This is a genomic window from Pseudomonas sp. V98_8 (assembly GCF_029967975.1).
Classification (GTDB): Bacteria; Pseudomonadota; Gammaproteobacteria; order Pseudomonadales; family Pseudomonadaceae; genus Aquipseudomonas; species Aquipseudomonas umsongensis.
Window position 1 is genome coordinate 1 of the sequence record NZ_JASCAE010000004.1, and the last position, 115343, is coordinate 115343.

Here is a 115343-nt window from a genome sequence, read left to right on the forward strand (position 1 = left end):
CCTTGTCCCTCCTCCTCCCTTCAAGTCCTACCATACAAGCGAGCCTGCTCGCGAAGGGGCCCGCAAGAGCGCCTTAGATCCGGAAACTACCCACCAACTGCTTCAACCGCGCCGCCTGCTGTTCAAGGTCGGCACAGGCGCGCAAGGTCGACTGCAGGTTCTCCACGCCCTCCTGGTTCAGCGTGTTGATCTCGGTGATGTCGACGTTGATCGATTCCACCACGGCTGTCTGTTCTTCCGTTGCGGTCGCAACGGATTGATTCATTCCATCGATCTCGCCGATGCGCTGGGTCACGCTGCCCAGGCGCTCACCGGCCTGGTTGGCGATACCGACGCTGCTTTCGCTCTGACGCTGGCTGTCGGTCATGATGGTGACCGCCTCCCTGGCGCCGACTTGCAGTTCCTCGATCATCTTCTGCACTTGCTGCGCCGAGTCCTGGGTGCGGTGGGCGAGGTTGCGCACTTCGTCGGCAACCACGGCAAAACCACGTCCGGCCTCACCGGCGCGCGCGGCTTCGATTGCCGCGTTGAGCGCCAGCAGGTTGGTCTGCTGGGAGATGCTGGTGATCACCTCAAGAATCTGCCCGATGTTGACGGTGTTGCTGTTGAGCGTCTCGATGTTGCCGCACGAGTCACTGATCTTTGCCGAAAGCTGGTGCATCGCCGAGATGGTCTTATCCACCACCTGCTGGCCCTCTTCGGCCAGCGCGCGCGCATCGCTGGAGTGCTGTGAGGCGAGGGCGGCGTTCTGGGCGATTTCCTGGGCGGCGGCGCCGAGCTGATTGATCGCGGCGGCGACGCTGCTGGTGCGGGAGGCTTGCTGATCGGAGTTGAACATCGACGAATTGGACGCGGCGACAACACGCAGGGCCACTTCGTTGACTTGGCCCGTGGCCGAGGACACTTCGCTGATCGAGGTGTGGATGCGTTCAACGAAACGGTTGAATGACAGCCCCAGTGCACCGAATTCGTCATGGCCGTGGATGGTCAGGCGTTTGGTCAGGTCACCTTCGCCCTCGGCGATGTCGTGCATGGCACGGCCCATGGTCAGCAACGGCTGCATCAGGAAACTGATCAACATGCCCAGCAACGCGATGATGATCACCACTGCAATCACCATGGCGATGATCGCCGAGGTGCGGAATTGGCTCAGCATCGAGAACGCAGTGTCCTGGTCCAGCACCAGTGCCACGTACCAGTCTGCAGACGGCACCCCGTTGACATGGGTGAAGGCGATGAACTGGCTTTTGCCATCAATCTCGACTTCTTTCATGCCCGGGCTGACGGTCGGCGCACCGTTGGGGTAAGCGTCGGTGAGCTTTTTGAGCACCCATTTGCTGTCCGGGTGAATCAGGATCTTACCGTCGGCACCCACGATGAAGGCATGGCCGTGGCCGCCGAAGTTCAGCGAGTTGATGATCGCACTGACGCTGGACAGGTCGATGTCGGCGCCAGCAACGCCAATCATCTGGCCCTGGTGCTGAACCGGGGTTGCCACCGTGATCACCAGCTTGCCGGAAGAGGCGGCGATGTACGGTTCGGTGACGATGGTCTGTTGCGCGCTGTTCGCAGCCTTGTACCAGCCGCGGGTGCGCGGGTCGTAATCCGGCGCGCGATTGCCTGCCGGGACTGAGAACATCACGCCATCGGCGCCACCGAAGTAACTCAACTGAAAGTTGCCGGTGTAGGCGGGCAGGTCGATGATTCGTTTCAGGCTGACGGGGGCGTTACCGTCGGCGCTGACCTGCTGGGCCATCGATTGCAGCAATTGCATGCGGCTTTCCAGCCAGGTCTGGATATTGCTGGTGGTCAGGCTGCCAAGTTCCTGCATCGAGGCTTCGGTGCTGCTGCGCAAAGTCTGGCGCTGGCGATAGTCGTTGAACAGGATGAAACAAGCGAATGCGACGGCCACCACGAGGGCGGCAGCCAACAAGATCTTGTGGCTGAATTTCATGTTTCTGGTCATTGGATGAGCTACCGCAGGAGATCGGGTCTACAAAAGGGGGAGCAAATGCCACGGGCGTGGCTTAGCGTTGCTTGTATGTCGACAGAACGGCGCCAAAGATTAGGCGCTTTATGCAAAAACCGATGAAATACCCGGGCGACGGGACGAAGTTCCGGATTTTTGCGAAAAGATAGACGAGCGGCCTTACAAATAGGCCGTCGGACAGGGAACCAGATAGGGCTTTTCTCTTCTAAGGTTCAGCTTGGCAGTCATGCCAATCCCCTCGTCCGTGGAGTTTCACATGTCGCTGCGATCCATCGCCCTGCTGTCGTTTTGCGTGTTGTTGGCTGCGTGCAGCAAGGTCAATCAGGAAAACTACTCAAAGCTGTCGTCAGGAATGGCCAAGGCCGAGGTCGAGACCCTCTTGGGCAAACCTACCGATTGCTCAGGCGCGCTTGGTATGTCCAGTTGCACATGGGGCGACGAGAAGAGCTTTATCAGCGTGCAGTTCGCTGGTGACAAAGTGTTGATGTTTTCCGGCCAAGGCCTGAAGTAAACCGGGGCCACGTGCCCGCGGGAGAAAAACAATGAAGCGGTTATTGATCATGCTTTTTGCCGGCCTGGTGTTGGCCGGCTGTGCCAGTTCTGGCCAGGACCCGTTGGCGCCCAAAACCGCCAACAGTGTCAATCTCAAGCGCTATCAAGGTACCTGGTACGAGTTGGCGCGACTGCCGATGTACTTCCAGCGCGACTGTGCGCAGTCCGAAGCCCACTACACACTCAAGCCTGACGGTAACGTCGCGGTGTTGAATCGCTGCTTGACCCCGCAGTGGGAATGGGAAGAGGTCAGGGGCACGGCTTATCCACAGGTGCCAGGCAAGACCGACAAATTGTGGGTTGAATTCGATACCTGGTTTTCAAGGTTGATACCGGGTGTGGCGAAGGGTGAATACTGGGTGTTGTACGTCAGCGATGACTACAAGACTGCCATCGTTGGCGATCCTAGCCGCCGTTACCTGTGGTTGTTAGCGCGCACCCCGACCGTCAACGGTGTGGTGCGTGAAGAGTTGCTGAGCAAGGCGCGTCAGCAGGGTTACGACACCACGCGGCTGATCTGGCGAGCGTCGGATACGCAGATGGCCAAGACCTCCAACTGACGGTTAGCGCATAACAATGTGGGAGCGGGCTTGCTCGCGAAAGCGGTCTGTCAGTCAACATCTCTGTTGAGTGTGATGACCCCTTCGCGAGCAAGCCCGCTCCCACAGTTGTATTCGTCAGCCTAAAAGTTCGCGCAGGACTTGAGTGAAGGCGCGATTGCTTTCCTCTTCCCCGGCATGCCGCCCGTCACGCACGACCCACTGGCCATTGACCAGTACATCACGCACCTGACGATCTCCACCGGCAAACAACCAGCGATTCAGGATGCCATCGCCGCTCGCAGTGGCCAGGTAAGGATCACTGCCGTCCAGTACCAGCCAGTCCGCACGCTTGCCAACCTCCAATGCACCTATCGGTTGCCCCAACGCCTGCGCACCGCCGTCCAGTGCAGCATCAAACAGCGTGCGGCCGACCATCGGCTGATCCGCGCCATACAAGCGATTGCGCCGTTGATCACGCAGGCGTTGCCCGTATTCCAGCCACCGCAGTTCTTCCACAACGCTCAACGACACATGGCTATCGGAACCAATGCCCATGCGCCCGCCCTGGGCAAGAAAATCCACCGCCGGGAATATCCCGTCGCCCAAGTTGGCTTCGGTGGTCAGGCACAAGCCGGCAATGGCCCGGCTCTTGGCCATCAGCGTGACTTCTTCCGGGTTGGCGTGGGTGGCGTGGACCAGGCACCAGCGTTGATCGACTTCGGTATTTTCATACAGCCATTGCAGCGGGCGACGACCGCTCCAGCTCAAGCAGTCGTCCACTTCTTTTTGCTGTTCGGCGATGTGAATGTGCACCGGGCATTGCTTGTCGCTGGCCGCCAGCACTTCGCTGATCTGTTGCGGTGTGACCGCACGCAATGAGTGGAAACACAAACCCAGGGACTGAGCGGGTTGTTGCGCCAGTATCGGCTGCAGTCGCGATTGCAGCTTGAGGTAGTTCTCGGTGCTGTTGATGAAGCGACGCTGACCGTCGTTTGGCGTCTGGCCACCGAAACCTGAGTGGCTGTAGAGCACTGGCAGCAAGGTCAGGCCGATACCGGCAGCGCTGGCGGCCTGGCTGATGCGCAGCGCCAGTTCGGCGGGATCCGCGTAAGGCTGGCCGTGGGTGTCGTGGTGCACGTAATGAAATTCGGCCACCGAGGTGTAGCCTGCCTTGAGCATTTCGATGTACAGCTGGCGGGCAATGACGCCGAGTTGTTCCGGGCTGATTTTTCCGACGAGGCGATACATCAGGTCGCGCCAGGTCCAGAAACTGTCATTCGGGTTGCCTGCCACTTCCGCCAGCCCGGCCATGGCCCGCTGGAAGGCGTGGGAGTGCAGGTTCGGCATGCCTGGCAGCAGCGGACCGCTTAACCGTTCGGCGTCATCTGCATGGGAATCGGCCTGGATATGGGTCAGGACGCCATCGGCGCTGACCTCAAGACGTACATTGTTGGCCCATCCGTTAGGCAGCAGCGCGCGTTCGGCAAAGAAGGCGGACATGGTTCAGCACCCCATCGTGTGTTATTTGTATATACATATACAGACGTTTGCCTGCCCGGTAAACTCCGGCAAGCTAGCGATATCAATCAAACGACCAAGGATTAACCGTGCCGACTCCGCCTCCAGTCTCTCCGTTGGCCGCGAACATGGGCGACAGTCCGGCGCCCTTGTACGCCCGCGTCAAACAGATGATCACCCAGCAAATCGACAGCGGTAACTGGCCGCCGCACTACCGCGTTCCGTCGGAAAGCGAGCTGGTCAGCCAGCTGGGTTTCAGCCGTATGACCATCAACCGCGCCTTGCGCGAAATGACCGCCGACGGTCTGTTGGTGCGCATGCAAGGCGTCGGCACCTTCGTCGCCGAGCCAAAAAGCCAGTCCGCGCTGTTTGAAGTGCACAACATTGCCGACGAAATCGCCTCCCGTGGCCATCGCCACACCTGCAAGGTGATCACTCTTGAAGAAGAGGCAGCAGGCTCCGAACGCGCCCTGGCGCTGGACATGCGTGAAGGCCAGAAAGTGTTCCACTCGTTGATCGTGCATTTCGAAAACGATATTCCGGTGCAAATCGAAGACCGTTTCGTCAATGCACTGGTGGCGCCTGACTACCTCAAGCAGGACTTCACCTTGCAAACCCCGTACGCCTATCTGAACCAGGTCGCGCCGCTGACCGAAGGCGAGCACGTGGTCGAGGCGATTCTGGCCGAGCCGTCCGAATGCAAGTTGCTGCAGATTGAAAAAGGCGAGCCGTGCCTGCTGATCCGTCGCCGCACCTGGTCCGGCCGTCAACCGGTGACCGCCGCCCGCCTGATCCACCCCGGTTCCCGTCATCGTCTGGAAGGACGCTTTCATAAATGAGCAGTTTGAAAGTTTTACGCGCCAAAGATTACCCGCGCATGCCGTGGAAAAACGGCGGCGGCAGCACCGAAGAGATCACTCGTGACGCCGGAACTGGGCTGGACGGTTTCGGCTGGCGCCTGTCGATTGCCGACATTGGCGAGTCGGGCGGGTTTTCCACCTTCGCCGGCTATGAGCGAATCATCACCGTGTTGCAGGGCGATGGCATGACCTTGTCGGTCGACGGTCAGGTCACGCGACCGTTGTTACCGATCGATCCATTTGCCTTCAGTGGCGAGAGCCAGGTGTCGTGCACCTTGCTGGGTGGGCCGATCCGCGATTTCAACCTGATATACGCGCCGCAGCGATACAGCGCACGGCTGCAATGGCTGAGCGGTGAGCAGCGGTTTTTCAGTGAGGCGGGGGTTGTGCTGGTGTTCAGCGTCAGCGATGCGCTTGAGGTGAAGGCCGGTAACGCTGCTTCGCAACTCGGTCGTCATGATTGCCTGCAACTCATCGGTAACACCGGCCTGCTGGAAGTCTCCAGCAATGGTGCCTGCTGCGTGATTGAGCTGTCTGTGCGTTGATTAACTGCTAAACATATCTCATGTGGCGAGGGGATAAATCCCCTCGCCACAAAAGCAATCACCTTTCCTGTTTCCCATCGCGCACCACTTTGTTACCGAACGCCCCAGCGTGGCGCAAAACCACGCTCAAGTAACAACGCCACCCCTCTTCAAAAAATCCCCTCGAAAATTTTCATCTACGCCGCAACCCTTGATCCAGGCGCTCTCCAGCCATTTCTGAATTTTTCTTGAATGCTCATCCAACAAGTTGGCCGCTTGATTGCATATGCTTGTATGTACAAGTAAAGACGTATGCGTATGAGTCGATCGAGACTCCCCGCAACGTCCACTGATTCGCTTGTGGCGCGTTGACGCGCACAGGCTGGCTTACCCACCGCCAGGGTTGGTTTGGATTGATCGCTGAGGAGTCTTTTTCGTGACTGACAATAAAACTACCAAGTTTCGTGACGTTGAAATCCGCGCTGCCCGCGGTAACAAGCTGACCGCCAAGAGCTGGCTGACCGAAGCGCCGCTGCGCATGCTGATGAACAACCTCGACCCGGAAGTCGCCGAGAACCCCAAGGAACTGGTGGTGTACGGTGGTATTGGTCGTGCGGCGCGTAACTGGGAGTGCTACGACAAGATCGTCGAGAGCCTGACCCACCTGAACGACGACGAGACCCTGCTGGTGCAATCCGGCAAGCCGGTCGGCGTGTTCAAGACCCACGCCAACGCCCCGCGCGTCCTGATCGCCAACTCCAACCTGGTACCGCACTGGGCGAGCTGGGAGCACTTCAACGAGCTCGACGCCAAAGGCCTGGCCATGTACGGCCAGATGACCGCCGGCAGCTGGATCTACATCGGCAGCCAGGGCATCGTCCAGGGCACCTACGAAACCTTCGTCGAAGCCGGTCGCCAGCACTACAACGATGACCTCAAAGGCAAGTGGGTACTGACCGCCGGCCTGGGCGGCATGGGTGGTGCGCAGCCTCTGGCGGCCACCTTGGCTGGTGCATGCTCGCTGAACATCGAATGCCAGCAGGTCAGCATCGATTTTCGCCTGAAAAGCCGTTACGTCGATGAACAGGCCAAAGACCTCGACGACGCTCTGGCGCGCATCGCCAAATACACCAAGGAAGGCAAGGCGATCTCCATCGCCCTGCTGGGTAACGCGGCTGAAATCCTCCCGGAACTGGTCCGTCGCGGCGTGCGCCCGGACATGGTCACCGACCAGACCAGCGCCCACGACCCGCTCAACGGTTACCTGCCAGCTGGCTGGACCTGGGACGAATATCGCGCTCGCGCCAAGACCGAACCGGCTGCGGTGATCAAGGCCGCCAAGCAATCGATGGCCGTGCACGTCAAGGCGATGCTCACCTTCCAAAAACAAGGCATCCCGACCTTCGACTACGGCAACAACATCCGCCAGATGGCCCAGGAAGAAGGCGTGGAAAACGCATTCGACTTCCCGGGTTTCGTACCGGCCTACATCCGTCCACTGTTCTGCCGTGGCATCGGCCCGTTCCGTTGGGCGGCGCTGTCGGGCAACGCTGAAGACATCTACAAGACCGACGCCAAGGTAAAAGAGCTGATCCCGGACGACGCCCACCTGCACAACTGGCTGGACATGGCGCGCGAGCGCATCAGCTTCCAGGGCCTGCCGGCACGTATCTGCTGGGTTGGCCTGGGCTTGCGCGCCAAGCTGGGCCTGGCGTTCAACGAAATGGTGCGCAGCGGTGAGCTGTCGGCGCCCATCGTGATCGGTCGCGATCACCTGGATTCCGGTTCCGTTGCCAGCCCGAACCGCGAAACCGAATCGATGCAGGACGGCTCCGACGCCGTGTCCGACTGGCCACTGCTCAACGCCCTGCTCAACACCGCGAGCGGCGCGACCTGGGTGTCCCTGCACCACGGCGGCGGCGTCGGCATGGGCTTCTCCCAGCACTCGGGCATGGTGATTGTCTGCGACGGTACTGACGAAGCGGCCGAGCGTATCGCGCGCGTTCTGCACAACGACCCGGCGACCGGCGTCATGCGTCACGCCGATGCCGGTTATCAGATCGCGATCGACTGCGCGAAGGAACAAGGGCTGAACCTGCCGATGATTACCGGTAAATAAAAATGCGGGCCGCCTGTAATGGGTGGCCCGACGCATAACCTGTAGGAGCTGCCGCAGGCTGCGATCTTTTGGCGTCATCAGTGACGCCGAAGATCAAAAGATCGCAGCCTGCGGCAGCTCCTACATAGAACAAAAACGACATCGACAAACAATCCACAGAGGTTGAACCATGGCTGTCAGCAGCGAGCGTGCAGGCAACAAACCGTTGATCGAGAAACGTTCGATCGACTACATCCCGGAAGCGGAAAGACACGGTCGTCTGTTTAGCCAGTTCACCCTGTGGATGGGTGCCAACCTGCAAATCACCGCGATTGTTACCGGAGCCTTGGCCGTGGTGCTCGGCGGTGATGTGTTCTGGTCGTTGATCGGTTTGCTGATCGGACAAGTGCTCGGCGGCGGCGTAATGGCGTTGCATGCCGCGCAAGGTCCCAAGCTTGGCCTGCCGCAGATGATCTCCAGCCGTGTGCAATTCGGAGTTTATGGCGCGGCCATCCCGATCGTGCTGGTCTGCCTTATGTACCTGGGCTTCACCGCCACGGGCACCGTGCTTTCCGGCCAGGCGCTGGGGCAGTTGTTTGGCGTCAGCGACAGCGTCGGGATCCTCATCTTCGCCAGTGTCATCGTGCTGGTCACTGTGCTCGGTTATCGGGTGATCCATTGGATCGGCCGTGTTGCCAGTGTCATTGGTGTGATTGCCTTTGTTTACCTGTTCAGCCGTCTGATGAGTCAGGTTGACGTTGGCGCACTGCTGGAAATTCGCCATTTCAGCTGGAGCAGCTTTCTGCTGGCCGTGTCGCTTGCGGCGTCCTGGCAAATCGCTTTCGGCCCCTACGTGGCTGACTATTCACGCTACTTGCCGAGCCAGACTTCCTCGGTGAAAACCTTTTTCGCCGCAGGCGCAGGTTCGGTGATTGGCGCACAAGTGGCGATGATTCTCGGTGTGTTTGCTGCTGCTTCGGCCAATGGACAATTCGCTGGCCACGAAGTCGCCTACATCGTTGGTTTGGGCGGTACCGGCGCCACCGCTGCGTTGCTGTATTTCAGCATTGCGTTTGGCAAGGTCACCATTTCCACGCTGAACTCCTACGGCAGCTTCATGTGCATCGCGACCATCATCAGCGGTTTCCGTGGTGACTTGAAGGTAACGCGCTTGCAGCGTCTAGCCTTCGTGCTGGTCATCGTCGGGGCTGCGACCTTGATGGCTTTGCTCGGCCAGCACTCGTTCCTCGGCGCGTTCAAGTCCTTCATCCTGTTCCTGCTGGCGTTCTTTACGCCATGGAGCGCGATCAACCTGGTGGACTACTACTGCATCACCCGCGAGCGCTATGACGTGCCGGCGCTGTCCGATCCGAATGGCCGCTACGGTCGTTGGAACACCCTTGGTATCAGCGTCTATGTTTTCGGTGTGCTGGTGCAGCTGCCGTTCATCGCCACCAAGTTCTATACCGGTCCGCTGGTGGATGCCCTTGGAGGGGTGGATATCTCCTGGATCATCGGTCTGGTGATCCCTGCAGCCCTGTACTACGTGTGTGCGAAAAAATGGCACGGCTCAGTGCCCGATCACCTGATTCTGCCGGTCGAGCAGGACAGCGTTGTAGAACCTATAACAAGCGGGGCCGGTCGTGCTGCGGCGCAGGCCTGATTGGACGTGGACAGGGCTGGATGCCTCTTGACTGCCGTAAGCCAATTCATGATTAGGAGCGTCATTACAATGAAATCGAACAAGACCCTGCTGACCACATTGCTTTCCATGGGCCTGCTGGCCAGTGCCGGCGCCACTCAGGCGGCGGGTTGGTGCGAGTCGGGCAAACCGGTGAAATTCGCCGGCCTGAACTGGGAAAGCGCCATGTTGCTGACCGACGTGATGCAAGTCGTGTTGGAAAAAGGCTACGACTGCAAGACCGACAGCCTGCCGGGCAACTCCATCACCATGGAAAACGCCCTGAGCAGCAACGATATCCAGGTGTTCGCCGAAGAGTGGGTCGGCCGCAGCGAGGTCTGGAACAAGGCCGAGAAGGCCGGCAAGGTCGTCGGGGTCGGCGCTCCGGTCGTCGGCGCGATCGAAGGCTGGTACGTGCCGCGCTACGTAATCGAAGGCGATGCCAAGCGCAAGCTGGAAGCCAAGGCTCCGGACCTGAAAAACATCGCTGACCTGGGCAAATACTCCGCCGTGTTCAAGGACGCTGAAGAGCCATCCAAAGGGCGTTTCTACAACTGCCCGGCCGGCTGGACCTGTGAGCTGGACAACAGCGAAATGCTCAAGAGCTACGGCCTGGAAAGCACCTACACCAACTTCCGCCCAGGCACCGGCCCGGCGCTGGATGCCGCCGTACTGTCGAGCTACAAGCGCGGCGAGCCGATCCTGTTCTACTACTGGTCGCCGACGCCATTGATGGGCCAGGTCGACGTAGTGAAGCTCGAAGAGAAACCCGGTGTGAACAAGACCGTGACCATCAAGGTCGGCTTGTCCAAGACTTTCCACGACGAAGCGCCGGAACTGGTGGCCGTGCTGGACAAGGTCAACATTCCGATCGACCTGCTGAACCAGAACCTGGGCCGCATGACCAAAGAGCGGATCGAGTCGCCAAAACTGGCCAAGATCTTCTTGAAGGAACATCCTGAAGTCTGGCACGCCTGGGTAAGTGAAGACGCAGCCAAGAAAATCGACGCGGCCTTGTAGGTTGGGCTTCTCCGGCAGTCGGTAACGGCTGTCGGATGCTTGATCGCAACCCCTTGATTGAGAGTCTCTTATGTTTCCCGAAAGCTTTACCTTTTCCATCGCCGACTGGGTCAACGGTTGGGTCGATTCGCTGGTCACCAACTACGGCGATGTGTTCCGCAGCATCTCCGACACCCTGTTGTGGGCCATCGTCAATCTTGAAGGGCTGCTGCGTGCGGCGCCCTGGTGGCTGATGCTGGCAATCGTGGCGGGCGTTGCCTGGCATGCCACTCGCAAAGTCGTGACCACCGGCGTGATCGTCGGCTTGCTGTTCCTGGTGGGCGCGGTTGGCCTCTGGGACAAGCTGATGCAGACCCTGGCACTGATGATGGTGGCCACGGTTATTTCAGTGCTGATCGGCATCCCGTTGGGCATCCTCTCGGCGCGCAGCAATCGCCTGCGTTCGGTGCTGATGCCGTTGCTGGACATCATGCAGACCATGCCGAGCTTCGTGTACCTGATCCCGGTGCTGATGCTGTTCGGCCTGGGCAAGGTTCCGGCGATTTTCGCGACCGTGATCTACGCCGCGCCACCGCTGATCCGTTTGACCGACCTGGGCATTCGCCAGGTTGACGGCGAGGTGATGGAAGCCATCAACGCCTTCGGTGCCAACCGTTGGCAGCAACTGTTCGGCGTGCAACTGCCGCTGGCCCTGCCGAGCATCATGGCCGGGATCAACCAGACCACCATGATGGCCCTGTCGATGGTGGTGATCGCCTCGATGATCGGTGCCCGTGGCTTGGGCGAAGACGTGTTGGTGGGGATTCAGACCCTCAACGTCGGACGCGGCCTGGAAGCCGGTCTGGCGATCGTGATTCTGGCAGTGGTGATCGACCGCATTACACAAGCGTACGGTCGCGCACGGCATGAGGTGAGCAAATGAACAACGCAACCGTGAGCAAGATTGAAGTCAAGAATGTCTTCAAGATTTTCGGCAACCGTGCCAAGGATGCCTTGGCGATGGTTGGCCAGGGTAAGACCAAGGATCAGGTGCTGGCCGAAACCGGCTGCGTGGTCGGGGTAAACGATTTGTCCCTGAGCATCGGCAGCGGCGAGATTTTCGTGATCATGGGCCTGTCCGGTTCCGGCAAATCCACCTTGGTGCGCCACTTCAATCGCCTGATCGACCCGACCAGCGGCGCAATCCTGGTGGATGGTGTGGACATCCTGCAATACGACATGGAAGCCCTGCGCGAATTTCGCCGGCGCAAGATCAGCATGGTGTTCCAGAGTTTCGGCCTGCTGCCGCACAAGACCGTACTGGACAACGTCGCCTATGGCTTGAAGATCCGTGGCGAGAGCAAGCAGATGTGCGCCGAGCGCGCGCTGCACTGGATCAACACCGTGGGCCTCAAGGGCTACGAAAACAAATACCCGCACCAGCTCTCTGGCGGCATGCGTCAACGTGTGGGTTTGGCCCGTGCTTTGGCGGCGGACACCGATATCATCCTGATGGACGAAGCCTTCAGTGCCCTCGACCCGCTGATCCGCGCCGAGATGCAGGACCAGTTGCTGGAACTGCAAAAGACCCTGCACAAGACCATCGTCTTCATCACCCACGACCTCGATGAAGCCGTGCGCATCGGCAACCGCATCGCGATCCTCAAGGACGGCCGCCTGATCCAGGTCGGCACGCCGCGAGAGATCCTGCATTCGCCAGCGGATGAGTATGTCGACCGGTTCGTGCAGCGACGGGCGGCGGTGGTGTAAACAGCACCGCTTTTGTGGCGAGGGGATTTATCCCCGTTCGGCTGCGTAGCAGTCGTAAAGCCATTAGACGCGGTATGCCTGAGAAACTCTGGTGGCATGTTTTGGGGCCGCTTCGCTGCCCAACGGGGATAAATCCCCTCGCCACAGAGTTTCATTAGTCAAAAGAGTTTGTATGAGGTTAATGATGTCCCAGGCTGAAAAAATCGTTATCGCCGATGCCCCGTTGCGTTGGCAGGATGTGGTTGCCGTAGCCCGCCATGGCGCACAGCTTGAGCTGTCGGAGCAGGCCTGGGCTCGCATCGAAAATGCCCAGGCGATCGTCCAGCGCATCGTCTCCAGCGGCGAACGCGCCTATGGCGTGAATACCGGGCTGGGCGCTTTGTGCAACGTTTCGCTCAAAGACGAACAACTCAGCCAACTGTCGCGCAATACCTTGCTCAGTCACGCCTGTGGCGTGGGTGCTCCACTGGCCGACGAACAGACTCGCGCGATCATGTGCGCGGCGATCCGTAACTATTCCCACGGCAAATCCGGCATTCATCGCCGAGTGGTCGAAGCCTTGCTGGCGTTGCTCAATCGCGGCATCACTCCGCAAGTGCCGTCTCAGGGTTCGGTCGGCTACCTGACCCACATGGCCCACATCAGCATCGCCCTGCTGGGTGTCGGCAACGTCAGCTATCGCGGGCAAGTCGTGTCGGCGCAACAAGCGTTGGCCGAAGAGGGCTTGCAACCGGTTCAACTCGGCGCCAAGGACGGGCTGTGCCTGGTCAACGGTACGCCGTGCATGAGCGGCCTCAGTTGCCTGGCCATTGCCGACGCCACGCGACTGCTGCAATGGGCCGATGTGATCAGCGCCATGAGCTTCGAGGCCCAGCGTGGCCAGATTGCAGCGTTCGATGCCGAGATCATCGCCCTCAAGCCGCATCCGGGCATGCAACAGGTCGGGATCAATTTGCGGGCGCTGCTCGATGGCAGTGAAGTGATTGCCCAAAGCAAAGGCATTCGTACGCAGGATGCATTGAGTATCCGCTCGATTCCGCAAGTGCACGGCGCCGCTCGCGATCAGCTTGAGCACGCGATCAAGCAAATCGAAACCGAACTCAACGGCTGCACGGATAACCCGTTGTTGCTGGGTACACCGGACAACTTCCGCGTCATGTCCCAGGCCAATCCCCACGGCCAGTCCGTGGCAATGGCGGCGGACCTGCTGGCGATTGCCATGGCCGAAATCGGCTCCATCGCCGAGCGGCGCCTGGACCGTTTGATCAACCCGCACGTCAGCGGCTTGCCGGCGTTCCTGGTGGCCAACCCGGGGGTGAACTCCGGGATGATGATCGTGCAGTACGTCGCCGCGTCGCTGTGTGCGGAAAATCGCCAACTGGCGCAACCGGCGGTGCTCGACAACTACGTCACCTCGGGCTTGCAGGAAGACCACCTGAGCATGGGCACCAACGCCGCATTGAAGCTGCACCGCGCGTTGGAAAACTGCACGCAGATTCTCGCCATCGAGTACTTGCTGGCGGCCCAGGCTTTCGAGTTCCTGAAAGAACAGCGTTTTGGTGCTGGCACCGATGCCGCGTGGCGCCTGCTGCGCGAACGCGTGCCGGCCTACGATCAGGACCGCTGGCTGGCGCCGGACATCGCCGCCGCTGCCGGCGTTTTGAAAGACCCGGCTTTGTTGCAAAAGGCTTTACCGAATCTGAACTGATTTCCATACCCAACCAGCGTGCCAAGGCGCCAGCCCTTTCAAAAAGAGGGAAGCGACGGACAACGGATCAATCCGGAGCGTCTGGTAGTTAATAACAAACTCTCAAAAGGAGCATGAAATGACTGCGCTTAACTTGATTCCTGGCCAACTGAGCCTTGCCCAATTGCGTGATGTTTATCAGCAACCGGTCAAAATCACCCTCGACCATAGCGCCGCGGCCCAGATCGAAGCCAGCGTCGCCTGCGTGGAGCAGATCCTCGCCGAAAACCGCACCGCTTACGGTATCAACACCGGTTTCGGCCTGCTGGCCTCGACCCGCATTGCCAGCGAAGACCTGGAAAACCTGCAGCGCTCGCTGGTGCTGTCCCACGCGGCTGGTGTTGGCGAGCCGATTAGCGACGCGCTGGTGCGTCTGGTCATGGTGCTCAAGGTCAACAGCCTGAGCCGTGGTTTCTCCGGCATTCGTCGTGTAGTGATCGACGCATTGATCGCCTTGATCAACGCTGAGGTCTACCCGCACATTCCGCTGAAAGGTTCGGTCGGTGCGTCCGGCGACCTGGCCCCGTTGGCGCACATGTCGCTGGTACTGCTGGGCGAAGGCAAGGCACGCTACAAAGGCGAGTGGATGGAAGCGAGGGAAGCGCTGAAAGTCGCTGGCCTGACTCCGCTGACCCTGGCTGCGAAAGAAGGCCTGGCGTTGCTCAATGGCACGCAAGTATCCACGGCATTCGCCTTACGCGGTCTGTTTGAGGGTGAGGACTTGTTCGCCGGAGCCCTGGCTCTGGGCGGCCTGACCGTTGAAGCGGTCCTGGGTTCGCGCTCGCCATTCGACGCACGCATTCACGCCGCCCGTGGTCAGAAAGGCCAGATCGATGCCGCTGCCGCCTACCGCGACCTGCTGGGCGAGCGCAGTGAAGTCTCTGATTCTCACCAGAACTGCGAAAAGGTCCAGGACCCGTACTCCCTGCGCTGCCAGCCGCAAGTCATGGGCGCCTGCCTGACCCAGTTCCGCCAGGCTGCCGAAGTGCTGGCGATCGAAGCCAACGCCGTATCCGACAACCCGCTGGTATTTGCCGCAGAAGGTGACGTGATCTCCGGCGGCAACTTCCACGCAGAACCGGTGGCCATGGCCGCTGACAACATGGCCTTGGCCATCGCTGAAATCGGCTCCCTGAGCGAGCGGCGCATTTCGTTGATGATGGACAAGCACATGTCGCAACTGCCGCCGTTCCTGGTGGCCAATGGCGGCGTCAATTCCGGCTTCATGATCGCCCAGGTGACCGCAGCGGCGCTGGCCAGCGAGAACAAGGCGCTGTCCCATCCGCACTCGGTGGACAGCCTGCCGACTTCCGCCAACCAGGAGGACCACGTGTCCATGGCTCCGGCCGCAGGCAAGCGTTTGTGGGAAATGGCCGAGAACACCCGTGGCATTCTGGCTGTGGAATGGCTGGCCGCCGCTCAGGGCCTGGACCTGCGCAATGGCCTGAAGACGTCGCCGAAGCTGGAAAAGGCTCGGGCCATCCTGCGTAAGGAAGTGCCGTTCTATGAGAAGGACCGCTTCTTTGCACCGGACATCAATGCGGCGACTGAGTTATTGGCTTCGCGTTGCTTGAATGAATTGGTCGCGGCGAAGTTGCTGCCTAGCCTCTAACCCGCCCCCAACCGATCGTTCCCACGCTCCGCGTGGAATGCAGCCCGGGACGCTCCGCGTCCCAAGAGCGTCCATTGAGGCATTCCCACGCAGAGCGTGGAGCGATCAACCATCGGAGGAACCGAATGAAAACCCTCTGGCAACACTGCCACGTCGCAACCATGGCCCAGGGCGTGTACTCGATCATCGAGGATGCGGCCATCGTGACGTCCGGTGCACTCATCGAATGGGTCGGCCCGCGCAGCGAACTGCCGTCCGGCGAGTACCCGGTGGTCAATGATTTGAATGGGGCCTGGGTCACGCCGGGCCTGATCGACTGCCACACCCACACGGTGTTCGGCGGCAACCGCAGCGGTGAATTCGAGCAGCGTCTGCAAGGCGTCAGCTACGCGCAAATCGCCGCCAGCGGCGGGGGTATCGCCAGCACCGTGCGTGCCACTCGCGCAGCCAGTGAAGATGAACTGTTCGCCAGCGCCGCCAAGCGCCTGAAAAGCCTGATGCGCGACGGTGTCACCAGCATCGAAATCAAATCCGGGTACGGCCTGGACCTGGCCAACGAACGCAAGATGCTGCGGGTCGCCCGTCGCCTCGGTGCCGAACTGCCGGTCAGCGTACGCAGCACCTGCCTGGCGGCTCACGCCTTGCCGCCGGAGTACACCGATCGCGCCGACGACTACATCGATCACATCTGCAGCGAAATGCTCCCGGCCCTGGCCGCCGAAGGGCTGGTGGACGCGGTGGACGCCTTTTGCGAATACCTGGCGTTTTCCCCTGCCCAGGTTGAGCGCGTATTCGTCACTGCCCGGGAACTGGGCTTGCCGGTGAAGCTGCACGCCGAGCAGCTCTCGTCCCTGCATGGATCGAGCCTCGCGGCGCGTTACCACGCACTGTCGGCCGACCACCTGGAATTCATGACAGAAGACGACGCCATCGCCATGGCCAAGTCCGGCACAGTGGCCGTGTTACTGCCCGGCGCTTTCTATTTCCTGCGCGAGACCCAATTGCCACCGATGGAGGCCTTGCGCAAACACGGGGTGAAAATCGCCATCGCCAGTGATCTCAATCCCGGCACCTCGCCGGCGCTGTCGTTGCGCCTGATGTTGAACATGGCCTGCACCTGTTTCCGCATGACCCCGGAAGAGGCCCTGGCGGGCGCGACGATTCATGCCGCGACGGCATTGGGCATGGCCGCTACCCACGGTTCGCTGGAGGCGGGCAAGGTAGCCGATTTTGTTGCCTGGCAAATCGATCGTCCGGCCGACCTGTGCTACTGGCTGGGCGGCGACCTGGAAAAACGCGTCGTGCGTCACGGCGTAGAAACAAGTCTGTAGGAGAGCAGTTGTGGATAAGGTTCTGAACTTCAAACAAGGCCGCGTGCCGCTGCTGATCAGCATGCCCCACGCCGGTGTGCGCCTGACCCCCGCGGTCGAAGCCGGGTTGATCCCCGCCGCGAAAAGCCTGCCGGATACCGATTGGCACATCCCGCAGCTGTACGATTTCGCCGCCGAACTGGGTGCCAGTACCCTGGCCGCCGAATACTCGCGGTTTGTCATCGACCTGAACCGGCCATCCGACGACAAGCCTTTGTATGTCGGCGCCACCACCGGTCTGTACCCGGCGACACTGTTCGACGGTATTGCGTTGTTCCATGAGGGAATGGAGCCTTCGAAAGAAGAGCGCGCGACCTATCTGGAGCAGATCTGGACGCCATACCACAGCACCTTGCACAACGAGCTGGCGCGATTGAAAGCCGAGTTCGGCTACGCGCTGTTGTTCGATGCCCACTCGATCCGCTCGATCATCCCGCACCTGTTCGACGGCAAACTGCCGGATTTCAACCTCGGCACCTTTAACGGCGCCAGTTGCGATCCACAGCTTGCAACTCAACTGGAAGCGATCTGCGCGGGGCATCCGGACTACAGCCATGTGCTGAATGGGCGCTTCAAGGGCGGACACATCACCCGTCACTACGGCAATCCGGCGCAAAACATTCATGCCGTGCAACTGGAGCTGGGCCAGTGCACCTATATGGAAGAGTTCGAGCCGTTCCGTTATCGGCCAGACCTGGCAGAGCCGACGCAGGTGGTGTTGAAAGAGTTGCTGCAAGGCTTGCTTGCCTGGGGGAAGCAACGCTATTCGTTCTGAGTTGGCGATATCGGAGAGCCATTGGTCAGAACTGTCATTTATGACAGGTGTGTTTTAGCTCTGATCAAGCTAAAAACTTCTACGCTGGCCACCTGGCGAGGCTCAAGGAGAGCGAAAGGATATGTTGGACAAATCTCGTGAACCCGATGTTGCGATCTCATTACTGGCTGACGATTCAATGGCTGATCATGGAATGGTCCTGAGTGAGGTGCCGCGAATGCCGCAGCCGCCCACCATCACTTCCCCCTCTGAAGGCAGCCAGCATGCTGCCTTTTTTGATGTTCTGATAGAGGGGACCTGTGATGAGAATGCGACCAGTGTCGAGTTGCTGACCCCGAACAATACAAAATGGGCTGATGCAGCAATAGTGGGCTCTCGATGGTTTGCTTATCGAATATGGGGGGCATTTCAAGGAGATCTATCTACAGGTCTGTGGCTTGGTTGGTTGGGAGGTGGGGCTGGCACGGTGTCGGTCAAGGCCAGGCAGACTGTCGATGGGGTGCGTTCACAAGCAGGCAATCAAATCTCATTTGAAGTGGGCTATCAAATCGAGTCGCCCATCCCGACAATGACGCTTCCGGTTGCAGGCAGTGAGTATGTAATCGGAAGCGGCAATGGCCCCATTCTGCTCGGGGGGTGCGGGTCAGCCGTGAATGAACGGGAACCGCAGGTGGATGTGTTTATCAGTACCGAGGGAGGGTGGATGCCAGGGCACGCAGCGGTATTCAATGGCACATGGTTCTCCTCTTATTGGCACAGCTACCCCATCACTTCGACCTTCAGAGTAAGGCAAACAGTTAACGGTTTTATGCCGTCACAGGGTAGCGCCCCGATTGCGGTCAAATTCATTGCATCAGACGAGCGTTCTGATGACAGCCCAGCGACCGGGCTAACCGCTATTAAACCGTCCCCGCCGTCAATCACGACCCCTCTCGATGAGGCAACGTACTTTCTGGGAGAGCGGGTATTGGTGATGGGTACTTGTGAGGACGGGGCAACCATGGAGGTTGAATTTGACGGTAACCCAGTGGGCTGCAAATCATACGGGACGAACTGGTATACGTCTGTGAAAGCTGGTTTTCTGTCTTTTGGCTTATCCAGGCAAGTCAGGGCGAGACAACAAGTGCGAGGATCGGAGTTTTCCGATTGGAGTGATCCGGTCGCGATAAAATTCATAGTGGCTTCGCCCAAACTCATCTTCCCGACTGCTGAAAGCATTCATGAGGAAGGTGAAATGATGTTGTCCGGTCTTTGCGACAAGGGCGCCACAGTGGAAATAATCAACCCAGTCGACGGGAGACCACTGGGAAGGGTATCGGTGGCGGGCACTACTTGGGTGTGCATCGTCAAATGGGACAAGGGCCAAAAACACGTGGCTGCAAGGCAAATTTACCATGGGCATGAATCAGCCGTCAGTCAGCCTGTAACGTTCACGATACAGTAGTCCATTGAGGGTCGCGGGCATGGCTTCGTGTCAGACGCCACCGCGCCGAACAGGGTCGCCACAGTTCGGATTTGCAGCTTGATGCCGAGCGACCGATCGCTGATGGCCTCACCATGATGCTGTACACACAGAGGGGGTGGCACAAGGCTGTCTACGGGGGTGGGGGGCAGTTTGACGAGGTTGGTGCGCTCTATCAGACACTGATCAGCCCTATAGCGGAAAAAACGGGTAGTAAAACTCTGACTCTGTAAGTGCATGCTCATTGACGTAAATCGGGTTTATGATGCCCAACGGCAGAATAATAGAAGTCCCCCCAGGGATGACCTCGACCCCTTACGGAGTGCGCAATGCAGACTTTGTACCCGCAGATCAAACCCCACGCCCGGCACGATCTGGCCGTCGACGAGACCCACACGCTGTATGTCGACGAAAGCGGTTCACCGCAAGGTTTGCCAGTGGTGTTCATTCACGGCGGCCCCGGCGCCGGGTGTGACGCGGCGAGCCGATGCTACTTCGATCCAAACCTGTACCGCATCGTCACCTTCGACCAACGCGGTTGCGGTCGCTCCACCCCCCATGCCAGCCTCGAAAACAACACCACCTGGGACTTGGTCGCCGACCTTGAGCGAATCCGCGAGCACTTGGGCATCGACAAGTGGGTGCTGTTCGGTGGCTCCTGGGGTTCGACTTTGGCGCTGGCCTACGCGCAAACCCATCCGGAACGTGTGCACGGGCTGATCCTGCGTGGGATTTTTCTCTGCCGCCCGCAGGAAATCGAATGGTTTTATCAGGCGGGTGCCAGCCGTCTGTTTCCCGATTACTGGCAGGACTACGTTGCGCCGATCCCGATGGACGAGCGCGGCGATTTGCTCAACGCCTTCCATAAACGACTCACCGGCAACGATCAGATCGCCCAGATGCACGCCGCCAAAGCCTGGTCCACGTGGGAAGGCCGGACCGCGACGCTGCGTCCGAACCCGCTGGTGGTCGATCGTTTCTCCGAGCCGCAGCGTGCATTGTCCATCGCCCGTATCGAATGCCACTACTTCACCAATAACGCCTTCCTTGAACCGAATCAGCTGATTCGTGACATGGGCAAGATTGCCCACTTGCCTGGCGTGATTGTCCATGGACGCTATGACGTCATCTGTCCATTGGATAACGCGTGGGAACTGCACCAGGCCTGGCCCAATAGCGAATTGCAAATAATCCGGGACGCGGGCCATGCCGCCGCTGAGCCGGGGATTACCGATGCATTGGTACGCGCTGCCGACCGAATGGCCCGGCGCTTGCTAGACCTGTCGCCTGAAGAAGCATGAAGGGCTTGCTGCAACGCGTGCGCGGCGCGCGGGTGGAGGTAGCGGGGCAGGTGGTCGGCGCAATCGACCAGGGTTTGCTGGTGCTGGTAGCCGTCGAGCCGGACGACACGCGGGCCAGCGCCGACAAACTTCTCAATAAGCTGCTTAACTATCGTGTGTTCAGCGACGCTGAGGGCAAGATGAACCTGTCCCTGGCGGATGTGGGTGGCGGGTTGTTGCTGGTCTCGCAGTTCACCCTGGCCGCCGACACCAAGAGCGGGCTGCGACCGAGCTTCTCGACCGCGGCCCCCCCGGCCTTGGGCGAGGAGCTTTTCGGCTATCTATTAAGCAAAGCGAAACAGGTGCATGGCACTGTGGCATCAGGTAGATTCGGCGCGGATATGCAGGTGCACCTGGTCAATGATGGCCCGGTTACCTTCCTGTTACAGACCTGAAAGCGCTTGAAACATCTTTTTAAGCGCTTTTCGGTCGAAAACAGGCGTTTATCCCAATAAATACTTTGTTACCCCTGATGCGTTGTAACGCGGCCTACTAGATAATCGCGCGCTACGGGGATCAGCGTTCGTTGGTCCATTTTGACTTAGGTAGAGACTTGTCCGGATCCGATTGGGGAATCATTTTGCCCCAGCGGAGTCGGAACAATGCTCGCCAACTTGGCAAGAGTGGTCTGCAGAGTCGGCTTTTTCGTGCCGGATACCTGCTGGCCCTTTAACTGGCCGTTGGTTTTTTGATCTGTTTTCGGCGAGGGTTGCTCGTGATTGTTAGTCCCTGTAACGCACCAAAATTGACTGCCAAACGGTTTCGTAGCGCATTGGTAGCGGGCTCGGCACTGCTGTGCCTGCTCAGCGCCGGCCAGCTTTGGGCATTCAGTCTGGATGATGTATCGGTCAAGGCAAAAGAGCTGGCCGGGCAAAAGTACGAAGCTCCGCGCAGTAACCTGCCGAACGAATTTCGCGAGATGAAATTCGCCGATTATCAGAAAATTCGCTTCCTGACTGAAAAAGCCGAATGGGCCGATCAGAAGACACCGTTCAAGCTGTCGTTCTATCACCAGGGCATGCATTTCGATACGCCGGTGAAAATCAACGAAATCACGGCGAACACCGTCGAAGAGATCAAGTACGACCCGAGTCGTTTCGATTTCGGCGACGTCAAGTTCGATCCTAAGGCCACCGAGCAGCTGGGCTACGCCGGTTTCCGCGTCCTGTACCCGGTCAACAAGGCTGACAAGCAGGACGAAATCATGACCATGCTGGGCGCGAGCTACTTCCGCGTGGTCGGCAAGGGGCACGTCTACGGCTTGTCCGCTCGCGGCATGGCGATCGATACCGCACTGCCGTCCGGCGAAGAGTTCCCGCGTTTTCGCGAGTTCTGGATTCAACAGCCGAAACCGGGCGACAAGCACCTGGTGATCTTCGCCCTGCTGGATTCGCCACGGGCGACCGGCGCCTACCGCCTGACCCTGCGTCCGGGCAGCGACACCATTGTCGACGTCAAGGCGCAGATGTTCCTGCGCGACAAAGTCGGCAAACTGGGCATCGCGCCATTGACCAGCATGTTCCTGTTCGGCGCCAACCAGCCATCGAAAGTCCTCAACTACCGTCGTGAGCTGCACGATTCCAGCGGTCTGTCGATCCATGCCGGCAACGGTGAGTGGATCTGGCGTCCGCTGAACAACCCGAAACACCTGGCGGTGAGCAACTTCTCCGTCGAGAACCCGCGTGGTTTCGGCTTGCTGCAACGTGGTCGTGATTTCAGCCACTACGAAGACCTCGACGACCGCTACGACAAGCGCCCAAGCGCCTGGATCGAACCGAAGGGCGATTGGGGCAAGGGCACCGTCGATCTGGTCGAGATTCCGACCGCCGACGAAACCAACGACAATATCGTGGCGTTCTGGAGCCCGGAAAAGATGCCGGAGCCAGGCCAGCCGCTGGACTTCGCTTATCGCATGCACTGGACCATGGACGAAGCGGCGTTGCACGCACCGGACAGTGCCTGGGTCAGTCAGACCCTCAAATCCACCGGTGACGTCAAGCAGTCCAATCTGATTCGTCAGCCGGACGGCAGCGTTGCCTATCTGGTGGACTTCGAAGGTCCGTCCCTGGCGGCTTTGGCCCCGGATACGGATGTGCGCAGCCAGGTCAGCGTCGGCGAAAACGCCGAACTGGTCGAGAACAGCGTGCGCTACAACCCTGAAACCAAGGGCTGGCGCCTGACTCTTCGGATGAAGATCAAGGACCCGGGCAAGTCCACCGAGATGCGTGCTGCACTGGTGCAGAACATCGTGCCTGCCGATCTGGCCAAGACTTCGATTCCAGCATCCACTTCTTCCGTTGCCAAGGCCGACAAAGTTGCCGCCAAGCAAGCGGAGAAAGCAGACAAGGAAGCGAAGGCCGCCGAGGCCAAGCAGGCCGAAGCCAAGCCAGTCGCAGATGCCAAGGACAAGGCGAACAACAATGACGCCAAGCAGCCTGCTGCTGCCGACGCGGTCCCAGCCACACCGGAATCGGCATCGACTGAAGAAGTCCTGACCGAGACCTGGAGCTACCAGTTGCCTGCCGATGAGTAATTCTCAAGTACAGCCAGAGACTCTATCCGAGTATCTGGCACATCTGCCGATGACCGACCAGCAGCGCGCGGAACTCGCGGGCTGCAAGTCCTTCAGCGAATTGCACGAGCGTTTGTCGTCTTCGACATTTGATGCCCCGACCGAGGCCGCCCAGGCATCGGTTGGCAAGCGCCTGACCCTGAGCACCGCTGAAGAGTTGCAGGACGCTGAAATGCTGGCGCTCGACGCCAGCGGGCGCGTCTGCCTGAAGGCGACCCCGCCGATTCGTCGGACCAAGGTCGTGCCAGAGCCATGGCGTACCAATATCCTGGTGCGCGGCTGGCGACGTCTAACCGGTCGCACCAACCCGCCGAAACCGCCTAAAGACGAGAATGTGCTGCCGGCGGCGCGCTGGCGCACGGTCGGTTCGATCCGTCGCTACATTCTGTTGGTCCTGATGCTCGGACAAACCATCGTCGCCGGCTGGTACATGAAAGGCATCATGCCGTACCAGGGCTGGTCGTTCGTCGACCTTGATGAAGTCCTGCACCAACCGCTGTTGCAAACCGCCACGCAAGTGCTGCCGTATGCATTGCAGACCAGCATCCTGATCTTGTTCGGGATTTTGTTCTGCTGGGTCTCGGCCGGTTTCTGGACCGCGCTGATGGGCTTTCTCGAGCTGCTCACTGGTCACGATAAATACCGTATCTCCGGCAAAAGCGCTGGCAACGAGCCGATTCCGAAGGATGCGCGCACCGCACTGGTGATGCCGATCTGTAACGAAGACGTGCCTCGGGTATTCGCCGGCCTGCGTGCAACGTTCGAGTCGGTCGCCGCCACAGGTGACCTGGATCGCTTTGATTTCTTCGTGCTCAGTGACAGTAACGACGCCGATATATGCGTCGCCGAACAGCAAGCCTGGCTGGACGTCTGCCGCGAAGCCGGTGGCTTCGGCAAGATCTTCTATCGTCGCCGCCGTCGTCGTGTGAAACGTAAAAGCGGCAACCTCGATGACTTCTGCCGTCGCTGGGGGGGTGACTACAAGTACATGGTCGTGCTCGATGCTGACTCCGTGATGAGCGGCGAGTGCCTGACCAGTCTGGTACGCCTGATGGAAGCCACGCCGGACGCCGGGATCATCCAGACCGCGCCACGTGCGTCGGGCATGGACACCCTGTATGCGCGCATGCAGCAGTTCGCTACCCGTGTGTACGGTCCACTGTTCACCGCTGGCCTGCACTTCTGGCAGTTGGGCGAATCCCACTACTGGGGCCACAACGCGATCATCCGCATGAAGCCGTTCATCGAGCACTGCGCCCTGGCGCCGTTGCCGGGCAAAGGTGCATTTGCCGGTGCGATCCTGTCCCACGACTTCGTCGAAGCCGCGCTGATGCGCCGTGCGGGTTGGGGCGTGTGGATTGCCTATGACTTGCCGGGCAGCTATGAAGAATTGCCGCCGAACCTGCTGGACGAACTCAAGCGTGACCGTCGCTGGTGCCACGGTAACCTGATGAACTTCCGCCTGTTCCTGGTCAAGGGCATGCACCCGGTGCACCGCGCCGTGTTCCTGACCGGCGTGATGTCTTACTTGTCGGCGCCACTGTGGTTCTTCTTCCTGGTGTTGTCGACGGCGCTGCTGGCGGTCAATACGTTGATGGAGCCGCAATACTTCCTCGAACCGCGCCAGCTCTATCCGCTGTGGCCACAATGGCATCCGGACAAGGCGATTGCGCTATTCTCGACCACCATCGTGCTGCTGTTCCTGCCGAAGCTATTGAGCATCATCCTGATCTGGGCCAAGGGCGCGAAAGAGTTCGGTGGCAAGTTCAAGGTCACGCTGTCGATGCTGCTGGAGATGTTGTTCTCTATGCTGCTGGCGCCGGTGCGGATGATTTTCCACACCCGTTTCGTGCTCGCCGCATTCCTCGGCTGGGCCGCGACCTGGAATTCGCCGCAGCGTGACGACGACTCCACACCCTGGAGCGAAGCGGTCAAGCGCCACGGTCCGCAGACCTTGCTGGGTTTCTTCTGGGCACTGCTGGTGATCTGGCTGAACCCAAGCTTCCTGTGGTGGTTGGTGCCGATCGTCGGTTCGCTGATGTTGTCGATCCCGGTGTCGGTGATTTCAAGCCGCGTCGGCCTGGGTCTCAAGTCCCGTGACGAGAGCCTGTTCCTGATTCCGGAGGAATACAATCCACCGCAGGCGTTGCTGGCGACTGACCAGTACACTCATGAAAACCGTTATCACGCGCTCAAGGAAGGCTTCATCCGCGCGGTGGTCGATCCACAGCAGAACGCCCTGGCGTGTGCGCTGGCGACCTCGCGGCACCGTGAGGCCGAGCCGATCGAATGGCTGCGGGTCGAGCGGGTGCGGCACGCGATGAAAGTCGGGCCTGAAGGCCTGACCAACAATGAGCGGGTACAGCTGCTGAGCGACCCGGTGGCATTGGCTCGCTTGCATGAGCAGGTGTGGAGCGAAGGTCACCCCGGGTGGTTGGGTGCGTGGCGCAAGTCGGTCCAGGCCGACCCCCATGCACCGCTGTTGCCGCTCCAGCCGCTGAGCGCCCAGCCTCAGTTGGCGTAACAAAAAAAACCCGCGAAAGCGGGTTTTTTATTGATCGTTGGGACGCGGAGCGTCCCTGGCTGCGTTCCCACGCAGAGCGTGGGAACGATCAATTACCCAAAAAACTTGTGCAATTGGACAGGTGCGTTAGCATCCCTCCCCGAATTGGTGCGCCCGGACCGTTTTGTGTCCGTATCTATCGGTTTTCTCAGGAAAAACTGTCGATTTCGTGCCGCAAACGCAATGGTTTTGGGGACTTGAAGATGAAGAAGTATCTGTCGATGCTGCTGGTCAGCGTCATGGCATTGGTTGCAGTCAGCGCGGCGCAGGCCGGTGCCATTGATGACGCGGTCAAGCGCGGCACGTTGAAAGTCGGCATGGACCCGACTTACATGCCGTTCGAAATGACCAACAAGCGCGGCGAGATCATCGGTTTCGAAGTCGACATCCTCAAAGCCATGTCCAAGGCCATGGGCGTCAAGCTGGAGCTGGTGTCCACCGGCTACGACGGCATCATCCCGGCCCTGCTGACCGACAAGTTCGACATGATCGGCAGTGGCATGACCCTGACCCAGGAGCGCAACCTGCGCCTGAACTTCAGTGAACCGTTTATCGTGGTCGGCCAGACCCTGCTGATCCGCAAGGAGCTGGAAGGCACCATCAAGTCCTACAAAGACCTGAACACCGCCGACTACCGCATCACCTCCAAGCTCGGCACCACCGGCGAGATGGTCGCCAAAAAGCTGATTGCCAAAGCCAAGTACCACGGCTACGACAACGAACAGGAAGCTGTGCTCGACGTGGTCAATGGCAAGGCCGACGCCTTTATCTACGACGCCCCTTACAACGTTGTGGCGGTGAACAAGGTCGGCAACGGCAAGCTGGTGTTCCTCGACAAGCCGTTCACCTACGAGCCGCTGGCCTTCGGCCTGAAGAAGGGTGACTACGACAGCATCAACTTCATCAACAACTTCCTGCACCAGATCCACGAAGACGGCACCTACGATCGCATCCATGACAAGTGGTTCAAAGACACCGCTTGGCTCAAGGATATGGAGTAAGGCCTCAGACCGAGTCGCGTCAACGCCAGCAAGCCGGCTCCTACAGGATTGGCGCCGGACACACCTGTTGTGTTCACCCAAATCAACTGTAGGAGCCGGCTTGCCGGCGATGGCGGCCTCCCTGGCGACACAGAATCCGGAACCTGCATACCCAATGAAACAGAAAAAAGCCCAATGGCCCTGGCACGTCCTGACCGTGCTGGTGCTGATCGGCCTGGCTGGCGCGTTGTATTACGCCACCTCGCTGATGTCGTACGAATGGCGCTGGAACCGCGTACCGCAGTACTTTGCCTACCACGCCGAAGAATCCCAGCGCGCCGCCGACATCTCCACCGTCAGCGAGTTAGTGCGCAAGGGCGATAAAGCTGAGGTCACGCTGCGCAATGACGCAGGGGACGAACAACATCTGACCGTCGACGAAAACAGCCTGCAAGTCGCCCAAGGCGATGATGTGGCCGAAGGCGATGTGATTGGTGTAACCCGCCACTGGGCCGCCGGACCCCTGTTGTGGGGTCTCTGGACCACGCTTTGGCTGTCGGTGGTGTCCGGCGTGCTAGGCCTGTTGATCGGCCTGGCGACCGGCCTGTGCCGGCTGTCGAACAACCCGACCCTGCGCGACCTCTCGACCATCTACGTCGAACTGGTGCGCGGTACACCGCTGTTGGTGCAGATTTTCATTTTCTACTTCTTCATCGGTACCGTAATGAACCTGTCCCGGGAGTTCGCCGGGATCGCCGCGCTGTCGCTGTTCACCGGCGCCTACGTCGCAGAGATCATCCGCTCCGGCGTGCAGTCGATCGCCCGTGGCCAGAACGAAGCCGCGCGCTCGCTGGGCTTGAATGCTGGCCAGTCGATGCGTCATGTGGTGCTGCCGCAAGCGTTCAAGCGCGTACTGCCGCCGCTGGCCGGTCAGTTCATCAGTCTGGTGAAAGACACGTCGCTGGTGTCGGTGATCGCGATTACCGAACTGCTCAAAAGCGGTCGTGAAGTCATCACCACCTCGTTCTCGCCGTTCGAAATCCTGTTCTGCGTCGCCGGCCTGTACCTGTTGATCAACCTGCCGCTGTCGAAAATCGCCAGCAGGCTTGAGCGGAGGCTCGCGCAAAGTGATTGAAGTCCGCGATCTGGTAAAAGTCTACGACACCCGCGGCCAAGTGGTGCGCGCGGTGGACAACGTCAGCACGACCGTCGCCAAGGGTGAAGTACTGGTGGTCATCGGTCCGTCCGGTTCCGGCAAGTCGACCTTCTTGCGTTGCCTTAATGGCCTGGAAGAGTTCGATTCCGGTTCAGTGAGCATCGACGGCCTGCAACTGGCCGATCCGAAAACCGACGTGAACGCCTACCGCCGTGAAGTTGGCATGGTATTCCAGCATTTCAACCTGTTCCCGCACATGACCGTGCTGGAAAACCTGTGCCTGGCGCAGAAAGTCGTGCGCAAGCGCGGCAAGAAAGAGCGCGAGGCCAAGGCCATGGTGCTGCTCGAAAAGGTCGGTATTGCACAGAAAGCCAACGAATTTCCGTCGCGGCTGTCCGGCGGCCAGCAACAGCGGGTAGCGATTGCCCGGGCGCTGGCGATGGAACCGAAGGTGATGCTATTCGACGAGCCGACCTCGGCGCTCGATCCGGAAATGGTTGGCGAAGTGCTGGATGTGATGAAGACGCTGGCTGTGGAAGGCATGACCATGGTCTGCGTGACCCACGAGATGGGCTTTGCGCGGGAAGTGGCGGATCGGGTGTTGTTCTTCGATCATGGCAAGTTGTTGGAAGACGCCTCGCCAGCGGAGTTCTTCGATGCTCCGAAGGATCCACGGGCGCAGGCGTTTTTACGCCAGGTGTTGTGAGCCGGTTTGATCTAGCGTTGTACGTCACGCAGCAAAACGCTTGGGCGCCTCCTGCCCACAGAATCTAAAACTGGACGAAGACTCTGTGGGCGCAGGAGCTTGCTGTCGGTAATTCCAGATCAGCCACTAATCTGGACAGCATCCGAATACCTTCCATTGCGGTTCGCTCGCACCTCGAACAAGTGCGTTACACCGGGCGTCAAATCAAAGAACAGGTAGAGGGTCTCGGGAAAATCTCCAAGGATGTTTCGATCTTTTGAAACCTGATAACCGGTGACGCCGCTACTATCAACGGGAGGTTGCCATCTGAGAATTCCGAGAGTGTCGCCGGACCGCACGAATGTCAGATTGGTCGGGCCATTGCCCGCAAGCGTGGTGAGTGGTAGCGGATCGGAGTAGGTACCGTTTCCGGCGGCATCCATCGCGCGCACCTTGAATACATAGGGTGTATTTTTGCTCAAGCCGGTGACAACGATGCGGGTGCCGTTCGCAGTGTCGATCCTATTGTTGCCACGGAAGATCTCATAGCCGGTAACCCCGACGTTATCACTGGATGCATTCCACTCCAGAGTGGCAGAGGTGTCGGTGATAGTGGTGGCTCTCAAGTTAGTGGGTTTGGAGGGCGCTGTCGTGTCTGGTTTGGTGGTGGTGACTGGCAGCGGATCGGAGTCGGTACCGTTGCCGGCGGCATCCATCGCCCGCACCTTGAAAACATAGGGTGTACCTGGGCTCAAGCCGTTGACAACGAAGCGGGTGCCGTTCGCTGTGTCGATCCTATTGTTGCCACGGAAGATCTCATAGCCGGTAACCCCAACGTTATCACTGGATGCAGTCCACTCCAGGGTGGCGGAGTTATTGGTGATGCTGGTGGCTCGCAGATTGCCGGGTTTGCTGGGTGGCTGATCGTCTTTGGATACCAGCACGTCCGAGTAGGTACCGTTTCCGGCAGCATCCATTGCGCGCACCTGGAACCGATAGGGTTGGGTCACGTCGATAGGGAAAAGAAGCGTACCTTCGGTTATGTCGAGTAGATTTCCGTTTCGATAAACCTCATAGCCGATGACCTTGACGTTATCAGTTGACGGGCGCCAGAGGAGAGCGCTTTTGCCTGTATGAGTTATGATTTCGAGGTTGGTTGGCTTAGAAGGTGCGGTCTCGTCCGGTGTAGTGACCGGCAATGGATCGGAGTCGGCAATGTTTCCGCCAGCATCCAGCGCACGCACCTTGTAAATATAGTGGGTAGCTTCGGCAAGACCATGATCGGTGTAACGGGTGCCGGCAATAAGCGGGCTGATCGGTGTGCCGTTGCGGTAGATCCGATAGCCGATAACCGCGACATTATCACTGGATGGATACCACTCCAGGCTGACGGAGTTGACGGTGATTGTGGGAGCGCGAAGGTTGGTGGGTTTGCTGGGGGGATTCTGTCTGCTGTCACTGTCAGCGAGGCGGAATCGGCGAAGTTTCCGGCGGCATCCAGGGCTCGGACTTTATACGACTGGTTGGTGACAACCTCGATTAGGGTCGATGTTTGTTGGACTATTTGTCCGAACGGCAAGCCGTCGCGATAAACCTGATAGCCTATGACTGCCACGTTGTCAGTCGAAGCGGTCCATTGAAGGCGGGCAAGATTGACCTCGCTAAAAAAAACGAAGTAGAGATCGGTCGGTGGAGTGGGTTTTATGGTGTCTGGTATTCCTACGGTCCTGGCAGTGATTTCAGCTGCAGCACCGTGGCCGGAGTTGAAAACTGCGAGTACCTGGAGCCGGTAAGTTACCCCGTCTTTCAAACTTTTGAATGTATATTGCAGTGAGTTTTCCAAGCCAACCAGTTCATCATTAACGGAGAGTTCGTAATGCTTAATTGTTTCGTTGTCTAGAGGGCTGAACCACTTCAAATGAATTGAGTCGGTTGTTATATTGCTGGTTGTCAGACCTATGGGGCGGGATCGATTGGCCTGATTCGCTCTAGTTCGCGTGGCGTTGATGCATCGATCAACGACGCCTGTTCCAGCGAAGAAATCAACGTTGATCATGTTGCCTTTGCTGGGTTGCCGATAGCGGTCAGAACCCAATCTGTTAAAAAAACAATCCCAATGGATAGCGCTGGGCCCAAAGCGAATAGGTCCCAATAAATTGTAGCCCGCGGCGAATATCGACCATAGTTGATCTTTTGGCGGGTCGGCCATGATGTGAGTGATATGGTTATAAAGATCTCTCTCTCCATTAAGGTCTTCGCCGGTCCAGGTCTGATGAACGTTTGGCCAGCAATACCACTGTGAATGGTTCCAGGTGATAATGATGTTTCTGCCAGGGAATCGACTGCGGATTTGACCAATCGTCAGGTTCATTGCCGTTGGAGGAATGCAACGATTACCGAGTGCTATTTCTATAATACTGTCGACGTAAAATTCTCTACCGTCTATTACTGCTTCGTGGAAGTTTAATATTATGATTTCCCCGGGGTTTTGTTCTGCGAACTCTAAAACTCCATGAATACAGTGGTTCAAATTGCGATTGGCGTCATAGCCAGCGTGTTCAAATATGAATTCTTGATGGGTGCCCGTCGCATTGCTTCGGCGGTACAAGCGCAGGTCAAGAGCTCGAGCACCGTTACGCAGTTGATAGGTAAAAGAGTCATCCTGGCAGGCAGCCCACTGATCAGCCGGCCACCCAGCGCCAACTAGGTCGACGCCAGCATTATGGGCTTGGAGTAATATCAGGTCATGTATTTTCAAGTGTTCAAGGTTTGAGCCAATGTCTGTCATCCAACGACTGTAATTGGTCAGGATTATAGGGTGTTGAAACATTAGGCTGTAGCGAACGCTGTTGAGAGATTGTTTCTCCAGTGTGCCATCGCTACTCACCATCAGGATTATTGTAATGGTAGTGTTGTCGGCCAGCTTCGAGAGCTCGTCTAGTGGTAGTTCGCAGGAGAACGCCTGTGCGTCAGGCGAGGTGCTCACTGGTACAGCCTCTGCCAGCTCAATAATGCAAGGGCGTCCGTTGGCGTAGATGCATTCGCAATGCATCCATAGTTTTGATTGGCTATTAATTCCAACCCAGGGTGCAACGCTGACTATTGGGGGGTTTATCAAGCTATTGAAGTTCAAAGTTCCATCTACTGTGTCGGTCACAGTAGGTGGGAGCAAAAAAGAGCGAGATGTTTGAACTTCTAGAGTTTGCGCTGGGAGAGACATGATGGGTTCCTGTCGGGGGAGCAACAGGATTGATTAATGCACAGGTCAAACCCCATTGACCACTAGCAGAACTGTTAGGGGAATAGTACTTAAATAAAGATTAAACTGTACTGATTTTTCGATTGTAGGCAGAGCCTCGGTTTCAAATAAACCGAGGCATCCGTATCACCGTTTAAACTCTGAATCTGCCTACCAACATCTGCAGATGAGTCCCCAACCGCGCCAGCTCAACACTGGAGGCGGCGGTCTCTTCACTGGCAGCCGAGGTCTGTTCCGAAACATCGCGTACGTTCAGCACGCTACGGTTGATTTCTTCGGCCACGGCGCTTTGCTCTTCAGCGGCAGCGGCGATTTGTTGGTTCATTGCCTGAATGGCTGAGACGGTGCGGGTGATGTTGGCCAGCGAGCCGCCGGCGCGGCGAGTCAGCTCTACGCTGCTGTCGGTCAGGTTGCGGCTATTGTCCATGATGTTGGCGACTTGCTGAGTGCCGCTTTGCAGGCCAACGATCAGCTCTTCGATTTCCTCAGTGGACTTCTGGGTGCGCTGGGCGAGGCTGCGTACTTCATCGGCGACCACCGCAAAACCACGTCCGGCCTCACCGGCACGGGCGGCTTCAATAGCCGCGTTGAGCGCCAGCAGGTTGGTTTGCTGGGCGACGGACTTGATCACGTCGAGCACGCTGCCGATCTTGTCGCTTTCGCGCTTGAGCTCGCCCATGGCTTCGGTGGAATGACCCACTTGCGTGGCCAGGCGCTCGATCTGGGCGATGGCCTCACCGACTACCTTGTCACCTTCGCGGGCCTGTTGGTCGGCGGCTACGGCGGCCTCCGAGGCTTCCTCGGCGTTGCGTGCGACTTCCTGCACCGTTGCGGTCATCTCGTTCATGGCGGTCGCCACCTGATCGGTCTCGACCTTCTGGCTGTTGACCCCGGCGCTGGTCTGTTCGGTGACGGCCGACAGTTCCTCGGCGGCGCTGGCGATCTGCGTGACGCCGTCGCTGATGCCGCCGATCAATTCGCGCAGGCCTTGGGTCATGCTCTGAATGGCGCGCTGCAGTTGGCCCAGTTCATCTTGGCGACGGGACACCAGGTTGTGGGTCAGGTCACCGGCAGCGATGCGTTCGGCCGCCTTGAGGGTCTGGTTCAGCGGAATCACGATCTGCCGGGTGATGGCCCAGGCGGCAAACAGGCCAATGACCAGGGCCAGGAGGGTGGCCAGCAACAGCATGTTCTTGGCGTGCGCTACGTCGGTATCGCGCACCAGGGTTTGCGAGGCGGTGAGCTTCTTGCTGACGTCGAGCAGAATCTCGCCTTGGGCAGCCATATGTTTGAATGCATCGGCGCTGGCGGTCTGGGAATCGTGGTATTGGATGACCGCGGCGCGGTAGGCCCTGAGCGAGTCTGTTGCTTGCTGCAAGTTAGCGATGTGTTGTTCTGGCAGCTTCGACGGCAGGCTTTGCAGATGTTTCAGCGCGTTGTCGATGGCGTCCAGCGCTGGCTGTTCTGCCTCAGCCTTTCCGCTGTAGGTGTAACCACGCACCTGAAAGCGCGCTTGCTGGATCAATTTGCTCAAGTCGATCACGCTATTGAACTGCGCCACGCTGTCGCCTTGCAGTAGGGATTGTTCGACTTCGGCGACTTTGGCCACGGCAGTGTCGGCGGTGGCGCCCAATTTGCTGCGAGCATCTTCGCGACTGGCGCTGATCTGGGTCATGGATGCGAAGGCTTGCTTGTACAGGCTGACGGCGGCCAATTGCTGGTCGACCATGGCTACGTCGCCGGGTTGCTCGATCATCCGGCGAGCCGCTTGCAGGCTGGTGTCGAGCTTGCCCAGCAAATCATTGACGGCGCCGGGGCCTTGTTCGCCACGGCGCATTTCGTAATCCAGGCGGGCGATGCGCAGGTCTTTGGTCATCCCGTTGATATCGGAAATGAACCCCAGCGTATCACCGCGACGGGTGACGTCGCTCAGGCCGGTCCAGCCCGTGAAGGTGATCAGCATCGTCAGCAGCAGCACAAGACCGAAGCCGACGCCCAGCTTGCGGTTTACGCTTACGTTCCCCAGTTTATCGGCTAGCGATTGGTACATGCTGCAACTCTCCCGAAGCAAACATTGGTTTCATGGGAGGTATATCGGCAGGGGGAGGGAATCCTGTAGGAGCGAGCATGCTCGCGAAGGTCGTGAACGATGACGCTGGCTGCCTGATACCCTACGGCGCTCTGATGTCCATCGCGAGCATGCTCGCTCCTGCAGGGTGGCGGTGTTGGGTTAGAAGAGCCGGGCGAGCAGCGCGGTAACGGCAGTTTCCACGCGCAGGATGCGCTCGCCCAACTGCACCGGTTGCAGGCCGGACTTGCCCAGCAAGTCGATTTCGTAGGGAATCCAGCCACCTTCCGGGCCGATGGCCAGGGTCACGGGCTCGGTGAGGGCGCGGGGGCAGGGCGGGTATTGGCCTGGATGACCAACCAGGCCGAGAGTGCCCTCGGTAATGGCAGGCAGGCGATCTTCGACGAACGGCTTGAAGCGTTTCTCGATCACGACTTGCGGCAGCACGCTGTCCCTGGCCTGTTCGAGTCCCAGGATCAATTGCTCGCGAATGGCCTCGGGCTCCAGGAACGGTGTCTGCCAGAAACTCTTCTCGACGCGATAGCTGTTCACCAGCACGACCCGTGGCACTCCCATGGCCGCGACGGTCTGGAACACCCTGCGCAGCATCTTGGGCCGCGGTAGGGCCAGGACCAGGGTCAACGGCAGCTTGGCGGGTGGGGACTGGTCGAGGGTGACGCGCAGTTCCGCCTCGTTGGCGTCCAGGCGCAACACCTCGGCCGAGCCCATCAAGCCGCCGATGCGGCCGACCCGCATGCTGTCACCCACTTCACAGCGGTGGACTTCCTGCATGTGGGTCAACCGCCGATCACGCAGGACCACCCGGTCGGCCGCAATGAAGTCGGCCTCTTCAAGGAGCAACAGGTTCACGGTTGGGTCGCTGGCGGCTGGTCGTTGTTATCGTCGGCAGGCTGGTCGTCCGGATGCTCGCCACGCTTGCTGATCAGGCTGCCAAACAGGATGCCGATCTCGAACAGCAGCCACATCGGTACCGCCAGCAGGGTCTGCGAGAAAATGTCCGGCGGGGTAAGGATCATGCCGACCACGAAGCAGCCGATGATCACGTACGGGCGGATCTTCTTCAGGTACTTGACGTCGACCACGCCGATCCACACCAGCAGCACCACGGCCACCGGGATTTCGAACGCCACGCCGAAGGCGAAGAACAGCGTCATGACGAAATCGAGGTAGCTGGTGATGTCCGTCATCATTTCCACGCCGGCCGGGGTGGCGGCGGCGAAGAACTTGAAAATCAGCGGGAATACCAGGAAATAGGCGAACGCCATGCCGGCGTAGAACAGCACGATGCTCGAACACAGCAAGGGCACGGCGATGCGTTTCTCATGCTTGTACAGGCCCGGTGCGATGAAGCCCCAGATCTGGTGCAGGATCACCGGAATCGCCAGGAACAGCGAGACCATCATGGTCAGCTTCAGTGGCGTCAGGAACGGCGACGACACATCCGTGGCAATCATCGTCGCACCGGCTGGCAGGTAGGCCCGCAGCGGTGTCGAGACGAAGGTGTAGATTTGCTGGGTAAAGGCGAACAGCCCGGCAAAGATGATGAAGATCGCCGCTACGCAGCGTAGCAGGCGGGTACGCAACTCGGTGAGGTGCGAAACCAGCGGCATGTGCTGGTCGTTTTCAGGAAGATCGCTCATGGGGCTCGCGGCGGCAATGTTGGGTCTTGAGGGGCCGGCGCAACGGGCGCCGCCGCAGGTGCAACGGGTTCGACCGGCATTGTTGCGACAGGTACAGCTTCGACTGGCGCAGATTCAACGACAGGCGCATGGATCGTCGACGACGCTGCAGGCTCGACAGGTGTCGGTTGCTGCTGGGTCGGCGAGAAGATCTTGCGGGCCTCCTGCTCAAGCGACAGGATGTGCTCGTTGTGCAGTTGCCGACGAATCTCGTCGGCACCGATCTCACGTTCAACTTCCTGTTTGATTGCATTGAAGCTGCGCTTGAGGCGCCCGACCCACAGGCCGGCGGTACGCGCAGCGCCCGGCAGGCGCTCGGGGCCCAGCACCAGCAGGGCGACGAGGCCGACGAGCAGCAGTTCAGAGAAGCTGATACCAAACATTAGTCAGTGCTCACGAGTCTTTGCGGATCGGCTCTTCGACTTTCTGCGCCTGCACGTCGATGGTGTGCGGCTGGTTCACAGAGGCCTGTGGCTGGACCGGTGGCACCGGTTGAGCCGGAGTCGCTGTCGGATCGGCCGGCTTTTCGTCGTCGTTCATGGCCTTGCGAAAGCCCTTGATCGACTCGCCAACGTCGGTGCCGAGGTTTTTCAGTTTCTTGGTGCCGAATACCAGTACCACGACAACCAGGATGACGATCCAGTGTTTCCAGTCAAAAATGCCCATGCTGCTGCTCCTCTCTAATAGTTATTCAGGCGGACGGGCGCGAGGCTTTCTCGGCGTGTCCGGACAGACCGAAGCGACGGTCCAGTTCATCGAGTACAGCCTGGGGATGCTGCCCCAATTGGGCGAGCATGACCATGCTGTGGAACCATAAATCGGCGGTTTCGTAGATCACATCGCTGCAGTCGCCGCTGATGGCGGCGTCCTTGGCGGCAATGATGGTCTCGACTGACTCTTCGCCGACTTTTTCCAGAATCTTGTTCAAGCCCTTGTGGTACAGGCTGGCGACGTACGAGCTGTCGGCGGCGGCGCCTTTGCGCTCTTCCAGCACCTGGGCCAGACGGGTCAACGTGTCACTCATGTTTGTGTCCTGCGCAATAGATGGCGTGCGGATCTTTCAGGACCGGGTCGACAGTCGTCCAGTCACCGTTCTCGAAAACACGGTAGAAGCAGCTCTGGCGCCCGGTATGACAGGCAATGTCGCCAATCTGCTCGACCATCAGGATGATCACGTCGGCGTCGCAGTCCAGCCGCATCTCATGCAGGGTCTGCACATGACCGGACTCTTCGCCCTTGCGCCACAGCCTGCCGCGCGAGCGCGACCAGTAGATGGCGCGGTTCTCGGCAGCCGTCAGTTCCAGTGCTTCGCGGTTCATCCAGGCCATCATCAGGACGCGCCCGGTCTTGTGGTCCTGGGCAATCGCCGGCACCAGGCCGTCGGCGTCCCATTTGATCTCGTCCAGCCAGTTTTTCATCTTCGACTCCGACAGCAAGCCCGTCACATCATTAGTCGGGCTCAACGTTGAAACAGTGTGCCAGTGCGCAGCACAACTGGCTATCGGCGAACGACCAGATACAAGCCGACCGCCATCATGATGCCCGCTGGCCAATAGGCCAGATCGTTCAATGGCCCGCCTGCGGCGAGGATCGCGCCACCGGCCAGATGGGCCGTACCGAGCAGGCGCAGGAACCAGTCGTCGCGGCGTCGATGCCAGGGTGGCGGCGGATCGTTGGCATGGGGCTGGGACAGGCGTTCGAGCAGGTCACGGGTCATATTGGCCAGGTGCGGAATCTGTTCGATCTGGGATTGCACGTTGCCAAACAAGGCTTTGGGGCTGACGCGGTCACGCATCCAGCGCTCGAGGAAGGGTTGCGCGGTGTTCCACAGGTCGAGGTCCGGGTACAGCTGACGGCCCAATCCTTCGATGTTCAACAGGGTTTTTTGCAGCAGGACAAGTTGCGGCTGCACTTCCATATTGAAGCGACGAGCTGTCTGGAACAGGCGCATCAGCACTTGGCCGAAGGAAATATCTTTTAACGGTTTTTCGAAGATCGGTTCGCAGACCGTCCGGATCGCCGCTTCGAATTCGTTGAGTTTGGTTTCCGCCGGCACCCAGCCCGAATCGATGTGCAGCTGTGCCACTCGCCGGTAATCGCGCTTGAAGAACGCGAACAGGTTGCGCGCCAGGTAATCCTGGTCCTGGGGGGTAAGGCTGCCGACAATACCGCAGTCGATCGCGATGTATTGCGGGCTCCACGGCTGCACCGTGCTGACGAAGATGTTGCCGGGGTGCATGTCGGCATGGAAGAAACTGTCGCGAAACACTTGGGTGAAGAAGATCTCCACACCGCGTTCGGCGAGCATTTTCATGTCGGTGCGTTGGTCCGCCAGGGTCGCGAGGTCGGTCACCTGGATGCCGTAGATGCGCTCCATCACCAGCACTTTCGGCCGGCACCAGTCCCAATAGACTTGTGGTACGTACAGCAGCGGCGAACCCTCGAAGTTTCGCTTGAGCTGGCTGGCGTTGGCCGCTTCGCGCAGCAGGTCGAGCTCGTCGTAGATGGTTTTTTCGTAGTCCTGGACTACATCCACCGGGTGCAGCAGGCGCGCATCGGCCGAGAGTTTTTCGGCGGCGCGGGCGAGGATGAACAACCACGCCAGATCTTGCGCGATCACTGGTTTGAGGCCCGGCCGGATCACCTTGACCACGACTTCCTCGCCGGTTTTCAACTGCGCAGCGTGCACCTGGGCCACCGACGCCGAGGCCAGTGGTTCGACGTCGAAGCGGCTGAACACTTCGCTGATTTTCTTGCCCAGCTGCTCTTCGATCAGATTGACCGACACTTGCGAGTCGAACGGCGGCACGCGGTCCTGCAGCATCATCAGCTCATCGGCGATGTCTTCGGGCAGCAGGTCGCGGCGGGTGGACAGGATCTGCCCGAACTTGATGAAAATCGGTCCCAGGTCCTGCAACGCCAGGCGCAATCGTGCGCCACGACTCAAGTCCAGCGTCTTGCGCGGGAACCAGCGCCACGGCAAGGCGTAACGCAGCACCAGGAGAAACCAGGGCAGCGGGAGGGCGAACAGCAGGTCATCGAGGCGGTAGCGGATCACGACGCGCTGGATGCGCAACAAACGGCGGACGGCAAGCAGCTTCATGCGTTATCGCTTGGGTCGAGGGGTCGGGAAAGGCGCTCGAAACGCGCCTCGAGACGTTCCAGATCGAGTTTGATCTGGTCCAGTTCACTGAATCGGGCTTCGGCTTCGCGCTGCCCGACGAGGGTGCGTGATTCTTCGGCCAGGTATTCGCCCAGGTTCTGGCCGAGGCTGGCGAACCCTTGCTGGTACCAGCGGGCGCGGCTACGCAGGTGACCGCCGACCAGTTGCGTGGCGACCGGGCCGAGCCAGCGCGAGAGTTCGTACTCCCAATCCAGCTCGAGGTCCTGGAGGATCGCCGTCAGTTCCAGCAATACACCGCTGTCGCCGTCGAGCTCGACTTCGGGTGCATGCAGCACCGCCGTCTTGTCCTTGCTCATCGCCAGCTTTAGCAGGCTCGAGGCCGGTGCGCGCAAGGTGCAATCGGCACCGGTTTCCCAATGGGAGGCGAGCATCAGGCCCTCATCGCTGGGCAGGATGAACACTTGCAACGCCGGGCTGCGGCAGTCGACGGCAATCACTTTGCCGGCCAAATGTGCCAGCCGCGGCAGTGCCGTGCTGTCGAGGCGAAGCACCCGGTTCAGACCGAGCTCAACGCTGGCGAGCAGGCCGGCGAGCAGCATCAGGGCTTGATGCCACGGTGCAGGGCGACGATGCCTGCGGTCATGTTGTGATAGGTCACGCGGTCGAAGCCGGCCTCGACCATCATCGACTTCAGGGTTTCCTGGTTCGGGTGCATGCGGATCGATTCGGCCAGGTAGCGATAGCTTTCCGAGTCGTTGGTGATCAGCTTGCCCATCAGCGGCATGAAGGCGAACGAGTAGGCGTCGTAGGCCTTGGACATCAACGCGTTGGTCGGCTTGGAGAATTCCAGCACCAGCAGGCGACCGCCAGGCTTGAGCACGCGCAGCATCGAACGCAGTGCGTCTTCCTTGTGCGTGACGTTGCGCAGGCCGAAGGCGATGGTCACGCAGTCGAAGTGGTTGTCCGGGAACGGCAGTTTTTCCGCATCGGCCTGGACGAATTCGACGTTGCCGGCCACGCCCAGATCCAGCAGGCGGTCACGACCGACCTTGAGCATGGATTCGTTGATGTCGGCCAGCACCACCTGGCCAGTCGGGCCAACGAGGTGCGAGAACTTGCGGGTCAGGTCACCCGTGCCGCCGGCGATGTCCAGCACCCGGTTACCGGTGCGCACGCCCGACAACTCGATCGCGAAACGCTTCCACAGGCGGTGCATGCCGCCCGACAGGAGGTCGTTCATCAGGTCGTACTTGGCGGCTACGGAGTGGAAAACCTCAGCGACTTTTTCCGCTTTCTGGCTTTCCGGAACGTTTTTGAAGCCGAAGTGTGTGGTGGGTTCGGCATCGTTGCCTTTGCGCTGATCAGTCATATCGCTGTCACCAAAAGAGAATGCGCGACATTCTAATCCCCAAGGCATGCTTTGTCTTGGCAAGGCTGAAGGTAAGATGGGCAACCATCGGGACGTTTTGACGCAGCAGAGGTCAAGATGCCTCAGGAACGCATCCATAAAGCAGGAGTCATTTGATGGCCCATATCAGTGTTGAACGTGCCCATGGCCTGGGTAAGGAAGCGGCTCGCGAGAAGGCCGACAAGCTGGCGCAGAAACTCTCCGATCAGTATGGCCTGGAACCGCAGTGGTCTGGCGATACCTTGAACCTCAAGCGCTCCGGTGTGAAAGGCGCGGTGCACGTCAGTGACGACTCGATCAGGGTCGAAGTGGAGTTGGGCCTGATGATGTCGGCCATGAGCGGCATGATCAAAGCGGAAATCGAAAAGGCGCTGGATAAAGCGTTGGTCTGACCCGGTTCTTATTGTGAAATGCGGTCGGTGTGGGAGCGGGCTTGCTCGCGAATGCGTCGTGTCAGTCAATATCACAGTCAACTGAACGAACGCATTCGCGAGCAAGCCCGCTCCCACATTTGTTTGTGATGTGTTCAAAGGTTCATGTCAGTTGTTAGGGTGCCGTTTCTAATTTTTCTCCCTACTTTGTGCCGGAGCCCGACACTTATCCGGGCAGTTCCTCAAACCTTCTGCGCGTGAGGTGCACCATGGCCAAAGTTATTTTGAAGAAAAAAATCGACGCATCGACGACCGCTCTGCATGACGTCAAATCGTATGCCCGCAAGATCTGGCTGGCAGGCTTGGGTGCCTACACCAAGGTCGGCCAAGAGGGTAGCGAGTACTTTCAAGAGCTGATCAAGGCTGGGCAAGCAGTTGAAACCAAAGGCAAAAAAGCAGTTGCCCAGAAGCTTGAAGCTGCCAACGCCGAGATCGATGAAGCCAAGAGTGAAGTGAGTACTTTCAAAGGCAAGGTCGAAGTTCAGCTCGACAAAGTCGAGAGAGCGTTCGACACGCGTGTCGCAAGTACCTTGAATCGCATCGGCATTCCGTCTAAACATGACGTTGAGACACTCTCTGCCAAGCTCGATGAGCTGACGGCACTGCTCGAACGCGTCGCGCGTAAATCTTAAGGAGAACGGGATGGCTGGTAAAAAGAACACCGAAAAAGAAAGCAGCTCGTGGATCGGAAAAGTCGAAGACTACTCCCGCAAAATCTGGCTGGCTGGTTTAGGCGTGTACTCGAAGATCGACACTGACGGCAGCAAACTCTTCGACTCGCTGGTAAAGGACGGCGAGAAAGCCGAGAAGCTGACCAAGAGCGCTGTTGGCAAGACTGTCGACGCCGCCAAGGACTCCGCATCGTCGGCCAAGTCGCGCATCAGCGGCGTAAAAGATCGTGCACTGGGCAAGTGGGATGAGCTGGAAGGAGCTTTCGACAAGCGCCTGAACAGCGCCATTTCGCGCCTGGGCGTGCCGAGCCGCAATGAAGTCAAGGCACTGCACAGCAAGGTCGATACCCTGACCAAGCAAATCGAAAAACTGACCGGTGCCAAGGTTGCGCCTGTTGCGGCGAAAACCGCGGCAGCCAAACCAGCCGCCAAACCGGCTGCCAAAACCGCAGCCAAGCCATTGGCCAAAGCGGCGGCCAAACCCGCTGCAAAAACTGCTGCCGCCAAGCCAGCCGCCGCCAAGCCAGCTGCAAAATCAGCGGCCAAACCAGCCGCTAAACCGGCTGCCAAAACCGCAGCCAAGCCTGCAGCGAAAACCGCTGCCGCTAAACCGGCAGCCAAGCCAGCGGCAAAACCTGCTGCAGCGAAGAAACCAGCGGTGAAAAAACCGGCGGCTCCAAAAGCTGCCGCAGCCAAACCAGCAGAGGCTACCGCCAAGCCGGCAACCCCGGTGACTTCGGCAGCTGTGGCAAGCACTTCGAATTCCGCTGCCGCGCCGACCCCTGCTGTAACCCAGACTGCCGCGCCAGCTCCATCGACGCCAACCAGTCAGTCCTGATAGTTCAGGGCTCAAAAAAACGCCCGGCCTGCCAAGGTCGGGCGTTTTTGTTTGAAGGCTTGAAAAGATCGCAGCCTGCGGCAGCTCCTACAGTAAAACGCGATCCGGTGTAGGAGCTGCCGCAGGCTGCGATCTTTTGATCTTAGTGTTCCTCCAGATACTGCATCGCCATCTGCTCAGTCGCCGCCTTGATCGACGGCAACAGATGCGGCGCCACCAGCATCATGATCTGGTAGACCACCAATCGAACTTCGCCTTCACGGCCCAGAATCCGCTGATAGTCCAGTGAGAACAGCAGCGTCAGGGTGATCTGCTCCACCAGCTGCCCCAGCGCCTGGGTGTCGCTGACCAATTGCCCCAAGGCCTTCAATCGAGCCAGCAGCGACGCGAGCGTGCGCTTGAGCGCATTGAGCAGGTTGCGAATACCCTTGGCCAGTTTCGGCAGGCGCCCGGCCAGATTCGACAGGTCCTGAAACAGAAAGCGATAGTGTGACAAGCGTTCGACGATCAGGTGCAGGAACAGCCAGTAATCCTCAGGAGCCAGTTCGACGTCGGCCGGAGGATCGAGCAACGGGGACAACTCGGCCTGGAAACGTTCGAACAGGCCGAGAATCAGCGGCTCCTTGCCATGGAAGTGGTAATACAGATTGCCCGGGCTGATGCCCATTTCGTTGGCGACTTCCATGGTGGAAACATTCGGTTCGCCCTTCTCATTGAACAACTGCAGGGCACATTCGAGTATCCGTTCGCGGGTTTTCATCCAGTCTTCTTATGATCGGGTCATGCCTCGGCCGTTAAAGGCCGCGGTCGTTGAACATCAGCGCACGCGCACGTAAGTCCCGGGCGCCGCCTCCATCGGTGGATAATTCTGATTGCCGAGGGCCATGTGCGTTTCTTTTTTTGCGCCCGAGCGCTCCTGAATCCAGCCCAGCCATTGCGTCCACCAGCTACCGTCGACGGGCTTGGCGTCGTAGTACCAGGCCCTGGGGTCGCTGCTCAGTTTTGTGCCTTCGAGGTAGTTGGCTTTGGGATTGTTCGGCGGGTTGAGAATGCTCTGCACGTGACCGCTGTTGGCCAGGACAAAGCGGCGCTCGCCACCGAGCAACAGGGTTGAGCGATACACCGCGTCCCACGGCGTGATGTGGTCGTTGATGCCGGCCACGCTGAAGCTGTCGACGGTAACCTTCTGCAAGTCGATCGGTGTGCCGCACACTTCCAGGCCACCCGGGTGGCTCAGCGGGTTGTGCTTGAAGAAGTCCAGCAAGTCACCATGCAGGGCGGCCGGCAGGCGTGTGTTGTCATTGTTCCAGTAGAGAATGTCGAATGCCGGCGGCTCCTTGCCCATCAGGTAATTGTTGACGAAGTAGCTCCAGATCAAATCGTTGGGGCGCATCCAGGCGAAAACCTTGGCCATGTCGCGGCCGTCCAGTACACCTTTCTGGTAGGAGCGGCGCTTGGCGGCTTCCAGGGTCTGTTCGTCGGCGAAGAGGGTGGCCGGGCTGTCCAGTTGGCTGTCGAGCAGGCTCACCAGGTACGTCGCGCTGGAGACGCGGCGCAGCTGTCGCTTGGCTTGCAAGTGGCCCTGCAGGGCAGCAATGGTCAGCCCGCCAGCGCAGGCGCCCATCAGGTTGACCTCGCGCGCGCCGGTGATTGCCCGGCAGACATTCATGGCTTCTTCCACCGCTTCAACGTAGCTCGACAGGCCCCATTCGCGGTGACGTACATCCGGATTGCGCCAACTGATGACGAAGGTTTGCAGGCCGTTCTTGAGCGCGAACTGGACGAAGCTGTTATGGGGGCTGAGGTCAAAAATGTAGTACTTGTTGATCTGTGGCGGCACCACCAGCAGCGGTTTGGAATACTGCTTTTCGCTCATCGGCTTGTATTGGATCAGCTCCAGCAGCTCGTTGCGAAACACCACGGCGCCGGTGGTGGTGGCGACGGTCTTGCCAACCTCGAATGCATGCTTGGTAACTTGCCGGGGCAAGCCATCGTTGTGCAAGAGGTCATCGACCAGATGGCCGATCCCGCGCACCAGGCTGTTGCCGCCGGAGTTGAAGATTTCCTTGATCGCCAGTGGATTGAGCAGGCTGTTGGACGGCGACATTGCATCGTTGAGCAGGGCGAACGCGAAGTGCGCACGGGCGCGGTCATCCGGGCTCATGTTGCTTTCGTCGATCCAGCTCCTGACCTGCTTCTGCCAGCTCAGGTACGCCTGCAGGCTGCGACGATAAAAGGGATTGAGACTCCACGCCGGGTCGTCGAAGCGACGGTCTTGCGGGTTGGTGGGATGCAGAGTGTCACCCAGCAACACGCGACCCAGTTGGCTACCCAGTTTCAAGGCGTGTCGCGCGGTGTGCACGGGGTGGCGCAGGCCATGGGCGGCAACACTGCGCAAAGTCGAAACCAGATCCCGGCCACGCAGGCCGGTAATCGCACTTTGTGCGTTGATGAACTTGGCGGGAGTGGGTAGTGACTCCCTCGCAGGTTTATCGCGCATGACTCAACACTCCTTCGTCTTCAGGCCAAATACAAAACACCGAACCAGAACACCATAGACGCTGTAGCAGGTTGTTGCGCGGTGCGATGTCCTGCCACCTCCTCTTTGCCATACAAGAAATGAGCCGCTCAGCCACCCAGTGGCGCCGGATGCGGGTGCATCACCGCCCGCTGGCGCTCCTCTTCAAGGAACTTCATGATGATCGGTGCCACTGCTTCGGCCCGGGTGATCAAGAACAGATGGCCGTCATCGATGATGTGCAACTGGGCATTGGGAATCCGCCAGGCCAGCAAGCGCATGTTGACCAACGGGATCAAGGGATCGTCGTCGCCTGCCAGCACCAGGGTCGGCTGATTGATCTTGTGCAGCCAGTGGATGCTGGTCCAGCCCAAGCCGGCGAACAGTTGCCAGTAGTAACCGAGCTTGCCCGCCGAACGGACCTTTGCCGCATGGCTTGCAGCCAGCGTCGGGTCGCGACGGAACGCGCCGCCGTAGATCATCGGCGCAATGCGGATCACGTGGGATGGCTGGATGTACCGTCGTGGGCTGGCCATCATCCACAAGACTTTCGGCTTGCCCGGCACCATCACCGTACCCGCGGCTGTCGCTGCCAGGACCAGCTTCTTGCATCGCTCTGGATAGTCATAGGCGAACTGTTGCGCCAGGGCGCCACCCCAAGACACGCCGATCACATTGACTCGCCCATAATCGAGGTAGTCGAGCATGCGTGCCGTGAGCTTTGCCAGGCCTGGGAAGCGATATGGACGATTGGGCGTCGATGAACCGCCAACTCCGGGCACGTCGAAGGCGATGACTTCGAGGTCCGGGTCCAGCGCTGCGACGAACGGAAACACCAGCTCCAGGTTGGCGCCGATGCCGTTGAAAATCAGCAAGGGCGTCAAGTGAGGCTTGCCGGGGCGCACCGCCGTGCGGAGGGTCTGGCCATCCAGGTCGACGGTGCGGAATATGAACGGTTGCGGCATGCTTCTAGCCCTGTGGGTTAATTCATCCCTGAACCCTTGCAGGAGCGAGCTTTTGTGGTGAGGGAATTTATCCCCGTTGGGTGGCGCAGCCGCCCCAAAACCTGCAACTGCGGTGTATCAGTTACACCGAGTGCATTGATTTTACGACTGCTTCGCAGTCGAACGGGGATCAATCCCCTCGCCACAGCTCGCTCCCACAAGGGGAGCGGGGTGTGTCAGTTACCGTTCGTGCACGTAAGTGCCTGGCGCCGCTTCACCTGCCGGATACGCCTTGCTGCCCAGTTTTGTCGGGGACTTTTTCAGCTCGCCCGAGCGTTGGGCCTGCCAGGCCTGCCAGTGCAGCCACCAGGAATCGGTATGCTTGGTGGCATTCGCTTGCCATTCATCGGCACTGTCCGCCACTTCGGTGCTGGTCATGTAGCGCGATTTCGGATTGCCCGGCGGGTTCAGGATGCTCTGGATATGCCCGCTGCTCGACAGCACGAATTCAACGTTGCCGCCAAACAGCTGCGCCGACTTGTAGCAGGACTTCCACGGGGTGATGTGGTCGTTGGTGCCGGCCAGGGAAAAAATGTCGGCCGTCACCTGCTTGAGGTCGATGGGGGTGCCGCACACTTCCAGTGCATTCGGGCGAATCAGTGGGTTATTTTTGAACAGTTCGATCAGGTCGCCGTGGAACGCCGCGGGCAACCGTGTGGTGTCGTTGTTCCAGAACAGGATGTCGAACACCGGCGGCTCGTTGCCTAGCAGGTAATTGTTGACCCAGTAGTTCCAGATCAGATCGTTGGGGCGCATCCAGGCGAAGACCTTCGCCATGTCGCGGCCTTCCAGCACGCCGGCCTGGTACGAGTGGCGCTTGGCGGCTTCAAGGGTCTGTTCATTGACGAACAGGGCGACATCGCTGTCGAGGGTGGTATCAAGCACGCTCACCAGCAAGGTGAGGGCGTTGACTTTGTTTTCGCCAATCGCCGCGTAATGGCCCAGCAGCGCGGTGCAAGTGATGCCGCCGGAGCAGGCTCCGAGCATGTTCACGTCTTTGCTGCCGGTGATTGCGGTAACGACGTCAACCGCTTCCTTGAGGGCTTCGATGTAGGTCGACAGGCCCCACTCTCGCTGTTCCTTGGTCGGATTTCGCCAGCTGACGATGAACGTCTGCACGTTGTTGCGCAGGCAGAACCGCGCCAGGCTCTTGTCCGGGCTCAGGTCGAAAACGTAGAACTTGTTGATCTGCGGCGGCACCACCAGCAGCGGGCGTTCATATACCTGCTCGGTGGTCGGCTTGTACTGGATCAGTTCCAGCACATCGTTGCGAAACACCACCGCGCCTTCGGTCACGCCCAGGCTCTTGCCGACCTCGAATGCACCCATGTTGACCTGGCTCGGCATGCCGCCGTTGTGTACCAGATCCTTGGCCAGATGCGAGAGGCCGTCGAGCAGGCTTTTGCCACCGGTTTCGAAAAAGCGTTTGACTGCCGCCGGGTTGGCCGCGGTGTTGGTCGGCGCCATGGCTTCGGTCATGAGGTTGATCACGAAGTGCCCGCGCGCCACATCGCTGGGGCTGAGGCTGCTGTCGTCGATCCAGGCGTGAAGCTCCTTGCGCCACGCCAGGTAGGTTTGCAAATAACGTTTATAGAGCGGGTTCTGACTCCAGGCCGGATCGGCAAAGCGACGGTCATCGCTGGTCGGTTGCAGCCCGGATTTACCCAGCAGCACGTTCTTGAGTTCAAGACCAAAATGCGCAACATGTTTGACGCTGTGCACCGGTTGCCTGATGGCCTGCCTAAGCACCATTCGAGCAGAAGCCAGTAGATCCTTTCCACGCAGCCCAACGACAGGATTGAGCCCCAAGGTGTTTTCCGAGGCTTGATACTTCAACTCATCGTTACTCTTGTCACTCATCTACGACGCTCCATTGCCTTGAGACGAGTACCTCGGTCCCGCTGTGTAGCGACACAGCAACTGCCAGGTACTGCTGCTCGGGTGACCTTTAATTCTGCATCACTGCTTTTCCGTTCAGAGAGCGCTGCAGGGAACTTGCCAGTTCATTGGTTACCCGAGTTTAATTTTTTTCGCAAGCGGGCCAAGCGTCGACCCTGAAGCCGAGCATTCAAACAGATGAAATTAGAAAATGCCCTCTAAAGAGCAAGAGGCTCAGGCTAGAGCATCAGCTTGACGACAGATTCGTTCGGGTCGCGGGTTTTTCCTGCCGCCTTGAGCTCGGCAAGATAATCGTCCCAGAGCGCGTCATGACGTCGCCCCAGTTCGTAGAGGTATTCCCAGGTGAACAGGCCGCTGTCGTGGCCATCGTCAAAGGTCAGTTTCAGTGCGTACTGACCGGCGGGTTCTATCTTGCTCAGGCCTACGTTGATCTTGCCAAATTGCAGGATGGGTTTGCCGTGGCCCTGGACCTCGGCGGAAGGAGAGTGCACGCGCAGGAACTCGGCGGGCAGGGTGAATTCCTCACCGGACGCATATTTGAGCGTCAGGGTTTTCGAGGCTTTGTGCAGCTTGATGTCGGTGGGGAGTTGGGTCATGACCGGATGTCCGTTTGTATGTGTGGCCTGACCCTTGTAGGGGCCGGCTTGCTGGCGATGGCAATCTCAGGTACGCCATCGCCAGCAAGCCGGCTCCTACAAGGAATCACATGACCTACAGGATATAACGGGACAGGTCTTCGTTCTGCGCCAATTCGCCCAGGTGGCTGTTGACGTAGTCGGCGTCGATCTGGATTACCTTGTCGTCATGGACGCTGGCCAGGTCGCCGGCACTGAAAGACACTTCTTCGAGCAGGCGCTCAAGCAATGTGTGCAGACGACGGGCACCGATGTTTTCGGTCTTCTCGTTGACCTGCCAGGCGATCTCGGCAATGCGCTTGATCCCGCTCGGCAGGAACTCGATACCCAGGCCTTCGGTTTTCAGCAGCGCGCAATATTGCTCGGTGAGCGAGGCGTGGGGCTCGCTGAGGATGCGTTCGAAATCCTCGGGGCTCAGGGCCTTGAGTTCGACACGGATCGGCAGTCGACCTTGCAGCTCGGGTACCAGATCGCTTGGCTTGCTCAGGTGGAAGGCACCGGAGGCGATGAACAGGATGTGGTCGGTCTTGACCATGCCCAGCTTGGTGTTGACGGTGCAGCCTTCGATCAGCGGCAGCAAGTCGCGCTGCACGCCTTCGCGGGATACATCGACGCCGCCGGAGTTGCCGCGCTTGGCGACCTTGTCGATTTCGTCGATGAACACGATGCCGTGCTGTTCGACTGCTTCCAGGGCCTTGGCTTTCAACTCGTCATCGTTGACCAGGCGGCTGGCTTCTTCGTCGCGCACCATCTTCAGCGCTTCTTTGACCTTGAGCTTGCGGGCTTTCTTCTTGCCCTTGCCCATATTGGCGAACAGGCTCTGCAACTGGTTGGTCATTTCTTCCATGCCCGGTGGCGCGGAGATATCGACGCCGGCCATTTCGGCGACTTCGATCTCGATCTCCTTGTCGTCCAGCTGGCCTTCGCGCAGGCGCTTGCGGAAGAGTTGGCGGGTATTGGAGTCCTGGGTCGGGGCGTCGTCGCTGGTGAAACCCATGCGTGCCGGAGGCAGCAGGGCGTCAAGGATGCGTTCTTCGGCAGCGTCTTCGGCGCGGTGGCGTACTTTGACGATTTCCTGCTCGCGCAGCAGCTTGATCGCGGCATCGGCCAGGTCACGAATGATCGATTCGACATCACGGCCGACGTAGCCGACTTCGGTGAACTTGGTGGCTTCGACCTTGATGAAAGGTGCGTTGGCCAGTTTCGCCAGGCGACGGGCGATCTCGGTCTTGCCGACACCGGTCGGGCCGATCATCAGGATATTCTTGGGTGTGACTTCAACGCGCAGCTCTTCAGGCAACTGCATGCGGCGCCAGCGATTGCGCAGGGCAATGGCGACGGCGCGCTTGGCATCGTCCTGGCCGATGATATGGCGATTGAGTTCGTGGACGATTTCACGGGGAGTCATGGACATAATATTTAATGGACCTCAAGCAAGAATGAGCCGTGGCGCGGGGCCGAATCAGGCTTACTCGGCGCAGTCCTGCTCCTCAATGGTCTGGGTGTGGTTGGTGAATACACAGATGTCGCCGGCAATGCCGAGAGCGGTCTCGACGATCTCCCGGGCCGACAGGTCGGTTTTCTTCAGCAGTGCGCTGGCGGCGGCCTGGGCGTAACCGCCGCCGGAACCCATGGCGATCAGGCCTTCTTCGGGTTCGACCACATCGCCGTTACCGGTGATGATCAGGGAGGCGTCTTTGTTGGCAACCGCGAGCATGGCTTCGAGGCGGCTCAGGGAGCGATCGGTACGCCATTCCTTTGCGAGCTCGACAGCGGCGCGTACCAGGTGACCCTGATGCTTTTCAAGTTGACCTTCGAAACGTTCGAAGAGGGTAAAGGCGTCAGCGGTGGCGCCGGCAAAACCGGCAATGACCTGGCCGTGGTACAGGCGACGAACTTTTTTCGCGTTGCCTTTCATCACGGTATTGCCAAGGGAAACCTGGCCGTCGCCGCCCATGACGACTTTGCCGTGGCGGCGAACTGAAACGATGGTGGTCAAGGGAAGAGTCTCCACGCTGCGGGGCGAAAATGCCGTATGCCCATTCATATGGGGGTGGTGGAGTGGATTTCAACTGTGTGCGGCGGCGGGGGACGAATGGCGTGTGATGACTGTGGCGAGGGGATTTATCCCCGCTGGACTGCGCAGCAGGCCAATTTTGGGGGCCGCTACGCAGCCCGCCGGGGATAAATCCCCTCGCCACAGGGGGTGGATCAGCGGTTCTGGCGTTGTTGTAACAACAGATTGCTGAAGCCGGCGCCGGCCAGTTGTTTCTGTGCCGTGGTCAGTTGCTCGCGATTGCTGAACGGTCCGACCAATACCCGATACCAGGTCTCGTCCTTCACCGTACCCGATTCTACCGCCACCGCCTGGCCAAGCAGAATGATCTGCGCCCGCACCTTGTCCGCGTCAGCCTCCTTGCGGAACGATCCGGCCTGCAGGAAGAACTTGGTCACCGGTGCGGCCTTGGCCACCGGTGGCGCTGGCGGCGGAGTAATGCCCGCCAGGGCAGCCTGGGCACGGGCGGTATCGATTTTCGCCGCTTCCGCCGGGGTAACCGGCGTGGTCGGGATGGCTGGCACCTGTGGCGTCGGCAGGGTCTTTTCCGGCACGGCATCCGGCGGCACGATCACTTCCGATTCCGGCAGCAGGGTGTAGAAGTCGTATTTCGGCTTCACTGGTTGCGTCGGACTCGGCGGGGTCTTGTTGGCCTCAGCGATCTTGGTGGCTTTCTGTTGCTGCTCGACCTTCTCGCGCTTGACCGTGTCGCTGCCCTTGCCGGGCTCCAGCTTCATGAGGAATACGATGAAAGCACCGACCGTCAGGCCGATGGCCATCCACAGCCATCCCGGGATCGGTTGCTTCGCTGGAGCTTGGTAACGGCTGGCGCCACGCTTGGGTGCAGGTTTTTTCTTGGCAGCCAACTTACATACGCTCCAGAGTTTCCAGGCCCAAGAGTTCCAGGCCTTGTTTGAGAGTGCGTCCGGTCAGCGCGGCGAGGCGCAGACGGCTCTGCATTTGTTCCGGGGTGTCGGCGGCGAGGATCGGGCAGTTCTCGTAGAAGCTGGAGAACAGGCCGGCGACGTCATACAGGTAGGTGCAGAGGATGTGCGGGGTGCCTTTCTCGGAAACGTTGTTCAGCACCTCGCCAAACTGCGCGAGTTTTGCCGCCAGTTCAAGTTCGTGCGGGGCTTCGAGAACGATCTGGCCTTCGACTTCGCTGAAGTCCTTGCCGAGTTTGCGGAACACGCCAGCCACGCGGGTGTAGGCGTACAGCAGGTATGGCGCGGTATTGCCCTCGAAGTTCAGCATCAGGTCGAAGTTGAAGCTGTAGTCGCTGGTGCGGTGCTTGGACAGGTCGGCATATTTCACCGCACCGATACCCACCACCTTGGCGATGTTGCGCAGCTCGGCTTCGGCCAGCTCCGGGTTCTTGTCCTTCACCAGCGTGTAGGCGCGTTCCTGGGCTTCTGTCAGCAGGTCGATCAGCTTCACGGTGCCGCCGTCACGGGTCTTGAACGGGCGACCGTCAGCGCCGTTCATGGTGCCGAAGCCCATGTGTTCCATTTCCATCGGGTGCGTCACGAAGCCCGCTTTACGGGCGACTGCGAACACTTGCTGGAAGTGCAGGGCTTGACGCTGGTCGACGAAGTACAGGGCGCGATCGGCCTTGAGCGTGCCGCTGCGGTAGCGCACGGCAGCCAGGTCGGTGGTGGCGTAGAGGTAGCCTCCGTCGGCCTTGACGATGATCACCGGCAGCGGGTCGCCGTCGGCGTTCTTGAACTCGTCGAGGAACACGCACTGGGCGCCGTTGCTCTCGACCAGCATGCCGGCGGCCTTCAGGTCGTTGACCACATTGATCAGGTCGTCGTTGTAGGCGCTTTCGCCCATCACGTCGGCCATGGTCAGCTTGACGTTCAGCAGCTCGTAGATTTTCTGGCAGTGGGACAGCGAGATGTCCTTGAACTTGGTCCACAGTGCCAGGCAATCGGGATCGCCAGCCTGTAGCTTGACCACCAGGCCACGGGCGCGGTCGGCGAACTCTTCGGATTCGTCAAAGCGCCCTTTGGCGGCGCGGTAGAAGTTTTCCAGGTCCGACAGTTCGTCGCTGGTGATCGGGTTTTCCTGCAGGTAAGCCATCAGCATGCCGAACTGGGTGCCCCAGTCGCCGACGTGGTTCTGACGGATCACTTCGTCACCGAGGAATTCCAATACGCGGGCTACGCCGTCGCCAATGATGGTCGAGCGCAAGTGGCCGACGTGCATCTCTTTGGCCAGGTTCGGTGCCGACAGGTCGACCACGGTGCGCTGTACCGGGCCAGCCTTGCGTACGCCGATGTGTTCATCGGCCAGGGCGGCGTCCAGGCGAGTGGCCAGGGCCTGGGTGTTCTGGAAGAAGTTCAGGAAGCCAGGGCCGGCGATTTCGGCCTTGGAGACGTTTTCGTCAGCCGGCAGGGCCGCGATGATTTTTTCCGCCAGGTCGCGCGGTTTCATGCCCGCAGGCTTGGCCAGCATCATGGCGATGTTGCTGGCGAAGTCGCCGTTTTTCTTGTCGCGAGAGTTTTCAACCTGGATCGCCGGCGACAGGCCTTCAGGCAACACACCTTCGTTGACGAGTTGGGTGATGGCTTGTTGGATCAGCTGGCGAATGGTGTCTTTCATGGTCTTCTCTTTCGACCGCAGGCGCGGCGGCGCATCAATGCGCTGGTGGAAAAACTGGGCATTATCCGTTGCCGAGGCGACCTTGCCAACCATAGCGGGCAGGTTATGGATATGCGGTGACAAATCGGGCCCCTTCGCGAGCAGGCTCGCTCCCACAGTAGATCCAGGGTCTGCATTTACCTTAACCCCTGCGGGAGCGCAGCCTGCTCGCGAAGGCGACCTTGCGATCAATACAAATCGACCGGGTCGACATCCAGCGACCAGCGCACCGCCCGCCCGCTTGGCATTTGCTCCAGCACCAACAGCCAGCTGGCAAGCAACCGGTGCAGCGGTGCCCGGGCCGTAGCCTGTAACAACAACTGGGCACGATAACGCCCGGCGCGTCGCTCCATCGGGGCGGGTACCGGTCCGAGCAGTTCGATTGCGCTCAGGTTCTGTTCGGCGAGCAAGCGCTCGGCTTCGCTGCAGGCCTCATCGAGGAACCCTTCGGCCTGTCCGGGCTTGTGCGCCTCGGCGCGCAGCAATGCCAAATGCGCAAACGGCGGCAGGCCGGCTGCGCGACGTTCACTCAAGGCCTGTTCGGCAAAGGCGAAGTAACCCTGTTCGGTCAACTGCACCAGCAGCGGGTGGTCGGCCAGGTGTGTCTGGATGATCACCTTGCCCGGCTCTTCCGCCCGGCCTGCTCGACCGGCGACCTGGACAATCAGTTGCGCCATGCGCTCACTGGCGCGGAAGTCGCCGGAGAACAGCCCGCCGTCCGCATCCAGGATCGACACCAGGGTGACCCGTGGAAAGTGGTGGCCCTTGGCAAGCATCTGCGTGCCGACCAGGATGCAGGGCTGCCCTTTGTGGATGGTGGCGAACAACTGGTTCATCGCGTCCTTGCGCGACGTGCTGTCGCGGTCGACCCGCAAGACCGGATAGTCCGGGAACAGGATTCCCAGGCGTTCCTCGGCCCGTTCGGTGCCGGCCCCCACTGGGCGCAGGTCGACCTTGCTGCACTTGGGGCACTGGCGCGGTACGCGTTCGACATAGCCGCAATGATGGCAACGCAGTTCGCCGTAGCGCTGGTGCACCGTCATGCGCGCATCGCAGCGTTGGCACTCGGACATCCAGCCGCAGTCATGACACAGCAGGGTTGGGGCAAAGCCGCGGCGGTTGAGGAACACCAGCACCTGCTGGCCGGCAGCGAGGGTCTGGCCGATGGCTTGTTGCATGGGCCCGGAAATGCCGCTGTCCAGTGGACGGCTTTTCACGTCCAGGCGTAGGAAGCGCGGTTGCTTGGCGCCGCCGGCACGCTCGTTCAGCCGCAGCAGGCCATACCGGCCGGTGTAGGCGTTGTGCAGGCTTTCCAGTGAGGGTGTGGCAGAGCCGAGGACAATCGGGATGTTTTCCTGGCGTGCCCTGACCAGCGCCAGGTCGCGGGCGTGATAGCGCAAGCCTTCCTGCTGTTTATAGGAACCATCGTGTTCTTCGTCGATGATGATCAGCCCCGGGTTTTTCATCGGCGTGAACAGCGCCGAGCGGGTGCCGATTATGATGTCGGCTTCACCATCGCGGGCGGCGAGCCAGGCCTCGAGACGTTCGCGATCATTGACCGCGGAGTGAATCAGCGCGATTCGCGCGTTGAAACGCTGCTCGAAGCGCGCCAGGGTCTGCGGGCCGAGGTTGATTTCCGGGATCAGTACCAGCGCTTGCTTGCCGGCCTCCAGGGTTTCGCGAATCAGCTGCAGATAGACTTCGGTCTTGCCGCTGCCGGTGACACCGGCCAACAGAAACGCATGATAACTGTCGAACCCTGAGCGAATCGCTTCATAGGCGGCGCGTTGCTCCGGGTTGAGCGGCAGCTCCGGTTGGGCCAGCCAGTGATCATGCCGGGCTCCAGGGGCGTGCCTGCGAATCTCGACCTGGACCAGTTCCTTGGCCAGCAACAGGTCGAGGCTGTCCTTGCTCAGCATCAGCTTGCTCAATAGCTGATGGGCAACGCCATGGGGGTGCTGGGCCAGCGTTGCCAGGGCTTCGCGCTGGCGCGGGGCGCGGGCGATGCGCGGGTCATCGAGGCTGGCGCCCGGCGCAGCGGACCAGAAGCGCTCCTGGCGCGCCTCAGCCAATTCGCCCTGGCGCAGCAACACCGGCAGTGCCCAGCTCAAGGTGTCGCCGAGGCTGTGCTGGTAATACTGCGAGGTCCACAGACAAAGCTTGAACAGCGCGGGCGGCAAGGGCGAGGTTGCGTCAAGCAGTGCGAGGGCGGGTTTGAGTTTTTCCGCCGGCACCTCGCTGGTGTCGGCGATCTCCACCAGAATCCCGATCATCTCCCGACGGCCGAACGGCACCCGCAAACGCATGCCGGGGTGTAGCTGCGCACGCAGAACGCCGGCCGGCGCCCGGTAGTCGAACAGGCGGCGCAGGGGCGAAGGCAGGGCGAGGCGCAAAATGGCGTCGGGCACGCGGGGGGATCTCGATAGACGGTACAAAGGATGACTCAGGGCCGGGAGCCTAGCAGACGACCGGTTTGAGGGACAGCTTGCGTGATTGGCATTGTCTGGTAGAATCCGCGGCCTAATTACGTGCGGTATTCAACAATAGTGTTGGGTGGCGGCACGCTAGCCCGAGGAAGACACCATGAAAGCTGATATCCATCCAGAATACCCAGCAGTTGCTGTTACCTGCAGCTGCGGCAACAAGTTCGAAACTCGTTCGACCTTCGGCAAAGCCCTGGCGATCGACGTTTGCAACGAATGCCACCCGTTCTACACCGGTAAGCAGAAGACTCTGGACACTGGCGGCCGCGTTCAGCGCTTCGCAGACCGTTTCGGTGCTTTCGGTGCGAAGAAGGCCTAAGGCCGATCATCCTGGGAAAACGCAGTATTCCCATGCTGATGAAAAAGGCGTCCCTCGGGACGCCTTTTTTGTGTCTTTGATTTGGCTGTAAAGGCCATTTTCAAATAATTGTAGACATTCTTTACGTGAATTGTGAACAGTCTATCCCTTGTGTTTCGCGGCTCTTGGCCCAAAGTCGTAGGGCCGGGCGCTTGACAGGGGTGACCGGTCAGTCTTGTGGGGATTTTGCCAGGCGCGTATCCTCGCTGACCAGTCTGTCCAACAGTAAAAAGCGGAATGCCAAAATGTCTGATCTGAAAACTGCCGCTCTCGAATATCACGCCAATCCTCGTCCAGGGAAGCTGAGTGTCGAGCTCACCAAGGCCACTGCTACCGCCCGCGACCTGTCGCTGGCCTACAGCCCCGGCGTAGCTGAACCAGTACGCGAGATCGCCCGCGATCCTGAGCTGGCCTACAAATACACCGGCAAAGGCAACCTGGTTGCAGTCATTTCCGATGGCACCGCGATTCTGGGTCTGGGTAACCTCGGCCCATTGGCCTCCAAGCCAGTAATGGAAGGTAAAGGCGTACTGTTCAAGCGTTTCGCCGGCATCGACGTTTTCGACATCGAAGTCGACTCTGAAAGCCCGCAGGCCTTCATCGACACCGTCAAGCGCATCTCCATCACTTTCGGTGGCATCAACCTGGAAGACATCAAGGCACCTGAGTGCTTTGAGATTGAACGCGCCCTGATCGAGCAGTGTGACATCCCGGTATTCCACGACGACCAGCACGGTACCGCGATCGTGACCGCGGCCGGCATGATCAACGCCCTGGAAATCGCTGGCAAAACCCTGCCGCAAGCCAAGATCGTGTGCCTGGGTGCTGGTGCCGCCGCCATCTCCTGCATGAAATTGCTGGTGAGCATGGGTGCCAACATCGAAAACATCTACATGGTTGACCGTACCGGTGTGATCCACTCCGGCCGTGACGACCTGAACCAGTACAAGGCCGTCTTCGCTCACGCGACCGACAAGCGCACCCTGGCAGACGCCCTGCAAGGTGCAGACGTGTTCGTCGGCCTGTCCGGCCCGAACCTGCTGAGCCCAGAAGGCCTGCTGTCCATGGCGCCTAACCCGATCGTGTTCGCGTGCTCCAACCCTGATCCGGAAATCTCCCCGGAGCTGGCTCACGCTACCCGTAGCGACGTGATCATGGCCACCGGCCGTTCGGACTACCCGAACCAGGTCAACAACGTGCTGGGCTTCCCGTTCATCTTCCGTGGTGCCCTGGACGTTCGCGCCAAGCGTATCAACGAAGAAATGAAGGTGGCTGCGGCCAACGCCCTGCGTGAACTGGCCAAGCTGCCAGTGCCTCAGGAAGTGTGCGATGCCTACGGCGGCATCAAGCTGGAATTCGGTCGTGAGTACATCATTCCGAAACCAATGGATGCCCGCTTGATCACCCTGATCTCTGACGCTGTGGCCAAGGCTGCGATCGAGACCGGCGTGGCGACCCTGCCGTACCCGAAGAACTACCCGCTCAAAAGCGTGGATGACGTGTTCAACGGCTAAGCCGTTGTAGCGCTTCAACCGAAAGCCCCGGCTCGTTTTGAGCCGGGGCTTTTTTACATCCCTGAGTCTTGCGTCGATTGTGCGGGCCTCTTCGCGGGCAAGCCCGCTCCATGCGATCAACTGTGGGAGCGAGCCTGCTCGCGAAGGCGGTGTAACAGAAAACCCAAAAACCAAAAAAGCCCCGCCTTCTAGCGAAGATCGGGGCTTTTTTTGTCATGTCATCGGATCAGAACAAATCGATCGGCGCGCCCTCATCCGCCGGCAGCGGGCTGCCTGGAGCGTTGCCGTTGCCCAGCTCATTACCGGTTGGCGGCGTATCTTCGACCTTGAACAGCTCGAAGTAGGCCCCAGGCGTGCCTGGCGTGGCTGCACGGCCGCTGATTGGATCTACCCGCAGGCTCAGGATGCCTTCCGGCTCTGGTTGGGTGTGAGGCGGCAGGCCTTTGAGTGCAGCACCCATGAAGTTCATCCAGATGGGCAGGGCGACGGTGCCGCCAAACTCTTTGCGACCCAGGCTTTCGGGTTGGTCGAAGCCTGTCCAGACGGTGGTGACGTAATCGGCGTTGTAGCCCGAGAACCAGGCGTCCTTGGACTCGTTGGTGGTGCCGGTCTTGCCGGCAATGTCGGCGCGGCCCAGGGCCAGCGCGCGACGACCGGTACCGAGCTTGATCACGTCCTCCAGCATGCTGTTGAGGATGTAGGTGGTTCGTCCATCGACAATGCGTTCAGCCACGGCAGGTGTTTGTGGTGCTGGTTGCTCGCCCGGAGCCTGGCCAGGTGTTGCGTTGACCGTAAAGGCTTCGGCGGCGGGTGCGGCGATACCGTCGGTCGCGACGGTGCCTTTTGGCACGCTGGGTGGGTTCGCAACGAACAGTGTGTCGCCATTGCGGCTTTCGATCTTGTCGATAATGTATGGGGTGATCTTGTAGCCACCGTTGGCGAAGGTACTCCAGCCCGTGGCAATTTCCATCGGTGTCAGGGTTGCGGTACCCAGCGCCAGGGACAGGTTGGGTGGCAGGTCCTGCTTGTTAAAGCCAAAGCGGGTGATGTAGTCGATGGTCTTGCCAACGCCCATCGCTTGCAGCAGGCGAATCGAAACCAGGTTGCGTGACTTGTAGAGCGCTTCGCGCAGGCGGATCGGGCCGAGGAAGGTGTTGGTGTCGTTCTTCGGGCGCCAGACCTTATCCAGGTATTCGTCGACAAACACGATCGGTGCGTCGTTCACCAGGCTGGACGCGGTGTAGCCGTTATCCAGTGCGGCACTGTAGACGAAAGGCTTGAAGCTCGAACCCGGCTGGCGCTTGGCCTGAAGCGCGCGGTTGTAGTTACTTTGCTCAAAGGCGAAACCGCCGACCAGTGCGCGGATGGCGCCGTTTTGCGGATCAAGGGAGACCAGTGCGCCCTGGGCCTGCGGGATCTGGCTGAATTTCAGCGAATTGTCCGCCTGGCGTTGCACGCGAATCAGATCGCCGACCTGGGCCACATCCGAAGGCTGCTTGGGGTTTGGGCCCATGCTGTTGGTGTTCAGGAATGGGCGAGCCCATTTCATGGTGTCCCAACTAACGTGTTCGCTGCCGGTGCGGGTCAGCACCTGCAGGCCGCTCTTGTCGACCTGGGTGACGATGGCCGGTTCAAGGCTGCTGATGGTGCGTTGCTTGGTCAGCTCGGTCGCCCACGCCTCGCGCGTCTTGCCCGGCAGACGTGACTCGGGGCCCCGATAGCCGTGACGCTGGTCATAGGTCATCAAGCCTTCGTGGAGGGCGGTGTTGGCCATCTCCTGGAGGTTGCTCGGCACCGTGGTGGTGACGCGGAAACCTTCGGTGTACGCGTCGCTGCCATAGCGGCCAACCATTTCGGCGCGGGCCATCTCGGCGATGTAGGGCGCGTTCACTTCTGGGGTCGGCACGTGATAGCTGGCGTTCAGCGGCTCGTTGACGGCAGTGGTGTAGTCGGCTTCGCTGATTTTGCCCAGCTTGTACATGCGCCCCAGGATCCAGTCGCGACGCTCCTTGCTACGGGCCGGGTTGGCCAGCGGGTTGAATCGTGAAGGCGCTTTGGGCAAGCCGGCGATCATCGCCATCTGCGCCAGGCTGATGTCGCGAATCGACTTGCCGTAATACACCTGCGCCGCTGCCTCGATGCCGTAGGCGCGGTTGCCCAGATAGATCTTGTTGACGTACAGCTCAAGAATTTCGTCCTTGGTCAGCTGCCGTTCGATCTGCAGGGCCAAGAGGATTTCGGTGGTTTTACGCGAGAAGCTGCGTTCGCTGGTCAGGAAGAAGTTCTTCGCCACCTGCATGGTGATGGTGCTGCCCCCGGACTGGATATGGCCGCTTTTGACCAATTGAGTGGCGGCGCGCATCAGGCTGCTGGGATCGACGCCGTAGTGATTGGCGAAGTTATCGTCTTCAGCACTTAGTAACGCATTAATGAAGTTGGGGGGAATGTCGGCGAAACGGATCGGTGTACGGCGCATTTCGCCAAATTCTGCGATCAACTTGTTGTCGCTGCTGTAGACCCGCAGGGGAATCTGCAACTGGATGCTTCTCAGCGCCTCAACAGAGGGCAATCCAGGACTAAGGTAGAGAAACGCCCCACTCAGACCCAGAAGCAGTCCGCAGAATACGGCGACGATGGACCAACCGAAAAATTTCAGCAGACGAATCAAGGCTTTTGGACATCCAGGGCAAAAAATGAATTTGGCATCAGGGTTCAGGCTAAAGGAGAACGACCCGCGCTTGAGAAAAACCGGAAAAAAACGCTGGGCATTATAAGCATTTTTCCGTCCAAGGCGTTATTTGCGCTAGCTGTCAAGACGGGTGGATTGAACGCAACACCCATTATGGAGTCCGTAACTCACGGAAAGTCATAGGGAATTGGTAGTGCTAGGACTCTTCAATAAAAAAGCCAGGTCGCTCCTGGGAATCGATATCAGCTCCACTTCGGTGAAGTTGCTGGAACTGAGCCGCCAGGGCAGTGGCTTTCGGGTCGAAGCCTACGCAGTCGAGCCGTTGCCCGCCAACGCGGTCATCGAGAAAAATATCGCCGAGCTCGATGGGGTGGGCCAGGCGCTGGCGCGCGTGCTGGTCAAGGCCAGGACTAACCTCAAGTACGTAGCGGTGGCCGTGGCCGGTTCGGCGGTGATCACCAAGACCATCGAAATGGATGCCGGCCTTACCGATGACGAGATGGAAGACCAATTGAAGATCGAGGCCGACCAGTACATCCCTTATCCGCTGGACGATGTCGCCATCGATTTCGAAGTCCAGGGCGTTTCCACGCGTAATCCTGGGCGGGTCAACGTATTACTCGCCGCCTGTCGCAAGGAAAATGTCGAGGTCCGTGAGGCCGCCCTGGCCCTGGCGGGCTTGACTGCACGCGTGGTCGACGTGGAGGCCTATGCCCTGGAGCGTTCGTTCGGTTTGCTCAGGATCCAACAGGGCGTCGCTCAAGGGCGCTTGGTGGCAGTAGTCGATGTCGGAGCAACCATGACCACCCTGAGCGTGCTGCATGAGGGGCGGATTATCTATACCCGAGAGCAATTGTTCGGCGGCCGTCAGCTTACCGAGGCAATCGAGCGCCGATATGGTCTGACCGTTGAGCAGGCTGGCCTGGCGAAGAAACAAGGCGGCTTGCCGGATGATTATGTCGGCGAAGTGCTGCAGCCGTTTCGCGAGGCGCTGGTACAGCAAGTATCGCGCTCATTGCAGTTCTTCTTCGCTTCGGGCCAGTACAGCGCGGTCGACCAGATTCTGTTGGCCGGCGGTACCGCGTCAATCCCTGGTCTGGATCGGTTGATCGAGCAGCAATTGGGAACGCCAACGCTGGTGGCCAACCCGTTTTGCGACATGACGTTGGGCAGCAAGGTCAACGCCGCGGCCCTGGCCAGCGATGCGCCGGCGTTGATGATTGCCTGCGGGTTGGCCCTCAGGAGTTTCGACTGATGGCGCAGATCAATCTATTACCCTGGCGCGAAGAGCGACGGGAACAGCGGCGCAAGCGCTTTCTCCTGGTGCTGGCAGCTGTAGTGCTGGGTTCGGCAGCCGCCTTGCTCGTGGTCAACCAGGTCATCGGCAGTGCTATCGAGCGGCAGATTGCACGTAACAACTACATCGGCAGACAGATCGCCATGGTCGACGAGCGGATCAAGCAGATCAGCGATCTCAAGGCTCGTCGCCAACAATTGGTCGAGCGCATGGGCATCATCCAGGACTTGCAAGGTAATCGTCCGATCAGCGGGCGAATATTTGATCAACTGGCGCGGACATTGCCCGACGGGGTGTATTTCACCGAAGTCAAAATGACGGGCAAGACCTTGTCCATCACCGGAGCGGCGCAATCGAACAACCGTGTTTCAGACCTGATGCGAAACCTGGAGGCGTCCGACTGGTTCGATGCGCCCAGCCTGACTGAAGTCAAGACGACGACCGCGGGCCAGCTGGACCAGGCCAATGTTTTTCAGTTGACCGTTCGTCAAACCCGGACCGCGGCCGTGGAGGATGGCGAATGAGTCCGTCCGAATGGCTCGACGGGTTGCGCAGGATCGATATCAACGATCTGGATACTCACAACATGGGGGCCTGGCCACCCGCGATTAAAGTCCTGATGGGCATTGTGGTCGCGATCCTCGTGCTGTCGATCGGCTACAACTTTTCCACGAGCGAGCTTGAAGACCAGCTTGAGCTCAAGCGAGAGGAGGAGTCGACACTCAAGGAGCAATTTGCCAGCAAATCCCATATGGCGGCGAATCTGGAACTTTACTCCCAGCAGATGAAGGAGATGGAGAATGCCTTCGGCGTGCTGCTACGGCAGCTGCCCAGCGACACTGAAGTCCCAGGCCTGCTGGAAGATATCACTCGAACAGGGCTGGGCAGCGGCCTGGAGTTCGAAGAAATCAAGCTGTTGCCGGAGGTCGCCCAGCCGTTCTACATCGAATTGCCGATCAAGATCACGGTCACCGGTGCCTATCACGACCTTGCCACTTTTGTCAGTGGCGTGGCCGGGTTGCCGCGTATCGTCACCCTGCATGATTTCGACCTCGCGCCGGTCAATCCGGACGACGGACCGAAATTGCGCATGAGCATCCTGGCCAGGACTTACCGCTACAACGACAAGGGGCTGCATTGATGAGCCCGCTACGTGGTTGTTCGATAGTGGTTTTGGTCGCCGTATTGGCAGGCTGTGACGGCGGCGATGATTTCAGCGACCTGGACGCCTCCCTGAACGAAATACGCCTTCGGGCGCCGGGCAAAATTGAACCAACGCCGACATTTCGGTCTTACCCGACGTTCACCTACAACGCCGCCAACTTGCGCAGCCCGTTTTCACGGCAGGTCAAGGTCGATCTGGCACACCAACAGGGGGCGCGCAACGTCAAGCCTGACCCCAGCCGGGTCAAGCAGTACCTCGAGGGTTTCAACATCGAGCAGTTTGAAATGGTCGGCACGATTTCCAATGCGGCAGGCTCCTTTGCACTGCTGCGCGGCGCCGGTGGGGTGCATCGGCTGAAAGTTGGCGATTACCTGGGGCGTAACGACGGCCGGATAGTCGCCATCAGTGGCTCGCAAGTCGAAGTGGTAGAAATCGTTCCTGACGGCGAAGGTGCCTGGCTGGAGCGGCCGCGGATCCTTCCTTTGAAAGAGCACTCATAGTGGAACTCGTACAATGAACAGGATTTTCTCCACCCTCGGGGTATCGCTATGGATAGCGTTGCTGTCACCGATGGTACAAGCGGCCAACCTCAAGGCGCTGGATGTCGCCGCGTTGCCGGGAGACCGCGTCGAGTTGAAGCTGGTGTTCGACCAACCGCCTCCGACGCCCCGTGGCTATACGACGGACTCTCCTGCCCGGATTGCCCTGGATCTGCCCGGTGTCGTCAGTCAGCTGGCGAGCAAAACTCGCGACCTGGGCAGTGGCAATGCCCGCAGCGCGACCGTGGTGGAGGCCAAGGATCGTGCGCGGCTGATCATCAACCTGACCCAGTTGAGCCCCTACGACATGCGGGTCGAAGGCAATAACCTGTTTGTGGTCGTCGGGCAGGGAGGTAAACGCCCTGCGCCAAGAGCGGCCGCTGCTGTACCGGTCCCGGTTCCGGCGCGCGCGGTTGCACCGACAGGCAAAGCGATTCGTGCGGTGGATTTCCAGCGGGGTACCCAGGGCGAAGGCAATGTCGTGATCGACTTGTCGGATCCGTCCATTGCACCCGATATCCAGGAGCGCGAAGGCAAGATTGTTCTCGGCTTCAGCAAGACCCGACTGCCCGAGCCGTTGCGTGTGCGCCTGGATGTGAGGGATTTCGCCACGCCGGTGCAATTTGTCAATGCCAGTGCCACGGGGGACAAGACGACCATCACCATCGAACCCAACGGTGCCTTTGACTATTCGACCTACCAGACCGACAACAAGCTGACCGTCAGCATTCGTCCGATGACGGTCGACGACCTGCAAAAGCGCAACGCCGATCGCAACGCCTACAGCGGTGAAAAGCTTTCGCTTAATTTCCAGGACATCGACGTGCGCTCGGTACTGCAACTGATCGCCGATTTCACCAACCTCAATCTTGTCGCCAGTGACACGGTCCAGGGGGGAATTACCCTGCGCCTGCAAAATGTACCCTGGGACCAGGCGTTGGACCTGGTACTGAAAACCAAGGGCCTGGACAAGCGCAAGCTGGGTAATGTGTTGCTCGTCGCTCCGGCCGACGAAATTGCCGCCCGTGAACGCCAGGAGCTGGAGTCGCAAAAGCAGATTGCCGACCTGGCGCCACTGCGTCGGGAACTGTTGCAGGTCAATTACGCCAAGGCGGCCGATATCGCCAAACTGTTCCAGTCGGTGACCAACGCCGAGGCGAAAGCCGACGAACGGGGATCGATCACGGTCGATGAGCGCACCAATAACATCATTGCCTACCAGACCCAGGACCGGCTCGACGAATTGCGGCGCATCGTTGCGCAGCTGGATATTCCGGTACGCCAGGTGATGATCGAGGCGCGTATCGTTGAAGCCAACGTTGACTACGACAAGAGCCTTGGCGTGCGCTGGGGAGGCTCAATACAGAACAAAGGCAACTGGAATGCCTCGGGAGTCGGTAACGGCACCAGCGACGGCGGCAGCACCAGTTCGCCGTTCGTCGACCTGGGGGTCGCCAACAACACGTCGGGCATCGGCATCGCCTTCATCACCGACAACGTATTGCTGGACCTTGAATTGACGGCCATGGAAAAGACCGGCAATGGCGAAATCGTCTCGCAACCCAAGGTCGTCACTTCCGACAAGGAAACCGCAAAGATCCTCAAGGGCACCGAGATTCCCTACCAGGAAGCCAGCTCCAGCGGCGCTACTTCGGTCTCGTTCAAAGAGGCTTCGCTATCGCTGGAGGTGACGCCGCAGATCACGCCGGACAACCGGATCATCATGGAGGTCAAGGTCACCAAGGATGAGCCGGATTACCTGAACAAGGTCCAGGATGTGCCGCCGATCAAGAAAAACGAAGTCAATGCCAAGGTCCTGGTCAACGATGGCGAGACGATCGTCATTGGTGGTGTTTTCTCAAATACTCAAAGCAAGGTTGTAGATAAGGTGCCATTTCTTGGCGATGTGCCGTATCTTGGCCGCCTTTTCCGGCGTGACGTGGTTTCGGAGAAAAAATCCGAGCTGTTGGTGTTTCTCACACCGCGTATCATGAATAACCAGGCGATTGCTGTGAGTCGTTGATTCTGTGCGAAATTTGATACTTGTAGGACCGATGGGGGCTGGAAAAAGCACCATCGGCCGATTGCTGGCCAAAGAGCTGCGCTTGCCATTCAAAGATTCCGATAAGGAAATTGAATTACGCACGGGCGCCAATATCCCATGGATCTTCGACAAGGAAGGTGAACCGGGCTTTCGTGAGCGCGAGCAGGCAATGATTGCCGAGCTGTGCGATTACGACGGCGTGGTGCTGGCGACGGGCGGTGGGGCGGTTATGCGCGAGGCCAATCGTCGGGCGTTGCGCGCTGGCGGACGGGTGGTCTATCTGCATGCCTCCGTCGAGCAGCAGGTCGGCCGCACTTCCCGCGACCGCAATCGGCCATTGTTGCGTACAGCCGATCCGGCCAAGACCCTCAGGGACCTGCTCGCCATTCGCGACCCCCTTTATCGGGAAATCGCCGATCTGGTGGTGGAAACGGATGAACGACCGCCGCGAATGGTCGTGCTCGATATCCTGGAGCGCTTGCAGCAATTGCCGCCCCGTTAAAGCGTCGCACGAAATGCGCTATCCTCGGCCTCCTGCCATGACCGCTCGAGGTTGTGGCGAATGGCCATCGAGCGACGTCACACCAGCGGTGGCCTTAGACATTCGTTAACCCAAGGCAGGTTGCCTGATTCCATCTTCACTGTGGGGACACATGCAGACACTCAAGGTCGATCTAGGCGAGCGCAGCTACCCGATTCATATTGGCGAAGGTTTGTTGGACCAGCCTGAACTGCTGGCCCCGCATATTCGCGGACGGCAAGTGGCAATCATTTCCAATGAAACCGTTGCGCCGCTCTATCTCGAACGCCTGACCCGCAGCCTTGCGCAGTTCTCGGTGATTTCCGTGGTGTTGCCCGACGGCGAGGCCTTCAAGACCTGGGAAACCCTGCAATTGATTTTCGACGGTCTGCTGACCGCACGGCACGATCGGCGCACCACGGTGATCGCCCTGGGTGGCGGCGTGATTGGCGACATGGCCGGTTTCGCGGCTGCCTGCTACCAGCGCGGTGTCGATTTCATCCAGGTTCCCACCACGCTGTTGTCGCAAGTCGACTCTTCGGTGGGAGGCAAGACCGGTATCAATCATCCGCTGGGCAAGAACATGGTCGGCGCCTTCTATCAGCCGAACGTCGTGCTTATCGACACCGCCTCCCTCAATACGCTGCCGGCCCGCGAGCTGTCCGCCGGCCTGGCCGAAGTCATCAAGTACGGGTTGATCTGCGATGAGCCGTTCCTGACCTGGCTCGAAGACAACGTCGACCGCCTGCGCAACCTGGATCAGCAAGCCCTCACCTATGCCATCGAGCGCTCCTGTGCGGCCAAGGCTGCCGTGGTCGGCGCCGACGAGAAAGAGACGGGAGTACGGGCAACGCTCAACCTGGGGCACACCTTCGGTCACGCCATCGAGACCCACATGGGCTATGGTGTCTGGCTACATGGTGAAGCGGTGGCTGCTGGCACTGTCATGGCTTTGGAGATGTCCGCGCGCCTGGGCTGGATCAGCGAACAGGAACGCGATCGCGGCATTCGCCTGTTCCAGCGCGCCGGCTTGCCGGTTATTCCGCCTGAAGAAATGACGGCAGCCGATTTTCTCGAACACATGGCAATTGACAAGAAAGTGATCGACGGTCGTTTGCGCCTGGTGCTGCTGCGCCACATGGGCGAAGCGGTAGTGACCGACGATTATCCGAAAGAGGTTCTACAGGCCACGCTGGGAGCGGATTACCGCGCCCTGGCTCAGCTTAAAGGTTAATAAGAACGCGATGACTAGTTTGCATGCCGACGAGGCTTTCCTCGGCCACTACCAGTTGAGTCATGACCCTTTTGCTCCACGGGTCCCTGGCTTCAAGTTTTTCCCTGCCCAGCGCAAGCCGGTGCTGGGGCAGTTGCACCATCTGGCGCGTTACAGCCAGTTGCTGTTGGTGGTCACAGGTCCGCATGGCAGTGGCAAGACCCTGCTGCGTCAGGCCCTGGTGGCCAGTACCAACAAGCAGACCGTGCAAAGCGTGGTGGTTTCCGCCCGTGGTGCGGGTGATTCGGCTGGCGTGTTGCGCCAGGTTGCCCAGGCACTGGACGTTGCCCAGGCTGAGATCGGGGCAATTCTGAAACAGGTGGTGCAGCTTGCTCTGACTGGGCAGGAAGTCTATCTGCTGGTCGATGACGCCGAGCAGCTCGACGAGTCTGCGCTTGAAGCCTTGATGGCCCTGGCCGCAGGAGCTCCGGAAGGCCGTCCGCATGTGTTCCTGTTCGGCGAGTCTTCGATGATCGCTCAGCTTGAGGCCTTGCAACTTGAGGAAGAACGCTTCCACGTTATCGAGCTGCAGCCTTACACCGAAGAGGAAACGCGTGAATACCTGGAGCAGCGGCTTGAAGGCGCCGGCCGGGGTATCGAACTTTTCACTGTAAATCAGATCTCTGATATTCACGAAAGCTCCGAGGGTTGGCCTGGCAACATCAATCAGGTTGCCCGCGATGCGATGATCGAAGCCATGATTGCCAGCCGCTCAGCGGTGAAGCGTCCAAGTATGGGGTTCAATATGCCGAAGAAACACGTATTGGCGATTTCCGCCGTCGTTGTGGTCGCGGTAGCCGCCGCCTGGTTGATGCCCGGTCGCAGCAAGGCACCGACCACGGGTGCGCCTGCCAATGAACAGGCGCAACTGCCGCTTGGCCAGGGTTCGTCGGGCGGTGCTCCGGCCGTCGAGTTCGCGGGCAATACGCAACCAACGCCATTGCCGTTGGTCGGTAATTCGCAGCCCGTCATGCGGGCGCCATTGGCCGAAGCGGCGGGTGGCATTACCGAGGGCGATGACGGCGTGCCGGTCGAGGGTTCCAGCGCGACGCCGCCGACCGTGACCACCATTGCACCGCCAGCGGGTGTTCCAGCCGGTCCTGCGCCAACGCCAACCGCCAAACCGACGCCTGCACCGACCCAGGTCGCTACCGCCAAGCCAGCGCCTGCTCCGGTTGCCAAGCCGGCTCCAGCTCCAGCGCCAGCCAAGCCAGCCGCCGTTGCTGCCAAGCCGGCCGAGAAGCCAGCGACCGCTGCCAAGGCTGCCGGTGGCACCTGGTACGCCGGTCAGGCGCCGGGCAACTACGTGGTGCAGATCCTCGGCACCAGCTCGGAAACGGCCGCGCAAAGCTTCGTCAAGGAGCAAGGCGGCGAGTACCGTTATTTCAAGAAAGTCCTCAACGGCAAACCGCTCTACGTGATCACCTATGGCAACTTCGCCAATCGTGATGCAGCCGTTTCCGCCATCAAGGCCTTGCCAGCGAAGGTCCAGGCTGGTAAACCTTGGCCTCGCACTGTCGCCAGCGTCCAACAGGAACTGGCAACAACTCGCTGAAGATTCGGCGGCCTTACCCAGGCCGCCTCTCCAAGCACCTCAAAATTTCTACAAGTGCGCGCAACCTTCCGGGCTGCGTGCCTTGTGGTGTCTGCGTCACAGTAGTCTTTGAGTCGTAGCGGTCAAAATTAAAAAAAGTTTTGACTAGCACAGCAGATCGCTTTAAACCTTTCACAAATGCGACATAGATTTGCGACATTTCGTCGCCAAATTTGTGAGGCCAAGTGTCGGTGTGTACAATGACCTCCCTTTTGCCCCCGCAAAGCTGGCGTACGTTCGGCGCGGATGGTAAGTGGTTGAATTGAAAAGAAATTTGCCTCGATAAGGGGCAGCCTGGTGAGAAAGTGTCTATGAAAGCAGGTCTGTACCAACCAGATGAATTCAAGGATAACTGCGGTTTCGGCCTGATTGCCCATATGCAGGGCGAGCCCAGTCATACCCTTTTGCAAACGGCCATCGAGGCCCTGACCTGCATGACCCACCGCGGTGGGATTAATGCTGACGGCAAGACCGGTGACGGTTGCGGTCTGCTGATTCAAAAGCCGGACGTGTTCCTGCGAGCCATCGCCCAGGAAACCTTCGGCGTCGAACTGCCCAAGCAATACGCGGTGGGCATGGTTTTCTTCAACCAGGACCCGGTCAAGGCCCAAGCCGCTCGCGAGAACATGAACCGCGAGATCCTGGCTGCCGGCCTGCAGTTGGTCGGCTGGCGCAAAGTGCCGATCGACACCAGCGTCCTCGGCCGCCTGGCCCTTGAGCGCCTGCCACAGATCGAGCAGGTGTTCATCGGTGGCGAAGGCCTGAGCGACCAGGACATGGCCGTCAAGCTGTTCACCTCTCGTCGTCGTTCATCGGTGGCCAACGCCGCCGATACCGACCACTACGTCTGCAGCTTTTCGCACAAGACCATTATCTATAAAGGCCTGATGATGCCGGCGGACCTGACCGCCTTCTATCCAGACCTGAGCGATGAGCGCCTGCAAACCTCGATTTGCGTGTTCCACCAGCGCTTCTCCACCAATACCCTGCCGAAATGGCCGCTGGCCCAACCGTTCCGCTTCCTGGCGCACAACGGCGAGATCAACACCATCACCGGCAACCGCAACTGGGCCGTGGCCCGTCGCACCAAGTTCGCCAACGATCTGATGGATCTGGAAGAACTCGGCCCGCTGGTCAACCGTGTCGGTTCCGACTCCTCGAGCATGGACAACATGCTCGAGCTGATGGTCACCGGTGGTATCGACCTGTTCCGCGGCGTGCGGATGATCATTCCGCCTGCGTGGCAGAACGTCGAGACCATGGACCCGGACCTGCGTGCGTTCTACGAGTACAACTCAATGCACATGGAGCCGTGGGACGGCCCGGCGGGCGTGGTAATGACCGACGGTCGCTACGCAGTGTGCCTGCTCGACCGTAACGGCCTGCGTCCGGCGCGCTGGGTCACCACCAAGAACGGTTTCATCACCCTGGCTTCGGAAATCGGTGTCTGGAACTACCAGCCTGAAGACGTGATCGCCAAGGGCCGCGTGGGGCCTGGCCAGATCTTTGCCGTGGACACCGAGACCGGTCAGATCCTCGACACCGATGCCATCGACAACCGTCTCAAGTCACGTCATCCGTATAAGCAATGGCTGCGCAAGAACGCCCTGCGTATCCAGGCGACCATGGAAGACAACGACCACGGTTCGGCGTTCTACGACGTCGACCAGCTCAAGCAATACATGAAGATGTACCAGGTCACGTTCGAAGAGCGCGACCAGGTGCTGCGCCCGCTTGGCGAGCAAGGCTACGAAGCCGTGGGCTCGATGGGCGACGATACGCCGATGGCCGTGCTGTCCCAGCGCGTGCGTACGCCTTACGACTATTTCCGCCAGCAGTTCGCGCAGGTGACCAACCCGCCGATCGACCCGCTGCGTGAAGCCATCGTCATGTCGCTGGAAATCTGCCTCGGTGCCGAGCGCAACATCTTCCAGGAGTCGCCGGAACACGCGTCGCGCGTGATCCTCAGCTCGCCGGTCATTTCCCCGGCCAAGTGGCGCTCGCTGATGAACCTCGATCGTCCTGGCTTCGAACGTCAGAAAATCGACCTCAACTACGACGAAAGCGTCGGCCTCGAAGCGGCGATCCGCAACGTTGCCGATCAGGCTGAAGAAGCCGTGCGCGCCGGTCGTACGCAGATCGTCCTGAGTGACCGTCACATTGCCCCGGGCAAGTTGCCGATCCACGCCTCCCTCGCCACCGGCGCGGTACACCACCGCCTGACCGAGAAGGGCCTGCGCTGCGACTCCAACATCCTGGTGGAAACCGCGACCGCTCGCGATCCGCATCACTTCGCCGTGTTGATCGGTTTCGGTGCCTCTGCCGTTTATCCGTTCCTGGCCTACGAAGTGCTGGGCGACCTGATCCGTACCGGTGAAGTGTTGGGCGACCTGTACGAGGTGTTCAAGAACTACCGTAAAGGCATCACCAAGGGCCTGCTCAAGATCCTCTCGAAGATGGGCATCTCGACCATCACTTCGTACCGTGGCGCACAGTTGTTCGAAGCCATCGGCCTGTCCGAGGAAGTCTGCAACCTGAGCTTCAAGGGCGTGCCAAGCCGCATCAAGGGGGCGCGTTTTGTCGACATCGAAGCCGAGCAGAAAGCCTTGGCCACCGAAGCCTGGAGCCCGCGCAAGCCGATTCAGCAAGGCGGCCTGCTGAAGTTCGTCCACGGTGGCGAATATCACGCGTACAACCCGGACGTGGTCAACACCCTGCAAGCCGCCGTGCAGCAGGGCGACTACAGCAAGTTCAAGGAATACACCTCGCTGGTGGATAACCGCCCGGTGTCGATGATCCGTGACCTGCTCAAGGTCAAGACCCTCGACACCCCGCTGGACATGAGCGAAATCGAACCGCTGGAATCGGTGCTCAAGCGCTTCGACTCCGCCGGTATCTCGCTGGGCGCCCTGTCGCCTGAAGCTCACGAAGCCCTGGCCGAAGCCATGAACCGCCTCGGTGCGCGTTCCAACTCCGGTGAAGGTGGTGAAGACCCGGCGCGCTACGGCACCATCAAGAGCTCGAAAATCAAGCAGGTTGCGACTGGCCGTTTCGGTGTGACCCCGGAGTACCTGGTCAACGCTGAAGTGCTGCAGATCAAGGTTGCCCAAGGCGCCAAGCCGGGCGAAGGTGGTCAGCTGCCAGGCGGCAAGGTCAACGGCCTGATCGCCAAGCTGCGTTATGCAGTGCCGGGCGTGACCCTGATTTCGCCACCGCCGCACCACGACATCTATTCGATCGAAGACTTGTCGCAGCTGATTTTCGACCTCAAGCAGGTCAACCCGAAGGCGCTGGTTTCGGTGAAGCTGGTAGCGGAAGCGGGCGTCGGCACCATCGCCGCCGGTGTGGCCAAGGCCTACGCGGACTTGATCACCATCTCCGGCTACGACGGCGGCACCGGCGCATCGCCACTGACCTCGATCAAATACGCGGGCGCTCCGTGGGAACTCGGCCTGGCCGAAACCCACCAGACCCTGCGCGGCAACGACCTGCGCGGCAAAGTCCGGGTGCAGACCGACGGCGGCCTGAAGACCGGCCTCGACGTGATCAAGGCAGCCATCCTCGGCGCTGAAAGTTTCGGCTTCGGCACCGCACCAATGATCGCCCTGGGCTGCAAATACCTGCGCATCTGCCACCTGAACAACTGCGCCACCGGCGTCGCGACCCAGAACGAGAAGCTGCGCAAGGATCACTACATCGGTACCGTCGACATGGTGGTGAATTTCTTCACCTACGTCGCCGAAGAGACCCGTGAGTGGCTGGCCAAGCTGGGCGTGCGCTCCCTCGAAGAGTTGATCGGCCGTACCGATCTGCTGGAAGTCCTCGAAGGCCAGACCGCCAAGCAGCATCACCTCGACCTGACCCCGTTGCTGGGCAGCGACCACGTGCCGGCGGACAAACCGCAGTTCTGTGGCGTAGACCGCAACCCACCGTTCGACAAAGGCCTGCTTGCCGAGAAAATGGTCGAGATGGCCACCTCGGCGATCAACGACAAGAGCGGCGCCGAATTCGAACTGGATATCTGCAACTGCGACCGTTCCATCGGCGCGCGGATCTCCGGCGACATCGCCCGTAAGCACGGCAACCAGGGCATGGCCAATGCGCCTATCACGTTCCGCTTCAAGGGCACGGCCGGCCAGAGCTTCGGTGTATGGAACGCCGGCGGCCTGAACATGTACCTGGAAGGTGACGCCAACGACTACGTCGGCAAGGGCATGACCGGCGGCAAGCTGGTGATCGTTCCGCCCAAGGGCAGCCTCTACAAGACCCAGGACAGTGCCATCATCGGCAACACCTGCCTGTACGGCGCCACTGGCGGCAAGTTGTTCGCCGCCGGTACCGCGGGTGAGCGTTTCGCCGTGCGTAACTCCGGTGCCCACACCGTCGTGGAAGGCACTGGCGATCACTGCTGCGAGTACATGACCGGTGGTTTCGTCTGCGTCCTGGGCAAGACCGGTTATAACTTCGGCTCTGGCATGACCGGCGGTTTCGCCTACGTGCTCGACCAGGACAACACCTTCGTTGACCGGGTCAACCACGAACTGGTGGAAATCCAGCGGATCAGCGGCGAGGCGATGGAAGCCTACCGCAGCCATTTGCAACGCGTGCTGAACGAGTACGTCGAGGAAACCGACAGCGAGTGGGGTCGTGAACTCGCCGAGAACCTCGATGATTACGTGCGTCGTTTCTGGTTGGTCAAGCCCAAGGCTGCCTCCCTGAAATCGTTGCTTTCCAGCACCCGTGCCAACCCGCAGTGATATGCGCCTGAAGAGTTTGATGAGGTTTTAAAATGGCTGAACGTCTGAATAATGACTTCCAGTTCATCGAGGTCGGGCGCAAGGATCCGAAGAAGAAACTGTTGCGTCAACGCAAGAAAGAGTTCGTGGAAATCTACGAACCGTTCAAACCCCAGCAGTCGGCCGACCAGGCCCACCGCTGCCTGGGTTGTGGTAACCCGTATTGCGAATGGAAGTGCCCGGTGCACAACTTCATTCCCAACTGGCTGAAACTGGTGGCCGAGGGCAACATCCTCCAGGCCGCCGAGCTGTCCCACCAGACCAACACCCTGCCGGAAGTCTGCGGCCGGGTGTGCCCGCAAGACCGTCTGTGCGAGGGTGCCTGCACCCTGAACGACGGTTTCGGCGCGGTGACCATCGGTTCGGTGGAGAAGTACATCACCGACACCGCGTTCGCCATGGGCTGGCGCCCGGACATGTCCAAGGTCAAGCCGACCGGCAAGCGTGTCGCGATCATCGGCGCGGGCCCGGCGGGCCTGGGCTGTGCCGACGTGCTGGTGCGTGGCGGCGTGACGCCGGTGGTGTTCGACAAGAACCCGGAAATCGGTGGCCTGCTGACCTTCGGCATCCCCGAGTTCAAGCTTGAAAAGACCGTGCTGAGCAATCGCCGCGAAGTCTTCACCGGCATGGGCATCCAGTTCCGCCTCAACACCGAGGTGGGCAAGGACGTGACCATGGAGCAACTGCTCGAAGAATACGATGCCGTTTTCATGGGCATGGGCACCTACACCTACATGAAGGGCGGCTTTGCCGGTGAAGACCTGCCGGGCGTGTACGACGCCCTGGACTTCCTTATCGCCAACGTCAACCGCAACCTGGGCTTCGAAAAGTCGCCGGAAGATTTCGTCGACATGAAAGGCAAGAAGGTCGTGGTACTCGGCGGTGGCGACACCGCGATGGACTGCAACCGTACTTCGATCCGCCAGGGTGCCAAGTCGGTAACCTGTGCCTATCGTCGTGACGAAGCGAACATGCCGGGCTCGCGCAAAGAGGTGAAGAACGCCAAGGAAGAAGGCGTGAAATTCCTCTACAACCGCCAGCCGATTGCGATTGTCGGTGAAGACAGGGTCGAAGGCGTGAAGGTGGTCGAGACCCGTCTCGGCGAGCCGGATGCCCGTGGCCGTCGCAGCCCCGAGCCGATCCCGGGCTCCGAGGAGATCATCCCGGCCGACGCCGTGGTCATCGCCTTCGGTTTCCGTCCGAGCCCTGCGCCGTGGTTCGAGCAGTTCAGCATCCAGACCGATAGCCAGGGCCGTGTAGTAGCGCCGGAACAGGGGCAGTACAAGCACCAGACCAGCAACCCGAAAATCTTCGCCGGTGGCGACATGGTTCGCGGCTCTGACCTGGTGGTGACGGCGATCTTCGAAGGCCGTAATGCAGCCGAAGGGATCCTGGATTACCTGGGCGTTTAAGCCCGCTCTAGAGCCAAAAGCAATACCCCTGTGGGAGCGAGCCTGCTCGCGAAAGCGGTCTGTCAGTCAACATCAATGTTGGATGTTACAGGCCCCTTCGCGAGCAGGCTCGCTCCCACAGTCGTTTGGTGGTGATACGAATACTGTGTTTCAGCGCGACAAATTGACCCGATAGACAAAAGGCTGACCTGCATTCGTGCCTTTTGCGTCCGGCTCTGAGAAAATGCCCGCACTTTTTTTCCGGATGCCGACATGACTGCCCTGAAGAACGACCGTTTCCTGCGCGCCCTGCTCAAGCAACCCGTAGACGTCACTCCCGTGTGGATGATGCGTCAGGCCGGTCGCTACCTGCCTGAATACCGCGCCAGCCGTGCCAAGGCCGGCGATTTCATGAGCCTGTGCATGAACCCGGCGTTCGCTTGCGAAGTCACGCTGCAGCCGCTCGACCGCTATCCGCAACTGGACGCGGCGATCCTCTTCTCCGACATCCTGACCATTCCCGATGCCATGGGCCAGGGCCTGTACTTCGAAACCGGCGAAGGCCCGCGCTTCAGGAAGGTCGTCAGCACCCTGGCCGACATTGAAGCCCTGCCGATTCCTGATCCGCAGAAAGACCTGGGTTATGTGATGGACGCGGTCAGCACCATTCGCCGTGAACTGAACGGCCGCGTGCCGCTGATCGGCTTCGCCGGCAGCCCATGGACACTGGCTACCTACATGGTCGAAGGCGGCTCGTCGAAAGACTACCGCAAGACCAAAACCATGCTCTACGACAACCCGCAAGCCTTGCACCTGCTTCTGGACAAGCTCGCGCAGACGGTCACCAGCTACCTCAACGGCCAGATCCTGGCCGGCGCGCAAGCGGTACAGATCTTCGACAGCTGGGGCGGCAGCCTCTCGGCGGCGGCGTACCAGGAATTCTCCCTGGCTTATATGCGCAAAATCGTCAGCGGCCTGATCCGCGAGCACGAAGGCCGCAAGGTTCCGGTCATCCTGTTTACCAAGAACGGCGGCCTGTGGCTGGAAAGCATTGCCGACGCTGGCGCCGACGCGCTGGGTCTGGACTGGACGTGCGACATCGGCAGCGCCCGCGAGCGTGTCGGCAGCAAAGTTGCCCTGCAAGGCAACATGGACCCGACCGTGCTCTACGCCAAGCCTGAAGCCATTCGCGCTGAGGTCGGGCGTATCCTGGCCAGCTACGGCAAAGGCAGCGGCCACGTGTTCAACCTCGGCCATGGCATTACTCCGGAAGTCGATCCGGAACATGCGGGTGCGTTCTTGCGCGCCGTGCATGAGTTGTCGGCGCAGTATCACGAGTAACCAGCGCCCGGCTTCAATGTGGGAGCGAGCCTGCTCGCGAAAGCGGTGGATCAGTCAGCCAGGATGTTGAGTGTGAAGCCCTTTCGCGAGAAGGCTCGCTCCCACATTTGTTTGTGGAGGCCGATTTCAGGCTTTTACACCATGCAGCGGCGGCAACTTTGCCAGCTTCAGGGCGACCAGTAATGCCACGGCCAGCAGTCCACCAATGAACAAGCCGATTCCATTCCAGCCAGCCCAGTGCCAGAACACGCCGCCGGCCGTGCCGGCGATGCTTCCTCCTGCGTAGTAGCTGAACAGGTACAAGGAGGATGCCTGGCCCTTGGCCTTGGTGGCACGGCGGCCGATCCAACTGCTGGCGACGGAGTGGGCGCCGAAGAAACCGAAGGTGAAGACCAGCATGCCGATGATGACCAGCGGCAATGGCGTGAACATCGTCAGGGCGAGACCGCCGATCATCAGCGCGATAGTGCTCCAAAGCACTTTGCGGCGGCCGATTTTGTCGGCCAGCGAGCCGATTTTCGCCGAACTGTAGATACCTGAGAGGTACACCACCGAGAGTAATCCGACGAAGGCCTGTTCCATGTGGTAAGGCTCGGCCAGCAGGCGGTAGCCGATGTAGTTGAACAGGGTGACGAACGCACCCATCAGCACAAAGGCCTCGAGGAACAGCAGCGGTAGCCCGGCATCGCGAAAATGCATGGTAAAGCCGTCGACCAGGCTGCGCGGGTGCAGCGAGCGGGCGCGGAAGTTGCGCGATTCGGGGAGGATTTTCCAGAATACTGCTGCCGCAATCAGTGCCAGACCTCCGATCACCAGCATTGCCGTGTGCCAGCTGACGAAGTCGATCAAGACACCGGTGATAAGACGCCCGCTCATCCCGCCGATGGCGTTGCCGCCGATGTACAAACCCATGGCGAGGCCGATGTGCTGCGGGTGAATCTCTTCGCTCAAATAGGTCATCGCCACCGCCGCCAGGCCGCTCAACGACAGTCCAATCAGCGCGCGCATCGCCAGGACACCGTGCCAGCTCGGCATCATCGCGCTGGCCATGGTGCACAGTGCGGCGGCAAACAGCGCCGCCACCATCACCGGTTTGCGCCCGACGCGATCGGAGATCGGGCCGGTGATCAGCAGGCCAATGGCAAGCATGCCCGTGGCTACCGAGAGAATCAGGCTGCTCTGCGCCGCGTTGATCGAGTATTCGTGGGACAGCAGCGGCATCATCGGTTGCACGCAGTAGAGCAGGGCAAACGTCGCGAAGCCGCCGCAAAACAGCGCCAGCACCGTGCGCATGAAGGCTGGCGTGCCTTTTTCGATGTAGATCTCTTTCAGCTCGGCAGCCACATCGACTGGTGTGGCGGGAGGAACTTCATGGGTAAGTGGAGCGACAGCAGTTTTCACGGTGGACCTCGGAGGAGCGCAGCCCGTCAGGGAATGAAAAAAGCATATAGCTGGCTAATGATTCAATCCAATATATTGTTCGACCTGTTTGATAGCTTTAACGACCTAATGGGGTTTTCATGGAATTGCGTCATCTGCGTTACTTCATCGCCGTCGCCGAAGAATTGCACTTCGGCCGCGCTGCGCAGGCCCTTGGCATCTCGCAGCCGCCGCTGAGCCAGCAGATCCAGGCCCTGGAGCAGGAAGTGGGTGCGCGATTGTTCGAGCGTACCAATCGTCGGGTCGAATTGAGCGAGGCCGGTCGACTGTTCCTGGAAGAGGCGCGCCTGGTGCTGGCGCAGGTCGACAAGGCGGCGGATGTGGCGCGGCGAGCGCAGCTGGGCGAGTTGGGCGAACTGAAAATCGGCTTCACCTCGTCGGCACCATTCAACTCAACGATTCCCCAGGCGATTTTTTCGTTTCGCCAGCGCTTTCCGGCGGTGCATTTGAATTTGCGGGAAATGAGCAGCACCCAGGTGGCCGATGCGCTGGTGGATGAGTCGATCGAGGTCGGGATCATGCGCCCGCTGGGGCTGCCAGACTCCCTCAGCGTCGTCGAACTGATGCGCGAGCCCCTGGTCGCGGTGCTCAGCTCCAAGCATCCGCTGGTGAAGAACAGTGAGGAGGGCTTGTTCCTGTCAGCCCTGGCCCTCGAGCCCTTCGTATTCTTCCCGCGCAGCTACGGTAGCGGCCTGTATGCGCAACTGCTGAGTCTGGCCCGGGACGCCGGATTCAGCCCCCACTTCGCCCAGGAGGCCGGCGAGGCGATGACCATCATTGGATTGGTGGCCGCGGGGCTGGGTGTGTCGGTGCTGCCGGCGTCTTATCAGCGGATGCGCATTGACGGCGTGGTCTATCGACCGCTGCTCGATCCGGCAGCGGTGTCGGCGGTGTGGCTGGTGCAGCGCAAGGACCAGAAGTCGCCGATGGCGCGGGCGTTTGTGGAGTTGTTGACGAGGAAGGTTGAGCCGTTGAAACCATGAAGGCTGCACCGTCCCTGTGTAGGAGAGAGCCTGCTCGCGATGGTCGTCAACGATGTCGTTTGTTTCCTGGGGACACGCGGCGTTCTTTAGTCCGTCGCGAGCCTGCTCGCTCCTACAAGGGATTGAAGTGCGCTCGCCGCCTACGCCCAGCGCTTGAAAATCAGCGACGTATTCACCCCGCCAAACGCAAAGTTATTGTTCATCACAAACTGATTGCTCATCTGCCGAAACTCGCCGCGCAGGTAGTCGAGCTTGCCGCAGTGCGGGTCGACTTCATCAAGGTTCAGGGTATGGACGTACAGGTCGCTGTTCATCATTTCGATACTGAACCAGGACTCCAGCGCGCCGCAGGCGCCGAGTGTGTGACCGAGGAAGCTTTTTTGTGAACTGATCGGCATGTGTTCGCCGAACAGGCTGCTGGTGGCCAGGGTTTCGGCGATGTCGCCCTGTTCGGTGGCCGTGCCGTGACCGTTGACGTAGCCGATGTCGGCAGGGCTCAAGCCCGCATCTTCCAGGGCCAACTCCATGGCCCGGCGCATGGTGACTTGCTCCGGGCGGGTGGTGTGCTGGCCGTCGGCATTGCTGCCGAAACCAACGAGCTCGGCATGAATACGGGCACCTCGTGCCAGCGCGTGTTCCAGTTCTTCGAGCACCAGCATGCCGCCGCCTTCACCGATCACCAGGCCGTCGCGCCCTTTGTCATAGGGGCGCGGGGTAGTGTGCGGTGCGTTGTTTTTCAGGCTGGTGGCGTAGAGCGCATCGAACACCATGGCTTCGGTCGGGCACAGTTCTTCGGCGCCGCCGGCGAGCATCAGCGGCAGGCGCCCGAACTTGATGGCTTCATAGGCATAGCCGATGCCCTGGCTGCCGCTGGTGCAGGCGCTGGAGGTGGGGATCAGGCGGCCGGTGAGGCCGAAAAAGATGCTGATGTTGGCCGCCGTGGTGTGGGGCATCATGCGCACGTAGGAATTGGCGTTCAGGCCTTCGGCCACCGAGTTGAGCAGCATGTTGCCGAATGCCTTGATCTCGTCGGTGCTGCCCGTGGAGGACCCGCAGGCAACACCCATGCGTCCGTCCTTGATCGATTCGTCATCGAGCAATCCGGCATCGGCCAACGCCCGCTCCGCAGCGCCCACGGCCAGTCGTGAAACGCGGCCCATGCTGCGCAGTTGTTTGCGCGTCCAGTGGCTCGGCACGATGAAGTCATCGATAGGCCCGGCCAGGCGCGTATTGAGTTCAGTGAAGCGGTCCCATTCGTCCATGCGGCGAATGCCGCTGCGGTTGGCTGCGAAGTGGTCGGCGATGGTTGCCCAATCGCTGCCCAGCGAGGTGATGCCGGCCATGCCGGTGACGACGACACGTTTCATCAGCACAGGCCTCCGTTGACGGCCAGCACCTGCCGGGTGATGTACGAGGCTTCCGCCGACATCAGGAAATTCACCGCGCCGGCCACCTCTTCAGGGGTGCCCATGCGTTGTGCGGGGATCATTTTCATCATTTCTTCCACCGGCACGTTTTCATCGAGCATGGCTGTGTCGATCAGGCCGGGTGCGACACAGTTGACGGTGATCTTGCGCTTGCCCAACTCGATCGCCAACGCCTTCGCCGCGCCGATCAACCCGGCCTTCGAAGCGCTGTAGTTGACCTGGCCGCGATTGCCGATCAAGCCGGACACCGACGTGATGCACACGATTCGCCCGGCGGCGCGCCGACGGATCATCGGCATCATCACCGGGTGCAGCACGTTGTAGAAACCGTCGAGGTTGGTGCGCATCACCTTATCCCAATCATCCTCGCTCAGCGCCGGAAAAGCACCGTCACGCGTCAGCCCGGCGTTGAGCACCACGCCATAGTACGCGCCATGGGTGTCGACGTCGGCCTCAAGGATGGCTTTGCAGCGGGCGCGGTCGGACACATCGAATTGCAGGATGCGCGCAGTGCGACCCAGGGCCTCGATTTCCACTTGTACAGCTTGGGCATCCGCCAGGCCACTGCGGCAATGCAGCACGATGTCATGCCCGGCCTGGGCCAGGCGCAGGGCAATCGCGCGGCCGATGCCACGGCTGGAACCGGTGACCAGTACGAATTCAGTCATGACTGGACTCCTTCGGATTCATCAAGATATTGAGCCGCCTGAGGCGGGCGATACACGTTCAGGCGGGCGCTGGCGTGAATGCCGGGTGCGTTGATGTGGCACTCGAACACGCCCATGCCGTTGTCATCTTCCAGCGAGCGGATGCCATGCAGGGTCAGTTCGGTGCCGGCGGGAAAACGGTCGACGTTGCATTCGAACTTGCGAGAGCCGAGCAAAAAGCCCAGCTGCGTTGCATCGCCGCGCTGGCGCGCATGGCAACCTGCGAAGGCCGCGACGCTCTGGGCCATCAGTTCAATCCCGACCCAGGCCGGCAGGCTGCCGTCGGGGAGGTTGAACAGACCGTCGGGCTTGACCCTGAGGCGTGTGTGAATCTGCTCTTCATCGAATGCCAGGATCTGCTCGATGAGAATCATGTCGCCAGCATGGGGCAGCAGTTCGGCGAGCGGCCAGTCAATCATGGGGCGTCTCCGATAATCAGGCTGACGTTGTTGCCACCGAAGGCGAAGGAGTTGCTCATCAGGTAGCGAGGTCCAATGGACGCCAGGCGATCGGCGGGAGTCACCCATTTGAGGGCAGGTAGCTCGGGATCGGCCTGGCCGTCCCAGACATGTGGGGCCAGGAGGTGCTTGCGGTTGTCGTCACTCAGGCTCAACCAGCAGAAGGCGGCTTCCAGCGCGCCGGCCGCGCCAAGGGTATGACCGGTCATGGGCTTGGTCGAAGAACAGGGCACGCCGGCCGGGAACACCGCCGCCACTGCGTGGCTTTCCATGGCGTCGTTGTGTTGGGTGGCGGTGCCATGCAGGTTCAGGTAGGCGATTTGCTCAGGCCGCAGACTGGCCCGGCTCAAGGCCTTGCGCATTGCCTGTTGGGCGCCGCGGCCGGTGGGTTCTGGCGCGGAAATGTGGTGCGCATCGGAACTGGCGCCACTGCCAAGCAGGGCAATCGGCTGGCTGTCGCCAGGCTGCTTGCTCATCAGGAACAGCACGGCGGCCTCGCCGATGTTGATGCCGTTGCGGTTCACTGAAAACGGATTGCAGCGTTGCCCGGACACCGCTTCGAGTGCCGAAAAGCCGTTGAGCGTCAGCTTGCACAATGTGTCGACTCCACCGCACAGCACCACATCGCACACGCCCAGATCGAGCAGGCGCTGGGCACTCATCAATGCGCGTGCGCTGGAGGTGCAGGCGGTGGAAATCACATAAGCCGGGCCGCTTACTTGCAGCCAGTCGGCGAGAAAGTTTGCCGGTGCGCCGAGTTCCTGTTGCTGATAGTCGTATTGCGCCGGAAATTGCTGTTCGCGCACGTAGCGGGCCAGGCTCTGGCTGGCTTCGTCGATGCCCGACGTACTGGTGCCCAGCACGATGCCGATGCGGTCGCGGCCGTAGGTCTGGATGGCCTGATCGATGTCACCGCGAATTTGCAGTGTGGCCTCCATCAGCAATTGATTGTTACGACTGCGTTGGCAGGCCAGTTCCGCGGGAATCGGCACGAGATCGCCACGCACCGCGCCCACCGGTAATGACCGCTCCGGCACCCAGCCGGCTTCGCTGCGCATGCCTGAGCAATCGCCGGCGAACAGGTGGCGGGCGACTTCGTGTTTGTCACGGCCCAGGGCGCAGACGACCCCGAGGGCATTGAGGTAAGCCGTCATGGTGCGTCACCGCTCAGGGGGGTGATTAGATATTTCGGGCCTTTGGGCAAATTCAATTCGAAGCTCAATGGTTGTGAATAACGGACGTCCCAGCGCGCTGGCAGCGAGCGTTGCGCCCCGTATTGCCACGCCTTTGGATAGTTGCCAGGCAGTTCATCCCTGGGGGTCAGTGCAAACAGCAACGCGGCGAACAGCTCACGGGCTTCCGGGTTAGGCGGCAACAGGCCATCGGCTTGCCAATGGCTATCGACCAGTTTCTGGCGGGCCTGCGGAATACCCAGCAAGTCCATCATCGACCAGCGTATGGCAGGGCCTTCACGCTGGATGACCAGTACCCAGTCCTGGCGTTGTTCGGCCTGCAGGCGCTGGATGTGCAATTGCAGCGGCAACGCCATGCTTGGGGTCTGCGCGGGCAGTGGCGCCTGGCTCGCGCAGGCGCTCAGCAGCAGGATGCAGCCGAGCAGCAGAACTCGAATCATCAGGCACACCCTTCAACGGGCTTGCGCAGCACGTTGCTCAAGTCGCTCATGTCGCATCCCTTGCACAGAGTTCTGACAACATCCGCAGACGACGTTTCGGTTCGGCGACGAATGGATTGCGCTCGTCCCAGGCATAGCCGGCGAGGATCGAGCTGATCATGCGGCGGATTTCCGCATTGCCATCCGGGTAGTAAATCACGTCCTGGAAAGTCCCGGCGTACCAGCCCTCGACGTAGCAGCGGAACGTATCGACCCCGCGCTTGAGCGGTTCGGCGAATTCACGCTGCCAGTCCACGGACTCGCCTTGCAGCTGGCGGTGCAGCACCCCGGCGGCCATGCTCGCCGAGCGCATGGCGATGGTCACGCCAGAGGAAAACACCGGGTCGAGAAATTCCGCCGCATTACCCAGCAACGCAAAACCAGGCCCGTGCAGGGTTTTCACGTTGGCGGAGTAACCGCCGATGGTGCGTGCTGGCGTGTCCCATACGGCGTTGTCCAGTACCCTGGCCAGGCTGGGCGTCTCGGCAATGAAGCCGCGCAGGCAATCGTCGAGGTTATCGCTGCGACCTTCGAAATGTTGCGCGGCGGCCACCACGCCGACCGAGCAGCGGCCGCCGCTGAACGGAATGGTCCAGAACCAGATGTCACGCTGGACAGGATGGGTGGTGATGAGGATCTTGGTGCGATCGAAGTTCGGGTGGTCGATGTGGTCTTCGACATGGGTGAACACCGCCTGGCGCACCGGGAAATTCGACGGTGCTTCAAGGTCAAGCAAGCGCGGGAGGACGCGACCGTATCCGCTGGCGTCGAGCATGAAGTCAGCCTCTATGCGGTACTCGGTGCCGTCTTCGCGACGTACGCCAAGCAGCGGTTTGGCCTGGTCGATATCGACGCTGACGATGGTTTCGCCATAGCGGATTTCCACGCCTTGCAGTGCGGCCTGATCGGCCAGCAGTTTGTCGAAATCCGCGCGCTGGACCTGAAAAGTCGTCGGCTTGCCCTGAGTGAATGTGTCGCCGAAATCGAACGTACTGTAACGCTCGCCCCAGGCAAACGCGGCCCCGGTTTTCAGTTGGAAGCCCGCAGCATTGACGGCATCGAGCATGCCCGCTTCTTCGACGAAATCCAGGCAGTGCGACAGCAGGCTTTCGCCGATCGAAAAGCGCGGGAAATGCTGGCGCTCGATCACCAGTACATCATGTCCCTTGCGCTTGAGCAGCGCGGCGGCGATGGCGCCGGACGGACCTGCACCGATGACCACGATCTGGCGACGTTGCATTTCAACGATTGGCATGGGGGCTCCTTGCCGGGGCGGCAGCTATCAATGGGATGCGGTGCATGCCGGCCAGTGCCGGCAGCAGGGTCGCGACCAGGCCCATCAGCATCAACGCAAAGTACAGCGCCGGGCTGATGAGCTGTTGTTGCAGCAGCAGGTTGAGAAAGACGATCTCGCTCAAGCCGCGAATGTTCAGCAATATGCTTTCACGCCAGCGGCTGGCGCCCTGGAACGAGGCACCGGCCCAGCCAAGGCCAAGCCAATTGCCCAGCAGCTTGCTGGCAATCGGCAACAGCAGCAGGGCCGCCAGCTGCACCCAGCCAAGGCTGTCCATCGCGCTGTGCACGTTGATCTGGACGATACCGAAGGTGAGTATCAGGGGTATGGCGATGTACGTCTGCAAGCGACTCATCCAGATTGCCGGCAACGGCAGGACCAGCGGCGCCTTGAGTGCCGCCATGATCAATACGTAACCGATGCCGAAGATCAAGGCATTGAGCTTGTAGTGTTCGGCGACCACCAGCAGTGCGAAAAAGCCCAGGCTGTACAGCCAGGTTTGACGCAGGCCCAGTAACCGCAGGAGCACGGGCAGGCATGCGCCGGCCAAGGGTAGCAACAGGCTGCTCAGGTGCAGGCTGCCCTGGGCGAAGGCGAACAGGGTCCAGCAAGTCAGGTCGATGATAATCGCAGTCTGCACCAGTCGCCGGGTGGCGGCGTGCGGGTAAGCGATGTGCCGCAGGTACAGGTACAACACCGGGATCGCGGTAATGGCGAACAGCAGGCCGACCGCCAGCGAACTGATCCAGGGTTGCGGTGGCAGCAGCCAGATGGCCGTGGCCAGGCCGCAGGCAAACGGAATGCAGAAACTCGGCAGGGCGATTTTCAGGCTCTGGCGGTCCAGTTGCAGATCGATCACATCGCTGAGGATATAGCCCAGCAGCAGCGCGAAACTCAGGCTGTAGAGGTTCTTCAGCCAGGACGGTGACACCAGCGCCGCGCCGCTCAGTTGCCATTGCGGTTCGATCCAGAAGTACATCAGCAATGGCAAGCCGAGGGTCGCCAGCAGCAACTGGCTGACGATTGGAATCAGGCCGAAATGGCGACCGACCCGGGTCGCTAAGGCGAACAGTACCAGGGCCATCGCCCAAAACAGCGCGATCATCATGTTGTCGGTTCCGTGAGACTGGCGGCATGCGCCTGGCGACCGGCCCAGGGCGCCAGCAGGAAGCTGAAGATCAGGCCCAGGCTTACCGACAGGCCGAAGTTGCTCACCGCTGGCGTGCTCGACACTGCCAGCAGGCCGAAGGACAGCCAGGTGGTCAGTGCGGCCAACAAGGTGCCCAGCAGGCTCACGGCGGCTCCGCCGACTTGTTCGCGCATGAGGATGGCATAGTCGACACTGATCGCCGTCACCAGCAGCAGGCCGAACAGGCTGAAGAGGGTCAATGGCTGTCCCAGCCAGCCGAGACTGGCCAGGCTGCACAACGCCGCCAGCAATGGCAGGGACACAATGCGTAACGCGCCGCCAAGACCGAACGGCAGGGCAAGCACCAGCACGATCAATACGCAGGAGGCGAGTTTCAGTTCGGCGGCACTGACCTGGGTGGCGGCGAACACGTTATTCAACTCGCCCAGTCGATCCACCAGCTTCACGCCCGGCAAATCCTCGGCCTGTACCCGCAACAGAGCAGGATTGTTCAGGCCCTGCAAGCTGACCATCGCCGCCACGCCGTTAGCGGTCGGCCCCAGCCACAACAGGCGATACGGCTCGGCCAACGGGCCGGCCAGTGCGCTGTCGATGTCTTCGATGGGCAGGGCCTGCAACTGGCTCAACTCTGCTTGCAGCGCCTGTGCCGGTACGCCCACCTCGAGCAACGGCTGCCAGAACGCCGACAATCTGCCCAGCGCCTCGCGCACCTTGCGTTGTTCGCTGGGCGGGCTGACCAGTTGATTGAGCGACAGGTAACCCTGGAGTTTCTGCAGGCCAACCAATTGATCCAGGCGTTCACTCAGGGCGCCCTGGCGCTCGAGCAGTTGCTGTTGATCGGCCGCCTGCACCAGGAAAAACTGGCTGGTGGGTTGATAGCCCGTGATTCGCGCAATGGTCTGCGCTTCGTCAGTCAACTGCTGCGGGGCGCCCACCCATTGGCGGATGTCGTTGCGGGCCTCAAGCTGCACCAGGCCGCCGGCACAAAAAGCGATCAGCAGTGCCAGCAATACCGGCGTGCTCAAATGCCTGAGCAACGCTTCGCGGCGTCCCAGTAAGAACTCGCTAAGGCGCAGTGGCCATTGCGCCGGGCGCAGTTCGGCGCCCTTGAGCAGCGCCGGCAGCAGGCACACCGCGGACAAATAGGCACCGAGCAGTCCCGCCGCCGAGAACACGGCAATCTGGGTCAGCGCCGGGAAGGGCGTCCAGGCCAGGGCCAGGTAGCCGATGGCACTGGTGATCAGGCTCAGGGTCAGGCCTGGCAAGGTCAGGCGTAGCGCCGGCCAGCTGTGCCAGGGTTTCAGGCTCCAGCTCTTGGACAGGTAATGCAGCGGGTAATCGACGGCGACACCGATCAGACTCGAACCCAACACCAGCGTCATCACATGCATGTGGCCGAACAATGCCACGCAGGCCACCGCGCCGAACAGCATGCCCACCAGCACCGGGACAAACGCCAGCAGGACACGCCAGCGACGGAAGGCCAGCAACAGCAACAACAGGATCCCGACAGTGGCACCGCCCCCCACCCAGGTCATCTCACGGGAAGCCTGGCGCTGGCCGTTAGCCGCATACAACAAACCACTCGCGGCGAGCAGTTGCACATCGTCTCGTGCGGCCTCCTCACGGCTGTGCTGGAGGAGGTCGGCGACCTGCAGTGGCAGGTTCATGTCGAAAGCATTGCCGGTGGCGCGCGCCCGCAGCAGCACCCAGTGCTTGCCATCCGCTTCGGCGATCAAGGCGCCACTGCCAATGTCCAGTTGCACGGCACCGTGCTGTGGCTGGCTGTTCTGGATGCGCCCGGTCAGGCCCAGCCAGTCATCCTGGCTCGGCACCAGGCTGAAACCGGTGAAGGGGTCAAACAGCGCCTGCACCCGTTGCTGGATAAAGGCATCGGGGTGTTCGACCAGTTGTTCGCGATCTTCTGCCGCGAGCATGGCCAATCGGCCTTGCAGCAGTTGCGTGCGCAAGGCCGGCAAGTCGGCTTGCAGGTTCCATTGGACCTTGTCGAACAGGCCGCTGGCTTGCCACTGATCGCCCAGTGTTTGCGCCATGGCAATGGCTTGCTGGCGATCGGTGTGGCCAACCAGCACCAGCATTTCGCGATTCAGCGGTTCCTGCATGCGTTGTTCGGCACGCAGTTCCAGCGCATCGGGCGCGGTGCCGGGCACCAGCTCCATCAGGTTGGCCGACAGCGGGGCGCCGTCGCGCCATTGCCAGCCGGCGAGCGCCAGCACTGCCAGCAGCAGGATCAGGAACAGCCAGGGCAGCCTGCGCTCACTCGGCAAAGTCATGCTGCTCCGTGTCGCTTAACGGTAGCGCGCTGGTGCTGTCTTGCATGCGCAACAGCGTGCTGTCACCTTGGGTTTCCAGCAGCTCGATGCTGTGGACCAGTTCGCCGCCGGTGATGTTGATCTGGTTGAACACCTGCTTGAGCAGCATCGAGCGTGGCGTCAACTTCAGTGTCCAGTTCTGTGCGTCGCCACTGAGCGACAGCTCGAAATCTCGTTGCAGGCCACTGCTGTCGCCTTGCAGGACGGCCAGGAACAAGCGGTTCTGCTCAGCGCCGGCGCTCTTGCCCGGCAACATCTGCCAGCCGCCGGCATCACGCCGGGCAATGCCTGTGGGGGTGATGCGGTAGTCTTGTTGCAATGGCGTTTTCAGTAGCCACAACAACCCGTGATTCTTCGCCAGGACGAAAGTGCCCTTGCTGGTCAGTGGCTGGGGCAGGGCACGCAGGCGTTTTTCCTGGATGAAGTTGCCGTGGATGACATCGGGCCTGGCCAGTTGCTCGCTGAGCTGTTGCAGGTCGAAGGCGTTGGCCAGCCCAGGAGTGCCCAGTAACAGCCAGAACACTGTAGGAGCGAGCATGCTCGCGAAAAACCTGAGGGCACCGCGGGGTGACAGGCGCCCAGCGTCATCGTTAGCGACCATCGCGAGCAGGCTCGCTCCTACAGGGCCGGAAATCATGGTAAGGCCCTCGCCACGGCGTCGGTAAATACCTTCGGCGAGGCCAATTGCATTTCGCGATTGCTCATGTCGACGGCGACCTGTACGGAAACACCACGGGTCAGGCGCTCGCCGGTTTCCAGGTCGCTGATCAGGTAATTGATCTTCAACCGGTTCTCCCACTCCACCAGATTAGCGCGCACGTTGAGCGTCTGGCCGAACTGGGCACCGCGTATGTAGCGCAATTGCAGGTCGATCACCGGCCACGCATAGCCCGATTCGGACATTGCCGTGTAGTTGTGGCCGATCTTGTCCAGCAAGGCGCAGCGGGCGATTTCCAGGTATTTGACGTAATGGCCGTGCCAGACGACGTTCATCCTGTCGACGTCGAAGAACGGCACGAGGATTTGCGTATCGGTGTAGAGCACTCCCTTGCTACGCATGCAGCCTCCAGTGTTGTGCGGCGATACGTTGCAGGCACAGGCGCAATTCGCCCTCCAGCGCACGGTCTTCAATGACCGGTGGGAAATCCTTGGCCAATGCTTCATGCATGGCCGCCAGAGCCGGTGGCAGTGGCCGCGCATCCTCGGCCTGGGCGCGCAACCAGACGCCTTGGTTGGCAGCCAGCAAGGTGGCGGCGGCGACCTGTTCGGTCAGCTCCAACACGCGGATCGCATCACGGGCGGCGATGGTGCCCATGCTCACCTTGTCCTGGTTGTGGCACTCGGTGGAACGGGAGAATACGCTGGCGGGCATGGTGTTTTTCAGCGCTTCGGCGGTCCAGGCGCTGGCACCGATCTGCACGGCCTTGAAGCCGTGGTTGAGCATGGCGCGATCGGCCGTGGCCCCGGACAAGTTGCTGGGCAAACCGTGGTTGTAGCGCTCATCCACCAACAGGGCGAGTTGTCGATCCAGCAGGTCGGCGACGTTGGCCACGAGGTTTTTCAGGCTGTCCATGGCGAACGCGATGTGCCCGCCGTAGAAGTGCCCACCGTGCAGCACGCGTTCGGCCTCGGCATCGATGATCGGGTTGTCGTTGGCGCTGTTGAGTTCGATTTCAATGAACGAGCGCAGCCAGTTCAGGCTGTCGGCCAGCACTCCGAGGACATGCGGCGCGCAACGCAGCGAATAGCGGTCCTGCAGGCGATGCAGCGGTGCGGTCGGCGCGTCGATGGCCAGGTCCTTGCGCAACCAGGCGGCGACCTGCATCTGCCCGGGGTGTGGCTTGGTGGCGAAGAGGCGCTCGTCGAAATGTTCCGGGTTGCCTTGCAGCGCTACCACGTTCAGCGCGGTGATGCGCGTGGCCAGTTGCAGCAGATAATCGGCGCGGGCGTAGGCCAGGCAGGCGAGCCCGGTCATCACGGCGGTACCGTTCATCAGTGCCAGGGCTTCCTTGGGACGCAGCACCAGTGGCTGCCACCCGAGTTCGCGGTGAACATCGGCGGCTTGCCGGCGCTCGCCGCGATAGATCACTTCACGCTCGCCGGACAGCGTGGCGGCAACGTAAGACAGCGGCGTCAGATCACCGCTGGCGCCAACCGATCCTTCTTCTGGTATCAGTGGCAGGATGTCGTGCTCAAGGAATGCCTGCAGGCGTTCCAGCAGCTCCACGCGCACCCCGGAGACACCCTGGCAGAGCGACTGCAAGCGTGCCGCCAGTACCGCGCGGGTGGCTTGCGCGTCCAGCAATTTGCCCAGGCCGCAGCCGTGGAAGGTGTACAGATGACGCGGCAACGCCTCGACGTGATGCAACGGCACCGCGACCACGCAGGAATCGCCGTAGCCGGTGGTCACGCCGTAGATCACGCCTTCCTTGTCGAGCAGGGAGTCGAGGAACTGCGCGCCTTTGGCGATGCGCTGGCGGAACTGCGGATCGCCCTGCAACTGCGTGGGCACCTGGCGGTTGGCCAGGGCCAGCACATCGTCGATGCGCAAAGGGCGTTCGCCGAAGATTACAGGCTCAAGCGTTGGCGTCGTCATCGGTCTTCCAGAAAGGGTAAAAGTTGAACCATTGTCGAGGTGCCTGGAGGCAATAGTGACTCAGGCGCTCGGCATAGCGGGTGGCCCACTGATGTATGACCTGTTCGCGGTCGCTGCGTTTCCAGGTGATCGAGTCGGCGAAGGGTTCGAGGGTGAGTCGATAATTGCCATCGGCCTTTTTCAGGCACAGCAGCAGGTGGACCGGGCATTTCAGTAGCCCCGCCAGCAGCCACGGTCCTTGAGGGAACTTTGCCGGATGACCGAGGAAGTCCACGGTCACGCTGCGCCCGCCGTGCAGCGGCACGCGATCGCCGGCAATCGCCAGCCATTCGCCGCGTTCCAGGCGTTCGTGCAGTTGCAGCATGATCACCGGGTCCAGTTCGCTCACCTGGATCAGTCGCAGATTGGTCGCCCCGGCTTCGCCCAGCAAGCGGTTGAAGCGCTCGGCGTGCTTGGTGTGCACCAGCACGTTCATGGTGACCTTCTCGCCGATCTCCGCCAGTGCGCGGCAGACTTCGAGGTTGCCCAGGTGGGCGCCTACCAGCATTTGCCCGCGCGTGCCGCGTAACTGGTTGCGCAGCAGCGCCGGGTCGATGATTTCGATGTGCTCGATGCCCAGCTTGCCGTTCCACACGTCGAGCTTGTCGAGCAGGGAGTCGGCGAAGGCCATGAACTGGCTGAATACTCGCCAATGGCTCGGGCGCAGTTCGTCGCGACCGCTCCAGTCGGCGAGTCGTTGCTGGTACTCCCAGGCGCTTTGACGGGCACTGCGGCCGAACAGGAAAAAGTACAACACGATGCCGTACAGCAGCGGGCTCAGCAGTCGACGCCCAAGCACCTTGGCGGCGACCGCGGTAAATTTCATCAGCCAGAAGCTGCCGCGCTCCTCGCGGTCGGCCCAGTGTTGCTTGTCGACGTTCATGTGCGCCACCGACGCCAGAGGATCAGCGGCGAGCGCAGCAGCATGCCGAAGAACAACCGGGTGTGCATGCTGGTAATCAGTACGTTGTCGTGGAACATGCGGAAATGCGAAACACCGTCCAGCGGGTAACGGACTCTGGTTTGCAGCCATTGCATCGGCTGCCCGCGCCACGCCAGGCGGACCAGGATGTCCGAGTCGAAGTCCATGCGCTTGCCGATTTTCGCCGATTCGATCAACGCCAGGACCGGGGCCAAGGGATAGAGGCGATAGCCGCACATGGAGTCGCGAATCTGCAGCGACAGCGTATTGATCCACACCATCACGTGGGTCAGGTAGCGGGCGTACAAACGCCCCTTCGGCACGCTTTCGTCATACAGCGGATAGCCGCAGATCACGGCGTCGGGATGGGCGCGGGAGCATTCGACAAAACGTCGCACGTCCTGCAGGTCGTGCTGGCCGTCGGCGTCCACCTGCAAGGCGTGGCTGAAGCCCAGGCGCGAGGCTTCGCGCAGACCAGTCATCACCGCACCGCCCTTGCCCTGGTTGGTGGCGAGGCGGATCAGATACACGTTGTCGCGCAGCGCCAGTTGATCGAGCACCCTGGCACAGGGCGGGCTGCTGGCGTCGTCCACCAGAATGCACGGCAGGTGGTTGGCCAGCAGCGCATCGACCACGGTGGTGATGGCGGTCTCGTGGTTGTAGACCGGGACGACGGCGCAGGGGTTATGCATGTGCCGGCTCCAGCAAAATCCGTCCACTGGAACAGGTGGCGGTTTCGTTGCGATAGGCGAAATACAGCTTGCCGCGGGCTGGGTCGAAGCGCAGGTGCAGTTGGACTTCGTCGCCGGGACGCACCAATTGCTGGAATTTCAGCACCTCCATGCCGGCGAATTTCTGTGGCAGGTTCATCAGTTGCTGGCCCAAAAGCAGCGCCCACTCCACCTGCACCACGCCCGGCAATACGGGAGCTGTGGGAAAGTGCCCGCTGAAATAGGCAAGATCCGGCGGCACGGCCAGCTGCAAGCTCCACTCGCCATTGGCTTCGACCTGTTCCAGCACCACAGGCGCCTTGGGGCGCGGTGCCAGCAGCACGGCTTCGACGTCGGCCTGGGGCAGTTTGCCCTGGGCGTTCAGCGGCATTTGTTGCAGCAGGCGCCAACGCCTTGGCAAGGCCAGGGTTTCACAATGCAGGCTCAGGTGTTGGCGCAGTTGTTCGGTGAGTGTGCGTCGGCCTTGATTGCGCAGCACATGCAACCCTGCGTCAGTCAGGACCAACAATGCGCCCAGCGAGGCGCGGTTTTCCTGGACGACACCCAGGCGCGCTTCGGCCACCCAGTCGTGGGCCATCAGTGCCTGCTCCAGCATCGGCAGCGAGATCCGTTTCTCTTCCAGCTTGACGATCCGGTCCAGTCGTCCAAGCAACTCGAAGCGGCCGTCAGCCGCGATTCGCGCGGCATCGGCGCTGTGCTCGATATGGCCGTCAGGCAAGTAGGGCGAGGCGATGAGCAAAGCCCCCTCGTTGTCCTGGGTCAACTGGACGCCAGCAAAGGGTTGCCACAGTGACTGACCCTGCCGCCAGGCGATGCCGCCGGTTTCCGAACTGCCGAATATTTCCGTCGGCCATTGGTGCAGGCGTTCATGCAGACGCTGCGCGGCCTCGACGGGCAATGCGCCACCGGAAGAAAACACCCGACGTACTGCGCTCAGCGCCGGCCAGTCGAGGTTGTCGCCCATGCGCTTGAGCAGCGCCGGGCTGGCCACCCAGGCGAAGGCCGGGTGTTCGAGACTGGCACGCTGCAGGTCTTCGGGGAAGGCCAGTTGTCTGCGAACGAACGGGCGTCCCGCGCACAGTGGCCACAGTACCCGGAACAGCAAGCCATAGATGTGCTGGGTGGCGACGCTGCCAATGATGCAGGCTGGGCCCAGGTCGGCGCCCCACAGCTGTTCCAGGGCCTGGACTTCATTGACCAGCTGGCGCAGGTTTTTTTCGATTCGCTTGGGTTCGCCGCTGGAGCCGGAGGTGCACAGGCTCAGCGAGCAGCCGTCAAGATCAAGGGCGGCGGCGCCAAGGGGGGCATCCTGATAATCACCCGGGTGTGCGTCGTCGGACTGATCGGTCAGCCATAAATCGACTTCACCCGACCAGCGCTGGCGGGTTTGCGGTTGCAGGTCGGCCGGCAGCAACACGCTGACTCCGGCGCGCCAGGCACCCAACAAGGCAATCGCCAGGTCCGCGGCGTCTTCGAGGTGCACGGCAATGCGCCGCACACCTCGGGTTTGCAGGCCGGCGGCCAGGCGCAGGGCTTGCTCGCGCAATAGTGCGTGATCGAGCTGCGGGTCGGCCGTCACGGTTCGCCCCGGCTCGGCCTTGAGCAATAGGTGCTCAAGTTTTATCCAGTTCATGCGCGGCCTCTTACCCGTTGGCGTATTAGCCATTCAATGGCAAACATCAGGCCTATCAATCCATAGGAGATCAGGCCGGTGTAAAGCATCCACCAGCTCAGCGGCGCCCACAGTGTCAGGGCTGCGGCGCAGATCCCGTTGCACAGGAAAAACACGCACCAGGCGATGGTCACCTGGCGGGTATAGCGAATGGCCTTGGCCGGCAAATGTGCTTCGCGCAAGCGGGCCAGGCGTTCGACCATCGGTGGGCCGTACTTCAGGCTCAACCCGAACAACCCCAGCATGAAGGCGCTGATCAATACCGGATACCAACGCAGCAGTGCCGGACTGTCGAACAACGCCAGCAACAGGCAGAACAGGATGGCCACGCCCGCCATCCACGAACTGCCTGGCCGTCGCTTGCCGGTCAGCGCGCGGGCCAGCCACAGGCTGCCCAGCAGCAACCCGAACTGCCACGGGGCGAAATGCTCCATGCCGAAATACACCGCAAAAGGGTATAGCAGGCCCGCCAGCAGCAAGCCGAGGCCGATCAATCGACTCATGCGGCCGGTTGAACCAGACGGTAGACCGCCTCGACCACGTCGCTGACGGTACGCACCGACTTGAATTCTTCGGCCGCGATTTTCTTGCCGGTCTGGCGCTTGATGTGATCGATCAGGTCGACCGCATCGATGCTGTCGATTTCCAGGTCCTGGTACAGGTTGGATTCGAGGCTCACCCGGTCCGGATCCAGTTCGAACAGTTCGACCAAGGCATCGCGCAGGGTGTTGAAAATGTCGTCACGAGTTTGCATGGTCCGGTCTCAAGCTGCCTGTTTTGCAGTGACGAAGGCCGCGAGGCTCGCCACGTTACTGAAGTGATTGCGCGTGTCCTTGGCGTCGGCATCGATCTTGATGCCGTATTTTTTCTGGATGGCCAGGCCGAGTTCCAGGGCGTCCACCGAGTCCAGGCCCAAGCCTTCGCCGAACAGGGTCTGATCGTCGCCGATGTCCTCGACGCCGACGTCTTCGAGGCCAAGGGCGTCGATGATTAGCAGTTTAATTTCACGGTTCAGATCGCTCATCTTCGGCGAGCTCCTTAATAAAGTAGGAATGCAAATAATCGTTGAGCTTGCGCGAGGCCTGGGGGGGCGGGCCGAGCGCGGCGAAGGCCTGGGGGTCTATATCGTCCCCTACGCGGAAACTGAAGTGTACGCGGCGCTTGGGGATCCGATGCCAGGGTTCGGCCTTGGTCAGTGTGGTCGGGCTGACCCGGATCACCACGGGGCTGAGGATTTTCGCACCACGCACGGCAATTGCCGCGCCCCCCCGATGAAAGGCGGGCGCCTGGCCTGGCTGGGTGCGTGTACCTTCGGGAAAAATGATCAGGGTCTGGCCTTGTTTCAGCGCATCGGCGGCGGCATCGAGCATGTCCATGCTGCCATCGTTGCTGATGTATTCGGTGCGACGCAGGGGCGTGCGGGTGAACGGGTTATCCCAGAGGCTTTGCTTGACCACGCAGTTGGCGTGGGGGACCAGACCGATCAGAAATACCACGTCGATCAGCGATGGGTGATTGGCAACGATCATCTGGCCGGGCCGACCGAGTTTTTCCGCACCTTCGATTTCGTAGGTCAGCACGCCAGCGCGGGCCATGAAGCGCACGAACAACCAGAAACAACGGCTGACAGTCTGGCGCGCCCGTAACCGGTGGGTATGGGCATCACCTGGCAGGCAGGCCAGCAGCGGGAAAATCACCAGGCGCAGGCACAGGCCGCCCAACCCGAACAGGGCAAAGCTTGCGGCGGTGGCCAGCAGGCGCCAGTAATAGGCATCGCGGTTTTTTTCAGTCACAGGTTGCGTTGCCAAGTCCATACACGATTTTTCCAGGCATGTTGGCAGGTGGTTTGCGGACCCAGCAGCGTGCACAACAGATTCAACGCGTGCGGCCATCGAGCGTTGGACAACGCATCCGTGGCACTGTTCAGGGACAGCTGCCAGTCATTGCCCGGGGTAATCAGCAGGGCGACGGCATAAGGGAAGGGCACGTCGTCGATCCAGGCCGAATAGGCCTGCGGCGGTTGCTCTTCGGTAACCACCAGTAAAACCGCGGGCGAGCCTTCAGCCAGCAGGGCCGCCGCCTCCAGCATGCCATTTTCAAGGCCGTCGCCGGCGGCGGCCAAGGCAGTCATTTCGCTGGTTTCACCGCGCATGATCGACCACAAGCCGATGATCGCGTTATGCACCGATAGGCTGAACTGGGTCGGCGACAGCGGTTGCTCGACGGCCAGGTCGCTTAGAATGTCGAAGGTTCGCGGGGTTTCGCCGTGACGGGAAACAAAGACCAGTGGCAGGTCCTGACGACCTTCGGCCAATGGCCAGCCGACACTGAATGCCATTCGCGCCAGACGGCTGAGCCGCCGGCGTTGCATGGCCGGCAGGAACGAGACATCGGGTGCGGCATCGCTGGCCGGTAACATCAACGGTTGCTGGCACCAGGCCTGCCAGTCATCCACGCTTTCGAGCCCCGGGGCCCAAGCGCGCCACTGGGCGATGTTGAAATTAATCACAGACATTCAATCCCGCCCTTGCAGGCTTCCTGACGCGGTGAGTGGCGCAACGGCACGGCACACCCTACGTGGCGCTTGGCGCCGAGTGGTGCGCATTATCCCGGTGCGACGAACGTGTAGCAAACACTGGTTACGTTTTGCTCGATGAGATGTACCGGTCAGTTCACAAAAACTGAACGTTTGGCAATTATTCACATCTTCATCGGGCCGTCTGTCGGCTCAAGTCTCGGCTTAGAGTGCCCCCAGCGGCGTTTTCCGCAAGAAAACACTGATGACTATGTAGTCCATGCGCCTGCGAGCTAGCGAAGCCATGCCCTGCACCACTACACTCGGTCATTCTTTGGTACACGGAGGTTTTGCAATGCGGCGCGTGGTGTTCAATCAGAAAGGTGGCGTGGGCAAATCCAGTATTGCCTGCAATCTGGCGGCGGTCAGCGCCAGCGAGGGCTATCGCACCCTGTTGGTCGATCTCGATGCCCAAGCCAACTCCACTCAGTACCTGACGGGACTCACCGGTGACGATATCCCGATGGGTATCGCCGATTTCTTCAAGCAAACCTTGTCCTCCGGGCCCTTTGCCAAGAAGAACCAGGTCGATATCTACGAAACGCCGTTCGACAACCTCCATGTCATCACCGCCACCGCCGAACTGGCCGACCTGCAGCCCAAGCTTGAGGCCAAGCACAAGATCAACAAGCTGCGAAAGTTGCTCGAAGAGCTGGATGGAGATTACGACCGGATCTACCTGGATACACCGCCGGCCCTGAACTTTTATGCGGTTTCTGCGTTAATTGCCGCCGATCGTGTGTTGATTCCCTTTGATTGCGACAGCTTCTCCCGCCAAGCACTTTACGGTTTGCTGGCAGAAATAGAAGAATTGAAAGACGACCACAACGAAGGCCTGGAAGTCGAAGGCATCGTGGTTAACCAGTTCCAGGCCCGTGCGAGCCTGCCCCAGCAAATCCTTGACGAGTTGATCGCCGAAGGCCTGCCGGTGCTACCGGTGTACCTGGGCAGTTCGGTGCGCATGCGCGAATCCCATCAGGCCAACATGCCGCTGATCCATCTCGATCCGCGGCACAAGTTGACGCAGCAGTTCGTTGAATTGCACAACTTGCTGGAAAACACCTGATTCCCAAGGGCAAAACGAAAACACTGTGGGAGCGAGCCTGCTCGTGAAGGCGGGAGTTCAGTCAACAGAGACGTTGGATGTGAATCCCTCTTCGCGAGCAGGCTCGCTCCCACATTTGGTTTTCGGGTGGCCTTTAGATCCCCTGGCTACGCAACCAGCTCATCAGCTGCGGTAACGGAAACGCCCCGCTCTGACGCGCCACTTCCCGGCCGTTCTTGAACAGAATCAGGCTCGGAATCGAGCGAATCCCCAGCTGTGCCGACAACTGCTGGTTCGCCTCGCTGTCCAGCTTGGCCAGCCGGCACTTGCCCGCCAATTGTCCCGCCGCCTGCTCGAACACCGGTGCAAACGATTTGCAGGGGCCGCACCAGTCTGCCCACACGTCTACCAATAGCGGCAGATCGCCCTTGATCTGACTGGCGTAATCACCTTGCTTGAGTTCGAAGGGCTTGTTCAGCAGGACCTCGGCCTTGCAGCGGCCGCATTTTGGATGGTCGCCCAGGCGCTCGGCGGGAATGCGGTTGAGGCCGTTGCAGTGGGGGCAGGGTATGAGGAGTGGGTCAGTCATGACGGATGTCCAGTGAGGAGCGAGTAGTCTGTATCTGGAGCCACTCGCTTGTATTTTCAATCGCGCGGCACTTCACGACGAACAACTGATCTCCAGATGCTTGCCCCATTCCGGTGGCCTCTCGGCGTAGCTTTCCATCCCCGGCTGTTCCTCGAACGGCTTGCTCAGCACCGCGTGCAGGCGGCGGACTTCCGAGTAGTCGCCGCTCTCTGCCGCATCGATGGCCTTCTGCGCCAGGTAGTTGCGCAGGATGTACAGCGGATTCACTGCGTGCATGCGCTTGCGACGCTGCTCCTGATTCACCTCGCCTTCGCGGGCCACTCGGGCGACGTAGAGCTCGCCCCAGGCATCGAAGCCCTTGAGGTCGACGAAGTCGTCGCGCAAACGGCCGATGGCCACTTCAGGTGAGTCCTCGCCCAGGCGCCGGAAGAACAGGCTGTAATCGACGCCGCTGTTCTGCATCAGTTGAAGCAATTGCTCCAGCAGCTTCTGGTCGTCCTCTTCGGCGGTGGTCAGGCCGAGACGGCGGCGCATCAGGTCCAGGTAATGGGCCTGGAACAGCGGCAGGTACAGGCCGAGGGTTTCGCGCAGGGCCTCGACGCTGATGAACGGCGTCAGGGCCTGGGCCAGGGCGCTGAGGTTCCACTGGCCAATGGGCACCTGGTTGCTGAATGAATAGCGGCCCTGGTCATCGGAGTGGTTGCAGATGAAGTTGGCGTCGAAATCATCGAGGAAGGCGAACGGGCCGAAGTCGAAGGTAATACCGAGGATCGACATGTTGTCGGTGTTCATCACGCCATGGCAGAAACCGTAGGCTTGCCACTTGGCGATCAGTTCGGCATTGCGCTCGACCACTTCGCGGAACATCGCCAGGTACGGTTCCGGTTGTTCCAGGCACTGCGGGAAATGCATGGCCAGCACATGGTCGCCCAGGACTTTCTGCTGCTCGGGACGTTTGGTGTAGTAGAAATATTCGAAATGCCCAAAGCGTACATGGCTAGGTGCCAGGCGCAGGACCATGGCCGCGCGCTCTTGTTTTTCGCGCCATACCGGAGTGTCGGAGCCGATGACGCACAACGCCCGGGTGGTCGGGATGTTCAGGGCCTGCAGGGCTTCGGAGGCGAGGAACTCGCGGATCGAGGAGCGCAGCACCGCGCGCCCATCGCCCATACGCGAAAACGGCGTCTGACCGGCGCCCTTGAGGTGAAGGTCCCAATGCTCGCCGGCCTCGTTGTACACCTCGCCCAGCAACAGGCCGCGACCATCGCCCAATTGCGGGTTGTAGGAACCGAACTGGTGACCGGAATAGACCATCGCCCTGGGAATCGCGTCAGCCCAGAGCTTGTGGCCGCTGAACAGCTCTGCGAATTCCTGGGTTTCGGCCACGGCGGGGTCGAGATCGAGCAACGCCATGGCAGCGGGGCTTGCGACCACCAGGCGCGGGTTATCGATAGGCTCGGGCAGCACGTGGGCAGAAAACGCATCGCCCAGGCGGTCGAAGCGATTGTCGAAGGTCAGTTCGTCGAGGGCTTTCAAAGGCCGGCTCCAGCAGAATGTCCGAGCATTCTGCTGGGGAATGGCCGGTTAGTCGAGCTTGGCTGGCGGTGGCTCTTGCACCGGCTTGCCATCGACCAGTGGCACGATGGTTTTCGCTTCTGGCTCGATCGGCACCATCTTGTATTCCTGGCCGTGGAGATTCTTGAGGTAGACCTCCATCTGGCGGAACGAGATGTTGATGTGCTGCTTCTTGAACTCGCGGTTGATGAAGCGGTTGACCTCATCGAGCACCGGGTTGCGGTCGCCGAGGTCGCGCACGTGCATGCGCAGCTCGTGGTCGAGAGTGCTTTCGCCGAAGTTGAGGAAGTACACGTGCGGCTCGGGTTCCTTGAGTACCCGCGGGTTTTCCCGTGCAGCCTTGAGGAGCAATTCCTTGACCAGGTCCAGGTCCGAGCCGTAATCGACCCCCAGCTTGAGCGTGACCCGGGTGATGGTATCGGTCAGCGACCAGTTGATCAGTTGCCCGGTAATGAACGTCTTGTTCGGGACAATGATGTCCTTGCGGTCGAAATCGGTGATGGTGGTGGCACGGATGCGAATCTTGCTTACCGTACCCGACAGGTTGCCGATGGTGATGGTGTCACCGATGCGCACCGGGCGTTCGAACAGGATCATGATGCCGGAGATGAAGTTGGCGAAGATCTCCTGCATACCGAAGCCGAGGCCAACCGAGAGCGCCGCGACCAGCCATTGCAACTTGTCCCAGCTCACGCCGAGGGTCGACAGGGTCGAGACGAAACCGATACCGGCAATCAGGTAGGACAGCAGCGTGGTGGTGGCATAGGCGCTGCCTTGGGCCAGGTTCAGCTTCGAGAGCACGAACACTTCCAGCAGGCCGGGCAAGTTACGCGCCAGGGCAAAGGTGATGCCGATGATGATCAGTGCACCGAGCATGTCGCCGATGCTGATCGGCACCATACTCATGTTGGCACCGGTGCCGCTGGTGTATTCGTAGAGGGTGACATTGTCCAGGTACGAGAACACCGTGATCAAGTCGGCCCAGACCCAATACAGCGCAGCGATGAAGCCACCCAGCAGCGCCAGGCGGATCAGGCGCAGGGATTGTTCGTTGACCTTCTCGATGTCCAGCGTCGGTTCTTCGATGACCGCTTCGCCATCGCCGGCTTCTTTCGCCGCCTGGCGTTTGGCCAGGGCGCGCTGGTAGGCCAGGCGCCGTGCCGCCACGCTCAGGCCGCGCACGAAGGTCGCTTCGATCACCAGCCAGAACATCAGCAGGTAAAGGGTGTTGATCAGTCGGTCGGTGAGTTTGAGTGCGGTGTAGTAATAGCCGAAGCACACGGCCACGAACAGCGCGATGGGCAGAGCGGTAAACAGAATGCCCAGGACCTTGCGGAACAGCGAGGCGTTCTCATGGGTCGGGCTGCTGATCAGCAAGCGACTGAGCAGCCAGGTCATCAAGGCGTAGCAGATCAGCACCACCGGCATGCCGAGCACGTCATCGGCCAGTGCCGCCGGTTGCAATTCCGCTACCGCCACCACGGTGACCAGCGCCATCACCACCATGCCAAGGCGGCGGACCCAGCCCCGGAGGAATTCGACCTGGGGTTTTTCCCAGCGGAAATGCAGTTCCGCCACCCCACCCGGCGCGAGGATTCGGTAGGCCGTGTAGAACACCAGCCACGCCCCGGCCATTTGCAGCAAGGCCGCGCCCATGCTCGCGTTCTGCCCGCGGGCGTCGATTTGCAGGGCCAGGCCGCACAAGGCGAGGCCCAGTGACACCGGCATTGCCAGCAGGATGTTGATCAGAATCGCCTGGGGCGTGTGCCACTGGCTGTCGCGCTTGAAGTGGCCGATGTCCTGGTGAACCTTGTTCAGGCGGGCATACAGCTGCTTGCGTCGCCATAGCAGGGCACCAATCAGCAATGCCAGCGGCAGGAACAGCAGTGGACGCTGGGTCAGGCCGTCGACCAGTTCACTCAGGCTCGAAGCCCAGGGTAGGGTATCGACCTGACGGCTCAGGCGCTCCGGCACAGTACGAAACCACTCCACATCCAGCGGTTTGTTACTGGGAATCCAGAACATCTGCTCGTCGAGTGTCGCCCGCAAGCTTTGCGCGGTACTCAGCAGTTGTTTCTGGTTCAGTTGCAGGGTGATGGATTCGTTGAGGACCGCGCTCAGTTCGCGGTTCAGCCGCTCCAGCAGGTCGGCACGGGTGGTGGCCAGCTCCAGCAGGCTCTTGCGCAATTGCGGGGTGACCTGCTCGGGCGGTTGGGTCGACAGCAGGTTGTCGACGTAGCTCTGCGGGTTGCTCAGCAGCTCCCGTTGCTGGCTGACTTCGAATTGATACAGGCGAATGTCGGCGATCTGGTCCGCCAGGTCGCGGTCGACCCTCAGGCGTGGCAAGGCCTGTTTCTGCTTGTAGAGAATCTTGGACAGCAGCAGGCTGCCCTTGAGCACATTGATTTGTTCGTCCAGGGCCGAATCGCTCTGGGTCAGGCTGTCCAGTTGTTGCTTGGTTTGCAGGTTTTTCTGCGTGACTTCGTTGAGGCGGTCGGTGCTTTTGAGCAGATAGTCCGAGAGTTTCAGGTTCGCCGTGCTTTCGACGGCCAGCAGGCTGCTGCCGCCGGCCTTCTGTGCTTCGATCGATTGTTGGGTGACCGTTTCCTGGGACTGTGCGAGGCGCTTCTGGTTGATCAGGTTTTGCAGCTCTTGGATTTCCTGATCCAGGCGATCGGATTTTTCCGTCAGCAGGTCATGCTGGCTGTTGCCCAGGTCTTGCAACTGAGTGTTGCTCGCCAGTTCCTGGCGGCGCAGCGGGATCAGGGCGTTCAGCGCCATGAGCTCGGCATTGAGCTGGTCGCGCTGCTCGGCACTCAGGGTTTTGCCGGCGTCTTTGCCCGCCTTGAGGATGTTGTTGATCTGCTGGATGCGCGTCTGGCTGGCGGAAATTTCCCCTTGGGCGCGTTCGGGGCGAGTCTGGGCGGTAATGATCAGGCTGTTGGCGTCGCCCAGGGCTTTTTGCAGATCGCTTTGCTGGGTCGAGCGTTCGGTGAGCAGTTGCTCAAGTTGCTGGATCGACTCTTTGGCAAAACGCTGCGCCACCGGTACCACGCTGCTGGCTTTCAGGCGGGTCAGTTCGCGTTGGTTCTCAATGGTCAGTTTGGGCGCGCTGGCCAGTTGTTGCTTGAGCTCGACCAGCTTCTGCTCGTAATCACGCTGATTGTTGAGCTGTGTCAGCGTGCTCTGCAGGATGGATTGCAGGGCCTTTTGATCGGCTTCCGGCAGTTTGCGGTCGGCAATCTTGTCCAGGCTTGCCTGCACGGATTCACGGGTGGGCGGTTCGGCGGCTTGTACGGTACCGACAGAGAGGCTCAGGCCCAACAGGACCATGACGAAAAACGTGCGCAGGCTTGACATAGTGACCGATCGAAAACGAGACGAAGAATGGAGTTTAGAGGAAGAGTCCCGGGCCGGGGCGACTTCCTTCGGGGAATCTGACGCCCACTTTGCCGATCTTGTTCCCTTCCATGACCGCAACGGTCCAGATGGTGTTGTTCCATTCAACCTGGTCACCGACCACGGGCGCACCCCCAACTTTCTGGGCAATGAAGTGCCCCAGGGACATGTCCGGATCGATGCCTTCGACCTTTAACCCGTACAGGGCGGCAACAGCGGCCAGCTGGGCGTCTCCTTCAAGGACGAAGTCGCCGAAGAAACGCAAATCGAGGCCCCGCTGTGGCGCCTGGCTGAACAGTTTTCCGAGGGCCGGCAGGTTGTGTTCGTGGCCGATAACACACAGCAAATCATCGACTTCCAGTACCGTACTACCCGACGGATGGAGCAGTTGTTCGCCACGAAACAGGGCTGCGATACGGGTGCCTTCGGGCATTTTCAGCTCGCGAAGGTGCGAACCGATGCACCATTTCTCGGCGCCGAGGCGATAAACGAACAGTTCCCACTCGCTGGTGACGTGCACTTCCAGGGCCGAGCGGGAGATTGGCGCAGGCTCGGGTGGCACCGTCACCTTCAGCAGTTTGGCGATCCACGGCAGGCTTGTGCCTTGCACCAGCAGCGATACCAGCACGATAAAGAAGGCGAGGTTGAAGTACAGCTGGGCGTTGGGCAGGCCCGCCATCAGCGGGAACACCGCCAGAATGATCGGTACCGCGCCGCGCAGTCCTACCCATGAAATGAAGGCTTTCTCGCGCCCGTGGAACGCCTTGAACGGCAGCAGGCCGACCATCACCGACAACGGCCGGGCAAACAGGATCATCCACAGCGCCAGTCCCAGCGCCGGCAAGGCAATTGGCAACAGATCGTGGGGCGTGACCAGCAGCCCCAGCACCAGGAACATGCCGATCTGCGCCAGCCAGGCCATGCCATCGAGCATGTGCAAAATGCCGTGACGGCTGCGCACCGGACGGTTGCCGATAACCAGGCCGCACAGGTACACGGCCAGGAAGCCGCTGCCGTGCAGGGCGTTGGTCAAGGCGAACACCACCAGGCCGCCGGCAATCACCAGAATTGGATAGAGGCCAGTGGCCAGGTTGATACGGTTGACCAGTTGCAGCATCAGCCAACCGCCACCCAGGCCGATGATGCCGCCGATGCCGAACTCGCGCAGCAGGTGGGTCAACAGGCTCCAATGCAGGCCGGTCTGGCCGCTGGCGAGCATGTCGATCAGGGTCACGGTGAGGAACACCGCCATCGGGTCGTTGCTGCCGGATTCGATTTCCAGGCTGGCGGTCACCCGTTCATTCAGGCCTTTGCCGCCCAGCAGGGAAAACACTGCGGCGGCGTCGGTAGAGCCGACGATGGCACCGATCAGCAGGCCCTGGATCAGGTTCAGGTCGAACAGCCAGGCCGCGGCCATGCCGGTCAGCCCGGTGGTAATCAGCACGCCGACCGTGGCCAGCGATAGAGCCGGCCACAAGGCCACGCGAAAACTCGATACGCGCGTACGCAAGCCGCCGTCCAGCAGGATTACCGCCAATGCCAGGTTGCCGACCAGATAAGCGGTGGGGTAGTTGTCGAAAATAATACCGCCGCCATCGACGCCGGCCGCCATGCCCACGGCCAGAATAATCACCAGGATCGGGATGCCGAGGCGCGACGAAAGTGAACTTACCAGGATGCTCGCACCTACCAGCAACGCGCCGATCAAGAACAGGCTGTTGATGGTCGTCGCATTCAAAGGCAGTACTCCGGAAGTCTGAAAAGCGGGCACAAACTGACCATGCAGTCTGCGTGCCAGCGATTCTAACCTGTTGAAATGTGATGCTGTCAAAAAGCTTTTGCCAATCAAAAGAACGCAGTCTGCGACAGCTCCTACAGGGAAACGCGAATCTCCTGCAGGGCTGGCGAAAGCTGCGAGCTTTTGCGCTTCATGGCGACGAACTGCAGGAACCAGATGGGACAATCACAGTCTCTACAGTTCGCAAGAAGGGTCACTGGTCAGGAAAATCAAGGCCTTGCGCCTGTTTATCCCTGGCATCCACGGTGACTTTTCTTTATCGTACGCGCCCTTTGAAAATGCCCGGAAAATCAAAATGTTGGAAGCATCCCTAAGCCAATTGGAACAACTGGTCAGCGATCTGGTGCAACAGAACCAGGCCTTGGTCAGCACTAACCAGACCCTGAGCGCCGAACTGGCCCAGGCCAAGGATGAAAACGAAAGCCTGCAACTGAGCCTGATGGAACAGGAAGAGAAACAAGGTGCCACCGTGGCACGCATCCAGGCCCTGGTTGAGCGCGTCAGCGCTGGCCCTGTCAACGCATGAGTTATGGCCCAGGTGTGAAAGTCGTCTCGATCCTGGGGGAAGACTATTCGATCAAGGCGCCGGCCGGGGAAGAGCAGACCCTGCTGGACGCCGCATTGATGTTGAAGGCTGCCCTGGCCGAGACCAAGAAGAAGTACCCGACCCTGATCGGTGACCGACTGCTGGTGCTGGCCGCCATGAACCTGTGCTCGCAACAGATCGAATTGCAGAAGCAGCACAAACTCGAACTCGACCGTTACCAAGAGCAAGTCAGCGCCACGGTTGAAGTGATCTCCAAGGCAATAGGCAACGGTGATTGAAGCGTTGCCTGGATGCCTGCCAACTGCGCGCTTGGCTACTGCAAAGCGCGTAGTTGAATGGTGTGTTTTGTCGCTAAGGGTTTAACGCTGAAGATCACGCGTAGTAAAACCCTATCTTCAATCTGCCACCTGACATCTCTCGAAAGTATTTTCCTGTCACCTTCCACATTTTCCCATTTCTATCAAGATAGTCGTCACCCACAGCAATGATTAAATGGTGCTCATAAGTATCCATTGAAGGGTTAGGCAGGTCGGGCAATGCAGAACTCTCTTGTTGCCCTTGGTTAAGATGGTCGATCCCTTGCTCGGCGTTTAGCACCGGATCAGCGTCTATTTCGATGTCGTATTCATTATTGTCCTTCATGATGTATTTCTTGATTGTCACCCGATACTCGCCGTTTGCGCTGAACCAGCTATCGCCTCTCCTTAGGTAAATGTCTTCAGGGTTTTTCCCTACATACTTACCGGGCAAGAGAGTTTCTCTGGGGGAACGTTCAAGCTTCATTTTGTGCACTCCTGGGTAACGGTTTGATGCAGGCACGTGCCTGCCGGTTTCCCGAAAAACTGCAAAACATCGAATCAGGTCGCAGGAGCTTAAGCCTCGTTGAGAGACTTGACACCTGTCAGAGTTGACAGTTAAGGCAAGGTTGTTTCACTGCGGGGGGCAGCCCTTTATTGGGGGCGATTCAGTGTTTGCGTACAAAAATTGATGCAATTGTAGATTAGTGTGTATACATCGGGCATGACTGTTGCAGTGTTTCAGCCTCTTATTCTTTGGGGGTGCTCCATGCAGTTCTGGCGACGCAGTATTCAGTGGCAGTTGATCCTGAGCATGGGTACCGCCCTGCTTGTCAGCATTCTGCTCGTGGTTGGCGTATATACCCTGGTGGTCAACCGCCTCGCCCAGCGCTATCTCGTCGAGCAAGCACTGCCGTCGAGCATCGAAGCGATGCGCAACGACATCGAACGCATCCTCGTGCAACCCCTCACTGCCGCCAAGGACATCGCCAGCAACAGCATGGTGCGCGACTGGCTGGCCGCGGGTGAAGACAGTGCCCAGACCGGCACGTTTACCGCCTACCTGGAAGGCGTTCGTGCCGAACACAAAGCTTTTACCGCGTTGATGGTCGGCACGGCGTCCAATCATTACTTCAACGAAAAAGGCCTGGACCGGACCCTCAGTCGCTCCAATCCAAAAGACGCCTGGTTCTATGCGTTCCTCGACAGCGACCAGCCGCGCACCCTCAATATCGACAACGATTCAGCCACCGGAGAGTTGGCGCTCTTCATCGACCTTAAAGTCGAGAAGGCCGCAAAGGTGGTGGGTGTTGCCGGGCTGGGCCTGAGCATGAAAGAGCTGTCCGAGCTGATTCACAACTTCAGTTTCGGTGAGCGTGGCAAGGTCTACCTCGTGCGTTCCGATGGGTTGATCCAGGTGCATCCCGAGTCGCAGTTCAGCGGAAAGCGTACCCTGGCCGAACAGATCGGAGAGCCGGCGGCACGGGCGGTGATGGGCCAGCGCACGGCTTCCAAAACGTCTGCCTTCGTGCGCAATGATGAAGATTTCCTGGCGTTGAGCCTGCCTCTTCGCGATCTGGGCTGGACTCTGGTGGCCGAAGTACCACAGTCGCAGATCTACGCCGAGGCCCGTCGCGCCATGTGGATGAGCGGCGGAATCGGCTTGGCGGTGGCCCTGGTATGCCTGTTGCTGGTGGTGTTACTGGCCCGTGGGCTGGTCAGACCGATTCGTCAGGTAACAGCCGCGCTGGTAGCCATCGGTAGCGGTGGTGGAGATTTGACCCATCGGTTAGATTCCAGTCGCGCCGATGAGCTGGGCGATCTGGCGCGCGGGTTCAATCGGTTCCTTGAAAGCCAGCGCGAGATGATCGGCGAAGTGCTGGCCACCAGCGAACGCTTACGTAACGCGGTCGGCCAGGTGGCGCGAGTGGTGGATAACACTGCAGAGCGTTCCGGGCGCCAGCAGGAGATGACTGACATGGTCGCCACCGCTGTCCACGAAATGGGCCTGACTGTGCAGGAAATTGCACAAAACGCTGGCAACGCCGCAGTCGCTTCGCAAAATGCCCGAGAAGAAGCCATGCAGGCGCGAGAAGTGGTCGGCGGTTCGATCCGCCATATCGAAAGCATGTCCGATGAAATCGGCGTCGCCGCCAGCGCCGTGGGCGAATTGGCAGACCAGGTGGCATCGATTGATCAGGTGCTCGCGGTGATTCGCGGGATTTCCGAACAGACCAACCTCCTGGCGCTCAACGCCGCCATTGAGGCTGCTCGCGCTGGGGATATGGGGCGCGGGTTTGCGGTGGTTGCCGATGAAGTGCGCACGTTGGCTAGACGTACACAGGCTTCCACCGATGAAATCCAGCAAATGATCGGTAGCCTCAAGCAAGGAGCAGAGAATGCGGTGTCTTCGATGCACACCGGGCAAGCAGCGACGGGCACGGGGGTTGAGTCGAGCCAGCGCACCGGGGCTTCGTTGGCGGCGATTACCGGCCAGGTCGAACACATCAGCGACATGAACCATCAGGTCGCGACGGCGACTGAAGAGCAGTCGGCGGTGACTGAGGAGATCAACCGCAACGTGCAGGGGATATCCGACCTGGCGCGGGCGACGGCGGGGGAGGTCAGGGCTTGTCGGGAGGATTGCCAGACGTTGCAGCGCCTTGCCGATGACCTGGCGCGGCAGATGGGTGGGTTTCGTCTGAGCTGATGTGTTGTCAGTGATGACCTCTTCGCGAGCAGGCTCGCTCCCACAGTGTTACGCGTTCAACTGTGGGAGCGAGCCTGCTCGCGAATGGATTTCAGCAGCATATCAAGACTTGGATCAAAACCACTCATCCTGCATGCCCAGGCAAACATCATCCCGCGCCTCAAGAATCGTCAACTCATGGTGGCAAGCCGGGATTTCCCAGGTCAGGAAGTACCGCGCCGCCTGCAGCTTGCCTTTATAGAAGCTCGCATCCGCCGCATTGCCTTTGGCCAGCCCTTCCTCGGCGCGAATCGCCTGTTCCAGCCAGCGCCAGCCAATTACCGTGTGACCAAAAACTTTCAGGTACAGCGCCGAGTTCGCCAGGCTGCTGTTGACCTTGCCCTGGGCCAGGTCGGTCAGCAAGCCAATGGTCACCGTTTGCAGGCGCGCCACCAGTTTCTCCAGCGGTTCACGCAATGCGCTCAGCGTCTCATGAGCTTGCGCCCGCTCGGCGGTGTCGGCGATCAGGCGGATCAATTGCTTGAGCCCTGCGCCGCCGTTCTGCGCCAGTTTGCGCCCCAGCAAGTCTAGCGACTGAATGCCGTGGGTGCCTTCGTGGATCGGGTTCAGACGGTTGTCGCGGTAGTATTGTTCCACCGGGTATTCACGGGTGTAGCCGTGGCCGCCGAGGATCTGGATCGCCAGTTCGTTGGCCTTCAGGCAAAACTCCGACGGCCAGGATTTGACGATGGGGGTCAGCAAGTCCAACAGTTCATGGGCCTGTTTGCGTTCGGCTTCGGTCTCCAGTGTCGTGGTGTCATCAAACAGCCGCGCCGCGTACAACCCCAGGTCGAACGATCCTTCGACGTAGGCTTTTTGCGTCAGCAACATGCGCTTGACGTCGGCGTGCTGGATGATCGCCACCGGGGCGGTATTCGGATCCTTGCTGTCCGGCACGCGACCCTGAGGGCGTTCGCGGGCGTATTCCAGCGAATACAGGTAGCCGGCGTAGCCGAGCATCACCGCACCCATGCCGACGCCAATTCGCGCCTCGTTCATCATCTGGAACATGTAGCTCAAGCCATGATGCGGCTTGCCCACCAGATAGCCCACGCACTCGTCATTATCGCCGAAGTTCAGCGCGGTTGAGGTGGTGCCGCGCCAGCCCATCTTGTGGAAAAGCCCCGCCAGCAGCACGTCGTTGCGGTTGCCGAGGCTGCCGTCATCGTTGACCAGGAATTTGGGCACGATGAACAGCGAAATGCCCTTCACCCCGGCAGGTGCATCCGGCAGCTTGGCCAGGACCATGTGCACGATGTTTTCCGACAGCGGATGATCGCCGCCGGAGATGAAGATCTTGTTGCCCTTGAGTCGATAGGTGCCGTCGGACGCAGGCTCGGCTCGTGTACGAATATCCGACAGCGACGAACCTGCGTGGGGTTCGGTCAGGGCCATGGTGCCGAAGAAGCGGCCGTCGATCATTGGTTGCAGGAAACGGCGTTTCTGCTCCTCGGTACCGAAACTTTCAATCAGGTTGGCCGCGCCCATGGTCAGGAACGGGTAGGAGGTCGACGCCGCGTTGGCGGACTGAAAATGCGCGAAGCAGGCCTGCGACAACAGGGTAGGCAGTTGCATGCCACCCGCGTCGAAACTGCGCGCGGCATTGAGGAAGCCGGCTTCGAGGAAAGCGTCGACTGCCGGTTTCACTTCCGGAATCAGGATTGCCTGACCGTCCTCATAACGCGGCTCGTTCTCGTCACCCTTGCGATTGTGCGGGGCGAAGAATTTCTCGGCGATGTTGCGGGCGGTGCCGAGGGCGGCATCGAAGGTTTCGCGATTGTGTTCGGCGAAACGCTCACGCTGGGTCAGGCCCTCGGCATCGAGGACTTCATACAGCTCGAAAGCCAGATTGCGGGAACTGAGCAACGTCTCGGACATGGCGGCCTACCTTTTGTTGGAGTAGGGCGAGTCTAGGCGGGGGAATAGAGGCTGAACAGGATGATTGATGTCGGTGATGGAAGGGCAAAACACCGACCTGTAGGAGCCGGCTTGCTGGCGATCGATACTGCGCAGTTCACCTGATGCACCGCCATCGCCAGCAAGCCGGCTCCTACGGATTGTGTACAGGAAAAAAAATGGGCGCCGATGAGGGCGCCCATTTTGTAGCGTTAGACGTTCGGCGAATTTAGCCGATGGTCATCAGGCTGGCATTACCACCCGCAGCAGCGGTGTTAACGCTCAACGCACGCTCGATCACCAGGCGCTCCAACGCAATGTTGGTTTCACCCTGCGACAGACCCTGGACGCCGACAATGGCACCGGCACGCTTGGCCACTTGCTGGCAAACCGCGCGCAACTGGTCGGAATGGCCGTGATGCAGAACCGCATCAATCACCACGTCGTCCTTGTTCCAGTCGGAAACCAGCTTGATGCGTGCCTGGATGTCCTTCGGCAGACGGGCGAGCAAGGCCTTGGTCAGTTCAGCTTCCGGCCATACCGCCGAACCGCCGACAGCCAATACCGCAGCCAGTTGCGTCAGCAGGTCGCCTTCGACTTCCGCCAGGCACAGCACGTGCTCGCGCGGCAGGATCGCATAGCTGTTACGTTCGCCGGTCGGGCCGGCCAGGACGCGGGTGATACCGCTTTGCGATTGTGCGGCGAACTGCGCGCACAGGGTGCTCAGGTCGGCGAACTTGTTGCTGTCGGCCCAGGCTTTCAAGGCGGTCAGCGGTTTGCTCATGGCATCGCGAAGGCGAACGTCCGGTGCTACGGCAGCGTCCCCGCGAGCGAAGGATTGTTCGATCGCATCGGCAGGGCGGGTCGACAGCAGGCGGTACAGGTAGAGCGGACCACCGGCTTTCGGGCCAGTACCCGACAGGCCTTCGCCGCCGAACGGCTGCACGCCGACCACGGCACCCACGATGTTGCGGTTGACGTAGACGTTACCGGCATTGACGTTGTCGATCACCTTGGCGATGGTCTCGTCGATACGGGTGTGCACGCCCAGCGTCAGGCCGTAGCCGGAAGCGTTGATTTGGGCGATCAGTTGATCGATGTCCTTGCGCTTGTAGCGCACCACGTGCAGCACCGGGCCGAAAATCTCCCGTTGCAGTTCGTCGAAGCTTTCCAGTTCGATCAGCGTCGGCATCACGAAGGTGCCGCGTTTAACTTCTTCGGCGTCGGCGATGGCCACCTGGTACACGCTGCGACCTTTGTCGCGCATGGCCTGGATGTGCTTCTCGATGCCAGCCTTGGCTTCGGCGTCGATCACCGGGCCGATGTCCACGGACAGGCGCTCAGGGTTGCCGAGGCGGCTTTCAGCCATGGCACCCTTGAGCATTTCGATGACGCGATCGGCAGAATCTTCCTGCAGGCACAGCACGCGCAGGGCCGAGCAACGCTGGCCGGCGCTATCGAAGGCCGACGAAACCACATCGATCACCACCTGTTCGGTCAGTGCCGAAGAGTCGACGATCATCGCGTTCTGGCCACCGGTTTCGGCGATCAACGGAATCGGACGACCCTGGCTGTCCAGGCGGCCGGCAATGTTACGTTGCAGCAGACGCGCAACTTCGGTGGAACCGGTGAACATCACGCCTTTGACGCGATCGTCGCCCACCAGACCGGCGCCGACGGTTTCGCCACGGCCCGGCAGCAGTTGCAGGACGCCTTGTGGAATCCCGGCCTCGAGCAGCAGGCGCACGGCTTGAGCGGCGACCAGCGGCGTCTGTTCCGCAGGCTTGGCCAATACCGGGTTACCGGCGGCCAGCGCAGCAGCCACTTGGCCACTGAAGATTGCCAGCGGGAAGTTCCACGGGCTGATGCACACCACCGGGCCCAGCGGACGGTGGGCGTCATTGGTGAAATCGTTGCGAGCCTGCACCGCGTAATAACGCAGGAAGTCCACGGCCTCGCGCACTTCGGCGATGGCGTTGGCGAAGGTCTTGCCAGCTTCGCGAGCCAGCAGGCCCATCAGCGGCTGGATCTCGGCTTCCATCAGGTCGGCGGCGCGTTCCAGGATCGCGGCGCGTTCGGCCGGCGGGGTAGCCTGCCAGATCGGCGCGGCGTTCAGGGCGCACTGGATCGCATTGTCGACATCTTCGACGGTCGCTTCCTGTACATGGCCAACCACGTCACGCAAGTCGGACGGGTTCAAGACGGGCGCAGGGGTTTCGCTGCTGGAAGCGCAACCAAGCATCGGCGCGGCCTTCCAGTCGTTGTGCGCGGTGGCCAGCAGGGCGCAGGACAAGGACGCCAGGCGATGTTCGTTCGCCATGTCGATGCCGCTGGAGTTGGCGCGCTCGGAACCATACAGGTCGCGCGGCAGCGGGATGCGCGGGTGCGGCAGGCCGAAGCCACCTTCCACGGTCGCCATCTGCTCGATGCTCGCCACCGGGTCGGCCACCAATTCCTGGATAGAAATCGACTGGTCGGCAATGCGGTTGACGAACGAAGTGTTGGCGCCGTTTTCCAGCAGGCGACGTACCAGGTAGGCCAGGAGGGTTTCGTGGGTGCCGACCGGGGCGTACACGCGGCACGGGCGGTTCAGCTTGCCTTCGGAAACCTTGCCTACCACTTGTTCGTACAGGGGTTCACCCATGCCGTGCAGGCACTGGAACTCATACTGGCCCGGGTAATAGTTCTGACCGGCAATGTGATAAATGGCCGACAGGGTGTGGGCGTTGTGCGTGGCGAACTGCGGGTAGATGACTTCCGGCACCGACAGCAGTTTGCGCGCGCAAGCGATGTAGGACACGTCGGTGTACACCTTGCGGGTGTAGACCGGGTAGCCTTCCAGGCCTTCGACCTGGGCGCGCTTGATCTCGCTGTCCCAGTACGCGCCTTTCACCAGGCGGATCATCAGGCGATGACGGCTGCGGCGAGCCAGGTCGATCACGTAGTCGATCACGTACGGGCAACGCTTCTGATAAGCCTGGATCACGAAACCGATGCCGTTCCAGCCCGTCAGTTGCGGCTCGAAGCACAGGCGCTCGAGTAGATCCAGCGACAGTTCGAGGCGGTCGGCTTCTTCGGCGTCGATGTTCAGGCCGATGTCGTATTGCTTGGCCAGCAGGGTCAGCGACAGCAGGCGCGGGTACAGCTCATCCATCACGCGCTCGTACTGCGCACGGCTGTAGCGCGGGTGCAAGGCCGACAGCTTGATCGAAATGCCCGGACCTTCATAAATACCGCGACCGTGGGACGCTTTGCCGATCGAGTGGATGGCTTGTTCGTACGAGGCCAGGTACTTCTGCGCGTCGTGCTCGGTCAGTGCGGCTTCACCGAGCATGTCGTAGGAATAGCGGAAGCCCTTGGCTTCGAACTTGCTGGCGTTGGCCAGGGCTTCGGCGATGGTCTCGCCGGTGACGAACTGCTCGCCCATCAGGCGCATCGCCATGTCGACGCCCTTGCGGATCATCGGCTCGCCGCTCTTGCCGATGATGCGGCTGAGGGACGAAGTCAGGCCCGCTTCGTTATGCGTGGACACCAGCTTGCCGGTCAGCAGCAGGCCCCAGGTCGCGGCGTTGACGAACAGCGACGGGCTGTTGCCCAGGTGTGGCTGCCAGTTGCCGGTACTGATCTTGTCGCGGATCAGGGCGTCACGGGTGCCTTTGTCTGGAATGCGCAACAGCGCCTCGGCCAGGCACATCAGCGCCACGCCTTCCTGGGACGACAGGGAGAACTCTTGCAGCAGGCCCTGAACGATACCGGCACGGCCGCCGGCGCTCTTCTGGTTGCGCAGTTTTTCCGCGATCGAGGCCGCGAGCTTGTTGGTGGCTTCGGCCATCGGTGCCGGCAGGCGAGCCTGCTCGATCAGCATTGGCACCACTTCCGGTTCCGGGCGACGGTACGCGGCGGTGATCGAGGCACGCAGGACCGATTGCGGCAGGATGCTCTCGGCGAACTCGAGGAAGCACTGGTGCGCGTGGTCGACATGGACGTCGCCCGCTTCGTCGGTGTCTCGGGCGATACCGTTGAGCTCGGACAGGGTTGCACCACCCTCGAGTTTTTCCAGGTAATTGAAAATTGCCTGCTTGATCAGCCAGTGCGGCGTGCGATCAATCGAGGTCGCGGCAGCCTTGAGGCGTTCGCGGGTCGGGTCATCGAGTTTGACCCCAAGGGTGGTGGTAGCCATGTTTTTATCCTCATGTTTGCCACGACTGCGTGGCATCAGCTGGCGCAAAGATTAGCCGTGTGATGAATGAGGTGCAACCGGGTGCAACCCTTTTTTTGCGGGAATAAACGGCAGTTCGTCAGGAAAAAAATTCCACTGCGCCATTACCGCATCGCCTTGGTGCTTTTTGAGTGGAAAGCCAATCGTTCTTGCTCCGAAAAGGAGCAAAAACCCTGGTTTGATATAAATTTCCGACTAGGTGCAACTTATTCTCCAGAAATGGGTTGCACCTTATTTGCTTTGTTGCATAGCATTCGCGCCCAAGGTGCAACCAGTCGCAAGGCTGGTGTGCCGGCCGATGGCTTTCCTGGGGAAACATCGGTCATAAATGCGCGGGATCCCGGATCGTCTGTCAAACGTCACCGTTTGCCAGCACTTCACCAGCCGCCGCTACATAAAAACAAAGCCAGGGCATCACTTAAATGAGCGTAAGCAATCCAACCCTGATCACGTTCGTGATCTACATCGCAGCAATGGTGCTGATCGGCTTCATGGCCTATCGCTCCACCAACAACCTTTCCGACTACATCCTGGGCGGCCGTAGCCTGGGCAGTGTCGTGACCGCGTTGTCCGCCGGTGCATCCGACATGAGCGGCTGGTTGTTGATGGGCCTGCCGGGCGCCATCTACATGTCCGGTCTGTCCGAGAGCTGGATCGCCATCGGCCTGATCATCGGGGCTTACCTGAACTGGCTGTTCGTCGCCGGCCGTCTGCGCGTGCAGACCGAGCACAATGGCGATGCGCTGACCCTGCCGGACTACTTCTCCAGCCGTTTCGAAGATAAAAGCGGCCTGCTGCGGATCATCTCCGCCGTTGTGATCCTGGTGTTCTTCACCATCTATTGCGCTTCCGGCATCGTGGCTGGCGCCCGTCTGTTCGAAAGCACCTTCGGCATGTCCTACGAGACGGCGCTGTGGGCCGGTGCTGCGGCGACCATTGCCTACACCTTCGTGGGCGGTTTCCTGGCGGTCAGCTGGACTGACACCGTGCAAGCCACGCTGATGATCTTCGCCCTGTTGCTGACGCCGATCATCGTGCTGCTGGCCACCGGCGGCGTCGACACCACGTTCCTGGCCATCGAAGCGCAAGATCCAAGCAATTTCGACATGCTGAAAAACACCACCTTCATCGGCATCATCTCGCTGATGGGCTGGGGCCTGGGCTACTTCGGCCAGCC

The 115343-nt window shown here is 60.3% G+C and carries 96 protein-coding genes (1 of these 96 running past the window's edge); 44 read left to right on the forward strand and 52 right to left on the reverse strand.

The genetic code is table 11. The features are described from left to right. Positions 1 to 73: 73 nt before the first annotated feature. Entirely contained in the window at positions 74 to 1966 is a 1893-nt protein-coding gene (locus QLG10_RS03985) for a methyl-accepting chemotaxis protein (RefSeq protein WP_282485635.1), read from the reverse strand. A 280-nt stretch (positions 1967 to 2246) separates the two neighbouring features. On the opposite strand from QLG10_RS03985, the gene QLG10_RS03990 reads away from it, so the two are divergent. Together QLG10_RS03990 and QLG10_RS03995 are read left to right on the forward strand one after the other, a co-directional pair. Then, entirely contained in the window at positions 2247 to 2501 is a 255-nt protein-coding gene (locus tag QLG10_RS03990; RefSeq protein WP_110751981.1) for a hypothetical protein, read from the forward strand. A gap of 31 nt (positions 2502 to 2532) precedes the next feature. Next, positions 2533 to 3102, forward strand: a complete 570-nt coding sequence (locus tag QLG10_RS03995) for a lipocalin family protein (protein WP_020797439.1) — start codon at positions 2533 to 2535, stop codon at positions 3100 to 3102. Positions 3103 to 3219: 117 nt separating this feature from the next. On the opposite strand, the gene QLG10_RS04000 is transcribed toward QLG10_RS03995, so the two are convergent. Continuing rightward, positions 3220 to 4584 (reverse strand): formimidoylglutamate deiminase, encoded by a 1365-nt coding sequence (locus tag QLG10_RS04000; protein ID WP_110751984.1) that lies wholly within the window; start codon positions 4582 to 4584, stop codon positions 3220 to 3222. A gap of 146 nt (positions 4585 to 4730) precedes the next feature. Here QLG10_RS04000 and hutC point away from each other — a divergent pair, with 146 nt between their 5' ends. The 19 genes from hutC to QLG10_RS04095 all read left to right on the forward strand — a co-directional run bounded on the left by hutC (position 4731) and on the right by QLG10_RS04095 (position 28817). Then, positions 4731 to 5441 carry a histidine utilization repressor gene (gene hutC / locus QLG10_RS04005; RefSeq protein WP_162135916.1) on the forward strand — a complete coding sequence of 237 codons (711 nt, stop codon included), beginning with the start codon at positions 4731 to 4733 and terminating at the stop codon, positions 5439 to 5441. Further along, a complete protein-coding gene (locus QLG10_RS04010; RefSeq protein WP_282485642.1) occupies positions 5438 to 6007 on the forward strand; it encodes a HutD family protein in 570 nt (189 codons plus the stop codon). Before hutC ends, QLG10_RS04010 begins: the two co-directional genes overlap by 4 nt. Positions 6008 to 6422: 415 nt before the next feature. Further along, positions 6423 to 8105, forward strand: coding sequence for a urocanate hydratase (hutU, locus tag QLG10_RS04015; RefSeq protein ID WP_282485644.1), 1683 nt, complete (start codon positions 6423 to 6425; stop codon positions 8103 to 8105). A 169-nt stretch (positions 8106 to 8274) separates the two neighbouring features. Further along, positions 8275 to 9747 carry a cytosine permease gene (locus QLG10_RS04020; protein WP_188264543.1) on the forward strand — a complete coding sequence of 491 codons (1473 nt, stop codon included), beginning with the start codon at positions 8275 to 8277 and terminating at the stop codon, positions 9745 to 9747. 69 nt (positions 9748 to 9816) lie between these two features. Beyond that, entirely contained in the window at positions 9817 to 10785 is a 969-nt protein-coding gene (locus QLG10_RS04025; protein WP_020798508.1) for an ABC transporter substrate-binding protein, read from the forward strand. Between the two features lie 70 nt (positions 10786 to 10855). After that, positions 10856 to 11707 (forward strand): proline/glycine betaine ABC transporter permease, encoded by an 852-nt coding sequence (locus QLG10_RS04030; RefSeq protein ID WP_110755251.1) that lies wholly within the window; start codon positions 10856 to 10858, stop codon positions 11705 to 11707. Next, entirely contained in the window at positions 11704 to 12534 is an 831-nt protein-coding gene (locus tag QLG10_RS04035) for a glycine betaine/L-proline ABC transporter ATP-binding protein (protein WP_110755250.1), read from the forward strand. The genes QLG10_RS04030 and QLG10_RS04035 overlap by 4 nt, the downstream gene beginning before the upstream one ends. A 184-nt stretch (positions 12535 to 12718) precedes the next feature. Next, positions 12719 to 14242 carry a histidine ammonia-lyase gene (hutH, locus tag QLG10_RS04040; RefSeq protein ID WP_110755249.1) on the forward strand — a complete coding sequence of 508 codons (1524 nt, stop codon included), beginning with the start codon at positions 12719 to 12721 and terminating at the stop codon, positions 14240 to 14242. A gap of 118 nt (positions 14243 to 14360) precedes the next feature. Further along, complete coding sequence (gene hutH, locus QLG10_RS04045) at positions 14361 to 15893, forward strand: histidine ammonia-lyase (RefSeq protein WP_179057042.1); 1533 nt, start codon at positions 14361 to 14363, stop codon at positions 15891 to 15893. Positions 15894 to 16018: 125 nt separating this feature from the next. Next, complete coding sequence (hutI, locus tag QLG10_RS04050; RefSeq protein ID WP_110755247.1) at positions 16019 to 17224, forward strand: imidazolonepropionase; 1206 nt, start codon at positions 16019 to 16021, stop codon at positions 17222 to 17224. Between the two features lie 10 nt (positions 17225 to 17234). Continuing rightward, positions 17235 to 18038, forward strand: coding sequence for an N-formylglutamate deformylase (gene hutG / locus QLG10_RS04055; protein WP_110755246.1), 804 nt, complete (start codon positions 17235 to 17237; stop codon positions 18036 to 18038). A 121-nt stretch (positions 18039 to 18159) separates the two neighbouring features. After that, on the forward strand, positions 18160 to 19482 hold the full coding sequence (locus QLG10_RS04060) for a hypothetical protein (protein ID WP_282485654.1): 1323 nt from the start codon (positions 18160 to 18162) through the stop codon (positions 19480 to 19482). Between the two features lie 347 nt (positions 19483 to 19829). Further along, a complete protein-coding gene (pip, locus tag QLG10_RS04065; RefSeq protein ID WP_033042745.1) occupies positions 19830 to 20801 on the forward strand; it encodes a prolyl aminopeptidase in 972 nt (323 codons plus the stop codon). Further along, positions 20798 to 21235, forward strand: coding sequence for a D-aminoacyl-tRNA deacylase (gene dtd, locus QLG10_RS04070; RefSeq protein ID WP_020798516.1), 438 nt, complete (start codon positions 20798 to 20800; stop codon positions 21233 to 21235). Before pip ends, dtd begins: the two co-directional genes overlap by 4 nt. Positions 21236 to 21555: 320 nt before the next feature. After that, positions 21556 to 23373, forward strand: coding sequence for a glucan biosynthesis protein G (locus QLG10_RS04075; RefSeq protein WP_110755244.1), 1818 nt, complete (start codon positions 21556 to 21558; stop codon positions 23371 to 23373). After that, positions 23366 to 25936 carry a glucans biosynthesis glucosyltransferase MdoH gene (gene mdoH / locus QLG10_RS04080; RefSeq protein ID WP_110755243.1) on the forward strand — a complete coding sequence of 857 codons (2571 nt, stop codon included), beginning with the start codon at positions 23366 to 23368 and terminating at the stop codon, positions 25934 to 25936. The genes QLG10_RS04075 and mdoH overlap by 8 nt, the downstream gene beginning before the upstream one ends. 242 nt (positions 25937 to 26178) lie before the next feature. After that, positions 26179 to 26976, forward strand: a complete 798-nt coding sequence (locus tag QLG10_RS04085; RefSeq protein ID WP_110754762.1) for a transporter substrate-binding domain-containing protein — start codon at positions 26179 to 26181, stop codon at positions 26974 to 26976. Positions 26977 to 27130: 154 nt separating this feature from the next. Beyond that, entirely contained in the window at positions 27131 to 28090 is a 960-nt protein-coding gene (locus QLG10_RS04090; RefSeq protein WP_110754764.1) for an amino acid ABC transporter permease, read from the forward strand. Continuing rightward, positions 28083 to 28817 (forward strand): amino acid ABC transporter ATP-binding protein, encoded by a 735-nt coding sequence (locus QLG10_RS04095; RefSeq protein WP_110754760.1) that lies wholly within the window; start codon positions 28083 to 28085, stop codon positions 28815 to 28817. Before QLG10_RS04090 ends, QLG10_RS04095 begins: the two co-directional genes overlap by 8 nt. A 119-nt stretch (positions 28818 to 28936) precedes the next feature. On the opposite strand, the gene QLG10_RS04100 is transcribed toward QLG10_RS04095, so the two are convergent. The 12 genes from QLG10_RS04100 to ubiE form a co-directional block, all read right to left on the reverse strand. Continuing rightward, on the reverse strand, positions 28937 to 29773 hold the full coding sequence (locus QLG10_RS04100) for a fibronectin type III domain-containing protein (protein ID WP_282485668.1): 837 nt from the start codon (positions 29771 to 29773) through the stop codon (positions 28937 to 28939). Positions 29774 to 29934: 161 nt separating this feature from the next. Beyond that, complete coding sequence (locus tag QLG10_RS04105; protein WP_282485670.1) at positions 29935 to 32016, reverse strand: hypothetical protein; 2082 nt, start codon at positions 32014 to 32016, stop codon at positions 29935 to 29937. A 172-nt stretch (positions 32017 to 32188) separates the two neighbouring features. After that, a complete protein-coding gene (locus QLG10_RS04110; RefSeq protein WP_282485672.1) occupies positions 32189 to 34105 on the reverse strand; it encodes a methyl-accepting chemotaxis protein in 1917 nt (638 codons plus the stop codon). A gap of 180 nt (positions 34106 to 34285) precedes the next feature. Continuing rightward, positions 34286 to 34993 (reverse strand): 16S rRNA (uracil(1498)-N(3))-methyltransferase, encoded by a 708-nt coding sequence (locus QLG10_RS04115; protein ID WP_110754754.1) that lies wholly within the window; start codon positions 34991 to 34993, stop codon positions 34286 to 34288. Then, complete coding sequence (tatC, locus tag QLG10_RS04120) at positions 34990 to 35802, reverse strand: twin-arginine translocase subunit TatC (RefSeq protein ID WP_173667192.1); 813 nt, start codon at positions 35800 to 35802, stop codon at positions 34990 to 34992. Before tatC ends, QLG10_RS04115 begins: the two co-directional genes overlap by 4 nt. Then, positions 35781 to 36206: a Sec-independent protein translocase protein TatB gene (gene tatB / locus QLG10_RS04125; protein ID WP_110754752.1), complete on the reverse strand. Its 426-nt coding sequence runs from the start codon at positions 36204 to 36206 to the stop codon at positions 35781 to 35783. Before tatB ends, tatC begins: the two co-directional genes overlap by 22 nt. Positions 36207 to 36216: 10 nt before the next feature. Then, a complete protein-coding gene (locus tag QLG10_RS04130) occupies positions 36217 to 36489 on the reverse strand; it encodes a twin-arginine translocase TatA/TatE family subunit (RefSeq protein ID WP_110754750.1) in 273 nt (90 codons plus the stop codon). 25 nt (positions 36490 to 36514) lie between these two features. Next, positions 36515 to 36847 (reverse strand): phosphoribosyl-ATP diphosphatase, encoded by a 333-nt coding sequence (locus tag QLG10_RS04135; RefSeq protein ID WP_007899279.1) that lies wholly within the window; start codon positions 36845 to 36847, stop codon positions 36515 to 36517. Further along, a complete protein-coding gene (gene hisI, locus QLG10_RS04140; RefSeq protein ID WP_282485676.1) occupies positions 36840 to 37241 on the reverse strand; it encodes a phosphoribosyl-AMP cyclohydrolase in 402 nt (133 codons plus the stop codon). The genes QLG10_RS04135 and hisI overlap by 8 nt, the downstream gene beginning before the upstream one ends. 80 nt (positions 37242 to 37321) lie before the next feature. Then, positions 37322 to 38926: a ubiquinone biosynthesis regulatory protein kinase UbiB gene (gene ubiB, locus QLG10_RS04145; protein ID WP_020801015.1), complete on the reverse strand. Its 1605-nt coding sequence runs from the start codon at positions 38924 to 38926 to the stop codon at positions 37322 to 37324. Next, the gene (locus QLG10_RS04150) at positions 38923 to 39546 is read right to left on the reverse strand and encodes an SCP2 domain-containing protein (RefSeq protein WP_282485681.1); all 624 of its coding nucleotides are present in this window, start codon (positions 39544 to 39546) and stop codon (positions 38923 to 38925) included. Before QLG10_RS04150 ends, ubiB begins: the two co-directional genes overlap by 4 nt. Further along, the gene (gene ubiE, locus QLG10_RS04155) at positions 39546 to 40316 is read right to left on the reverse strand and encodes a bifunctional demethylmenaquinone methyltransferase/2-methoxy-6-polyprenyl-1,4-benzoquinol methylase UbiE (protein WP_033045331.1); all 771 of its coding nucleotides are present in this window, start codon (positions 40314 to 40316) and stop codon (positions 39546 to 39548) included. Before ubiE ends, QLG10_RS04150 begins: the two co-directional genes overlap by 1 nt. A 155-nt stretch (positions 40317 to 40471) precedes the next feature. Between ubiE and QLG10_RS04160 the strand changes: the two genes are divergently transcribed. The 3 genes from QLG10_RS04160 to QLG10_RS04170 all read left to right on the forward strand — a co-directional run bounded on the left by QLG10_RS04160 (position 40472) and on the right by QLG10_RS04170 (position 42295). Further along, entirely contained in the window at positions 40472 to 40747 is a 276-nt protein-coding gene (locus QLG10_RS04160) for a polyhydroxyalkanoic acid system family protein (protein WP_110754745.1), read from the forward strand. Positions 40748 to 40995: 248 nt separating this feature from the next. Further along, the gene (locus QLG10_RS04165; RefSeq protein WP_110754743.1) at positions 40996 to 41418 is read left to right on the forward strand and encodes a phasin family protein; all 423 of its coding nucleotides are present in this window, start codon (positions 40996 to 40998) and stop codon (positions 41416 to 41418) included. A 10-nt stretch (positions 41419 to 41428) separates the two neighbouring features. Beyond that, positions 41429 to 42295 carry a phasin family protein gene (locus QLG10_RS04170; RefSeq protein ID WP_110754741.1) on the forward strand — a complete coding sequence of 289 codons (867 nt, stop codon included), beginning with the start codon at positions 41429 to 41431 and terminating at the stop codon, positions 42293 to 42295. 142 nt (positions 42296 to 42437) lie between these two features. Here the strand turns inward: QLG10_RS04170 and QLG10_RS04175 are convergent, their stop codons facing one another. The 10 genes from QLG10_RS04175 to QLG10_RS04220 all read right to left on the reverse strand — a co-directional run bounded on the left by QLG10_RS04175 (position 42438) and on the right by QLG10_RS04220 (position 55458). Then, complete coding sequence (locus QLG10_RS04175; RefSeq protein ID WP_020801021.1) at positions 42438 to 43055, reverse strand: TetR/AcrR family transcriptional regulator; 618 nt, start codon at positions 43053 to 43055, stop codon at positions 42438 to 42440. 57 nt (positions 43056 to 43112) lie between these two features. Continuing rightward, positions 43113 to 44795, reverse strand: coding sequence for a class II poly(R)-hydroxyalkanoic acid synthase (gene phaC, locus QLG10_RS04180; protein WP_110754737.1), 1683 nt, complete (start codon positions 44793 to 44795; stop codon positions 43113 to 43115). Between the two features lie 128 nt (positions 44796 to 44923). After that, on the reverse strand, positions 44924 to 45778 hold the full coding sequence (gene phaZ, locus QLG10_RS04185) for a poly(3-hydroxyalkanoate) depolymerase (protein WP_110754735.1): 855 nt from the start codon (positions 45776 to 45778) through the stop codon (positions 44924 to 44926). A 219-nt stretch (positions 45779 to 45997) separates the two neighbouring features. Further along, entirely contained in the window at positions 45998 to 47677 is a 1680-nt protein-coding gene (gene phaC, locus QLG10_RS04190) for a class II poly(R)-hydroxyalkanoic acid synthase (RefSeq protein ID WP_110754733.1), read from the reverse strand. A gap of 257 nt (positions 47678 to 47934) precedes the next feature. Continuing rightward, on the reverse strand, positions 47935 to 48312 hold the full coding sequence (locus QLG10_RS04195; protein ID WP_110754731.1) for a DUF971 domain-containing protein: 378 nt from the start codon (positions 48310 to 48312) through the stop codon (positions 47935 to 47937). 115 nt (positions 48313 to 48427) lie between these two features. Beyond that, complete coding sequence (hslU, locus tag QLG10_RS04200) at positions 48428 to 49765, reverse strand: ATP-dependent protease ATPase subunit HslU (RefSeq protein ID WP_110754729.1); 1338 nt, start codon at positions 49763 to 49765, stop codon at positions 48428 to 48430. 54 nt (positions 49766 to 49819) lie between these two features. Beyond that, positions 49820 to 50350 carry an ATP-dependent protease subunit HslV gene (hslV, locus tag QLG10_RS04205; protein ID WP_020801247.1) on the reverse strand — a complete coding sequence of 177 codons (531 nt, stop codon included), beginning with the start codon at positions 50348 to 50350 and terminating at the stop codon, positions 49820 to 49822. 212 nt (positions 50351 to 50562) lie between these two features. Beyond that, positions 50563 to 51273, reverse strand: coding sequence for an SPOR domain-containing protein (locus QLG10_RS04210; protein ID WP_008058118.1), 711 nt, complete (start codon positions 51271 to 51273; stop codon positions 50563 to 50565). A 1-nt stretch (position 51274) separates the two neighbouring features. Continuing rightward, positions 51275 to 53011 (reverse strand): arginine--tRNA ligase, encoded by a 1737-nt coding sequence (argS, locus tag QLG10_RS04215; protein ID WP_033044373.1) that lies wholly within the window; start codon positions 53009 to 53011, stop codon positions 51275 to 51277. Positions 53012 to 53238: 227 nt separating this feature from the next. Next, positions 53239 to 55458 (reverse strand): primosomal protein N', encoded by a 2220-nt coding sequence (locus tag QLG10_RS04220; RefSeq protein ID WP_188264552.1) that lies wholly within the window; start codon positions 55456 to 55458, stop codon positions 53239 to 53241. 175 nt (positions 55459 to 55633) lie between these two features. Between QLG10_RS04220 and rpmE the strand changes: the two genes are divergently transcribed. Further along, a complete protein-coding gene (gene rpmE / locus QLG10_RS04225; protein WP_008047849.1) occupies positions 55634 to 55852 on the forward strand; it encodes a 50S ribosomal protein L31 in 219 nt (72 codons plus the stop codon). A gap of 284 nt (positions 55853 to 56136) precedes the next feature. Further along, positions 56137 to 57405, forward strand: coding sequence for a malic enzyme-like NAD(P)-binding protein (locus tag QLG10_RS04230; protein WP_110754725.1), 1269 nt, complete (start codon positions 56137 to 56139; stop codon positions 57403 to 57405). A gap of 226 nt (positions 57406 to 57631) precedes the next feature. Here the strand turns inward: QLG10_RS04230 and QLG10_RS04235 are convergent, their stop codons facing one another. Continuing rightward, the gene (locus QLG10_RS04235; protein WP_110754723.1) at positions 57632 to 60073 is read right to left on the reverse strand and encodes a penicillin-binding protein 1A; all 2442 of its coding nucleotides are present in this window, start codon (positions 60071 to 60073) and stop codon (positions 57632 to 57634) included. Between the two features lie 214 nt (positions 60074 to 60287). Between QLG10_RS04235 and QLG10_RS04240 the strand changes: the two genes are divergently transcribed. From QLG10_RS04240 to hemE, 11 genes are all read left to right on the forward strand, one after another. Continuing rightward, entirely contained in the window at positions 60288 to 61349 is a 1062-nt protein-coding gene (locus QLG10_RS04240; RefSeq protein ID WP_282485704.1) for a pilus assembly protein PilM, read from the forward strand. Beyond that, positions 61349 to 61915 (forward strand): PilN domain-containing protein, encoded by a 567-nt coding sequence (locus QLG10_RS04245; protein WP_188264554.1) that lies wholly within the window; start codon positions 61349 to 61351, stop codon positions 61913 to 61915. Before QLG10_RS04240 ends, QLG10_RS04245 begins: the two co-directional genes overlap by 1 nt. After that, positions 61912 to 62532: a type 4a pilus biogenesis protein PilO gene (locus tag QLG10_RS04250; RefSeq protein ID WP_110754716.1), complete on the forward strand. Its 621-nt coding sequence runs from the start codon at positions 61912 to 61914 to the stop codon at positions 62530 to 62532. The genes QLG10_RS04245 and QLG10_RS04250 overlap by 4 nt, the downstream gene beginning before the upstream one ends. Then, complete coding sequence (locus QLG10_RS04255; RefSeq protein ID WP_110754714.1) at positions 62532 to 63056, forward strand: pilus assembly protein PilP; 525 nt, start codon at positions 62532 to 62534, stop codon at positions 63054 to 63056. Before QLG10_RS04250 ends, QLG10_RS04255 begins: the two co-directional genes overlap by 1 nt. Positions 63057 to 63069: 13 nt before the next feature. Then, positions 63070 to 65118: a type IV pilus secretin PilQ gene (gene pilQ / locus QLG10_RS04260; RefSeq protein ID WP_282485707.1), complete on the forward strand. Its 2049-nt coding sequence runs from the start codon at positions 63070 to 63072 to the stop codon at positions 65116 to 65118. A gap of 4 nt (positions 65119 to 65122) precedes the next feature. Then, the gene (aroK, locus tag QLG10_RS04265) at positions 65123 to 65641 is read left to right on the forward strand and encodes a shikimate kinase AroK (RefSeq protein ID WP_032831512.1); all 519 of its coding nucleotides are present in this window, start codon (positions 65123 to 65125) and stop codon (positions 65639 to 65641) included. 151 nt (positions 65642 to 65792) lie between these two features. After that, positions 65793 to 66893 (forward strand): 3-dehydroquinate synthase, encoded by a 1101-nt coding sequence (aroB, locus tag QLG10_RS04270; protein WP_110754710.1) that lies wholly within the window; start codon positions 65793 to 65795, stop codon positions 66891 to 66893. Between the two features lie 10 nt (positions 66894 to 66903). Beyond that, positions 66904 to 68487, forward strand: a complete 1584-nt coding sequence (locus QLG10_RS04275) for an AAA family ATPase (protein ID WP_110754708.1) — start codon at positions 66904 to 66906, stop codon at positions 68485 to 68487. A gap of 350 nt (positions 68488 to 68837) precedes the next feature. Then, entirely contained in the window at positions 68838 to 73283 is a 4446-nt protein-coding gene (gltB, locus tag QLG10_RS04280) for a glutamate synthase large subunit (protein ID WP_110754706.1), read from the forward strand. Positions 73284 to 73315: 32 nt separating this feature from the next. Next, complete coding sequence (locus QLG10_RS04285) at positions 73316 to 74734, forward strand: FAD-dependent oxidoreductase (protein ID WP_020796157.1); 1419 nt, start codon at positions 73316 to 73318, stop codon at positions 74732 to 74734. A gap of 252 nt (positions 74735 to 74986) precedes the next feature. Continuing rightward, complete coding sequence (gene hemE / locus QLG10_RS04290) at positions 74987 to 76054, forward strand: uroporphyrinogen decarboxylase (RefSeq protein ID WP_110754704.1); 1068 nt, start codon at positions 74987 to 74989, stop codon at positions 76052 to 76054. Between the two features lie 126 nt (positions 76055 to 76180). Here hemE and QLG10_RS04295 read toward each other — a convergent pair whose 3' ends face one another. Next, positions 76181 to 77398 carry an MFS transporter gene (locus QLG10_RS04295; RefSeq protein WP_248678203.1) on the reverse strand — a complete coding sequence of 406 codons (1218 nt, stop codon included), beginning with the start codon at positions 77396 to 77398 and terminating at the stop codon, positions 76181 to 76183. Positions 77399 to 77574: 176 nt separating this feature from the next. Here QLG10_RS04295 and QLG10_RS04300 point away from each other — a divergent pair, with 176 nt between their 5' ends. Further along, positions 77575 to 78477 carry a LysR family transcriptional regulator gene (locus tag QLG10_RS04300; RefSeq protein WP_110754700.1) on the forward strand — a complete coding sequence of 301 codons (903 nt, stop codon included), beginning with the start codon at positions 77575 to 77577 and terminating at the stop codon, positions 78475 to 78477. 140 nt (positions 78478 to 78617) lie between these two features. Here QLG10_RS04300 and QLG10_RS04305 read toward each other — a convergent pair whose 3' ends face one another. From QLG10_RS04305 to QLG10_RS04395, 19 genes are read right to left on the reverse strand one after another with little or no spacing between them, the layout of a single operon-like run. Further along, on the reverse strand, positions 78618 to 79844 hold the full coding sequence (locus QLG10_RS04305; protein WP_110754698.1) for a beta-ketoacyl-ACP synthase: 1227 nt from the start codon (positions 79842 to 79844) through the stop codon (positions 78618 to 78620). Then, the gene (gene fabG / locus QLG10_RS04310) at positions 79844 to 80572 is read right to left on the reverse strand and encodes a 3-oxoacyl-ACP reductase FabG (protein ID WP_110754696.1); all 729 of its coding nucleotides are present in this window, start codon (positions 80570 to 80572) and stop codon (positions 79844 to 79846) included. The genes QLG10_RS04305 and fabG overlap by 1 nt, the downstream gene beginning before the upstream one ends. Beyond that, the gene (locus QLG10_RS04315; RefSeq protein WP_020796176.1) at positions 80569 to 81030 is read right to left on the reverse strand and encodes a hotdog family protein; all 462 of its coding nucleotides are present in this window, start codon (positions 81028 to 81030) and stop codon (positions 80569 to 80571) included. The genes fabG and QLG10_RS04315 overlap by 4 nt, the downstream gene beginning before the upstream one ends. Further along, positions 81027 to 82223, reverse strand: a complete 1197-nt coding sequence (locus QLG10_RS04320; RefSeq protein ID WP_282485717.1) for a beta-ketoacyl-[acyl-carrier-protein] synthase family protein — start codon at positions 82221 to 82223, stop codon at positions 81027 to 81029. The genes QLG10_RS04315 and QLG10_RS04320 overlap by 4 nt, the downstream gene beginning before the upstream one ends. Beyond that, complete coding sequence (locus QLG10_RS04325; protein WP_020796178.1) at positions 82220 to 82702, reverse strand: hypothetical protein; 483 nt, start codon at positions 82700 to 82702, stop codon at positions 82220 to 82222. The genes QLG10_RS04320 and QLG10_RS04325 overlap by 4 nt, the downstream gene beginning before the upstream one ends. Positions 82703 to 82748: 46 nt before the next feature. Beyond that, on the reverse strand, positions 82749 to 83996 hold the full coding sequence (locus QLG10_RS04330) for an NAD(P)/FAD-dependent oxidoreductase (RefSeq protein ID WP_188264560.1): 1248 nt from the start codon (positions 83994 to 83996) through the stop codon (positions 82749 to 82751). Further along, positions 83983 to 85143 (reverse strand): sodium:proton antiporter, encoded by a 1161-nt coding sequence (locus QLG10_RS04335; protein ID WP_248678196.1) that lies wholly within the window; start codon positions 85141 to 85143, stop codon positions 83983 to 83985. The genes QLG10_RS04330 and QLG10_RS04335 overlap by 14 nt, the downstream gene beginning before the upstream one ends. Beyond that, positions 85140 to 87479 carry an MMPL family transporter gene (locus QLG10_RS04340; RefSeq protein ID WP_282485723.1) on the reverse strand — a complete coding sequence of 780 codons (2340 nt, stop codon included), beginning with the start codon at positions 87477 to 87479 and terminating at the stop codon, positions 85140 to 85142. The genes QLG10_RS04335 and QLG10_RS04340 overlap by 4 nt, the downstream gene beginning before the upstream one ends. After that, positions 87463 to 88155 (reverse strand): outer membrane lipoprotein carrier protein LolA, encoded by a 693-nt coding sequence (locus QLG10_RS04345; RefSeq protein ID WP_110754686.1) that lies wholly within the window; start codon positions 88153 to 88155, stop codon positions 87463 to 87465. The genes QLG10_RS04340 and QLG10_RS04345 overlap by 17 nt, the downstream gene beginning before the upstream one ends. Beyond that, a complete protein-coding gene (locus tag QLG10_RS04350; protein WP_020796183.1) occupies positions 88152 to 88577 on the reverse strand; it encodes an acyl-CoA thioesterase in 426 nt (141 codons plus the stop codon). The genes QLG10_RS04345 and QLG10_RS04350 overlap by 4 nt, the downstream gene beginning before the upstream one ends. Next, positions 88570 to 90114: an aromatic amino acid ammonia-lyase gene (locus tag QLG10_RS04355; RefSeq protein ID WP_110754684.1), complete on the reverse strand. Its 1545-nt coding sequence runs from the start codon at positions 90112 to 90114 to the stop codon at positions 88570 to 88572. Before QLG10_RS04355 ends, QLG10_RS04350 begins: the two co-directional genes overlap by 8 nt. Continuing rightward, a complete protein-coding gene (locus QLG10_RS04360; RefSeq protein ID WP_188264565.1) occupies positions 90095 to 91036 on the reverse strand; it encodes a glycosyl transferase in 942 nt (313 codons plus the stop codon). Before QLG10_RS04360 ends, QLG10_RS04355 begins: the two co-directional genes overlap by 20 nt. Beyond that, positions 91033 to 91767, reverse strand: a complete 735-nt coding sequence (locus tag QLG10_RS04365) for a glycosyltransferase family 2 protein (RefSeq protein ID WP_282485729.1) — start codon at positions 91765 to 91767, stop codon at positions 91033 to 91035. The genes QLG10_RS04360 and QLG10_RS04365 overlap by 4 nt, the downstream gene beginning before the upstream one ends. Continuing rightward, positions 91760 to 93439, reverse strand: coding sequence for an acyl-CoA synthetase family protein (locus QLG10_RS04370; RefSeq protein WP_282485731.1), 1680 nt, complete (start codon positions 93437 to 93439; stop codon positions 91760 to 91762). Before QLG10_RS04370 ends, QLG10_RS04365 begins: the two co-directional genes overlap by 8 nt. Next, positions 93436 to 93981 carry a membrane protein gene (locus QLG10_RS04375; RefSeq protein WP_020796188.1) on the reverse strand — a complete coding sequence of 182 codons (546 nt, stop codon included), beginning with the start codon at positions 93979 to 93981 and terminating at the stop codon, positions 93436 to 93438. Before QLG10_RS04375 ends, QLG10_RS04370 begins: the two co-directional genes overlap by 4 nt. Continuing rightward, the gene (locus tag QLG10_RS04380) at positions 93978 to 94232 is read right to left on the reverse strand and encodes an acyl carrier protein (protein WP_020796189.1); all 255 of its coding nucleotides are present in this window, start codon (positions 94230 to 94232) and stop codon (positions 93978 to 93980) included. Before QLG10_RS04380 ends, QLG10_RS04375 begins: the two co-directional genes overlap by 4 nt. 9 nt (positions 94233 to 94241) lie before the next feature. Continuing rightward, positions 94242 to 94502 (reverse strand): phosphopantetheine-binding protein, encoded by a 261-nt coding sequence (locus QLG10_RS04385; protein WP_282485736.1) that lies wholly within the window; start codon positions 94500 to 94502, stop codon positions 94242 to 94244. Beyond that, the gene (locus tag QLG10_RS04390; protein ID WP_110754674.1) at positions 94483 to 95292 is read right to left on the reverse strand and encodes a lysophospholipid acyltransferase family protein; all 810 of its coding nucleotides are present in this window, start codon (positions 95290 to 95292) and stop codon (positions 94483 to 94485) included. The genes QLG10_RS04385 and QLG10_RS04390 overlap by 20 nt, the downstream gene beginning before the upstream one ends. After that, positions 95268 to 95993, reverse strand: coding sequence for a beta-ketoacyl synthase chain length factor (locus QLG10_RS04395; RefSeq protein ID WP_110754672.1), 726 nt, complete (start codon positions 95991 to 95993; stop codon positions 95268 to 95270). Before QLG10_RS04395 ends, QLG10_RS04390 begins: the two co-directional genes overlap by 25 nt. Before the next feature lie 355 nt (positions 95994 to 96348). Between QLG10_RS04395 and QLG10_RS04400 the strand changes: the two genes are divergently transcribed. After that, entirely contained in the window at positions 96349 to 97119 is a 771-nt protein-coding gene (locus tag QLG10_RS04400) for a ParA family protein (protein ID WP_020796193.1), read from the forward strand. 133 nt (positions 97120 to 97252) lie between these two features. Here the strand turns inward: QLG10_RS04400 and trxC are convergent, their stop codons facing one another. The 4 genes from trxC to QLG10_RS04420 all read right to left on the reverse strand — a co-directional run bounded on the left by trxC (position 97253) and on the right by QLG10_RS04420 (position 104399). Beyond that, complete coding sequence (gene trxC, locus QLG10_RS04405; RefSeq protein WP_034148665.1) at positions 97253 to 97687, reverse strand: thioredoxin TrxC; 435 nt, start codon at positions 97685 to 97687, stop codon at positions 97253 to 97255. 72 nt (positions 97688 to 97759) lie between these two features. Next, positions 97760 to 99223, reverse strand: a complete 1464-nt coding sequence (gene selO / locus QLG10_RS04410) for a protein adenylyltransferase SelO (protein ID WP_110754668.1) — start codon at positions 99221 to 99223, stop codon at positions 97760 to 97762. 48 nt (positions 99224 to 99271) lie between these two features. Beyond that, complete coding sequence (gene mscK / locus QLG10_RS04415; RefSeq protein ID WP_110754666.1) at positions 99272 to 102622, reverse strand: mechanosensitive channel MscK; 3351 nt, start codon at positions 102620 to 102622, stop codon at positions 99272 to 99274. Between the two features lie 34 nt (positions 102623 to 102656). After that, entirely contained in the window at positions 102657 to 104399 is a 1743-nt protein-coding gene (locus QLG10_RS04420; protein ID WP_110754664.1) for a potassium/proton antiporter, read from the reverse strand. A 355-nt stretch (positions 104400 to 104754) separates the two neighbouring features. On the opposite strand from QLG10_RS04420, the gene QLG10_RS04425 reads away from it, so the two are divergent. Next, complete coding sequence (locus QLG10_RS04425) at positions 104755 to 104985, forward strand: hypothetical protein (protein WP_033045282.1); 231 nt, start codon at positions 104755 to 104757, stop codon at positions 104983 to 104985. Then, a complete protein-coding gene (locus QLG10_RS04430) occupies positions 104982 to 105284 on the forward strand; it encodes a cell division protein ZapA (RefSeq protein ID WP_110754660.1) in 303 nt (100 codons plus the stop codon). The genes QLG10_RS04425 and QLG10_RS04430 overlap by 4 nt, the downstream gene beginning before the upstream one ends. A gap of 94 nt (positions 105285 to 105378) precedes the next feature. Here the strand turns inward: QLG10_RS04430 and QLG10_RS04435 are convergent, their stop codons facing one another. Then, entirely contained in the window at positions 105379 to 105789 is a 411-nt protein-coding gene (locus tag QLG10_RS04435; protein ID WP_110754658.1) for a hypothetical protein, read from the reverse strand. Between the two features lie 282 nt (positions 105790 to 106071). On the opposite strand from QLG10_RS04435, the gene QLG10_RS04440 reads away from it, so the two are divergent. Then, on the forward strand, positions 106072 to 108012 hold the full coding sequence (locus QLG10_RS04440; protein WP_188264570.1) for a methyl-accepting chemotaxis protein: 1941 nt from the start codon (positions 106072 to 106074) through the stop codon (positions 108010 to 108012). Positions 108013 to 108126: 114 nt separating this feature from the next. Here QLG10_RS04440 and QLG10_RS04445 read toward each other — a convergent pair whose 3' ends face one another. Both QLG10_RS04445 and putA read right to left on the reverse strand, forming a co-directional pair. Beyond that, a complete protein-coding gene (locus QLG10_RS04445) occupies positions 108127 to 109929 on the reverse strand; it encodes an acyl-CoA dehydrogenase (protein ID WP_282485742.1) in 1803 nt (600 codons plus the stop codon). A gap of 247 nt (positions 109930 to 110176) precedes the next feature. Further along, positions 110177 to 114127: a trifunctional transcriptional regulator/proline dehydrogenase/L-glutamate gamma-semialdehyde dehydrogenase gene (gene putA / locus QLG10_RS04450; protein WP_110755322.1), complete on the reverse strand. Its 3951-nt coding sequence runs from the start codon at positions 114125 to 114127 to the stop codon at positions 110177 to 110179. Between the two features lie 81 nt (positions 114128 to 114208). On the opposite strand from putA, the gene QLG10_RS04455 reads away from it, so the two are divergent. Then, complete coding sequence (locus tag QLG10_RS04455; RefSeq protein ID WP_282485746.1) at positions 114209 to 114592, forward strand: hypothetical protein; 384 nt, start codon at positions 114209 to 114211, stop codon at positions 114590 to 114592. Then, positions 114589 to 115343, forward strand: the 5' portion of a protein-coding gene (gene putP / locus QLG10_RS04460) for a sodium/proline symporter PutP (RefSeq protein ID WP_033044748.1). It continues 730 nt past the right edge of the window; the window shows 755 of its 1485 coding nt (coding positions 1-755); its start codon is at positions 114589 to 114591; its stop codon lies off the right edge, out of view. The genes QLG10_RS04455 and putP overlap by 4 nt, the downstream gene beginning before the upstream one ends.

Coding starts and splice junctions, on each gene's coding strand:
- QLG10_RS03985 (WP_282485635.1), bottom strand. CDS start 1,966: ATGACCAGAAACATGAAATTCAGCCACAAGATCTTGTTGGCTGCCGCC.
- QLG10_RS03990 (WP_110751981.1), top strand. CDS start 2,247: ATGTCGCTGCGATCCATCGCCCTGCTGTCGTTTTGCGTGTTGTTGGCT.
- QLG10_RS03995 (WP_020797439.1), top strand. CDS start 2,533: ATGAAGCGGTTATTGATCATGCTTTTTGCCGGCCTGGTGTTGGCCGGC.
- QLG10_RS04000 (WP_110751984.1), bottom strand. CDS start 4,584: ATGTCCGCCTTCTTTGCCGAACGCGCGCTGCTGCCTAACGGATGGGCC.
- hutC (WP_162135916.1), top strand. CDS start 4,731: ATGGGCGACAGTCCGGCGCCCTTGTACGCCCGCGTCAAACAGATGATC.
- QLG10_RS04010 (WP_282485642.1), top strand. CDS start 5,438: ATGAGCAGTTTGAAAGTTTTACGCGCCAAAGATTACCCGCGCATGCCG.
- QLG10_RS04020 (WP_188264543.1), top strand. CDS start 8,275: ATGGCTGTCAGCAGCGAGCGTGCAGGCAACAAACCGTTGATCGAGAAA.
- QLG10_RS04025 (WP_020798508.1), top strand. CDS start 9,817: ATGAAATCGAACAAGACCCTGCTGACCACATTGCTTTCCATGGGCCTG.
- QLG10_RS04030 (WP_110755251.1), top strand. CDS start 10,856: ATGTTTCCCGAAAGCTTTACCTTTTCCATCGCCGACTGGGTCAACGGT.
- QLG10_RS04035 (WP_110755250.1), top strand. CDS start 11,704: ATGAACAACGCAACCGTGAGCAAGATTGAAGTCAAGAATGTCTTCAAG.
- hutH (WP_110755249.1), top strand. CDS start 12,719: ATGTCCCAGGCTGAAAAAATCGTTATCGCCGATGCCCCGTTGCGTTGG.
- hutH (WP_179057042.1), top strand. CDS start 14,361: ATGACTGCGCTTAACTTGATTCCTGGCCAACTGAGCCTTGCCCAATTG.
- hutI (WP_110755247.1), top strand. CDS start 16,019: ATGAAAACCCTCTGGCAACACTGCCACGTCGCAACCATGGCCCAGGGC.
- QLG10_RS04060 (WP_282485654.1), top strand. CDS start 18,160: ATGTTGGACAAATCTCGTGAACCCGATGTTGCGATCTCATTACTGGCT.
- pip (WP_033042745.1), top strand. CDS start 19,830: ATGCAGACTTTGTACCCGCAGATCAAACCCCACGCCCGGCACGATCTG.
- dtd (WP_020798516.1), top strand. CDS start 20,798: ATGAAGGGCTTGCTGCAACGCGTGCGCGGCGCGCGGGTGGAGGTAGCG.
- mdoH (WP_110755243.1), top strand. CDS start 23,366: ATGAGTAATTCTCAAGTACAGCCAGAGACTCTATCCGAGTATCTGGCA.
- QLG10_RS04085 (WP_110754762.1), top strand. CDS start 26,179: ATGAAGAAGTATCTGTCGATGCTGCTGGTCAGCGTCATGGCATTGGTT.
- QLG10_RS04090 (WP_110754764.1), top strand. CDS start 27,131: ATGAAACAGAAAAAAGCCCAATGGCCCTGGCACGTCCTGACCGTGCTG.
- QLG10_RS04100 (WP_282485668.1), bottom strand. CDS start 29,773: ATGGATGCTGCCGGAAACGGTACCTACTCGGACGTGCTGGTATCCAAA.
- QLG10_RS04105 (WP_282485670.1), bottom strand. CDS start 32,016: ATGTCTCTCCCAGCGCAAACTCTAGAAGTTCAAACATCTCGCTCTTTT.
- QLG10_RS04110 (WP_282485672.1), bottom strand. CDS start 34,105: ATGTACCAATCGCTAGCCGATAAACTGGGGAACGTAAGCGTAAACCGC.
- tatB (WP_110754752.1), bottom strand. CDS start 36,206: ATGTTTGGTATCAGCTTCTCTGAACTGCTGCTCGTCGGCCTCGTCGCC.
- QLG10_RS04130 (WP_110754750.1), bottom strand. CDS start 36,489: ATGGGCATTTTTGACTGGAAACACTGGATCGTCATCCTGGTTGTCGTG.
- QLG10_RS04135 (WP_007899279.1), bottom strand. CDS start 36,847: ATGAGTGACACGTTGACCCGTCTGGCCCAGGTGCTGGAAGAGCGCAAA.
- hisI (WP_282485676.1), bottom strand. CDS start 37,241: ATGAAAAACTGGCTGGACGAGATCAAATGGGACGCCGACGGCCTGGTG.
- ubiB (WP_020801015.1), bottom strand. CDS start 38,926: ATGAAGCTGCTTGCCGTCCGCCGTTTGTTGCGCATCCAGCGCGTCGTG.
- QLG10_RS04150 (WP_282485681.1), bottom strand. CDS start 39,546: ATGCTGCTCGCCGGCCTGCTCGCCAGCGTTGAGCTCGGTCTGAACCGG.
- ubiE (WP_033045331.1), bottom strand. CDS start 40,316: ATGACTGATCAGCGCAAAGGCAACGATGCCGAACCCACCACACACTTC.
- QLG10_RS04160 (WP_110754745.1), top strand. CDS start 40,472: ATGGCCCATATCAGTGTTGAACGTGCCCATGGCCTGGGTAAGGAAGCG.
- QLG10_RS04165 (WP_110754743.1), top strand. CDS start 40,996: ATGGCCAAAGTTATTTTGAAGAAAAAAATCGACGCATCGACGACCGCT.
- QLG10_RS04170 (WP_110754741.1), top strand. CDS start 41,429: ATGGCTGGTAAAAAGAACACCGAAAAAGAAAGCAGCTCGTGGATCGGA.
- QLG10_RS04175 (WP_020801021.1), bottom strand. CDS start 43,055: ATGAAAACCCGCGAACGGATACTCGAATGTGCCCTGCAGTTGTTCAAT.
- phaC (WP_110754737.1), bottom strand. CDS start 44,795: ATGCGCGATAAACCTGCGAGGGAGTCACTACCCACTCCCGCCAAGTTC.
- phaZ (WP_110754735.1), bottom strand. CDS start 45,778: ATGCCGCAACCGTTCATATTCCGCACCGTCGACCTGGATGGCCAGACC.
- phaC (WP_110754733.1), bottom strand. CDS start 47,677: ATGAGTGACAAGAGTAACGATGAGTTGAAGTATCAAGCCTCGGAAAAC.
- QLG10_RS04195 (WP_110754731.1), bottom strand. CDS start 48,312: ATGACCCAACTCCCCACCGACATCAAGCTGCACAAAGCCTCGAAAACC.
- hslU (WP_110754729.1), bottom strand. CDS start 49,765: ATGTCCATGACTCCCCGTGAAATCGTCCACGAACTCAATCGCCATATC.
- argS (WP_033044373.1), bottom strand. CDS start 53,011: ATGAAAGACACCATTCGCCAGCTGATCCAACAAGCCATCACCCAACTC.
- rpmE (WP_008047849.1), top strand. CDS start 55,634: ATGAAAGCTGATATCCATCCAGAATACCCAGCAGTTGCTGTTACCTGC.
- QLG10_RS04230 (WP_110754725.1), top strand. CDS start 56,137: ATGTCTGATCTGAAAACTGCCGCTCTCGAATATCACGCCAATCCTCGT.
- QLG10_RS04245 (WP_188264554.1), top strand. CDS start 61,349: ATGGCGCAGATCAATCTATTACCCTGGCGCGAAGAGCGACGGGAACAG.
- QLG10_RS04250 (WP_110754716.1), top strand. CDS start 61,912: ATGAGTCCGTCCGAATGGCTCGACGGGTTGCGCAGGATCGATATCAAC.
- QLG10_RS04255 (WP_110754714.1), top strand. CDS start 62,532: ATGAGCCCGCTACGTGGTTGTTCGATAGTGGTTTTGGTCGCCGTATTG.
- pilQ (WP_282485707.1), top strand. CDS start 63,070: ATGAACAGGATTTTCTCCACCCTCGGGGTATCGCTATGGATAGCGTTG.
- aroB (WP_110754710.1), top strand. CDS start 65,793: ATGCAGACACTCAAGGTCGATCTAGGCGAGCGCAGCTACCCGATTCAT.
- QLG10_RS04275 (WP_110754708.1), top strand. CDS start 66,904: ATGACTAGTTTGCATGCCGACGAGGCTTTCCTCGGCCACTACCAGTTG.
- gltB (WP_110754706.1), top strand. CDS start 68,838: ATGAAAGCAGGTCTGTACCAACCAGATGAATTCAAGGATAACTGCGGT.
- QLG10_RS04285 (WP_020796157.1), top strand. CDS start 73,316: ATGGCTGAACGTCTGAATAATGACTTCCAGTTCATCGAGGTCGGGCGC.
- hemE (WP_110754704.1), top strand. CDS start 74,987: ATGACTGCCCTGAAGAACGACCGTTTCCTGCGCGCCCTGCTCAAGCAA.
- QLG10_RS04300 (WP_110754700.1), top strand. CDS start 77,575: ATGGAATTGCGTCATCTGCGTTACTTCATCGCCGTCGCCGAAGAATTG.
- QLG10_RS04305 (WP_110754698.1), bottom strand. CDS start 79,844: ATGAAACGTGTCGTCGTCACCGGCATGGCCGGCATCACCTCGCTGGGC.
- fabG (WP_110754696.1), bottom strand. CDS start 80,572: ATGACTGAATTCGTACTGGTCACCGGTTCCAGCCGTGGCATCGGCCGC.
- QLG10_RS04315 (WP_020796176.1), bottom strand. CDS start 81,030: ATGATTGACTGGCCGCTCGCCGAACTGCTGCCCCATGCTGGCGACATG.
- QLG10_RS04320 (WP_282485717.1), bottom strand. CDS start 82,223: ATGACGGCTTACCTCAATGCCCTCGGGGTCGTCTGCGCCCTGGGCCGT.
- QLG10_RS04325 (WP_020796178.1), bottom strand. CDS start 82,702: ATGATTCGAGTTCTGCTGCTCGGCTGCATCCTGCTGCTGAGCGCCTGC.
- QLG10_RS04330 (WP_188264560.1), bottom strand. CDS start 83,996: ATGCCAATCGTTGAAATGCAACGTCGCCAGATCGTGGTCATCGGTGCA.
- QLG10_RS04335 (WP_248678196.1), bottom strand. CDS start 85,143: ATGATGATCGCGCTGTTTTGGGCGATGGCCCTGGTACTGTTCGCCTTA.
- QLG10_RS04340 (WP_282485723.1), bottom strand. CDS start 87,479: ATGACTTTGCCGAGTGAGCGCAGGCTGCCCTGGCTGTTCCTGATCCTG.
- QLG10_RS04345 (WP_110754686.1), bottom strand. CDS start 88,155: ATGATTTCCGGCCCTGTAGGAGCGAGCCTGCTCGCGATGGTCGCTAAC.
- QLG10_RS04350 (WP_020796183.1), bottom strand. CDS start 88,577: ATGCGTAGCAAGGGAGTGCTCTACACCGATACGCAAATCCTCGTGCCG.
- QLG10_RS04355 (WP_110754684.1), bottom strand. CDS start 90,114: ATGACGACGCCAACGCTTGAGCCTGTAATCTTCGGCGAACGCCCTTTG.
- QLG10_RS04360 (WP_188264565.1), bottom strand. CDS start 91,036: ATGAACGTCGACAAGCAACACTGGGCCGACCGCGAGGAGCGCGGCAGC.
- QLG10_RS04365 (WP_282485729.1), bottom strand. CDS start 91,767: ATGCATAACCCCTGCGCCGTCGTCCCGGTCTACAACCACGAGACCGCC.
- QLG10_RS04370 (WP_282485731.1), bottom strand. CDS start 93,439: ATGAACTGGATAAAACTTGAGCACCTATTGCTCAAGGCCGAGCCGGGG.
- QLG10_RS04375 (WP_020796188.1), bottom strand. CDS start 93,981: ATGAGTCGATTGATCGGCCTCGGCTTGCTGCTGGCGGGCCTGCTATAC.
- QLG10_RS04380 (WP_020796189.1), bottom strand. CDS start 94,232: ATGCAAACTCGTGACGACATTTTCAACACCCTGCGCGATGCCTTGGTC.
- QLG10_RS04385 (WP_282485736.1), bottom strand. CDS start 94,502: ATGAGCGATCTGAACCGTGAAATTAAACTGCTAATCATCGACGCCCTT.
- QLG10_RS04390 (WP_110754674.1), bottom strand. CDS start 95,292: ATGGACTTGGCAACGCAACCTGTGACTGAAAAAAACCGCGATGCCTAT.
- QLG10_RS04395 (WP_110754672.1), bottom strand. CDS start 95,993: ATGTCTGTGATTAATTTCAACATCGCCCAGTGGCGCGCTTGGGCCCCG.
- QLG10_RS04400 (WP_020796193.1), top strand. CDS start 96,349: ATGCGGCGCGTGGTGTTCAATCAGAAAGGTGGCGTGGGCAAATCCAGT.
- trxC (WP_034148665.1), bottom strand. CDS start 97,687: ATGACTGACCCACTCCTCATACCCTGCCCCCACTGCAACGGCCTCAAC.
- mscK (WP_110754666.1), bottom strand. CDS start 102,622: ATGTCAAGCCTGCGCACGTTTTTCGTCATGGTCCTGTTGGGCCTGAGC.
- QLG10_RS04425 (WP_033045282.1), top strand. CDS start 104,755: ATGTTGGAAGCATCCCTAAGCCAATTGGAACAACTGGTCAGCGATCTG.
- QLG10_RS04430 (WP_110754660.1), top strand. CDS start 104,982: ATGAGTTATGGCCCAGGTGTGAAAGTCGTCTCGATCCTGGGGGAAGAC.
- QLG10_RS04435 (WP_110754658.1), bottom strand. CDS start 105,789: ATGAAGCTTGAACGTTCCCCCAGAGAAACTCTCTTGCCCGGTAAGTAT.
- QLG10_RS04440 (WP_188264570.1), top strand. CDS start 106,072: ATGCAGTTCTGGCGACGCAGTATTCAGTGGCAGTTGATCCTGAGCATG.
- QLG10_RS04445 (WP_282485742.1), bottom strand. CDS start 109,929: ATGTCCGAGACGTTGCTCAGTTCCCGCAATCTGGCTTTCGAGCTGTAT.
- putA (WP_110755322.1), bottom strand. CDS start 114,127: ATGGCTACCACCACCCTTGGGGTCAAACTCGATGACCCGACCCGCGAA.